A 113,516-nucleotide genomic window follows, 5' to 3' on the forward strand; every position below is an offset into this window, starting at 1 on the left:
GACCGACGACGACGCCGAACTCGCCGTCGCCGCCTTCGCCACCTTGCTCGACCAACTCGCCCGCGAATGACCTCCACCGCCTACGCCGCGCTCGACGCCTGGATCGACGCCCACTTCGACGACGAAGTGGCCTTCCTGCAGCAGCTGGTGCGCGTGCCCACCGACACGCCGCCGGGCGACAACGCGCCGCACGCCGAACGCACCGCCGAGCTGCTCGCCGCCTTCGGTTACGAAGCCGAGGCCCACCCGGTGCCGGCCGAGCAGGTGCAGGCCTGCGGCCTGCAGTCGATCACCAACCTGATCGTGCGCCGGCGTTTCGCCGCCGGCGGCCCGACGATCGCGCTCAACGCGCACGGCGACGTCGTGCCGCCGGGCGAAGGCTGGACGCAGGACCCGTACGGCGGTGCCGTCGTCGGCGGCCGGCTCTACGGCCGCGCGTCGGCGGTCAGCAAGAGCGACTTCGCGACCTACACCTTCGCGCTGCGCGCGCTGGAGTCGCTGGGCGGGCCGCTGGCCGGCGCGGTGGAGCTGCACTTCACCTACGACGAGGAGTTCGGCGGCGAACTCGGCCCCGGCTGGCTGCTGCAGCACGAGCTGACGAAACCCGACCTGCTGATCGCCGCCGGCTTCAGCCACCAGGTCGTCACCGCGCACAACGGCTGCCTGCAGCTGGAGGTGACGCTGCACGGCCTGGCCTCGCACGCCGCCTACCCGCAGACCGGCGTCGACGCGCTGCAGGCGGCGACCCGGCTGCTGGCCGCGCTCTACGCCCACAACGACGTGCTGCGCGGCCGCCGCTCGCAGGTCGCCGGCATCACGCACCCGTACCTCAACGTCGGCCGCATCGAAGGCGGCAGCAACACCAACGTCGTGCCCGGCAAGGTGGTGCTCAAGCTCGACCGCCGCATGATCCCCGAGGAAGACGCCGCCGAGGTCGAGGCCGAGGTGCGCGCGCTGATCGAAGCCGCGGTGGCCGCGTCGCCGGGCGTGCGCGTCGAGATCCGCCGCATCCTGCTGGCCCAGGCGCTGAAGCCCCAGGCCGGCAACGGCACGCTGGTGGCCGCGCTGCAGCGCCATGCGCAAGACGTGTTCGGCCACCCGGTCGAGGTCTCGGGCACGCCGCTGTACACCGACGTGCGCCTGTACGGTGCACGCGGCGTGCCGGCCGTCATCTACGGCGCCGGCCCGCGCACCGTGCTGGAGAGCAACGCCAAACGCGCCGACGAGCACCTCGAGCTGGCCGACCTGCGCGGCGCCACGCGGGTCGTCGCACGCACCTTGTTCGACCTGCTGTCCGCGCCGGTGCACCGCGGCGGCGCATAGCGGCGGCGGCGGCACGCGGCGGGGTCGTCGCGGGTGAGCACGGAACTTGCCTTTTGCATACAGAAGTTCCCGTTCACGTCCTCCAGGAGCCCGCCCGACATGACCTCGTTCCCGCTGAAGCGCCGCACCCTCCTCGCCGCCGGCGCGCTGCTCGCCGCGCCCGCGCTGGCCCTCGCCCAGGCCGCCACGCCGATCAAGTTCCAGCTCGACTGGCGCTTCGAAGGCCCGGCGGCGCTGTTCCTGGCCTCGCAGGCCAAGGGCTACTACAAGGCCGCCGGCCTGGACGTGAGCATCGACGCCGGCAATGGCTCGGGCGGCACCGTCACGCGCGTGGCCTCCGGCACCTACGACATGGGCTTCGCCGACATGGCGGCGCTGATGGAGTTCCACGCCAACAACCCCGACGCGGCGAACAAGCCGGTCGCGGTGATGATGGTCTACAACAACACGCCGGCCGCGGTGCTGGCGCTGAAGAAGAGCGGCATCACCAAGCCCGCCGACCTCGCCGGCAAGAAGCTCGGCGCCCCGGTCTTCGACGCCGGCCGCCGCGGCTGGCCGATCTTCGCCAAGGCCAACGGCGTCGCCAACGTCACCTGGGTCAGCATGGACCCGCCGCTGCGCGAGACGATGCTCGCGCGCGGCGACGTCGACGCGATCACCGGCTTCTCGTTCACCTCGCTGCTCAACCTCGAGGCGCGCGGCGTCAAGACGCAGGACATCGTCGTGCTGCCCTACGCCCAGCACGGCGTGAAGCTCTACGGCAACGTCATCATCGCCAGCCCCAAGCTGCTGAAGGAGAACCCGGCGGCGGTGAAGGCCTTCCTGTCGGCCTTCGCCAAGGGCGCCAAGGAGGTGATCGCCAACCCCGACGCCTCGATCCAGTACGTCAAGGCGCGTGACGGCATCATCAACGTCGCACTCGAGCAGCGCCGGCTGAAGATGGCGATCGACGCGGTCGTCGCCAGCCCCGACGCGCGTGCCGAAGGTTTCGGCCAGGCCGTGCCGGGCCGTCTGGCGCTGATGGCCTCGCAGGTGTCCGACGCCTTCGCGACGAAGACGCGGGTCGACGCCTCCGCCGTCTGGACCGACGCCTACCTGCCGGCCAAGGCCGAGCTCAACATCCTCCCGCCGGTCAAGAAGTGAGCGCCTTCGTCGACTTCCGCGAGGTCTGGCTCGCGTACAACGACGAGCTGCTGGCCCAGGGCCAGTTCGCCGTCGAGGACATCACGCTGCAGGTCGACGAAGGCGAGTTCATCGCCATCGTCGGGCCGTCGGGCTGCGGCAAGTCGACGTTCATGAAGCTGGCGACGGGCCTGAGGCGGCCCAGCCGCGGCACGGTCATCATCGGCGGGCGCGAGGTCGACGGCCCGCTGAAGATCACCGGCATGGCCTTCCAGGCGCCCAGCCTGCTGCCCTGGCGCACGACGCTGGCCAACGTGCTGCTGCCGCTGGAGATCGTCGAGCCCTACCGCAGCAGCTTCCGCACGAAGAAGGCCGAGTACGTCGAGAAGGCGCGCCGGCTGCTGGCCAGCGTCGGCCTCGCCGGCTACGAGGACAAGTACCCGTGGCAGCTCTCCGGCGGCATGCAGCAGCGCGCCAGCATCTGCCGCGCGCTGATCCACGAGCCGAAGATGCTGCTGCTCGACGAGCCCTTCGGCGCGCTCGACGCGTTCACGCGCGAGGAGCTGTGGTGCACGCTGCGCGACCTGCAGGCGGCGCAGAAGTTCAACGTCATCCTCGTCACGCACGACCTGCGCGAGAGCGTGTTCCTCGCCGACACCGTCTACGTGATGAGCAAGAGCCCGGGGCGTTTCGTCGTGCGGCGCGAGATCGACCTGCCGCGCCCGCGCGACCTGGAAGTGACCTACACGCCCGAGTTCACCGAGATCGTGCACGAGCTGCGCGGCCACATCGGTGCGATCCGCAAGAGCGGCGTCGCCGTCCCGCAGTGAAGCCCTGAGGTGCACATGAAACTGGGCAAGAACTTCGAACGCTGGGCTCCCTGGGGCCTGCTGGCGCTGCTGCTGCTGCTGTGGGAGCTGTTCGTCGCCGGCTTCGACATCCCCGAGTTCATCTTCCCGAGCCCGATCCAGATCGGCCGCGAGTTCACCGAGTTCGGCGGCCCGCTGCTCGAAGCCGCCTGGAAGACCTTCTGGGTGACGATGCTCGGCTTCGCGCTGGCCATCGTCGTCGGCGTGATGCTCGGCTTCCTGGTCGGCAGCTCGCGCGCCGCCTACGCCGCGCTGTATCCGCTGCTGGTCGGCTTCAACGCCGTGCCCAAGGCGGCCATCGTGCCGATCCTCGTCGTCTGGTTCGGCATCGGCCTGGGGCCGGGCATCCTGACGGCCTTCCTGATCTCGTTCTTCCCGATCACGGTGAACATCGCCACCGGCCTGGCGACGCTGGAGCCGGAGCTGGAGGACGTGCTGCGGGTGCTGGGCGCCAGACGCTGGGACGTGCTCGTCAAGGTCGGCCTGCCGCGCTCGCTGCCGTACTTCTACGGCTCGCTGAAGATCGCGATCACGCTGGCCTTCGTCGGCACCGTGCTCGCCGAGATGACCGCCGGCGACTCCGGCATCGGCTACCTGATGCAGACCGCCGGCAGCCAGCAGCGCATGCCGCTGGCCTTCGCCGGGCTGGTGACGATCGGCGCGATGGCGATGGTCATGTACGAGCTGTTCTCGTGGATCGAGAAGCGCACGACGAGCTGGGCCCACCGCGGCTCGCAGAACCACTGAGCCCGGCGTGAGGGCGCCGTCGCTAGCATCGCCGGCATGACGACGCCCGCGCCCGACCGCCTGCTCGCCTGGCTGCGCCGGGCCAACGCGGTCGCCGCACAGGCGCTGGCCCAGGGCCGGCACCCGTTCGGCGCCGTGCTCGTCGCCCCCGACGGCGACAGCGTGCTGCTGGAGCAGGGCAACGTCAGCGCCGTCGAACACGCCGAGGCCGTGCTGGCGCGCGAAGCCGCACGGCGCTGGGAGCCGGCCTACCTGGCCGGCTGCACGCTGGTGACCACCGTCGAGCCCTGCGCGATGTGCGCCGGCACCCAGTACTGGGCCGGCATCGGCCGGCTGGTCTACGGCATGGAAGAGCGCGAGCTGCTCGCGCTGACCGGCGCCCACCCCGAGAACCCGACGCTGGACCTGCCCTGCCGCGAGGTCTTCGCACGCGGCCAGCGCGCCATCGAGGTCATCGGCCCGGTGCCGGCCGCAGTTCCGGAGATCGCGGCGCTGCACCGGGACTTCTGGCAGCGCGGCTGAGCGCCGCGCCGGGCGCCAGCAGCTCGGCGCGCACCGCGCCGTCCAGCGCCTCGACGACCAGCGCGCCGCGGCTGCCGGCCGGCAGCACGTGCTCGGCGCCGGCGGCCAGCACCTCGTCGTCGGCGCAGCCGCGGGCCGTCAGCCAGATCCGCCCCTGCAGCACACGCAGCCGGCGGCCGGCGGGGCCCGGCGGCAGCGTCAGCGCCTGGCCGGGAGCGAGGAGGAGGGCGGTGGTGTCCATGGCGCTGATGCTCGGGGCGCGGCCGGGTGGCCGCCAGCCACAGCGCGGCGCAGGCTTCACCGGCACAGATCGGCGCCGGCGTGCGGCTGTGCTGGCCTGTTCGGGCCGCGGCTGTACCGGTCCGCGGCCCCGCGCCGCGCCCACAATGGACGCATGCCCGCCACCGCAGCCGACGCCGCCCGCCCGCTGTACCGCCGCCTCGCCGACCACCTGGCCGGCGCCATCCGCGGCGGCACGCTGCCGGCCGGCGCGCGCCTGCCGTCGGTGCGCCAGGCGGCGCGCGAGCAGCTGGTGTCGGTGGCCACCGTGCTGCAGGCCTACCGTGCGCTGGAAGACGAACAGCTCGTGCAGGCGCGGCCCAAGTCGGGCTACTTCGTCGCCGCCGCGCCGCGTGGCATGCGCCTGGCCGAGCCCGGCACCTCGTCGCCGCCCGAAGCGCCGCTGGCGGTGGACATCGCCTCGCTGTACGAGCTGATGATCCAGATGCTGGGTGCGCCCGGCGTCGTCTCGCTGGGTGCCGCCTGCCCGGCGTCGGCGCTGTACCCGGGCGCACGCATCCGCCGCGCCGTCAGCCAGGCGGCGCTGCGCCACCGTGCGCTGCTGACGCACTATCCCGGCAGCTTCGGCGAGGAGACGCTGCGCCGCGCGATCGCGCGCCGTGCACTCGCGATGGGGCTGACGCTGGACGCCCGCGACATCGTCGCCACCGGCGGCTGCAACGAGGCCATCGCGCTGGGCCTGCGCGCCGTCACCCGGCCCGGCGACACCGTGGCGCTGGAGTCGCCCACCTCGTTCGGCTTTCTGCAGATCCTCGAGGCCCAGGGCCTGCGCGCGCTGGAGATCCCGACGCACCCGCGCCACGGCCTGTCGGTGGACGCGCTGGCGCTGGCCTTGCAGACGCAGCCGGTGCGGGCGCTGCTGGCCGTGCCGACGCTGCAGAACCCGCTGGGCGCCTGCATGCCGGTGGGCGAGCGCCGGCGCCTGGCGCAACTGCTGGCGCGGCACCAGGTGCCGATGATCGAGGACGTGATCTACAACGACCTCGCCGAACGCGACGAACACCGCCGTGCGGTGAAGTCCTTCGACACCGATGGCCTGGTGATGGTCTGCGGCTCCTTCGCCAAGACCGTGGCGCCGGGGCTGCGTGTCGGCTGGATCGAGGCCGGGCGCTACGGCGCCGAGGTGCGGCGCATCAAGCCGGCCTTCGGCGGCGGCAACACCGGCATCGTCGAGATGGCGATGGCCGATCTGCTGAACCAGCCCGGCTACGAACCGGGGCTGCGCCGGCTGCGGCGGGCGCTGGGCCCGCGCATGGCCGAGGCGCGCGAGCTCGTCGCCGCGCACTTCCCGCGTGGCAGCCGCGTCACCGATCCGGCCGGCGGCATCATGCTGTGGGTCGAGATGCCGGCTGCCGTGGACTCGATCGAGCTCTTCCGCCGTGCGCTCGCCGCCGGCATCTGCATCGCGCCTGGCACGATGTTCAGCGCCAGCGACCGCTATCGCCACTGCCTGCGGCTGAGCCTGGGCGGCGACTGGGACGACAGCTACCGCGGCGCCATCACGCGTGTCGGTGCGCTGGCCTGCGCGCTGGCGGCCGAGGGCGCGCGCCCGGCCGCGCCGCGCGCCGCCAACGACGAGCCGCGCGCGGCCTGAGCGCCGCGCTCTCCTACACTCGGCCGTCCCCACTCACTCCCGGGCGCCGCGTGCGTGCCCGCCTCGCATGGGCTGGCACGGCCACCTCCGCATCGACTACCGCCGCGACGGCGAACGCTGCATCGCGCTGGACCGTCACCACGGCCCGCTGCGTGTGCTGCAGCGGCTGTACCCCGAAGGCCCCGGCATCTGCCACCACGTGCTGGTGCACCCGCCGGGCGGCATCGTCGGCGGCGACGTGCTGGAGCTCGACGCCACGCTGGCCGAAGGCACGCACGCCGTGCTGACGACGCCCGGCGCGACACGCTTCTATCGCAGCGCTGGCGAGACCGCGCACCAGCGGGTGAGCTTCGACGTCGCCGCCGGCGCGCGCCTGGAATGGCTGCCGATGGAAACGATCGCCCACCGCGCCTGCCTGGCCGACAACAGCCTGAGCCTGCGCCTGGCGCCGGGTGCCGAGGCCATCGCCTGGGACCTGCTGGCGCTGGGCCTGCCCGCGGCTGGCGAAGCCTTCGACGCCGGGCGCTACGCCCAGCGTTGCGAGCTGCCGGGTGTCTGGCTGGATGCCGGCATCGTGGCCGGCGACGACCGCGTGCTGCTCGACGGCCCTTGCGGCTTCGCTGGCCACCGTGTGCTGGGCACGCTGTTCTGCGCTGCCGGTGGCGTCGGTTTCGACGCCGCGCGGCGCACGGCGCTGGTCGAGGCCGCGCGCGAGGTGATCGACGGCGACGCGCTGGCCGCCACCGCCGGCGTCACGTCGCCGCACGCGCCGGTGGTCGTGGCGCGTGTGCTGGCCGACCGTGTCGAGCCGGCGATGGCGCTGGCCGTCAAGCTGCGTGCCGCCTGGCGGCGGGTGCTCTGGGGCCTGGCGCCCAACCCGCCGCGCATCTGGCGGACCTGAGGCGTCTCAAGTCAGCGCCGGCACCCCGTCCTCGGTCTCGCCGATGGCGGCCTCGCGCGTGCGTGTCGCGCGGCGCTTGAGCCACAGGTACAGCCCGCTGCCCAGCACGACGATGGTCGCCACGTCGAGCAGCGCCCAGAGGATCTTCATCGGCATGCCGGCGTAGTCGCCGAAGTGCAGCGGCTGCGAGATCAGCAGCGCCGTCAGGTACCAGGGCAGCGCGGGTGACGCCGTGACGGTGGCCGTGCGCGCGTCGACCAGCACCGGCTTCAGCAGCTTGGACGTCAGCGGCGTGTCGCCACGCAGGAAGACGGTGACGTGGTGCGGGCTGGAGTAGGCCGTGCCCGGGAAGGCGAGGAAGGACACCTGCTGGCCCGGCGTGTGCGCCAGCGCCGCATTCAGCGCCTTCTGCACCGGGGCGCGTTCGGCCTCGGGCACCAGCGGCTGGCCGGCGTAGGGCGCCAGCAGCGCGCTCAGCTGCGAGTACTGCCAGTACTTCACCAGCGGGTCGGCCCAGGTGTTGATGACGCCGGTGAAGCCGACGACCGTGGCCCAGACCAGCGTCACGATGCCCAGCAGGTTGTGCAGGTCCAGCCACTTCAGCCGCGCCGAACGCTCGCGGCGCACGGTGCCGAAGTCCAGCCGGCGCATGAACGGCGCGTACAGCACCACGCCCGAGACGATGGCCACGACCATCAGCAGCCCCATGAAACCCAGGAACAGCATGCCCGGCAGGCCGGCGAACAGGTCGACGTGCAGGCGCTGCATCCAGTACATGAAGCCTTCGCCGGTCTTCGCGTCGCGCAGCACCTCGGCCGTGCGGGCGTCGACGGCGATCGACTTGTAGTCGTCGGTGGGCGCCGGCGTCGGCGTCAGCGTGAAGTGCCAGATGGCCGGCTCTTCCTCGTCGGGTGCGGCGTACTGCACGACACGCTGCGGGTACAGCGCGCGCGCCGAGGCGATCAGCTCGTCCAGCGGCCGTGCGGCCTGCGGTGCGGCCAGCACCGGCAGCTCGACCTCGTCGCCCGCCAGGTGCTCGATCTCGTGGTGGAAGATCAGCGGCAGCCCGGTCAGGCACAGCAGCAGCATGAACAGCGTGCTGACCAGGCTGGTCCAGGTGTGCACCCAACTCCAGGCGCGCAGCGAACGGGCCTTCATCGTGCCCCCCGCGCCAGCGAGAACCAGCCGCCCACGGCCACCGGCACCGCGAGCGCGAACCAGGCCCAGGCGTCGCCCCAGCCGTCGGAGACGAGCGCGCTCAGCAGGCCCGAGGTGGTGAGCAGGCCCAGGGCCAGCGGCCAGGCCCAGAGGCGGCGGAGTTCAGGCGACATGCGGTCTTTCGTGTGGCCGATACGACAGGACGGTTTGCGGATGTTAATAGAAACGAGAAACGTTATCATCCGCAGGAAGGACGCCGCCCGACCGACAGGCTCGGCGCCGGCCCGATCACCACCCCCAAGACCCGCATGACCCGCAAACTGATCCTGAGCGCCTGCGCGCTCGCCGTGTGCACGCTGGCCGCCCAGGCGCAGGCACAAGCCCAGGCCGATGCCCCGGCCGCGACCTCCACCACCGCCGCGGCCGACGACGGCGCCGAGAAGATCCTCGTCACCGCCAAGCGCGCCAAACGTGTGTCCAAGGGCGCCACCGGCCTGCCGATGGAGATCAAGGACACGCCGCAGACCATCAGCACCGTCGACCGCCAGGACATCGAGGACTTCGGCGTCACCGGCAGCAACGAAGCGCTGCGCCTGGGCACCGGCATCAACGTCGAGCAGTACGAGACCAACCGCGCCGCCTACAACTCGCGCGGCTTCGAGATCCAGCTGACGCAGATCGACGGCGTCGGCATGAGCAACGACTGGGGCACCGTCGTCGGCCAGCAGGACAGCTACCTGTTCGAGCGCATCGAGCTGATCCGCGGCGCCAACGGCCTGCTGACCGGCGTCGGCAACGCCTCGGGCACCATCAACTACGTGCGCAAGCGCCCCACCAACGAGGACGGCGGCGAGGCCAACGTCACCTGGGGCCCGTACGGCAGCCACCGCCTGGCGCTGGACTACAACAAGGTGCTCGCCGAGGACGGCTCGTGGGCCGGCCGCCTGGTCGTCGCGCGCGAGGACGAGGACTCCTTCCTGCGCGGCCTGCAGGACCTGCGCAGCAGCGTCTACGGCGTCGTCGACGGCCAGGTCGGCGAGCACGGCATGCTGACCTTCGGCTTCAGCCACCAGCGTTCGGACCAGGACTCGCCGATGTGGGGCTCGCTGACGCTGAACTACGCCGGCGGCGGCCAGGCCGAGTTCGACCGCTCGTCGTCGACCTCGCAGGAGTGGACCTACTGGGACAAGCGCACCAACAACGCCTTCGTCGAGTACCGCCACGAGCTGTCGCCCGACTGGGAGCTGAAGGCCACCTACAACTACCGCCGCAGCACCGAGCAGGCCAAGCTGCTGTACGCCTTCGTGCGGGGTGCCGGCCTGAACGCCGACAACACCGGCCTCGTCGGCTGGCCGTACTTTGCCGACGTCGAGACGACGAACCACCTGTTCGACCTGAACCTCAGCGGCGAATTCGACGCCTTCGGCCGCCGCCACAGCCTGATCGCCGGCGTGAGCCGCTCGCGCCAGGAGACGGAGACCCTCACCCAGGGCTTCGACCCCGCCTACCTGTACCTGCCGTTCCCGGCCTTCCCGTACGGCGACGGCGTCTATCCGGAGCCCGAGTGGCTGGGGGTGCAGGACAAGCGTGACGGCGAGCAGACGCTGACGCGCCTGTACGCCGCGTCGCGGCTGGCGCTGACCGAGCGGCTGAAGGCCATCGTCGGCGTCAACGCGATCAAGCTGCAGCGCTCGGGCGCCAACCGCTACGGCAACACCGGTGCCGTCGGCGTGAGCTACCCGGACACCACCGAGACCAGCCCCTACGCCGGCCTGACCTACGACCTGACGCCCGACGTGCTGGGCTACGTGTCGTACTCCACCATCTTCCAGAACCAGGACCAGGCCGATTACTACGGCAACTACCTGGACCCGATGAAGGGCGTCAACACCGAAGCCGGCGTCAAGGCCGAGTGGCTGGACCGCAAGCTGCTGACCACCTTTGCCGTCTTCACCGCCGAGCAGAAGGGCCTGGCGACGGCGATGCCGACCAACAGCCCGGTGACGAACAAGGGCTGGTACGTGCCCAGGGACGTCAAGTCGCGCGGTTTCGAGGCCGAGGCCACCGGCCGCGTGGGCACCGACACCCGCCTGACGCTGGGCTTCACCCGGCTCAAGCTGACCGGCCCGGACGGCCACGACACCAGCCTGTGGGTGCCGCGCAGCACCGTGAACTTCCGCTTCGACACGCGCGTGGCGCCGCAGCTGCGCCTGGGCCTGGGCGGGCGCTGGCAGTCCGACGTCAGCAACGGCGCCGCGACCGTGCACCAGGGCTCGTACCTGCTGGCCAACGCCTTCGCCGCCTACGAGCTGACGCAGCGCACCACCGTGCGCCTGAACGTCGACAACGTCACCGACAAGAAGTACATCGGCGGCCTGTCCTACGGCGCGATCTACGGCGCGCCGCGGGAGGTGTCGGTGACGGTGAACTACAAGCTGTAAGGCGGCGGAACCCGGTCGGCGCGCGCGGCGCGGGACGGCCGCAACCGCCGTTTAGTGCAAACGTACTTGCACTATCTGCTGCAGCCAAGGAAGTTCTGGCTGAAATGGGGCGCTGGACGAGCGCCCACCAACGCCCCGGGTGCTCCCCGGGGCGCTTCTATTTGTGGCCGCAAGACGGCCGGGCGACCGCAGTCTTGGGCTCCAGCCTTCGTCGCGTCGGGTTGAAGACCGCGTGCAAGGTGCCGCGCCTGGCTTGCGCGGCCACCGCCCCGCTGCCGCCCGCCGCGTCGATGTCCCGCGGGGCGCCAGGCGCAAGCTGACACCGGTAGCAGACTAGATCTGGCGCAAACCGCGCCGAGACAGCCCCGCGTTCGCCCGCCCCGTGTGCCGCAGTTCGCGCGCATCGGGCGGGCGAAGCTTTGTATGCGGGCGTAACGCGGTGGCATGATCCCTGGCAAAAGTGACCAGGGAGGTCATCGCGTGCTGATCAAGTCCGCCGACGACAAGTCGAAGCGGCTCGCACTGCTCGAGGATTTGCAGAAATCTCCTCTGTTGGACCGCCGCCAGCGCGACTGGCTGCGCGACGAGCAGTTCCGCCTGAAACGCGGCATCGCCGGCGAGCGCGATGCGGCGCACTTCCTCGACAACTACCTGCGGGACGACCCCGACCGCATGCTGCTGCACGACCTGCGTTTCCAGGTCGACGGCGAGGTGGTGCAGATCGACCACCTGGTGCTGACGCGCGGGATGTATGTGTACCTGTTGGAGACGAAGAACTTCAACGGCAACCTGCGCATCAACGAGCACGGCGAGTTCTCGGTCGAGTATTCCGGCGAACGTGTGTTCGGCATCCCGTCGCCGCTGGAGCAGAGCCGCCGCCACGAAGGCCCGCTGCGCAAGCTGTTCGATCGCCTGGAAATCTGCGGCCGCAACGGCGGCGCACCGCAGATCGAACACTGCGTGCTGGTCAGCCCCTCGTCGCTGATCCACCGCCCGCCGGCCAAGGCCTTCGACACAAGCAGCGTCATCAAGGCCGACGGGTTCCGCGCGTGGCACGAGAAGTTCCAGCAGAACACGAGCTTCACACCCGGCCGCTTCGTCGGCGCGCTGATGAACATCCGCGGCGCCGACACCATCGAGGATTTCGCCCGCAAGCTGGTGCGCCAGCATCGGCCGAGCGATCCGCTGGCGTTACCGGAATTTATGAAGCCGAGGGCGGAGGTGGGGGCTGCTGCCCCGCCAGTTGTCTCGCCGCGGCGGGAGCCTGTGGCGCCAGCGCAGGTGCCGGCACCTTCACCGGCGGAGGCCGTTCCGCCTCAGGACGCCGCGCCGGAGCGTCGAAAACTCATTTGTGCCACCTGCGGCGCCAAGATTTCGTTCGCTGAAGGCAAGTTTTGCTGGAACAACGAGAAGAGGTTTGGTGGGTTGCAGTATTGCAGGGAGCATCAGGCGGGGTGGCGTTGATCTGTTCTCCGGTGGTTGCCGGCGGCCGCTTCAGACTGGCTTCAGTGCTCCTGATTAGCAATGTTCGTCAGCCTTCCTGATGGCCTTGGCGGTTCTCGGTGCGGCGCGGCAGACGTCGACAACGAGACGAGCGACGAGGCCCTTGAGATCGAAGCGGCGGTTGAAACGGTGGCGGCACGCGTTGCACTGCAGAAGCCGACGGCCTTGGTGTCGGATCGCGCAGTGCGCCGTGGTGCCGCAACGCGGGCAGGCAAAGCCGTTGGGCCAGCGCGCAGCCGCTACCGCAGCGGCGCACTGCTCCTCGGTGCCAAAGCAGCGCAGGAACTCCGGCATCGACAGGCCGGGCTGGAACTGGATTCGGTTCATCGCCATCAGCGTCTCCTCGTGAGCAGTGCTGCCAGCGTAGAAGTTCACTGGCTCACCGCGTGAGACTGCTGACGTACGTTGCTAATCAGGTCAGTGCTTGGCAGCTGTCGTGCGATGGTCGGCAAGGTGCCCAAAGCAGCCCCGCGCCAGCGGGGCGTTTGACGCCGAAGGTAAATCAGCGCCCCGCGTGCAGCGAAAGTCCGTCCCGCAACAGCAGGGCGTGGAAGCACGACCTCCCGCCCTCGACAGGCGTGGCGCTGGGGTAGCAGTGGCGTTCGGTTGAGATTTTGGACCTGGCACCGAGTTCCCTGGCTAGGACGCGGGCGTTGTGGTCGTGCCGGTAGCCAAATCCACCTCGAAATAGGATACTAGCAACCCGCTGTTAAAAATCGCAAGGCGATGCCTAGGGAGGAAGCAATGGACATTATTGTCACTGACGTCACAAATATGAAGGGCGGACATGTCTGCATCGCAGGCATTGAACCCAATACTGGCACTTGCGTACGGCCCCAGAAAATGGTCAACGGCAACAGATATTTGACTTACGCCGAAGCAAAGGCAAGCAATATTCAGCCGGGCTCCATTCTGCGCGGAAACTTTGTCCGCGCGAACAATCCGCCACAGATCCCACACGTGGAAGATTTTCTCTTCTCACACTTAGAGTTGGTGGGTGTTGCATCCGCCGCCGATTTTCATGCCGTTCTTGAATGTTCGGCTAGACCAACCATTGAAGCTGCATTCGGTCGAGCGACCAATCAGAAGTGGTTTCCTGAGAATCAGCCGCCGCAATGTTCTATTGCGACCTTGAAGCTAACCCAGGTTTTGGCTCGCTTGCGCTTCTTTGTGGACGAAAGAAATGGGAAGCAAGCAATTAAAGCTCATATTATCGATAGCAATGGCATCCAACTCCAATATCTTCCTATAAAGGATCGACGAATGGAGGACCATACAATAGATATTCTTGGTAGCGACTATGGCGCGAGAGGGTTGATAAATTTCTATGCCAGACAAAAAGAGGTATATCTGCGCTTAGGAGTCGGGCGAGCCTGGGCTCCACAAGGAGAAACCCCCAAGCACTGGCTTCAAATCAACGGAATCTATTCCTTTCCATCCTACAAGCCGGAATTGTCAGCATATGTCTAGCAATATATTCACCATTGGATTCACGCAAAAGTCCGCAGAGCGCTTCTTCTCTCTTTTGAAGCAAAATGGCGTACAGCGGCTTGTTGACACTAGGCTCAACAACACAGGACAACTCGCCGGATTTAGCAAACGCGATGATCTGGAGTATTTCTGCAAAGAAATCGCCAACATTTCATACTTTCACTGGGAGGAATCGGCCCCAGAGGAAGCCGCCCTCAAGGCCTTCAAGGGGAAGGTAATATCCTGGGAATCTTATGCAGGGGAATACTTGGCGACTCTACAGAAGAGACGGGTCGAACAAGCATCAACCTCTATACTTGGGGATGCTGCATGCTTGTTGTGCAGTGAAGCAAAGCCGCATCACTGCCATCGAAGTTTGCTCGCAAAATACTTGACCGAGAAGGGGCAAGTACAGTACAGGGTTGTTCATTTGTAGCCATGGATATTCTATTTGCCGCGTCGCCGGGCATTGGGCGATTTGCGATTTCACAATGCCTGGATACTCTTGGCCCGAAGGCCCCGGAGCATGTCTACTCCTTCTTTGGCGGAAACGTAAATCTTCGAGAAGAGCTGCTTGCGCGGTGGCCGGAAGCCACTGAACTTTCGGTAAGAGGTGCGGTCGATATGCGCCAAAAGCTGAAGGCGGCGGCGCACCTAGTCTTGATGTGGGACGGAGAAGGGCTTACAAATGTTCTCTTTGAGGCGAGATGCGAGAAGATTCCCACCAAGCTTTTTCCTTGCAAAGTGACACGAATAGTCAACAAGAAGCTAACGGATAAATACGACTTGTATATCGGGCGCGGGACTTTGTGGGGAAATCCATTTGCTATATCCAGAGAGGAAGATGGGCCAGACAGAGCGGACGTTATTGCTCAATACCGGAAATATTTTGCAGAGAAACTCGCTACAGACCCTTCCTTCAAGAGGGGAGTGCTTGGGCTGCGTGGCATGCGTTTGGCATGCCACTGCAAGCCGGACGCCTGTCATGGAGACGTTATTGCAGAGTATCTTGATGGCCCCGAATCGCTGAAAGACGAGCAGATCTTGCGAGGTGAGGAGAACAAGGATCCTCAGTCGAGTTCAGCAGCGGCAGCCGCAAGGGCCTGAAAACGGGAATTCGGGGTCGGGTCCAAAATCCAAACCCCACGCTGCAGCTACCCAACGCCAATCCCGTGGAGGATGGCGGGTTGTGCTTCCAAGCCATGCCGTTGCGCGACGGACGTTCGCTGCACGCGGGACGCTGATTTACCTTCGGCGTCAAACGCCCCGCTGGCGCGCGGCTGCTTTGGGCACATAGCTACCTACCAGCGCCAGCCGTGAACGACGGCCCCCGCTGCACAGCGGTCACCCGCCTCTCGCTGCTTACCGCATCGCCAAAGCGGCCACCCAGCGCCCCGCCCCCCACCCGCCGGCTGCGACTTTTCGGCGGCGAGCAGCGCAGGGTTCGCGGTCGGCGCGCTTTAGCGCGCTTCGTGATCTGATTCGCGGCCGACTGTTTGAGCGGAGCTCACGCCAGTGAGCGCAGCGAGTTGGGCCGCGCGACCGCGAAACCGAGCAGCGCAGCGCAGTCGGCCCGCAGGGCCGACCGCCGAAGCCGGAGCTGCCGGTGGGTGGGGGGCGGGGCGCGACGCGCGGGCGTCAGCGCGGCACCGACCCATCACCCTCAAGCTTTCAATCAGGGCTTCGGAGCCACCCCCATCCCTTGATGAGCGCTCAGCACGCACGCAGCCGGTCGTGCTGGCTCGCCATCGTCCCCTGGCCCAGCCGCCAGCTGCGGCACAGCCAGCGGTCCTGATCGTGTGGCAGCCCAGCCCGGCGGTAATGGCCGCCATCAGGACCGTCTCGAAGTCCTTGACGCTGCAACGCCTATGCAACACGCTGGCCGCATGAAGAGCGCCATCCTTCCCCCGGTGCACGTGGATTCCCAGCTGCGCTCGGATCTCGAATCGGTGCTTAGCGAAGGTGAGGCCTTGGCCGGGTTCATCGAGGCCAGCGTGCGCAGCGCGGTGCAGCACCGCCTCGCCCAGAGAGAGCTTTTGGCCCGCGCGGATGCTGCATGGGCCGAGTACCGAAGCACCGGCGTCAGCTACTCGGTCGATGAGGTCCACGCCGAGCTTCAGGCCAAGCTGGAGGCCCGGCGTGCGCAGTTGCGAGGCAAGTACCGCCCCGCTTCGACCTGAGATTTCGGGCGGCATCCAGGCAGAGCGCGAAGGACGAGCCCGGGCGTCCTTGCGACCATCTGCTCGGGCGCACCGCTTCCTGGCCAGCCCGCGAGGATCGTCGCGATGCCCCGGACTGCCTGCCCGGGCTGCCGCCCTTCGAGCGGCGCGACACGCCAGGCGCGCCGGCCGGCGGCCCGGCTCAGGGCTTCAACGCCACCTTCAACACCCCATCCCGCTGATGCGAGAACAGCTCGTACGCCGCGACGATGTCGTCGAGCGGGTAGTGGTGCGTCACCATCGGCGACAGGTCCAGCCGCTCGGCCTCGATGACGTTCATCAGCCGGCGCATGCGTTCCTTGCCGCCGGGGCACAGCGCGGTCTTGATCGTGTGGTCGCCCAGCCCGGCGGCGAACGCCGCCAGCGGGATGCGCAGGTCTTCGGAGTACACGCCCAGGCTGGACAGCGTGCCGCCGGGCTTCAGCACCCGCAGCGCGCCCTCGAAGGTCTGCTGCGTGCCCAGCGCCTCGATCGCAGCGTCGGCGCCGCGGCCGCCGGTGAGCTTCATCACCTCGTCGACGACGTCGCAGCGCTTGAAGTTCAGCGTCACGTCGGCGCCCATCTGTTGGGCCACTTCCAGCCGGTGGTCGTTGCCGTCGATGCCGATCACCGTGGTGGCGCCCATCAGCCGCGCGCCGGCCGTCGCGCACAGGCCGATCGGGCCCTGGGCGAAGACCACGACCGTGTCGCCCAGCCGGATGCCGGCGTTCTCGGCGCCGGCAAAGCCGGTGGACATGATGTCCGGGCACATCAGCACCTGCTCGTCGCTCAGGCCGTCGGGCACCGGCGCCAGGTTGGCCTGGGCGTCGGGTACCAGCACGTACTCGGCCTGCGTGCCGTCGATCAGGTTGCCGAAGCGCCAGCCGGCCGTCGCCTTGTAGCCGTGGCAGCCGCAGCGGCCCGACGGGATCAGGTAGCTGCCGTCCTGGCTGGGCTTGCCGTCCATCGCGGCATAGCTGTTGAAGTTGGGGCAGATCGCGCCGGCGATCACACGCTGGCCTTCCTGGTAGCCGACGACCGCCGAGCCCAGCTTCTCGATCACGCCCACCGGCTCGTGGCCCACCGTCAGGCCCGGCGCCACCGGGTATTCGCCCTTCAGGATGTGGACGTCGGTGCCGCAGATCGTCGTCGTCGTGATGCGCAGCAGCGCGTCGTTGGGGCCGACCTCGGGGATCGGCTTCTCGCGCAGTTCGATGCGGCCCTTCTCGACGAAGACGGCGGCTTTCATCGTGCGTGCCATGCGGTTCTCCTTCAGCGTGGGGGTGTGTCTGTCGGAATGCGCCGCGGGTGCGCCGGCGCCGGCCGGGCGCGGTGCGCCGCACCCGTGCGCCGCATGATCGCGCGCGCCCCGGGGGGCCGTCGAGCCGGCAAGCGTGGGCGGGGTGGGGCCGTCAGCCGTCGGCCAGCGCGTGGATGCGGGCCACGACGGCGCCGTTCAGCAGCGCGCCGCGGCGCTCCAGCGCGGCCAGCAGCGCCAGCGCGGCGGCCGGCGTCTGCGTGTAGCCGGGCGCCAGCGCCGGCAGCTCGGCGGCCAGCGTGGCCTGGCGGGCTTCGAGCCGGCGCTCCCGGTTGAACGGGTCACCCGGCGCCGGGGCGGCGCGCAGCGTGTCCAGCTCGATCAGGCGGTCCAGCGCGTGGCCCTGCACCAGGCGCATCGCGCTGAGTTTTTCGCCGCGCTGCCAGCGCTGCAGGCCGACGAGCAGGTTGGACAGCGCCTCGCCGACGATCCAGGTCTCGTCGGGCAGCGTGGCGGCCGGCAGCGGGCGGCGCGGCTCGACGATCGCCGGGTCGACGCCGTCACGCGCCCAGACCAGGCGGCCGGGCGCGAACGGGATGGCGGCCAGCTCCTGCGGCTCGAAGACCGCGAACTCGCAGAACACGCCATCGGCCATCAGCGCCTTGTGGCCGTCTGCGGTGTTGCGGAAGTGCCAGGCCAGCGGGTGCGCGGCGTCCAGCCAGTCCAGGTGGTCGAGGTAACGCGCCTTGGCGCCGGGCTCGACGATGGCGAAGAAGTCCAGGTCGGACCAGGCGTCCAGCCGCGCCGTCTCGCGGCCCACCGAACCCAGTCCGATCAGGGCCAGCGCCTGGCCGCTGGCGGCAAGCGAGCGGGCGATGGTGTCGAGGCGGGTGAGCAGGGCTTCTGAAGGGCACATGGATCGGCGCACGAGTCAGATATCCGGACCTTCGTTCAGCGCGGACTCGAAGTCCTGACCGCCGTGAAATATCCCGAGCACGACCACTTCCTTTCGATCCTCGGCGATGCGATAGGCGATCGTGGTGCGTCCCTTGTGATGCGTCGTCCGCAACTCCGCCCGAATCTCGGGTCGTGGTGTTCCGCGGTGTGGAAACGACGACAGCATGACGCAGGTGTCGACGACGGCGGCGGTGTAGCGCGAGGCCACGACCGGTGAAGCCTCTCGGGCGAGGTAGCGTTGCAGCTCCCCCAACTGCCGTCGCGCTTCGTGCGAGAAGACGACGGTGTAGCGGATCATGGTTCGTTCGAGGCGGCGTGCAGCGCGGCCAGATGGGCCCTGACTTCTTCGACGCTGACCGCACGCGTCGGATCTGCCTCGAGCGCGTCGTAGGCCGCGGCCACGTCCTCGCGCAGCCACTTCTCCACCGCCGAGTCGCGCGCCAGCAGCACGCGCAGGCCGTCGCGGATGACTTCGCTCTCGGTCGCGTACTGGCCCGAGGCGACCTTGGCGCGCACCGCGTCGGCCATCTCGTGCGGCAGCGTGATGCTGAACTGCTGGGTCGAACGCATGGCGGTCTCCGGTGGCGTGGGACTGAATCCTACGCCGCCCGCCGGCCCGGCGCTCAGATCGACATGCGCTGCCTCACCCCGTCGGCCTGCATGTCGGCGCCGCGGCCGCGGGCGACGATCTCGCCGCGTTCCATCACCAGGTACTGGTCGGCCAGTTCCTCGGCGAAGTCGTAGTACTGCTCGACGAGCACGATGGCCATCGTCTTGCGGTCGGCCAGCATGCGGATGACGCGGCCGATGTCCTTGATGATGCTGGGCTGGATGCCCTCGGTGGGCTCGTCGAGCATCAGCAGCTTGGGGCCGGCAGCCAGCGCGCGCGCGATGGCCAGCTGCTGCTGCTGCCCGCCCGACAGGTCGCCGCCGCGGCGCGCGAGCATCTGCTTCAAGACCGGGAACAGCTCGAAGAGCTCGGCCGGGATCGCCGTGCCGGCGGGCTTCGTCGCCAGGCCCATGCGCAGGTTCTCCTCGACCGTCAGGCGGCCGAAGATCTCGCGCCCCTGCGGCACGTAGCCGACGCCGCGCCGCACACGCTCGTAGCTCGTGGCCTTCGTCAGGTCGGCGCCGTCCAGCGCCACCGTGCCGGTCTTCACCGGCACCACGCCCATCAGGCTCTTCAGCAGCGTCGTCTTGCCGACACCGTTGCGGCCCAGCACGACCGTCACCTCGCCGACCTTGGCCTCGAAGCCGACGTTGCGCAGGATGTGGCTGCCGCCGTAGTACTGGTTCAGTCCGTCGACTTGGAGCATCTTGGAGTCAGGTGTGTGAAGACGGGGGCAGGACGGGGTCAGGTCTTGCGAGACCTGACCCCAGCCAGCGTTGCGCGAAAGACGGGGTCAGGTCTTGTGAGACCTGACCCCTGCAGCCCCAGCGTTGCGCGAAAGACGGGGTCAGGTCTTGTGAGACCTGACCCCAGCAGCCCCAGCCAGCGTCGAAGACCGAAGACGGGGTCAGGTCTTGCGAGACCTGACCCCTGCCTGCCAGCGCAGCGCTCTCAGCGGCCGAGGTAGACATCGACTACTTCCGGGTTGTTCTGGACCTCGGCCAGCCGGCCCTCGGCCAGCACCCGGCCCTCGTGCAGCACGGTGACGGTCTTGCGGCCTTCGGTCAGCTGCTCGACGAACTTCATGTCGTGCTCGACGACGACCAGGCTGTGCTGGCCTTCCAGGCTCAGGAACAGCTCGGCGGTGCGTTCGGTTTCCTCGTCGGTCATGCCGGCCACCGGCTCGTCCAGCAGCAGCAGCTTCGGGTCCTGCATCAGCAGCATGCCGATCTCCAGCCACTGCTTCTGGCCGTGGCTCAGCAGGCCGGCGGTGCGCTGCAGCTCGTGCTGCAGGTGGATCAGCGCCAGCATCTCGGCGATGCGGTCGCGCTGCTCGCCGTTCAGGCGCCAGAACAGCGCCGAGCGCACGCCGCGGTCGGCCTTCAGCGCCAGCTCCAGGTTCTCGAAGACCGACAGCTCCTCGTAGACCGTCGGCTTCTGGAACTTGCGGCCGACGCCGGCCTGGGCGATCTCGGCCTCGGACAGGCGCAGCAGGTCGATGTTGCTGCCGAAGCTGACGCGGCCGCTGTCGGGGCGCGTCTTGCCGGTGATGCAGTCCATCATCGTCGTCTTGCCGGCGCCGTTGGGGCCGATGATGCAGCGCAGCTCGCCGACGTCGATCGCCAGGCTCAGCGACTTCAGCGCCTTGAAGCCGTCGAAGCTGACGCTGACGTCCTCGACGTAGAGCGCGACGCCGTGGGCGAAATCGGGCTCGGCGCCGGCCACGCGGCCCCAGGCGGCGCTGCGCCCGCCCGAGCCGCGGCGTTCGGCCTCGCGCTGCTGCAGCCGCGACAGGCGCTCGGCGCCGGCGCTCATCAGGTCCGGGGTCATCGCCGCGTCTCCTTGTTCCGGCGCTTGAGCAGGCCGACCAGGCCCTGGGGCAGGAACAGCGTCACCGCGATGAACAGCGCGCCCAGGAAGAACAGCCAGAACTCGGGGAAGGCGACGGTGAACCAGCTCTTGGCGCCGTTGACGAAGAAGGCGCCGACGATCGGGCCGATGAGCGTCGCGCGGCCGCCGACGGCCGTCCAGATCGCGATCTCGATCGACGCCGCCGGGCTCATCTCGCCGGGGTTGATGATGCCGACCTGCGGCACGTACAAGGCGCCGGCCACGCCGCACATCACCGCCGACAGCGTCCAGATGCTCAGCTTGTAGGCCAGCGGGTTGTAGCCGGTGAACATCACCCGGCTCTCGGCGTCGCGGATGGCCTGCAGCACACGCCCGTACTTGCTGGTGACGATGGCACGCGCCATCACGAAGAAGCCGATCAGCACCAGGCCGCTGATGACGCACAGCGCGACCCGCATGCCCGAGGTGGCGATCGGCAGCTCGAGGATGCGCTTGAAGTCGGTGAAGCCGTTGTTGCCGCCGAAGCCGGTCTCGTTGCGGAAGAACAGCAGCATCGCGGCGAAGGTCAGCGCCTGCGTGATGATCGAGAAGTACACGCCCTTGATGCGCGAGCGGAAGGCGAAGAAGCCGAACACCAGCGCCAGCAGCCCCGGCACCAGCACCACCATCGCCATCTGGAAGACGAAGGAGTCGCTGAAGGCCCAGTGCCAGGGCAGCTCCTTCCAGTCGAGAAAGACCATGAAGTCGGGCAGCGTGCTGCGGTACTGGCCGTCGCTGCCGATCTGGCGCATCAGGTACATGCCCATCGCGTAGCCGCCGAGCGCGAAGAACAGCCCGTGGCCCAGCGACAGGATGCCGGTGTAGCCCCAGATCAGGTCCATCGCCAGCGCGCAGATGGCGTAGCAGAGGATCTTGCCGAGCAGGCTGACGGCGTAGTCGCTGAGGTGCAGCGCGCTGGTCTCGGGCACGACGAGGTTCAGCAGCGGGACGACGGTGGTGATGGTGATGGTGGCGGCGAGAACACCGGCCCTCACCCCGACCCTCTCCCGCCAGCGGGAGAGGGAGGAAGACGATGCCGGCGGAGCGGGCTTGGCTCCCTCTCCCGCTGGCGGGAGAGGGCGGGGGGTGAGGGCGGGTTCCTGCATCGGTTCCATCTCCTCAAGCCTCCGCACTGCGGCCCTTCAAGGCGAAGATGCCCTGCGGCCGTTTCTGGATGAACACGACGATGAAGACGAGCACGGTGATCTTGGCCAGCACCGCGCCCTGCCAGCCTTCGAGCAGCTTGTTCAGCACGCCCAGGCCCAGGCCGGCGTAGACCGTGCCGGCGAGCTGGCCGACGCCGCCGAGCACGACGACCATGAAGGAGTCGACGATGTAACCCTGGCCCAGGTCGGGGCCGACGTTGCCGACCTGGCTGAGCGCGCAGCCGGCGAGCCCGGCGATGCCGGCGCCGAGCGAAAACGCGTAGGTGTCGACACGCGCCGTGTCGATGCCGACGCAGGCGGCCATGCGCCGGTTCTGCGTCACGCCGCGCACGAAGAGGCCCAGCCGCGTCTTGCCGATCAGCAGCGCCACGCCGGCCAGCACCAGCCCGGCGAAGACGATGATCGCGAGGCGGTTGTAGGGCAGCACCAGGTTCGGCAGCAGCTGCACGCCGCCCGACAGCCAGGCCGGGTTCTCGACGCCGACGTTCTGCGCGCCGAACAGCGAGCGCACCGTCTGCATCAGGATCAGGCTGATGCCCCAGGTGGCCAGCAGCGTCTCCAGCGGCCTGCCGTAGAGGAAGCGGATGACGCTTCGTTCGAGCACCGCGCCGACCGCCGCGCTGGCCAGGAAGGCGACCGGGATCGCCGCGACGACGTACCAGTCGAAGGCGCCCGGCAGCCAGGTGCGGAACAGGCCCTGCACGACGTAGGTGGCGTAGGCGCCGATCATGATCAGCTCGCCGTGCGCCATGTTGATGACGCCCATCAGGCCGTAGGTGATGGCCAGGCCGAGTGCGGCCAGCAGCAGGATCGAGCCCAGGCTGATGCCGGTGAAGACGATGCCCAGGCGTTCGCCCCAGGCCAGGCGCGATTCGACGCGGTCCAGCGAGGCCACCAGCGCGCCCTTCACGCCGGCGTCGGTCTCGGCCTGCAGGCGCTCCAGCAGCAGCGAGCGCGTCGCCGGCTCGGGGCTGTCGGCCAGCAGTTTCGCCGCCGCCAGGCGTTTGGCCGGGTCGTCGGCGGTGATCAGCGCGCTGGCCTTCAGCATCGCCAGCCGCGACTTCAGCGCCGCGTCGGGCTCGGCGGCCTCGGCTTTTTCCAGCAGCGGCAGGCGGCTCTCGTCGACGCCGTCCTTCAGCGCCTCGATGGCCGCGGCGCGTTCGGCGCGGTCGGCGGAGAACAGGCGCAGGCCGGCCAGCGCGGCTTCGAGCTCGCGGCGCATGCGGTTGTTGTTGACCACGTCCTCGGCGTCGTCGGGCAGCGCGACGACCTGGGCCGTGCCGGCCAGGCGCGTGTCGCTGCCGTCGAAGACGTAGGCCTTGCCGCCGGCCACCTTGACGGCGTCGTCGAGCAAGGCCTGCACGAAGGGCGCGAGCGCCGGGTCGCCGGCGGCGACGGCCTCGCCGAGCGCCGCGATGCGCTCGTCGCTGTCGCCCGCGGCGATGCGCGCCGCCTGCTCGGGCGTCAGCGCGTGGCCGGCCAGCGGCAGCAGCAGCGCGAGGCAGAGAAGAAGTCGTTGGAGCACGGCAGGCCCGGTGGGAAGCCAAGAACCGCGGCCAGGACCGGCCCGACCGCTTCGTGTTCCTCAGGGAATGCAGGCCGGGCGCCAGCCCGCCTGCACTTCAAGCGGACGCCGCGGAACCGGCTTTGCCGGGCCGCTGGCGTCGCCCCCCTGGGGGGGAGCGCGTGAGCGCTCCGGGGGGGATCAAGGTTTCGCCGCGACGACGGGCTCGTCCTTCTTGCCCTTGTTCTCGGGGATGAACGGGCTCCAGGGCTGGGCCTTCACCGGGCCCGGCGTCTTCCACACCACGTTGAACTGGCCGTCGGCCTTGACCTCGCCGATGAACACGCTCTTGTGCAGGTGGTGGTTCTTCTCGTCCATCTTGGACACGATGCCGCTGGGCGCCTTGAAGGTCTGGCCGGCCATCGCCGCGATCACCTTGTCGGTGTCGGTGCTCTTGGCCTTCTCCACCGCCTGCACCCACATGTTGAAGCCGATGTAGCTGGCTTCCATCGGGTCGTTGGTCAGCGGCTTGTCCTTGTGGCCGGGGATGTTCTTGGCCTTGGCGTAGGCCGACCACTTCTTGATGAACTCGGCGTTGGTCGGGTTCTTGATCGACATGAAGTAGTTCCACGCCGCCAGGTGGCCGACCAGCGGCTTGGTGTCGACGCCGCGCAGCTCCTCTTCACCGACCGAGAACGCCACCACCGGCACGTCGGTCGCCTTCAGACCCTGGTTGCCCAGTTCCTTGTAGAAGGGCACGTTGGAGTCGCCGTTGATCGTCGAGACCACCGCGGTCTTCTTGCCCTCGGCGGCGAACTTCTTGATCTTGGCGATGATCGACTGGTAGTCGGAATGGCCGAACGGCGTGTACTCCTCGAGGATGTCGGCGTCGGCGATGCCCTTGCTCTTCAGGAAGGCGCGCAGGATCTTGTTCGTCGTGCGCGGGTAGACGTAGTCGGTGCCCAGCAGCACGAAACGCTTGGCGCCGCCGCCGTCCTTGCTCATCAGGTACTCGACGGCCGGGATGGCCTGCTGGTTGGGCGCCGCGCCGGTGTAGAAGACGTTCTTGCTCAGCTCCTCGCCCTCGTACTGCACCGGGTAGAAGAGCAGGCCGTTGAGCTCCTCGACGACCGGCAGCACGCTCTTGCGCGAGACGCTGGTCCAGCAGCCGAAGATCACCGAGACCTTGTCCTTGCTGATCAGCTGGCGCGTCTTCTCGGCGAACAGCGGCCAGTTCGACGCCGGGTCGACGACCACCGGCTCGAGCTTCTTGCCGAGCACGCCGCCCCGGGCGTTGACCTCGTCGATGGCCATCAGGATCGTGTCCTTCAGCACCGTCTCGGAGATCGCCATCGTGCCCGACAGCGAGTGCAGCACGCCGACCTTGATCGTGTCGGCGGCGTGGGCGGTGGAGATGCCGAGCGCGGCGAGCGACGCGGCGGCGAACGATTGCAGCGCGAAGCTGCGGCGCGAGACGGATGCCATGTGAACCCCTCCAGGTGGCCGGTCGGCCGGTTGAACTGGAGGGCAGTGTCCGAACGCCGGCCGACGCGGCCAATACGACAGATGTCGTATCCGGCTGGGGTCAGGTCTTGCCATTCGCCGCCAGCACGCGCCCAACCCGCAAAAGGCGAGACCTGACCCCACGGCGTAAAGTCGCGGCCCGATGCAAGAACGAGAAAGCGCCATGCCCCACACCGCCCTGCTGCGCAAGATGCCCAAGGCCGAGCTTCACGTGCACATCGAAGGCACGCTGGAGCCCGAACTGATCTTCCGCCTGGCCGAGCGCAACGGTGTCGCGCTGCCCTACGCCAGCGTCGAGGCGCTGCGGGCGGCCTACGCCTTCACCGACCTGCAGAGCTTCCTGGACATCTATTACGCCGGCGCCAGCGTGCTGCTGAAGGAGGCCGACTTCTTCGAGATGGCCTGGGCCTACTTCGAGCGCGCCGCGGCCGACGGCGTCGTGCACGCCGAACTGTTCTTCGACCCGCAGACGCACACCGTGCGCGGCGTGCCGATGGAGACGGTCATCACCGGCCTGCACCGCGCCTGCCAGCGCGCGCACGCCGAACTCGGCATCAGCGCCTCGCTGATCCTGTGTTTCCTGCGCCACCTGAGCGAAGAGGACGCCTTCGCGACGCTGGAAGCGGCGCTGCCGTACCGGCATCTGTTCATCGGCGTCGGCCTGGACAGCAGCGAGCGCGGCCACCCGCCGGAGAAGTTCGCGCGGGTGTTCGCGCGCTGCCGCGAACTCGGCCTGCACCTCGTCGCCCATGCCGGCGAGGAAGGCCCGGCCGAATACGTCGAGACGGCGCTGGACCTGCTGAAGGTCGAGCGTGTGGACCACGGTGTGCGTTGCCTCGACAAGCCGGCGCTCGTCGCGCGGCTGGCTGCCGAGCGCGTGCCGCTGACGGTCTGCCCGCTGTCCAACGTGAAGCTCTGCGTCTACCCCGACATGGCGGCGCACCGCCTGCCCGAGCTGCTGGCCGCGGGGGTCTGCGCCACCGTCAACAGCGACGACCCGGCCTACTTCGGCGGCTACCTGCTGGACAACTACCGCGCCGTCTTCGACGCCCATCCGGCGCTGGGCCGCGACGCGGCCTACGCGCTGGCTGCCAACAGCCTGGAGGCCAGCTTCGTGCCGGCCGAGCAGAAGGCGCGCTGGAAGCGCGAGCTCGACGCGGTCTTCGCCGCCGCCTGATCAGGCCGCGGCGCGGCGGCGTTCGTCGCGGCGCAGCAGCACGACGACCAGCGTCAGGAAACCGCCGACCAGCGCCAGCCCCAGCGCACCGACGGCCCAGGCCGACCAGACGATCAGCGGCGCCGCGGTGCCGAGCAGGCCCAGCGTGCTCTGGGCCAGGTCCAGCAGCGCGTGCATCAGTCCCTGCCAGCCGGGGAACCAGCGGTCGATGACGTCGGCATAAGGCACGCGGTCGATCAGCTCGCTCAGGTCGCCGACCCAGCCGGCGTCGGCCAGCAGCAGCGTGTGCAGGCCCCAGGCGCCCAGCGACCAGAGGGCCAGCAGCAGCGCGGCGACGATCCAGATGAAAGCGATCATGGCGCGACGATAACCGCGCCGCCGAAGCCTCGTGCGCCGCGTGCCTCAGCCCGCCAGCGCCGCGGCCAGCCGCGCCGCCTGCGGCCCGAAGGCGTAGGCGTCCATGCCCAGGTCGCCGTAGGTCAGGCTGGCGTGCACGCGGCGCGCCACCGGCGCCTCGCCGGCGGCACCGGCGGCGACGAAGTACGGCAGCAGGTGCTCGTCCGTCGGGTGCATCAGCGCCGCGTGCGGCGCCTGGCTGCGCCAGGCCAGCAGCGCCGGCCAGTCGGCCGCTTCGCCCTTGTCGGCGAACCAGTCGCGGAAAGCCGTGCTCTCCGGCGTCGCCGGGGCGTCGATGCGGCCGGCGCCCAGCGCGGCGAAGACCCGGCGCAGGTTGTGCGTGATGCTGCCGCTGGCCAGCACCAGCACACCCTCGGCGGCCAGCGGCGCCAGCGCACGGCCCAGCGCGAACAGCCGCGCCGGCGTCCAGCCCGGCGGCCAGGCCAGCGGCAGCACCGGCAGGTCGGCGTCGGGGTAGACGTGCAGCAGCGGCGTCCAGACGCCGTGGTCCAGGCCGCCGCCGTCGTGGCGCTGCACGGGGATGCCGGCCTCGGCCAGCAGCGCCTGCACGCGGGTGGCGAGCTCGGGCGCACCCGGCGCGTCGTAGCGCAGCCGGTACAGCGCGTCGGGGAAACCGCCGAAGTCGTGGATCGTCTCGTGCTGCGCACCGGCCACCAGCACCGGCTCGCGTGTCAGGCTGTGCGCCGAGATCGCGACGATCGCGCGCGGGCGGCCGAAGGTGGCGTCGATGGCCGGGCCGAGGCGGCGGAAGAAATCGCCGGCTTCGCCCGGTTCGAGCGCGGTCATCGGCGAGCCGTGGGACAGGAAGAGCGGGGGCAGCGGGTTCATGGCCTCATTTCAGCAGCCCGCCGGGCTGTCCGGGTTCAGCCCGCTTGCACGGGCCGTTCAAGGGCTTTCGGGTACCGTCGCGCCCCATGCACGCCTCGATCCCTGCGCTCGCGTGGCGCCAGACGCTGCGCGACCTGCGCGCCGGCGAACTGCGCCTGCTGTTCTTCGCCGTGATGCTGGCCGTCGCCGCGCTGACGGCGGTGGGTTTCTTCGCCGACCGCCTGAATGGCGGCCTGGCGCGCGACGCACGCCAGCTGCTCGGCGGTGACGCGCTGGTCAGCAGCGACCGCCCGACGCCGCCGGAGCTGGTGCAGCTCGCCGCCGCCAGCGGGCTGCGCAGCGCGACCAGCGTCTCGTTCCCGAGCATGGCGCGTGCGCCCGACGATCTCGGCGGTGCCAGCCGGCTGGTCGCCGTCAAGGCGGTCAGCGACGGCTACCCGCTGCGCGGCGCGCTGCAGCTCAAGGCGCTGCAGGGCGACGGTGTCGAGACGGTGGCCGCCGGCCCGCGCCCCGGCACGGTGTGGGTCGACGCGGCGGTGCTCGCCTCGTTGCAGCTCGCGCCCGGCCAGCCGCTGCTGCTGGGCGACGCGGCGCTGACGGTGGCGCGGGTTATCGCCGTCGAGCCCGACCGCGGCGCCGGCTTCACCAGCTTCTCGCCGCGCGTGATGCTGCACGAGAGCGACCTGGCGGCCACCGGCCTGGTGCAGCCGGCGAGCCGGCTGAACTACCGTTTCGCCGTCGCCGCGCCCGAGGGCCGAGATGCGCTGGTGCGCCAGTTCGTGCAGCAGGCCGAGGAACGCATCCACGCCGTGCCGCTGCGCGGCGTGCGCCTGGAGTCGCTGCAGAGCGGCCGCCCCGAGATGCGCCAGACGCTGGACCGCGCCGAGAAGTTCCTGAACCTCGTCGCGCTGCTGGCGGCGCTGCTGGCCGCGGTGGCGGTGGCGATCGCCGCACGCGACTTCGCCGCCCGCCATCTGGACGACTGCGCGATGCTGCGCGTGCTGGGGCTGGCGCAGCGCCGCATCGCCGGTGCCTACGCGCTGGAGTTCGCGGCGCTCGGGCTGGCCGCCAGCGCCGCCGGTGTCGCCGTCGGCTGGCTGGTGCACCACGTCTTCGTCTTCCTGCTCGCCGGCCTCGTCAACGCCACGCTGCCGGCGCCGTCTCTGTGGCCGGCGGCGTTCGGCGTCGGCGTCGGCATGACGCTCCTGCTGGGCTTCGGCCTGCCGCCGGTGCTGCAGCTGGCGCGGGTGCCGCCGCTGCGCGTGATCCGCCGCGACGTCGGCACGCTGAAACCGGCGTCGCTGCTGGTGCTGGCCGCCGGCACCGGCGGCTTCGCGGCGCTGCTGCTGGCCGTGGCGTCCGACCCCAAGCTCGGGTTGATCGCGGTCGGCGGTTTCGCCGCCGCGATCGCGGTCTTCGCGCTGCTGTCCTGGGCGGCGGTGACGCTGCTGCGCCGCGCCGTGCCCGAGGCCGGCGCGCCGCGCTGGCTGGTGCTGGCCACGCGCCAGCTCACCGCGCGCCCGGCCTTCGCGGTGCTGCAGGTCTCGGCGCTGGCCGTCGGCCTGCTGGCGCTGGTGCTGCTGGTGCTGCTGCGCACCGACCTCGTCGCCAGCTGGCGTGGCGCGACGCCGCCGGACGCGCCCGACCGTTTCGTCATCAACGTGCAGCCCGACCAGGCCGCACCGTTCCGCCAGACGCTGGCCGAGGCCGGCGTCACGCGCTACGACTGGTATCCGATGATCCGCGGCCGCCTGGTGGCGATCAACGGCCGCGCCGTCAGCGCCGACGACTACAGCGACGACCGCGCGGCGCGCCTCGTCGACCGCGAGTTCAACCTCAGCCACGCCGAGCAGCGCCCGGAGCACAACGAGATCGTCGCCGGCCGCTGGACGCCGGGCGAGGCCGGCGCGGTGTCGGTCGAGGAAGGCATCGCGCAGACGCTGGGCCTGAAGCTCGGCGACACGCTGCGCTTCGACGTCGCCGGGCTGCAGCAGGAGGCGCGTGTGACCAGCCTGCGCAAGGTCGACTGGGGCTCGATGCGGGTCAACTTCTTCGTCGTCTTCCCGGTGGCCGAGCTGCCCGAGCTGCCGGCCAGCTACATCGGCGCCTTCCGCGCGCCGGCGCAGCCGGGTTTCGACAACGCGCTGGCGCGCGCCTACCCCAACGTCACCGCGATCGACGTCTCGGCCTCGATCGCCCAGGTGCAGGGGGTGCTCGACCAGGTGATCCGGGCGGTGGAGTTCCTGTTCGGCTTCACGCTGGTGGCCGGGCTGGTGGTGCTGTTCGCGGCGGTGTCGGCGACGCGCGAGTCGCGTTCACGCGAGTTCGCGGTGATGCGCGCGATGGGCGCCGGCAGCCGCCTGCTGGCCCAGGTGCAGCGGGCCGAGCTGCTGGGCGTCGGCGCGCTGGCCGGGCTGCTGGCCTCGCTGGCGGCGATGGCGGTGGGCTGGGCGCTGGCGCGTTACGCCTTCGAGTTCGACTGGCGGCCGTCGCCGCTGGTGCCGCTGGCCGGCGCGGCGGCCGGCGCGGCGCTGGCGCTGGCCGCCGGCTGGTGGGGCTTGCGCGACGTGCTGCGCCGCCCGGTCGTCGAGACGCTGCGCCGCGCGACGGTGCAGTGAGCCGGCGTCAGCCGGCGTCGAGCGCGCGGTCGAGCGCGCAGTCGATGGCCTCGAGCAGCCGGCGCTGCTCCAGCGGCTTGGTCAGGTAGTCGGCGAAGCCGGCCTCGCGTGCGGCGGCGATGCGATCGGGCATCGCGTCGGCGCTGACCGCGACGACCGGGATCGCCTGCGTCTCGGGGCGCGCGCGCATCCGGCGCAGCAGCTCGAAACCGTCGGCATCGGGCAGCTGGATGTCCAGCAGCACCAGCGCCGGCCGCGCCGCCAGCGCCAGCGCCAGGCCGGACTCGGCGTCGTCGGCCAGCAGCAGCTCCAGCTCGGGCCGGCGCGCCAGCATGGCCTCCATCAGCATCTGGTTGACGGCGTTGTCCTCGACGTAGAGCAGGGTGCGGCGCTGCGGCGCCGGCGGCCCCGAGGCGTCGGCGCTGCTGCGCTCCAGGCGGACCCAGAAGGTGCTGCCGCGGCCCGGCGCGCTGTCCAGCCCGATGCGCCCGTGCATGGCCTCGACCAGCCACTTGGCCAGCGCCAGGCCGACACCGGCGCCGTCGCTGGCGGCGTGCGCGCCCTCCAGGCGCTCGAAGGCCTGGAACACGCGCCGCTGGTCGGCCGGCGCGATGCCGGGGCCGTCGTCGTGCACCTCCAGGCGCAGGTGCTCGCCCTCGTCGCGCCAGGCGATGCTGACGCGGCCGCCGCGGCGGTTGTACTTGACGGCGTTGGTCAGCAGCCCGGCCAGCACCTGGCGCAGGCGCGCCGCGTCGGCGAGCACGAAGCCCTCGACGGCGACGGCCGGCGGCTCCAGCCGCACGCCGCGTTCGGCGGCCAGCGGCGCGACGAGGCGGCAGGCCTCGGCCACCGCGGCCGCCGCCGGCACCGCCTCCAGCCGCACGCCCAGCGTGCCGCCGTCGATGCCGGCCAGGTCCAGCACCTGGTCGATCATCGCCAGCAGGTGGCGGCCGCCGCGCAGCACCTGCTGCAGGCGCTGGCGCTGCAGCGGCGTCAGCGGCTCGGCGGCGTCGGACTCGAGCAGCTGGCCGAAACCCAGCACCGCGTTCAGCGGCGTGCGCAGCTCGTGCGACATGCGCGACAGGAAGTCGCTCTTGGCGCGGTTGGCGCGTTCGGCGTCGTCGCGCGCGGCGATCAGCGCCGCCTCGGCCGCCTTGCGTGCGGTGATGTCCCAGCCGTAGCGGATCCAGCCCTCCAGGCCGCCGCCCGGCGTGCGGCGCGGCACGCAGGTGTCGGCGATCCAGCCCCAGCCGCCGTCGGCGCGGCGCAGCCGGTATTCGGCGGAGAAGCTGCGCGCCTCGGGGCGTGCGGCCTCGAAGGCGGCGATGCAGGCGGCCTGGTCGTCGGCGTGCACGCGTGCGTGCCAGGGTTCGGCCAGCGCCTGCTCGACACCGCTGCCGGTGAACGCCTGCCAGCGCTGGTTGACCCACTCGGGCCGGCCGTCGGGCGCGCAGACGACGACCAGCGCCGGCGCCGCGTCGGCCAGCGAACGGAAGCGCGACTCGCTCTCGCGCAGCGCCTGCTCGGCGTGCAGCGCGTCGGTGATGTCGGTGAAGGTGCGCACCACCGGCCCGCCGTCGCTGCGGTAGGTGGCGACCTGCAGCGTGCGGCCGTCGGCGCCGGTGCGCTGGTAGCTGGCGGGCAGGGCGTCGAGGTCGCCGCGCAGCGCGGCCTCGATCGGCTCGCGCGCCGTCGGGTCGAGCTCGCCCGGCGCCGGGCCGACGCCGCCGTGGTCGACCTGCCAGCGCGCGAACTCGTTGAGCGTCGGGTGCGTGCGCAGCAGCTCCTCGGGCACGCCGGTCAGCTCGACGAGGCGGCGGTTCCAGGCCGCGGCGCGCCCCTGCTCGTCCAGCGTCAGCACGCCCTGCGGCAGGTTGGCCAGCGTGGCCTCGAGCAGGCGCGACTTCTCCTCCAGCAGCCGGCTGGTGCGCTGCTGCAGCTCGGTGGCGCGGCGCAGCTCGCCGATGTCGGAGAACAGGCCGATGGCGCCGGTCTTGCGGCCCTGCGCGTCGAGGATCGGCGTCGCCTGGTTCATGCACCACAGCGGCGTGCCGTCGTCGCGGCGCAGCCGCAGCTCGTAGTGGCCGACCTCGCCGGCCTCGCGGCGGCGCACCTGCTCGCGCAGGATCACCGCCTGGTCCTCGTCGACGAACTCCCAGACCGTGCGTCCGCGCAGCGCCTCCAGCCGCAGGCCGAGCATGCGGCACATCGCCGGGTTGGCGTCGGTGGTGCGCAGCGCGTTGTCGACGAACCAGAAGCCCTGCGTGGTGCTGTCCAGCAGCAGCGCCAGCATGCGCTGCTTCTCGGCCAGCGCGGCCTCGGCGGCCAGGCGCTGGGTGATGTCGACGGCCACGGCGACGAAGCCGCCGTCGGGCGTGGCGTTGCGGCGCAGCTCGACGGTGCGGCCGTCGGGCATCACGCGCACCGTGGTCGCGTGGCCGCCGCCGCGCAGCAGCGCCAGCCAGCGCTCGATGGTGGCCTCGGGGTCGCCGCCGCCCAGGCGGCCGGCGCGCACCTGCGCCTCCAGCAGCGCGCGCACCGGGGTGCCCGGGCGGCCGAGCGCCGGGTCCAGCCGCGTGATCTCGGCGAAGCGCGGGTTCATCGCCCGCACGCGCAGGTCGGGCCCGGCGACGAGCAGGCCTTCGTCGACGTGGTCGTAGATCAGGCGCAGCAGGGCCTCGCTGTCGCGTGCGGCCACCAGGCTGCGCTGTTCCTGGCGGCGTGCCGTCGCCAGCGCCAGGCGCTGGCGCCAGTTGCGCTCGGCCGAGACCAGGCCGTACAGCCCCAGCAGCGCCGCCACCGCGATGCCCAGCAGCACCGACGGCGCCGGCGGCTGGTTCTCGGTCAGCAGCCGCAGCGTCACCGGTGTCACCGCCGGCAGCGCGAACAGCACGCCGGCCAGCCGGTCGAACTGCGCCAGCACCAGCGCCGCGGTCGACATGCCGGCCACCGCGATCATCAGCACCGTCAGGCCGTGGTGCGTGTCGGCCATCGGCATCAGCGCCGCGCCGCCCCAGACGCAGCCGTTGAGGAAGGTGCCGGCGCGAAAGCGTGTCAGCCAGGGCGCCTGCACCTCGGGATCGGGCGCGCAGCGGCGGTGGCGCGACAGCGCCCACAGCCGGCCCGCCAGCAGCAGCGCCAGCACGGCCAGCCAGCCGAGCAGGGCGCCGTCGGGCACGTCGCCGTGCAGCGCCCAGGCGACGAACGTCGCGACGCCGGCACTGCCCAGCACCGAGAACGGGACCGCCGACGCGTGCTCGGCCACCTGCGACAGGTGCACCTCGCGCTCGATCTCGGCGTCCTTCTCGTGCTCCGCGGGCTTCGGTGATCGCACGGGGCGCTTCCCTCCGGTCAGGTCACGTAGTGTGACCGCAGGCGGGGGCGGTCTTCCACGCCCCGGCACCGGTTCGCGTGGGCCGCCTCACGGCTCAGGAGCCGGACACGCGGAACGCGGCGATGGCCTGCGCGAGCTGCCGCGCCTGTTCGCGCAGCGACTCCGACGCGGCGGCCGACTGCTCGACCAGCGCGGCGTTCTGCTGCGTCATGCGGTCCAGCGTGGCGACGGCGTCGTTGATGTCGCCGATGTCCTGGTGCTGCTCGGCCGACGCGGCGGAGATCTCGGCGATGGTCGCGCTGACGCGTTCGACCGCGGCGACGATCTCGTCCATCGTCGTGCCGGCGTCGGCGACCAGGCGGGCGCCGGTGTCGACCTTCTCGACCGAGTTGCCGATCAGCACCTTGATCTCGCGTGCGGCCTCGGCGGCGCGCCCGGCCAGCGAGCGCACCTCGCCGGCGACGACCGCGAAGCCGCGGCCCTGCTCGCCGGCGCGCGCGGCTTCCACCGCCGCGTTCAGCGCCAGGATGTTGGTCTGGAAGGCGATGCCGTCGATGGTGCCGATGATGTCGGCGATGCGGCGCGAGCTGGCGTTGATCTCGTCCATCGTCGCCACGACCTGGCCGACGACCTCGCCGCCGCGGCGTGCGGTGCCGGCGGCGGCGCCGGCGAGTTCACGCGCCTGCGACGCGGCGTCGGCGCTGTGGCGCGCGCTGCCGGCGAGCTGGCCGACGCTGGAGGCGGTCTGCTGCAGGCTGCCGGCGGTCTGCTCGGTGCGCTGGCTGAGGTCGGCGTTGCCGGCGGCGATCTCGCCCGAGGCGGTGTCGATCGACTCGGCCGACTGGCGCACGCTGGCCAGCGTGCCGCCCAGGCGCAGGCGCATCGCCTCGACGTCGCGGATCAGCTCGCCGACCTCGTCGTCGCGCTCGCTCTCGATGTGGCGCGTCAGGTCGCCGGCGGCCACCGCCTCGACGGCGTGCGCGAGCTCGCGCAGCGGCTGGGCCACGCCGCGGCGCAGCACGACGAACAGCGAGGCGCCCAGCGCCGCGGTGACCAGGCCCAGCAGCAGCCAGAACGGCCGCAGCCCGGCCCAGGTGGCAGCCATCGCCTGGCCCTGCGAGACCTCGGCGAGCACGACCCAGCCGGTGGCCGGCACCTTGCGCGCCACGGCCCAGGTGTCGCCGCTGTCGCGGTCGACGAACCCGGGCGAGGGCAGGCGCTCGCCGGCGCCGGCCGCCGGCAGCGCCGCCAGCAGCGCGGCGGCGCCGGGCACGGCCTCCAGCACCTTCCGGCCGGTGGCCTCGCGGTGGGCGATGAAGACCGCGTCCTCGGGCCTGGCCTTGGGGTCGACGATGACGATGCCGCCGGTACCGGCGAGACGGGCCTCGCCGGCCAGCTTGCGCAGCGCGGCGCGGTAGGCGCTCTGGTCGAAGCCGACGAAGAGCACGCCGACGACGCGGCCCTGGGCGTCGCGCAGCGCGTCGTAGCGCGCCATGTAGGGTTTGCCGAAGAGCTGCGCCGGGCCGACGTAGGAGCCGCCGGCCTTCAGCGCCGCGTAGGCCGGGTGCTGCGTGCCCAGCGGCGTGCCGACGGCGCGCGAGCCGTCCTCCTTCTTCAGCGAGGTCGTGATGCGCACGAAATCCTCGCCCTGCGCGGCGAACACCGTGGCCACGCCACCGGTCAGCGCGGCGAAGCGGTCGACGAGCGTGAACTCGCCGGCGAGCGCCTGCCCGGCGGCCGTCAGCGTGTCGCCGTCGAGCGCGTAGGGGCCGGGCAGGTCGGCGGCGAAGGCGCCGTAGAGCTTGTCGGCCATCGTGCGCGCCGCGCCGTCGAAGGCCTCGGCCATGTCGGCGACGGCCTGGGCGCGTTCGCCGAAACGCTCGACGTTGGCCTCGTTGGCGTTGCGCACCGTGATCCAGCTCTGCAGCGCCGCCGCGGCGCCCAGCGCCAGCGCCAGGCCCAGGCCGCCGGCCAGCGAGATGCGGCGCGCGATCGAGCCGTTGCGGGAAGCCGTGGGCCTGTTCATCGGGGCGGGTGCGGGCTGGGGCATCGGGTCAGCAGATCGTGCGTCGCGCGCAGGTTCGACCGGTCCGGAGCGGCGCGTGCCCGGCGGCGTGGAGGCGGCGTCGCCGCGGCGCTGGGGCCTGCGGGGGCCGCCGGCGTGAGCGGCTGCGCCCGGCCAGCCCGCGGCGCGGGTGCAGGGCCGGCGGCGGCTGCAGACGGCGCTGCCGCCCGAGGCGGCAGCGGCCGGGACTCGGCCCGGCGACGGAGGCGGTGCGGCCGGTGATCCTCATCAGGGTGGGCCCCGGCGAGTGCGGCCCGGCTCCCGAGGGCTCAGTGGGTGGCGCTGTCCATCAGGCCCATGTCGGCGCTGCTCATCAGCGCCTCGATGTCGACCAGGATCAGCATGCGCTCGGCGTCGCCGCTCTTCACCGCGCCGATGCCGGTGATGTAGTGGGCCTCGATGCTGGAGCTGAGCTCCGGCGCCGGCTTGATCTGCTCGCGGTTGAGCTCGAGCACGTCGGACACCGAGTCGACCACGGCGCCGACGACGCGGCCGCGCACGTTGAGCACGATGACGACGGTGAAGCCGTTGTACTCGGCGCTCTCGCAGCCGAGCTTCAGGCGCAGGTCGATGATCGGCACGATGACGCCGCGCAGGTTCACGACGCCCTTGATGAACGACGGCGCGTTGGCGATGCGCGTCGGCGGCTCGTAGGAGCGGATCTCCTGCACGCGCAGGATGTCGATGCCGTACTCCTCGCCGCCGAGGCGGAAGGTGAGGAACTCACCGCCGGCCTGGCCCTCGACGGCCGCGGCGCCGTTCGAGGCGGAGGCCGCGCGCGTGCGCTCGCTGCGGGCAGAGGGGGCAACTTCGGTCAGCATGTCCATTTCGTGTCCTTCAGGAAGGCGTCGTACGGGTTATCGACCGTCGCGGCGCCGAGTTGAGCGGGGCGGGCGTGGCAGATGCCACGCCGGGCGTCAGAACGTTTCCCAGTCGCCGTCGTCGCGTGCGGCCGGCGCGGCGGGCGCCGCCGGGGGGGCCGGACGCGGCGTCTGCGCGCGCACCGGGGCGGCGGCCGGCTCCGGCGACGCGGCCTCGCGGACCGGTGTCGCGGCCGGCCTGGACGGCGGCTTCGGCGCGGCCGGCGGCGTCGCGGCGCGGGCGCTGTCGCCGGCACTGGCGATCAGCTCGCGCGCCAGCACCGGCGGCGTGGCCGTGGCGGTCTGGGTCAGGTGGAAGGTGGCCACCAGCTCGGCCAGGCGGGTGCCCTGCTCGCGCAGCGAGCCGGCGGCGGCGGCCGACTGCTCGACCAGCGCGGCGTTCTGCTGCGTCATCTGGTCGAGCTGGTTGACGGCGCCGTTGACCTGGGCGATGCCGCTGCTCTGCTCGGCGGTGGCGGCGCTGATCTCGCCGATGATGTCGGAGACGCGCTGCACGCTGGCGACGATCTCCTGCATCGTGCTGCCGGCGTCGCCGACGAGCCGGGCGCCGGCCTCGACCTTGTCGACCGAGTCGCCGATCAGCGTCTTGATCTCGCGCGCCGCCGAGGCCGAGCGCTGGGCCAGCGCCCGCACCTCGCCGGCGACGACCGCGAAGCCGCGGCCCTGCTCGCCGGCGCGCGCCGCCTCGACGGCGGCGTTGAGCGCCAGGATGTTGGTCTGGAACGCGATGCCGTCGATGACGCCGATGATGTCGGCGATCTTCTTCGAGCTGGTGTTGATCTGGTCCATCGTCGAGACGACCTGGGCCACGACCTCGCCGCCGCGCTGGGCGGTGTCGGCGGCGCTGCCGGCGAGCTGGTTGGCCTGGCGCGCGGCGTCGGCGCTCTGGCGCACGTTGCCGGTCAGCTGCTCCATCGAGCTGGCGGTCTGCTGCAGGCTGCCGGCGGTCTGCTCGGTGCGCTGGCTCAGGTCGAGGTTGCCGGTGGCGATCTCGTTGGACGCGGTGCGGATCGAGTCGGCGCTCGCGCGCACCTCGGCCAGCGTCTTCTCGACGTGGCGCAGCGCCTGCTGCAGGCGGTGCGTGGCCGGCGACTGCGCGGGCAGGTGCGCCGGCGCGAAAGTGACGTCGCCGCGTGCGTCGACCAGGCCGTCGGCGATGGCCACGAGCTCGTCGGTGGTGCGGTAGTCGCTGCGGCTGCGCAGCGCCAGCATCACCAGCACGCCGGCTTCGCCAACGACGAAGGCGGCGTGTTCGATGACCTTCAGCAGGCTCGGCTCGGTGAAGCACACCGGGCCCCATCCCCACTGCTGGAAGTAGTTGAAGCTCAGGTGGTGCACGGCGATCGTCGCCGCGCCGGCGATGACCGCCTCCCAGCGCCGGTAGACGACGGTGGCGGCGAGCAGCGCGAAGACCGCGAAGTGCGCCTCGGCCGCGCCGCGCGCGACATGGATCAGCAGCGCCACGGCGGCCATGCCGAGCACCGGCAGGCCGATGAAGCTGGCGGCCTTGCGGCTGCCGCCGCCGAGGCCGGCCAGCGCTGCCGCCGCGGCCAGCAGCAGCAGGCCCAGCCCGAGCGCGAGCCCCAGGCCGTCGAAGGCGACGCCGTAGGCCACGGCGCCGAGCACGACGAGCGCCATCGAGGCGAGCATCGCGCGGTCGTTGAAGTCGATGTTCATACTGCTTGCGTCGTCTCGCGGCGACGCCCTCGTGGGCTCAGAAGGTTTCCCAGTCGTCGTCGGCCCGCGCGGTCTGCGGCGTCGCGGCGGCGGCCGGCGCCGGCCGCGGCGCGGCGGCGGCGGGGGTTGCCGCGGCGGCCGGCGCGGGACGGGCGCCGTCGCGGGCGCGGGCGATCACGGCCTTGGCCACCGGGGCGGCCTGGGCGCGTGCGGGGGCCGGTTTCGGCGCTTCGGGCGCCGCGGCGGCGTGGCCGGTCGAGCCCGGCACGCGGAACGCGGACACCAGCGCGGCCAGGCGTTCGGCCTGCTCGCGCAGCGACTCGGCCGCGGCGGTGCTTTGCTCGACCAGCGCGGCGTTCTGCTGCGTCATCTGGTCCAGGCCGGCGATGGCGCCGTTGACCTGGCCGATGCCCTGGCTCTGCTCGGTGGCCGCGGCCATCACCTCGCCGATGATGTCGGCCACACGCTGCACGCCGGAGACGATCTCCTGCATCGTGCTGCCGGCGTCGGCGACGAGCCGGGCGCCGGACTCGACCTTCTCGACCGAGCCGCCGATCAGCGTCTTGATCTCGCGCGCGGCCTCGGCGCTGCGCTGGGCCAGCGAACGCACCTCGCCGGCGACGACGGCGAAGCCGCGGCCCTGTTCGCCGGCCCGCGCCGCTTCCACCGCGGCGTTGAGCGCCAGGATGTTGGTCTGGAAGGCGATGCCGTCGACGGTGCCGATGATGTCGGCGATCTTCTTGGAGCTGGCGTTGATCTCGTCCATCGTCTGCACGACCTGGGCGACGACCTCGCCGCCGCGCTGGGCGACGCTGCTGGCGCTGCTGGCGAGCTGGTTGGCCTGGCGCGCCGAGTCGGCGGTCTGGGCGACGGTGGCGGTGATCTCCTCCATCGTGCTGGCCGTCTGCTGCAGCGAGCCCGCGGTCTGCTCGGTGCGCGAGGACAGGTCGGTGCTGGCCGCGGCGATCTGGCTGCTGGCGCCGGCCACCGAGCCGGTGCCGCTGCGGATCTGCTCGACCATCGTCGTCAGGCTGGCCTGCATGTCGCGCAGCGCGCGCAGCAGCTCGCCGATCTCGTCGGCGCGCCCGGTGTCGGGCACGGCGCGTGTCAGGTCGTGCGCGGCGATGCGCTTGGCGGCGTCGATCGACTCGGCCAGCGGCTGGGTGACCGAACGCGTCATCGACCAGGCCAGCGCCAGCCCGGCGGCGATGGCCGCGGCCAGCATGCCGGCGAGCGTGTAGACGCCGGTGCGGATGCCGTCTTCCACGCGCGCGGCCAGCGCGTCGGCGTGCTGCCGGGCGCGCTGCTGGTGGGCCTCGATGGCCCCGAGGTAGGCCTGGGCGGTGCTGGCCATCGGGCCGCTGACGAGGCGGTCGCCTTCGGCGATGCTGCCTTCCTTGAACGCCGCCGAGGCCTGGTTGCGCACGTCGATGTAGGCCTTGCGCTTGGCGGCGATGTCGGCGAACGCGGCCTTCTCGTCGGCCGACTCGCCGCTGGCCTCCAGCGCCTTCTGCAGCGTGCTGATCTCGGCCGAGGTGGCCTTCATCTGCGGCTCGATCGCCGCCACCGTCGCGTCCTGGAAGCCCGAGGCGGCGACCGCCAGCGCACGCGCCAGGTTCAGCCGGGTGTTGGACTTCCAGGCCTCCAGGTCGGCGGCGCGCGCCGTCGCGGCGTCGCGTTCGGCGCCGAGCGCGCCGATGCGGCGCAGTTCGTAGATGCCGACGGCGGTGGTGACCGCCATCAGCACCAGCACGGCCGCGAAGCTCAGCCCGAGCCGGATGCCGATGCGGAGGTTGGACAGGGATTTCATCGTTTTCTCCTGGGGGCGAGCTTCTGCCTGGGTGGTCCGTCGAGGCCTGTCGGCCTCGTCAGACCACCGGGGTGGCCAGCTCCTTGGCGGCCGGCTCGTGCGAGCCGGCGGCAGTGCGGAAGGCGGCGACGATCGCGCCGAGGCGCTCGGCCTGTTCCTTCAGTGATTCGGCGGCGGCGGCCGACTGCTCGACGAGCGCGGCGTTCTGCTGCGTCATGCCGTCGAGCTCGGAGACGGCGCCGTTGACCTGGCTGAGGCCCGAGCTCTGCTCGCCGGCGGCGCGGCTGATCTCGCCGATGATCTGGTTGACACGCTGCACGCTGGCGACGATCTCGCCCATCGTCGTGCCGGCGTCGGCGACCAGGCGGGCGCCGGTGTCGACCTTCTCGACCGAGTTGCCGATCAGCGCCTTGATCTCGCGCGCGGCCTCGGCCGAGCGCTGGGCCAGCGAGCGCACCTCGCCGGCGACGACCGCGAAACCGCGGCCCTGTTCGCCGGCCCGTGCCGCCTCGACGGCGGCGTTGAGCGCCAGGATGTTGGTCTGGAAGGCGATGCCGTCGATGGTGCCGATGATGTCGGCGATGCGGCGCGAGCTGGCGTTGATCTCGTCCATCGTCGTCACGACCTGGCCGACGACCTCGCCGCCGCGCTGCGCGACCTCGGCGGCGCTGCCGGCCAGCTCGCTGGCCTCGCGCGCGGCGTCGGCGCTCTGGCGCACGGTGCCGGTGATCTCCTCCATCGCGCTGGCCGTCTGCTGCAGGCTGCCGGCGGTCTGCTCGGTGCGGCTGGACAGCTCGGCGTTGCCGGCGGCGACCTCGCGGCTGGCGAGCTCGATGCTGTCGGCCGAGCTGCGCATCTGGCCGACCATGCGCTGCAGCGACTCCTGCATGCGCGCCAGCGCGGCCAGCAGGTCGTTGGCCTCGTCGCGGCCCTGCAGCTGGATCGGGCGCGTCAGGTCGCCGTCGGCGATGGCCTGCGCCACCTTGCGGGCGTGGTCGATCGGGCTGGTGATCGAGTGCGAGTTGGCCAGCGTCATCGGCGTGATGACCAGCATCACGACGGCGATCAGGCCGCCGAAGACGAACAGCGCCTGCTGCATCGTCTCGTCGAACCGCGCCGCGGCCTCGGCGCTCTCGGCCATGACGATCGTCTGGATCTTGCCGGCGGCCTGCTCGACGGCGGCGATGTGGCCGCCTGCGCGCTCGAGCATGCGGTCGACGACGCGGGCGTTGTCGAACACGCCTTGCTGCGCCCGGTCGAGCACCATCGCCGCGGCCTTCTCGTACTCGGCCAGGCGTTCGATGGCTTCGCGCGCGATCGGGTTGTCCTCGTCGTCCTCGCCTTCGAGCAGCGACTTCAGCGCCGCCGTGGTGGCGTCGATCTCGCGCTTCCACTCCTGGCGGTGCTTGGCGATCGCGGCGCTGTCCTCGTAGTCGATGACCATCTGCTTCTCGTGCAGGCGGGCCTGCGCGATGTGCTGGTCGATCGCCGCCGTCGCGGCCTGCTCGCCGCGCGACTGCTCCAGGATCTTCTGGTTCAGCTCGCGCAGCTCGAGCCCGCCGACGAGCCCGGCGGCCCCGACCACGACGAAGGACAGCAGCACGACGGCAATCGCGCCGCGCATGCGGGTGCGGATCGTGAATCCGCGCATCAGGGCCAGCAGTGCATTCATCGCGCTAACTTCCAGGGGCTGATCGGATCAAGCTTCCCGCCACGGTCCGGCTTTGCCGGACCGTCGGCGGACGGCCCCCTCGGGGGGTAGCGAGCGCAAGCGAGCTCGGGGGCACAGGTCCATCAATGTCTAGAGCGGCGAACCAGAGAACCGATGTCCAGGATCAGCGCGACACGCCCGTCGCCCATGATCGTGGCGCCCGAGACGTCGTCGACCTTGCGGTAGTTGGACTCGAGGTTCTTGACGACGACCTGCTGCTGTCCGAGCAGCTCGTCGACGAGCAGCGCCACGCGCCCGCCCTCGGCCTCGACGACGACCATGATGTTGCTGACGCGCTCGAAGTCGAAACGCGGCACGTCGAAGACGCGCTCCAGGTCGACGACCGGCATGTACTCGTCGCGCACCTCGACGACGCGGCCGGTGCCGCCGATCGTCTTGATCATGCCCGGCTGCACCTGGAAGGACTCGACGACCGAGGACAGCGGCAGGATGTAGCACTCCTCGCCGACGCCCACGCTCATGCCGTCCATGATGGCCAGCGTCAGCGGCAGGCGCACGCGCACCGTCATGCCGTAGCCCTCGGCCGAGTCGATCTCGACCGTGCCGCCGAGCGCGGTGATGTTCTTCTTGACGACGTCCATGCCGACGCCGCGGCCGGAGACGTCGGTGACGACGTCGGCGGTCGAGAAGCCCGGCGCGAAGATCAGGCCGTAGACCTCCTGGTCGGTCATCGTGTCGGGCGCGTCCAGGCCGCGCTCGCGCGCCTTCTTCAGCAGCTTCTCGCGGTTCAGGCCCTTGCCGTCGTCGCGCACCTCGATGACGATCGAGCCGCCCTGGTGGCTGGCGATCAGCGTGATCGTGCCGGTCTCGGGCTTGCCCTTGGCCAGGCGCTCGGCCGGCAGCTCGATGCCGTGGTCGCAGCTGTTGCGCACCAGGTGCGTCAGCGGGTCGGTGATCTTCTCGACCAGGCCCTTGTCGAGCTCGGTCGCCTCGCCGACCTGCACCAGCTCGACCTTCTTGCCGAGCTTGCCGGCGAGGTCGCGCAGCATGCGCGGGAAGCGGTTGAAGACCAGCGACATCGGGATCATGCGGATCGACATCACCGCTTCCTGCAGGTCGCGGGTGTTGCGCTCCAGGTCCGCCAGGCCGGAGGACATCTGCTGGTACAGCGCGGCGTCGACGCCCTTGCTGTTCTGCGCCAGCATGGCCTGCGTGATGACGAGCTCGCCGACGAGGTTGATCAGCTGGTCGACCTTCTCGACCGAGACGCGCAGCGTGCTCGACTCGGGCGCGGCGGCCTTGTCGGTCCGGGCGGCGGCGCGGGCCGGCGCGGCCGGCACGGCGGCGCGCACCGGCTCGGCTGCCGCGGCGGGCGCTGCGGGCGCGGCGGCGGCCTCGGACGGCGCGCCCGGCGCGTCGTCGAAGAAGCCGTAGCCAGGGTCGGGTTCGGTCTTGCTCGGCTCGGGTGCGCCGGGCGCGCCGGCGTGGAAGCCGTAGCCCGGGCCCAGCGGGCCCAGGCGCAGCTGCTCGCGCGCGACGTGGAAGGTGAACAGGTCCAGCAGGTCGTTGTCGGGCGTCGTCGTGACGACCTTGAAGCGGCGCATGCCGTCGGCGGCGCGGCCGGCGTCCAGCGGCTCGATCGTGCCCAGGTCGGCGATCTCCTTGAACAGCTCGACCAGGTTGTCGGCCATGCCCGGGTCGGCCAGCGGCCCGACGGTCAGCTCCAGCGCACGCGCGGCCGTCCCCCCGGCGGCAGGCGCGGCGACCGGGGCCGGGGCCGCAGCGGCGGCCGCGGCAGCGGGCTGGGCTGCGGCGGCAGCGGCCGGCGCGGCCGGCAGCGGCGCGGCGGCGGCCTGGCCGGTGACCAGCGCGCGGATCGACACCAGCAGTTCGCGCGTGTCCACCGGGTCGGCGCCGTTGCCCTGGTGGCGGGCGAGCTGCGCCTTCAGCGCGTCGCCCGAGGCCAGCAGCACGTCGACCATCGCCGCCGTCGGCGCCAGTTCGTGGCGGCGCAGCTTGTCCAGCAGCGTCTCCATCTCGTGCGTCAGCTCGGCGATGTCGCTGAAGCCGAAGGTCGCGGCGCCGCCCTTGACCGAGTGCGCGCAGCGGAAGATCGCGTTGAGCTCCTCGTCGTCCGCGTTCTCGATGTCGAGGTTGAGCAGCATCTGCTCCATCGTCTCGAGGTTCTCGCCGGCTTCTTCGAAGAAGACCTGGAAGAACTGCGAGAGGTCGATGCCGGCGGACAGGTGGGCGCCTTCTTGTTGGGTGTCGGCCATGGTCGTGCTCCGTGTTCCTGCTGGGGTCCCGTCGCGGGACTCAGCGAATGACCTTGCCGATGACCTCGACGAGCTTGGCGGGGTCGAAGGGCTTGACCAGCCAGCCGGTGGCGCCGGCGGCGCGGCCGGCCTGCTTCATCTGGTCGCTCGACTCGGTGGTCAGGATCAGGATCGGCGTGCTCTTGAACTTCGGGTTCTCGCGCAGCTTCTTGGTCAGGCTGATGCCGTCCATGCGCGGCATGTTCTGGTCGGTCAGCACGAGGTTGAAGTCGCGCTGGTTGGCCTTCTCGTAGGCATCCTGTCCATCGACGGCCTCGACGACATGGAAGCCGGCGTTCTTCAGCGTGAAGGACACCATCTGGCGCATCGAGGCGCTGTCATCAACGGCAAGGATCGAGTGCATGGGAGGTCTCTCGGGGGGGAAGGTTGGAGTTCTGGGGGCGGATGCGCCGGGCGGTCAGAAGAGCTCGACGGACCCGGCGTCCATCTCGTCCTGGGTCACGGGGTTGGGGCGCAGCGGCGCCTCCTCGACGAGCGTCTCGCCGTCCTCGTCGTCGCCCATGGTGTCGCGGGCCAGCCGGTCGGCGCAGTTGCGCAGGCGCCGGGAGGTGTGGTGGACCAGTTGCGAGGCCATGTCCTGGAACTGCATCGCCGTGATCGCGCCAGCCATGTGCTCCATCGCGGCATGGAGCTGGTGGCTGTCGAGTTCGGGGTGCGGAGCGGCCGAATGCAGCAGCTGCTTCAACTCCTGCGTCGCGCCGTAGAAGTGCACGAGCAGCGAGTCGCAGGCGTCGCTGAGCAGGCGCTGGAGGCGGTCGAGGTCGTTGCTGGCGACGAGCAGGTGGTCCTGCAGGTCCGCGGCGGCCAGCAACGGCATCGTGCCTTCGTGTGCCGTGTCGTGAGGTTCCTGGGAGAGCATCCGGACTCCGGGTGTTCGGTTCTTGTTCGACCTCGTCCGGCCGCGGATGCACCGTGTTGGTGCAAGCCTGATGCGGCCAGCCGGGCCTCTTCCGACCCATTTTCGGCACGCGCCCCGCAAACATTGAGCGGAAGACGCGGTGATTCGCGTCATATTTCTGTGCTCCCGGCGGGCCCCCCGGGCGGGGGCGGTGCGCAGGGTGCGCGATACTTCACGGATGAGCGCTCCTTCGCCGCCGGTGCGCCTGCTGCACCTCGAGGACTCCGAAGCCGACCACGCGCTCGCGATGGCGCAGCTGCGCCGTGCCGGGCTGCAGGTGCAGGTCGAGCGCGTGGACAGCCGCGACGCCTTCGTCGAGGCCCTGGGCCGGCCCTGGGACCTGATCCTGTCCGACTACAACCTGCCGTCGTTCACCGGTCTGCAGGCGCTGGAGATCGTGCGCGAGCGCGGCTGCCTGGTGCCCTTCATCCTGGTCTCCGGCGAGATCGGCGAGGACACGGCCGTCGAGGCGATGCGCAACGGCGCCAGCGACTACCTGCTGAAGAACAACCTCGCGCGGCTGGCGCCGGCGATCGAGCACGCCATCGCCGCCGCCGAAACGCGGCGCGCCAAGCTGCGCGCCGACCTGGAACTGCAGGCCTCGCAGGAGCGGCTGTCGGAGCTGGCGCAGCATCTGCAGCTGTCGGTCGAGGCCGAGCGCAACGCGATCGCGCGCGAGATCCACGACGACGTCGGCGGCTCGCTGACCGCGCTGAAGTTCGACCTGCACTGGATCGGCCAGCGCGTCACCACGCCGGAGCTGAAGACCCGCGTGCTGAGCGCGCTGGACACCGTGACGCACGCCATCGAGGCCAGCCAGCGCATCATGCACAACCTGCGCCCGGCGATCCTGGAGCAGGGCCTGGTGCCGGCGCTGCAGTGGCTGGCCGGGCGTTTCGAGCGCAGGAGCGGCGTGCCCTGCGCCTTCCGCACCAGCCACGAGAAGCCGCAGCTGCCGCTGGGCGTGCCGCTGGTGGCATACCGCACGGCGCAGGAAGCGCTCACCAACATCTCCAAGCACGCGCAGGCGACGCGGGTCTCGCTGGACCTGTCGCTGACCGGCGGCGTGCTGTCGCTGGAGATCAGCGACAACGGCCGCGGCCTGTCGGCCGAGGATCTGGCCAAGGCGCAGAGCTTCGGCATCCGCGGTCTCAAGGAGCGCGCGGCCACCGTCGGCGGCTGGATCGACCTGAGCAGCGGCCCCGGCGGCACGACGCTGATCCTGTCGGTGCCGCTGGAAGCCGGTGCCGGCACCGTGTTCGACCCGGCGCGCGACGACCGCGAGCACGATCCCTCGGCCTGGGCCTCGCTGTAGCGGCCCGCAGTCCCGGAGCGACCCGATGATCGACGTCATCCTCTGCGACGACCACGCGCTGATCCGCCGCGGCATCCGCGACACGCTGTCCGACGCCCCGGACATCCGCGTCGTCGGCGAGGCCGGCGACTACGGCGAGCTGCGCACGCTGATGCGCGGCACGAGCTGCGACGTGCTGGTGCTGGACATCAACCTGCCCGGGCGCAGCGGGCTGGACGCGCTGCACGCGCTGAAGGACGAGGGCTCGCCGGTCAAGGTGCTGATCGTCAGCATGTACCCCGAAGACCAGTACGCGATCCGCGCGCTGCGCGGCGGCGCCTTCGGCTACGTCAACAAGGGCGGCGAGCCGCGCCAGATCGTCGACGCGGTGCGCACCGTCGCCCAGGGGCGCAAGTACGTGACGCCGGAGATCGCGCAGATGCTCGTCGAGAGCCTGACCGCGCCGGTGCTCGAGACCCCGCACCAGAAGCTCTCCGACCGCGAGCTGCAGACGCTGGTGATGATCGCCTCGGGCAAGCGCCTGGCCGACATCGCCGAAGAGCTGATGCTCAGCCCCAAGACCGTCTCGGTCTACCGCGCGCGCGTGCTCGAGAAGCTGCAGCTGGCGAACAACTCCGAACTGACGGTCTACGCGATCCGCAACGGGCTCGTCGGCTCGTGAAGCCGCGCGCTGCGGCGCTCGACGACGCGCAGGCGATGCGTGTTGCCGGCGCCGAGCTGCTGTCGCTGGCGTTGATCGACGCACGCAACCACACGCTGCGCTGGCTGGCGGCCTTCGAGGCCCGCGACGCGCTGGCCCGCGCCGACGGCGGCCCGTCGCCGCTGGCGCTGGCCGCACGCGCCGGTGCCTGGCAGGACCGCTGGATCGCGCGCAACGTGTGCCGCCAGCGCGGCGAGGCCGCCGACGCCTCGGCGCTGCGGCTGCCGCCGGCCGACGCGGCGATCGACGCCTGGCTGGCCGGCGCCGCGCCGGCGCCGACGCCGGCCGCGCTGCGGGCCTGGCTGGCGCAGACGCTGGAGACGACGCTGGACCTGCTGGGATCGGCGCACGCCGACGACGCCGGGCTGCACGTCTTTCGCTGTGCGCTGCGCCACGAGGACCGGCTCGGCGAGGCGCTGGCCGAACGCGCCGCGGCGCTGCAGCTGCATGCCGGCGGCGAGCCGCCCTTGCCCTGGCGCGAACCGCCGGCGCTGGCCGCGCGCGAGCCGCTGCGGCTGCCGGCGCAGCGCTGGATGCTGGGGTCGCAGCCCGGCGGCGCGGTGCCCGAGAACGAACGCTGGGCGCACGAGGTGGCGCTGCCGGCGTTCGAGATCGACGCCCGGCCGGTGTCGTGGGCGGCTTATGCCGAGTTCGCCGAAGACGGCGGCTACGACCGGCGCGAGTGCTGGAGCCCCGCCGGCTGGGCCTGGCTGCAGGCCGAGGGCCGGCGCGCGCCGCGCCACGTCGAGCAGCTGCGCGGCGGCGTGCTGGTGCAGCGCCACGGCGAGCTGCGCCGCGCCGCGCCCGGCCAGGCGGCGCTGCATCTCAGCCGCCACGAAGCCGAGGCCTGGTGCCGCTGGGCCGGCCGGCGCTTGCCGACCGAAGCCGAGTGGGAGTGCGCCGCGCAGCAGGCGGCCGGCCGCGGTTTCGCCTGGGGCGAGGTCTTCGAGTGGGTGGCCGGCAGCGCCCGGCCCTGGCCCGGCCATGCCGCCGGCGCGTCGGCTCTGGACCCGCTGCCCGCGCGCCCCGCCGCCGTGCTGCGCGGCGCGTCCTGGATGACCCGGCTGCGCCAGGCCCACCCCAAGGCCCGGCGCTTCGCGCCCGCCGAGGCGGACACGATGTTCTGCGGCTTCCGCTCCTGCGCGATCTGAGCGGGGGGGCAGGTCTTGCCTTTTGCAGCGGCGCCGTTCAGCCGGCGGCCGGGTGCGCGACGAGCGGGCGTGCGTGGCGTCCGGCGGCGGGGGTGCCGTCGTGCAGGATGGCCTGGGTCAGCATCGCGCGGCTGACGTGCCAGCGGGCCAGCGCGTGGTCGAAGACCAGCCGCTCGTCCCAGGAGACCTGGCCGTCGGCGGTCAGCGCGGCGGCGGCCAGGCGACAGACCAGCAGCCGCTCCTGCGGGTCGGCGACGGCGTCGAGCAGGCGGTCGACGTAGGCCTGGTCGCGTGCGTGCAGCCAGGAGCTGCCGGCCAGCCCGCTGCCGACCTCGTGCAGGCATTCGTGCACCAGGGCTTCGAAACGGGCCCGCGGCACGCCGAGGCGGCCGAAAGCCTGCAGATCCTCCAGGGCCTGCAGTTCACGCGGGTCGGCGCGGCCGTTGGCCGCGACCATCACGGCGAGCGCGTGGGCTGCCGCGGTTCGAGGCGGCCGTGAGTCGTGGGTCGTCATCGAGTGCTCCTTCGCGGCGGCCGCCACGCCCCCGTGGCCTGGCCATCCCTTGCCACGGAGCCGCGCAGGGGTGGGAAGTTCCCCCGCCGGCTCGCGGCCGGCGTCTCGCTTGACGTCGCGCAGCGGTTGCAAAACCCCCGCTGCCGTCGGGCCAGGACCCTGCGCAGAATCGAACACACCCGGCATCGAGACGAAAGGCCCCGACGTGCCGCCCTCGACCCCCGAGCGCACCTGCGCCGTCACCGACTGGCACGCGCTGGACGCCGACGAAGCCCTGCGCCGCTGCGGCACCGACCCGCAGCGCGGCCTGGACGGCGCCGCCGCGGCGCGCCGGCTGGCCGAGCACGGCCCGAACGCCTTGCCCGAAGCGCCGCCGCGGCCGGCCTGGCTGGGCCTGCTGCGCCAGTTCAAGAGCCCGCTGATCTACATCCTGTTCGCTGCCGCGGTGCTGGCCGTGGCGCTGGGCCACCACGGTGACGCCGGTGTCATCCTGGCCGTCGTCGTCGTCAACGCGCTGATCGGCAGCTTCCAGGAGGGCCGCGCCGAGCGCTCGATGGCGGCGCTGCGCCGGCTGTCGGGGCTGCACGTGCGCGTGCTGCGCGACGGTGCCGAGCGGGTCGTCGAGGCGCGCGAGCTGGTGCCGGGCGACCTGATGCTGCTGGCCGCCGGCGACGCCGTGGCCGCCGACGCCCGCCTCGTCGAGCAGGTGCAGCTGCAGGTCGCCGAGGCGGCGCTGACCGGCGAGTCGGTCCCGGTGTCCAAGTCGGTGACCCCGCTGCCCGAGGTCACCGGCCTCGCCGACCGGCACGACATGGTCTATTCGGGCACCCACGTCACCGGCGGCCGTGCCCGCGCCGTCGTCGTGGCCACCGGCGTGCACACCGAGGTCGGCCGCATCGCCGGCCTGACCGAACGTGCCGAGGAGCCCAAGACGCCGCTGGAGCTGCGCCTGGAGCAGTTCGGCCGGGCGCTGGTGGCCGCGGCGCTCGGGCTGTTCGTGCTCGTCGTGCTGCTCGGGCTGTGGCGCGCGCTGCCGCTGCCCGAGGTGCTGATGGTGGCGATCAGCCAGATGGTCTCGATGGTGCCCGAGGGCCTGCCGGTGGCGATGACGATCGCGCTGGCGGTGGGCATGCAGCGCATGGCCGAGCGCGGCGCCATCATCCGGCGGCTGTCGGCGGTCGAGACGCTGGGCTCGACGACGGTGATCTGCAGCGACAAGACCGGCACGCTGACCCGCAACGAGATGACCGTGGTCGAGCTCTGGCTGCCCGGCGACGGCACGCCGCGCGAGATCGCCGTCGGCGGCATCGGCTACGCACCCGAAGGCCGGCTGCTGGAGCAGGGCCGGCCCGTCGACGCCCGGGACCCGGCGCTGGCCGGGCTGCTCGCCGCGGCGGTGCTGTGCAACGACGCCGAGCTGCAGCCGCCGGCCGGCGACGCCGCCTGGACGGTGCTCGGCGACCCGACCGAAGGCGCGCTGCTGGTGCTGGCCGCCAAGGCGGGTGCCGACCCCGCCACGCTGCGCCGCGACGCGCCGCGCGAGGCCGAGCTGCCGTTCGACTCCGACACCAAACTGATGGCCACCCGCCACCGCCTGGGTGGCGCGCCGCGCCGCGTGCTGCTCAAGGGCGCGCCCGAGGCCCTGCTGCGCCTGGCCCACGGCGAGGACGCGGCGACGCTGGCGGCCGCGCGCGCCCAGGCCGAGGCCATGGCCACGCGCGCGCTGCGTGTGCTGGCCTTCGGCAGCGTCGACGACGACACGCTCGACGCCGCGGCCGGCTTCGACGCGCTGGCCGGGCGCGTGCGCCTGCTCGGCCTGGCCGGCCAGATCGACCCGCCGCGCGAGGAAGTCCGGCAGGCGGTGGCCGAATGCCGCCGCGCCGGCATCCGCCCGGTGATGGTGACCGGCGACCACAAGCTCACCGGGCTGGCGATCGCGCGCGCGCTGGGCATCGCCGACGACGGCGACGGCGGCGGCGCCAGCCGTGCCGTCGACGGCCCCGAACTCGAGCGCATGGGCGAGGCCGAGCTGCGCGAGGCGCTGCCGTCGATCGCCGTCTTCGCACGCGTGCAGCCGGCGCAGAAGCTGCGCATCGTCGAGGCGCTGCAGGCGCGCGGCGAGGTCGTCGCGATGACCGGCGACGGCGTCAACGACGCGCCGGCGCTGGCGCGTGCCGACGTCGGCGTGGCCATGGGCATCACCGGCACCGAGGTCGCCAAGAGCGCGGCCAAGATCGTCGTCACCGACGACAACTTCGCCACCATCGTCGGCGCGGTGCAGCAGGGGCGGGTGGTCTACGGCAACCTGAAGAAGGTCATCCTGTACCTGCTGGCGACCTCGATGGCCGAGGTCCTGGTGCTGCTGCTGGCGCTGCTGGGCGGCTTCCCGCTGCCGCTGGCGGCGGTGCAGATCCTCTGGATCAACATCGTCACCGAAGGCACGGTGACGGTGAACCTGGTGATGGACCCGCCCGACGGCGACGAGATGCGCCGCCGCCCGGTGCCGCGCGACGACCGGCTGCTGGGCGCCGCGCTGCTGCGCCGCGTGGCGCTGATGACGCCGATGATCGCCGCGGTGACCTTCGGCTGGTTCGCCTGGCGGCTGTCCCAGGGCGTGCCCGAGGACCTGGTGCGCACCGAGACCTTCACCGTGCTGGCGATGTGCCAGTGGTTCAACGTGCTGAACTGCCAGTCGGCCACGGCCTCGGCGCTGGGCCCGCGGCTGCTGCGCAACCGCTGGCTGGTCGGCGGCCTGTCGCTGAGCGTGGCGCTGCAGGCCGCGGTGCTCTACCTGCCGGCGATGAACGCGCTGTTCCACACCGTGCCGCTGCCGCCGGCCTCGCTGCTGCCGCTGGTGGCGCTGGCCAGCCTGGTGCTGTGGGCCGAGGAGGCGCGCAAGCTGCTCGTGCGCGGGGGGCGGCGATGAGCCTGGCCTGGCTGTCGATCCAGTTCGTGCTCTGCGCCGCGGCGATCGCCGGCGCCGGCTTCGTGCTCAGCCGCAGCGCCGACACGCTGGCCGAGGCCTACGGCTGGGGCCGCGGCTGGGTGGGCCTGGCGCTGCTGGCCACCGTGACCTCGCTGCCCGAGCTGGCCTCGGGCGTCAGCGCGGTGGCGCTGGTCGGCGAGCCGGACCTCGCGGTCGGCAACGCGCTCGGCGCCTGCGTCGTCAATCTCGTGTTCCTGGCCGTGGTCGACCTGCTGCAGCGCGGCGAGCCGCTGTACCGGCGCGCCGGCGGCACGCACCTGCTGTCGGCAGGTTTCGGCGTGCTGATGCTCGGCTTCGCGGCGATGAGCCTGGTCGGCGGCGCCGCGGCGCCGCAGCTGCTGGGCGTGGGCCTGTACAGCCCGGTGCTGCTGGCGCTGTACCTGCTCGCGCTGCGCAGCGTGTTCGTGCACGAACACACGCGGCCCACCGGGCCGGCGCCCGCGCCGCGCCCGCCGGCGGCGGCCGTGCGGCACGAATGGCGGCGCTTTGGCGCCGCCGCGGCGGTGGTGCTGGCGGCGGGCACCTGGCTGCCCGAGGTGGCCGACGGGCTGTCCGGCGCGCTCGGCCTGTCGCACGGTTTCGTCGGCACGGTGTTCATGGCGCTGGTGACCACGCTGCCGGAGATGGCGGTCACGGTGTCGGCGCTGCGCCTGGGCGCGCTGGACATGGCGGTCGGCAACCTGCTGGGCAGCAACCTGTTCAACGTGCTGATCCTGGCCGTCGACGACCTGGCCTACACGCGCGGCCCGCTGCTGGCCGACGCGGCGCCGGCGCATGCGGGCACCGCCGCGGCGGCGCTGGCGATGACCGGCCTGGTCATCGTCGGCCTGGTGCTGCGGCCGCGGCAGCGGGTGCTGGGCCTGTTCAGCGGGGTCAGCCTCGGGCTGCTGGTGGTCTACGCGGTGAATGCGGTGCTGATCTACCGCGCCGCGGCCTGATCCGCAGCGGGTATTCCGGGGTGCGATACACGATCACCGCCAACGCCGCCTCCCGCCCCGCCGTGCCCATGGCCCTCGCCAGCCGCCGCCCGTACCGTCCGTCCCGTCCCCGCGCCGGCCGCCGCCGGCCGCGTCTGCTGGCGGCCCCGCTGCTGGCGGCGCTGGCCGGCCTGGGCTGCGGGCCGCTGGCGGCGCAGACCGAGACCATCGTCGTCACCGGCTCGGTCGCCGAGCGCCTGGCTTTCGACGCGCCGTACGCGATCGGCGTCGTCGGCACCGAAGACCTGCGCCGGGCCGGGCCGATGATCAACCTCAGCGAGGTGATGGCGCGGGTGCCCGGGCTGGTGGTCGCCAACCGCGGCAACTATGCCCAGGACCTGCAGATCAGCTCGCGCGGCTTCGGCGCGCGGGCCGGTTTCGGCGTGCGCGGCCTGCGCCTGCTGGCCGACGGCATCCCGGCCAGCGGCCCCGACGGCCAGGGCCAGGTCTCGCACATCGACCTGGCCGGCGCCGAACGCATCGAGGTGCTGCGCGGGCCGTTCTCGGCGCTCTACGGCAACAGCTCGGGCGGCGTGATCTCGGTGTTCAGCGCGCCGGTGCGCCGCGCCGAGGCCGAGGCCGGGCTGGACCTGGGCAGCGATGGCTTGCGCCAGTGGCGCGCCGCAGTGCAGACGCCGCTGGCCGGCGGCTGGGAGATCCGCGCCGCAGGCTCGGCGATGGACTGGCAGGGTTACCGCCCGCACGGCGAAGCCGAACGCCGGCTGGCCAGCCTGCGTGTCGGCTGGCGCGGTGCAACCGACACCGTGATCGCCAGCGCCGGCCACTACGAACAGCCGGCCGACGACCCGCTGGGGCTGAAGCGGGCGGACTTCGACGCCGACCCGCGCCAGACCGCCCCCGAAGCGCTGACCTACGACACCCGCAAGCGCTCGACGCAGGACCAGCTGGGCGTGAACTGGCGCCACCGCTTCGCCGACGGCACGCTGCGCGAGTTCGAGGCCAGCGCCTACGCCGGCCGGCGCAGCGTCACGCAGTGGCTGGCGATCTCCAGGACGACGCAGGACAACCCGCGCCACGGCGGTGGTGTCGCCGATGTCGACCGCGACTACCGCGGCGCCCAGGCGCAGTGGCGCTGGGCCTGGGAGGCCGTCGACCTGCTGGCCGGCGCCGCGATCGAGGACCAGCGCGACGACCGCCGCGGCCACGAGAACTACCTGCTCGACGGCGCCGGCAACCCGGTCTACGGCGTGATCGGCGACCTGCGGCGCAACGAGATCGACCGCGCCCGCACGCGCGACCTCTTCACCCAGGCCGAATGGCGTTTCGCGCCGCGCTGGGCGGCCAGCGCCGGCCTGCGCGCCGGCCGCGTCACACTCTCTGCCGACGACCGCTACCTGAGCAACGGCGACGACTCGGGCAACCTGTCCTTCGGCTATGCCAACCCGGTGCTGGGCCTGCGCTGGCAGGCGGCGCCGGGGCTGAACCTGCACGTGTCGGCGGCGCGCGGCTTCGAGGCGCCGACGCTGGGCGAGCTGGCCTACCGGCCCGACGGCACCAGCGGCTTCAACGCGGCGCTGCAGCCGCAGAAGAGCCGCCAGCTCGAGCTCGGCGCCAAGTGGCGCGCCGGCGACACGCTGGATCTGGATGTCGCGCTGTTCGAGACCCGGGTCGACGACGAGATCGGCATCGCCAGCAACGCTGGCGGCCGCGCCTCGTACCAGAACGTCGGCCGCACGCTGCGCCGCGGCGCCGAGCTGGCTGCCGGCTGGCGCCCGGCGCCGGCCTGGCGCACGCGCGGGGCGCTGACGCTGCTGGACGCCCGCTACCGCGACGACTTCCGCAGCTGCTCGGGCATCCCGTGCCCGGCGCCGGACACCACGGTGCCGGCGGGCCAGCGCATCGCCGGCACCCGGCGCGCCAGCGCCTTCGCCGAGGCGTCCTGGCGCAGCGCGGCACTCGGCGAGTGGGGCGTCGAATGGCGTGCCGCCGGCCGCACCGCGGCCAACGACCGCAACAGCGATTTCGCCGCCGGCTACGCGCTGGCGGCGCTGCGCTGGAGCCACACGCTGGCGGTGGCCGACGGCCAGCGGCTGGAGCTGCTGGTCCGCGTGGACAACGTCTTCGACCGCGACCACGCCGGCAGCCTGATCGTCAACGACGCCAACGGCCGCTTCTTCGAGACCGGCGCGCCGCGCAGTGCGCTGCTGGCGCTGCGCTGGTGCGGCGCGATCTAGGAGTCCGCGGCCTCGGTGGTGGGCAGCGGCTCGACGCCCGGCAGCGCCGACAGCGCCTGGCGCCAGCGGGCGTCGGCCAGCACCGTGTCCAGCGTCTCGCGCGCCGCGTCGGCCGGCGCGGCGGCGGCGACGAGCAGCAGCCGGTCGTGCGCCAGCGCCCGGAAGGCCAGCCCCTGTGCCGCGGCCGCCGTCTCGCAGCCGAACGCGGTGTCGGACAGGCCCTGGGCGACGGCGGTGGCGGCCGCCTCGTGCGTGGGCTCCACGCGGGCCGGTGCCGGCGGCACGAGGCCCGCGGCCCGGCACAGCCGCAGCCAGCCGAGCTCGGCCGACGAGCCCGGCGGCCGGCCGGCCCGCCGCAGGCCCGCCGCGACGACCGCGGCGACGCCGCCGGGCAGCGCCTGCGGCGCGGCCATCAGCCCCAGCGTGCGCCGCAGCGCCAGCAGCGTCGTGAAGCGGCCGGACGCGAGCAGGGCCTGCGCCGCGGCCGGCACCGGCTCGTCGCCCGGGCCTTCGGGCAGCGCGAAGGCCGCCAGCGCCGTGCGGCCCTGGGCGAGCGCGTGCACGGCGTCGGCGCCGGCGCAGGGCTGCAGCACGAGGTTCAGGCCGTGGCGCTCGGCCGCCGCCTCGCGCAGCAGGGCCAGCGCCGGATCGGGCACCGCGGGCAGCTCCAGCCGCAGCGTCTCGTCGCCGGCGGCGAACTCGAACAGGCGCTCGAGCTCGGCGCGCAGCGCCGCGATCTGCGGCGCATGGCGGGCGCGCAGCAGCCGCTCCTCGGCCAGCAGCGCCTGCGCGTGCGGCGTCAGCCGCGCCGGGTGGCCCTGGGTCCAGACGACGAGCGGCCGGCCCAGCCCGGACTCCCAGCGCTTCAGCGAAGCCCAGACCTGGCGGTAGGACCCGCCCAGCGCGGCCGCGGCACGCTGGATCGAACCCGAGGCCTGCACCGCCGCCAGCAGTTCGAACAGCGGGTGGCCGAGCTCGCCGCCGTGCTGGCGGCCACTCTGCAGCGCGTGGTGGAGGTGGACGCCCTGGGCTCGCATGGTTCAGCCCACCTTAACCCGCGTCGGGCGCCTCGTCCCGTCGGGGGATGGGCGCTCCCTAGCTTGCTTGAGGGTGCCGGGTCAACGCAGCGAAGCCGCGTGGCGGCGAACCCGTCTCGCCGCGCTCAGTTGGAGACCGCGCGCACTTCCTCGAGCGTCGTCACGCCGGCCAGCACCTTCTCGATGCCGTCCTGACGCAGCGTGCGCATGCCCTCGGACAGGCCGCAGCGCTGCAGCTCCTCGGCGCGTGCGCCGGTCTGGATCAGCTGGCGCATGCGGCGCGAGACGGTCATCAGCTCGTGGATCGCGGCGCGGCCGCGGAAGCCGCTGCCGTCGCACTTGGGGCAGCCGGCCGGGCGGTAGAGCTTGTAGCGGCCGTCGGGCGTGGCCAGGCGGCGGCGCCAGTCGGCCAGCACCTCGGCCTCGCCCGGCACGTTCTCGGCGTCGCCCATCGCGTGGCGGTAGTCGGCCAGCAGCTCGGCGAGCTCGGCCTCGCCGGCGTCGTAGGGCTGGCGGCAGTCGGGGCACAGCCGGCGCACCAGGCGCTGGGCCAGCACGGCGAGCAGCGCATCGGCGAAGTTGAACGGGTCCATGCCCATGTCCAGCAGCCGGGTCACGGTCTCCGGGGCGCTGTTGGTGTGCAGCGTGGACAGCACCAGGTGGCCGGTCAGCGAGGCCTCGATCGCGACCTGCGAGGTCTCCTGGTCGCGGATCTCCCCGACCATGATGACGTCCGGGTCGGCACGCAGGAAGGCGCGCAGCGCCTTGGCGAAGGTCCAGTCGATGCGCGGGTTGACCTGCACCTGGCGCAGCCCGGCCTGGGTGATCTCGATCGGGTCCTCGGCCGTCCAGATCTTGCGGTCGGGGGTGTTGATGTAGCCCAGCGCCGAGTGCAGCGTCGTCGTCTTGCCCGAGCCGGTCGGGCCGACGCACAGCACCATGCCGTAGGGGCGTGCGACGACGGCCTTGAAGCGCTCTAAGTTGTTCGCGCTGAGCCCCAGCTTGTCCAGCGGCAGCGGCTTGGCGCTGGCCAGCAGGCGCAGCACCGCGTCCTCGAGGCCGCTGTGCGTGGGGATCGTCGCCACGCGCAGCTCCAGGCGCTGGCCGGGCACGAAGCGGCCGAAGTTGATCTTGCCGTCCTGCGGCTTGCGGCGCTCGCTGATGTCGAGGTCGCACATGATCTTCAGCCGCGCCAGCAGCGCGTTGCGGTAGGTGGGCGGCAGCTCCAGGTAGGGGCGCAGCTGGCCGTCCTTGCGGAAGCGGATGCGCACCTTCTCGCGCCCGGGCTGGGTCTCGACGTGGATGTCGCTGACCCCCTGGGCCTGGGCCTCGAGGATCATCGTGTTGATCAGCCGCACCAGCGAGTTGTCGCTCTGCTCGATGCTCGGGCCGTCGTCCTCGGCACCCTTGACCTCGGGCGTCTGCTCCAGCGACGCCAGCAGCTTGCCGGCGTCCTCGGGCTCGAACTCGGTCGCCGCGCCGCCGTCGCCCAGGCGGCGCAGCGACAGGTCGACGGCGCCGATCTTGTCGTAGGCGGCGTGCAGCGCCGCGGCCAGCGTGCCGGCGCGGGCCAGCACCGGCACCACCTTGCATTGCGAGGCGAACTCGATCTCGTCGATCGTCAGGCGTTGCGACGGGTCTTCCAGCGCGACGACGAGGCGGCCGCCGTGCAGGATCAGCGGCAGCGCCGTCAGCCGCGAGGCGATCGCGTAGGGCAGGCGCTGCAGCGCGCGGGCCTCGATCGGGAAGCTCCCCGCGTCGACCACCGGGTAGCGCATCTTGCGCGCCAGCGCGGTCTGCAGGTTCTCCTGCGAGACGACGCCCTGGCGCACCAGCAGCTGGCCCAGCGCGACGCCGCGTTCGTTCTTCTGCTGCTCCAGCGCGCCGTCGAGCTCGCGCGGGGTGATGAAGCCCAGCGCGATCAGCGCCTCGCCGATGCGCACCATCGGCATGCGTGCCTGGTCGTCGATGGCCTGGGTGAGGTCCTCGATCGTCGCCACCGGGCGCACGCCCAGCGTCTGGCAGACCGCCGGGGGCGCGGCCGGCGTCGCGGGCGGCGGGGCCTCGTCGAGCGCGACGGCGTCGGTCTCGGCCCAGGCGCTGCCGCCCAGCGAGGCGCGGCGGTAGCTGGCGCTCGGGAAGAAGCTGCGCCGCACCGAGCCGGCCAGGTCCAGCGGCTCGAAGACGAACAGGCCGTGCTCGGTCTCCTCGTGGCCCATCGTCAGGCCCTCGACCGTCGTGCCGTCCTTGAACAGCAGCGCGAACGGCTCGGCCGGGCGCGCGTCGCTGCCGTCGGCCACGGTGTCGGCATTGGCATCGGCCGGCACCGGCGCCAGCGGATGCAGCAGGCGCAGCCGGCGGAACTGGTCGAAACGCAGCGTCACCGTCATGCGCGAGGCGGCCACACGCAGCTTCAGCAGGCCGTCGGCAGGATGGAAGTACATCAGCCGGCCGACCATCACCTTGCCGTTGTGGCCCTCGACCTCGCAGGCCTCGGGCTGCGTCGCGCGCGCCGGCGGCGGGTAGCCGGGCAGCGGCGGCGTCGGCCAGGCGAAAGCCTCGTGGCGCGCGCCGGGCGTGGGCTCGCCGCCGATGGAGTCGCCGGGATAGGAGTGCGGGGGAAGGGACAGGTCGGTCATGGCGGAGGCTCGGTGGGTTCTCCGGGCGGCCGGGCGCCTGCCCGGTCCATTGCGCCGTGCGTCGATGCTAGGCGCGCGGGCCGGCGCCGAAACCTCGAACTGGTCAGGGAAAGCGGCCCAGATGCGGCATGTGCCGCACCGGCCGCAGGGTCGGCCCCCGAGGCGCGCCGGCGCCGGCGCTTCTAGACTCGGCCGGGCCGCGATCGGCGGCGTCGAGGAGCAAGGCGTGACGAAGAGGCTCTGGCAGTTCTGGATCGACCGTGGCGGCACCTTCACCGACGTCGTCGGCCGCGACCCGGCGGGTGCGCTGCACACGCTGAAGCTGCTGTCCGTGAACCCGGAGCACTACGAGGACGCCGCCGTCGAGGGCATCCGCCGCCTGCTCGGCCTGGCGCCGGGGCAGGCGATCACGCCGGAGCTCGTCGACTGCGTGAAGATGGGCACGACGGTGGCCACCAACGCGCTGCTCGAGCGCCAGGGCGAGCCGACGCTGCTGGTGACGACACGCGGCTTCCGCGACGCCTTGCGCATTGCCTGGCAGGCGCGGCCGCGGCTCTTCGACCGCCACATCGTGCTGCCCGAGCGGCTCTACACGCGCGTCGTCGAAGCCGACGAACGCGTGCAGGACGACGGCACGGTGCTGCAGCCGCTGGACGAGGCGGCGCTGACGGCTGCGCTGGCCGAGGCCCGCGAAGCCGGGTTCAAGTCCTGCGCCATCGTCTTCCTGCACGGCTGGCGCCACACGGCGCACGAGGCGGCCGCGGCGCGGCTGGCGCAGGCCGCCGGCTTCAGCCAGGTCAGCGCCTCGCACCTGACCAGCCCGCTGATGAAGTTCGTGCCGCGCGGCGACACGACCGTCGTCGACGCCTACCTGTCGCCGATCCTGCGCCGCTACGTCGACCGCGTCGGCGCGCAGATGCCCGGCGTGCGGCTGCTGTTCATGCAGAGCTCGGGCGGGCTGACCGAGGCCACGCGCTTCCAGGGCAAGGACGCGATCCTCTCCGGCCCGGCCGGCGGCATCGTCGGCATGGTGCGCACCGCGGCAGCCGCCGGCCACCGCAAGCTGATCGGCTTCGACATGGGCGGCACCAGCACCGACGTCAGCCACTGGGCCGGCGAGTTCGAGCGCGCCTTCGAGACCCAGGTCGCCGGCGTGCGCATGCGCGCGCCGATGATGAGCATCCACACGGTGGCCGCCGGCGGCGGCTCGATCCTGGCCTTCGACGGCGCGCGGCTGCGCGTCGGCCCCGAGAGCGCCGGCGCGCACCCGGGCCCGGCCTGTTACCGCCGCGGCGGGCCGCTGGCGACGACCGACGCCAACGTGCTGCTCGGCCGTGTGCAGCCGGCCTGGTTCCCCAAGGTCTTCGGCCCCGGCGCCGACGAGCCGCTGGATGCCGACGGCGTCGCCGCGCGTTTCGCCGCGCTGGCCGCCGAGGTCCAGGCCGCGACCGGCCGGCCGACGACGCCCGAGGCGCTGGCCGAAGGGTTCCTCGCCATCGCGGTGCAGAACATGGCCAACGCGATCAAGCGCATCTCGGTGGCGCGCGGTTACGACGTCACCGGCTACACGCTGCAGTGTTTCGGCGGTGCCGGCGGCCAGCACGCCTGCGCGGTGGCCGACGCACTCGGCATGGGCCGCGTCTTCGTGCACCCGCTGGCCGGCGTGCTGTCGGCCTACGGCATGGGCCTGGCCGACCGCATCGTGATGCGCGAGGCCTCGCTCGAAGCGCCGCTGGACGCCGCCGGCCTGGCCGCGGCGCGCGCCCGGCTGGACGAACTGGCGGCCACCGCCGCCGGCGAACTGGCGTCGCAAGGCGTCGCGCCCGAGACCATCGACTGCCGCGAGCGCCTGCACCTGCGTTACGCCGGCACCGACACCGCGCTGGAGCTGGCCTGGAACGTTGACGCCGAGGCGCTGGCCACGGCTTTCGAAGCCGCCTACCGCCGCCGCTTCGCGTTCACGATGCCGGGGCGCGCGCTGGTCGTCGAAGCGGTCGGCGTCGAGGCCGTCGCCGCCGGCGAAGCCTTCGGCACGGCCGATGTCTCTGCCGAGCCGGCACCGTTCACGCCCAAACCCGCGGCGCGCGTGCGCCTGTATCACGGCGGCTGGCACGACGCTGCGCTGCACCAGCGCGAGACGCTGGCGCCCGGCGCGACGGTCGACGGCCCGGCGATCGTCGCCGAGCGCAACGCGACGACGGTCGTCGAACCCGGCTGGCGCGCGCGGGTGCGCCCCGACGCGTCGCTGGAGCTGGAGCGCATCGCACCACGCGCCGCCGCGCACGCCGTCGGCACCGACGCCGACCCGGTGCTGCTGGAGGTCTTCAACAACCTCTTCATGAGCATCGCCGAGCAGATGGGCTCGCGGCTGCAGAACACCGCCTACTCGGTGAACATCAAGGAGCGGCTGGACTTCTCCTGCGCGCTGTTCGACGCCGAGGGCCGGCTGATCGCCAACGCGCCGCACATGCCGGTGCACCTGGGCTCGATGAGCGAGAGCATCGCCAGCGTCATCGTGCGCAACCCGGCGATGAAGCCGGGCGACGTCTACGTGCTCAACGACCCGTACCACGGCGGCACGCACCTGCCCGACGTCACCGTCGTCACGCCGGTCTACCTGGCCGACGACGATGCGAAGCCGGCGTTCTTCGTCGCCAGCCGCGGCCACCACGCCGACATCGGCGGCATCACGCCAGGCTCGATGCCGCCGTTCTCGACCTCGATCGCCGAGGAAGGCGTGCTGCTCGACAACGTGCTGCTGGTCGAAGGCGGCCGGCTGCGCGAAGCCGAGATGCGGGCGCTGCTGAGCTCGGGCGCGCACCCGGCGCGCAACCCCGAGCAGAACCTCGCCGACCTGCGCGCGCAGATCGCCGCCAACGAGAAAGGCGTGCACGAGCTGCGCGCGATGGTCGCCCAGTACGGCCGCGAGACGGTGGCCGCCTACATGGGCCACGTGCAGGACAACGCCGAGGAGTCGGTGCGCCGCGTCATCGGCGCGTTGAAGGACGGTGCCTTCGAGCTGCCGCTGGACAACGGCGCCGTGATCCGCGTGCAGGTCACCGTCGACGCCGCGGCGCGCGAGGCGACGATCGACTTCAGCGGCACCAGCGCGCAGCTGGCGAACAACTTCAACGCCCCGAAGGCGGTGACGATGGCCGCCGTGCTCTACGTCTTCCGCACGCTGGTCGACGCCGACATCCCGCTCAACGCCGGCTGCCTGAAGCCGCTGAAGATCCTCGTGCCCGAGGGCTCGATGCTCAACCCGCGGCCGCCGGCGGCGGTGGTGGCGGGCAACGTCGAGACCTCGATGTGCGTCACCAACGCGCTCTACGGCGCGCTCGGCGTGATGGCCTCGGGGCCGTGCACGATGAGCAACTTCACCTTCGGCAACGAGCGCCACCAGTATTACGAGACGATCTCCGGCGGTTCGGGTGCCGGCCCGGGTTTCGACGGCACGGCGGTGGTGCAGACGCACATGACGAACTCGCGCCTGACCGACCCCGAGGTGCTGGAGCACCGTTTCCCGGTGCTGCTGGAGAGCTACGCGGTCCGCGCCGGCTCGGGCGGCGCCGGCCGCTGGCGCGGCGGCGACGGCGGCGTGCGCCGGGTGCGTTTCCTGGAGCCGATGACCGCGTCCATCCTCAGCAACGGCCGCGAGGTGCCGGCGTTCGGGCTGGCCGGCGGCCGGCCCGGCGCGCTGGGCGTGAACCGCGTCGAGCGCGCCGACGGGCGTGTCGAGGCGCTGGGACACATCGGCTCGGTGCCGATGGCGCCGGGTGACGTCTTCGTCGTCGAGACGCCGGGCGGCGGCGGTTACGGCGCGGCGTAGGCCGGCTGCGGCAGCGCCCGCGGCGCGGTGACGGTGGCGGCCAGCCAGCACACCCAGGCCGCCCAGAGCACGTGGCTGACGTAGTGCGCGCCGCGCAGCACCTGGGCGCCGCCGAGCAGGGCCGTCAGCGCCAGCGTCGCGCCCAGCCACAGCCGCGCGCCGCGCGGGTGCTGGCGGCGCAGCGCGAACCAGCCGGTGAAGAAGGCCGTCGCCGCGGTCGCGTGGCCCGACGGGAAGCAGCGCCCCGGGCCGCCGTCGGCGACGCCCCAGCGCCAGTGCGACACGTAGGCCGCCTGGCCGCCGAACTCGGCCAGCGACCAGGGGCAGCTCGTCGCGCTGCTGTCCTTGAGCAGCGGCACGACGGCGAACACCGCCAGCGTGACGAGCAGCCAGCGCAGGCGCTCGGCGCGGGTCAGCGCACAGCCGAGCAGCGGCCGCACGACGTTGACCGCCAGCAGCGCGACGACGACCCAGGCCAGCGCGCGCCCGCCCTGGTGCAGCACGGTGCTCGTCAGCCAGTGCGAACGCCAGGCGAAGCCCTCGGGCCCGCCGAGCAGGCGCTGCAGCGGCAGGTCCAGCCCGCCGAAGTCCCAGGCCAGCACCGGCAGCAGCGCGGCCAGCACGACACCGAGGTCGCGGTGCAGCAGCGGCGCGGCCTTCACGGCGTCACGTCTCGGCGGCAGCCGTGGCTGGGGTCCATCGCCGGCTCGTACAGCGAGGTCTGCACGTCCAGCAGGCCCAGCATCAGGTGGAACAGGTTGTCGTGGCTGGCCGGCAGCGCGGCGCGGCGGCCCAGGCAGGCGGTGTCCAGCGAGCCGCCGGCGGTCGACCAGACGACCATCGGCACCTTCTTCTGCTCCTGCGGCGCGATCGGGTAGGGCAGGCCGTGCAGGAACAGGTTGTTCTCGCCCAGCGACTCGCCGTGGTCGGAGACGTAGACCATCGTCGCGTCGACGCGGTCGGCATGCGCCTGCAGCGTGCGCACCAGCGTCGCCAGAAGGTGGTCGGTGTAGAGCAGGGCGTTGTCGTAGGCGTTGACGATCTGCTCGCGCGAGCAGTTGCGCAGGTCCTCGTCGCGGCAGGCGGGCTTGAACCGCTCGAACTCGGGCGGATAGCGGCGGAAGTAGGCCGGGCCGTGGTTGCCCAGCTGGTGCAGCACCAGCACCTGCCGGCCCGTCGCCTGTGCCAGCCAGCCGTCCAGGCCGGTGAGCAGGGCCTCGTCCAGGCAGTGGCCGTCGGGGCACAGCGACGCCGGCCCGAGCGCGGCCGCGGTCTCCGACGGCACGCCGTCGCAGACGCCCTTGCAGCCGGCCTGGTTGTCACGCCAGCGCACGCGCACGCCGGCGCGTGCCAGCAGGTTCAGCAGCGACTCGCTGCCGCGGATCGTGTCCTCGTCGTAGCGCCGCCGGCCCAGCGCCGAGAACATGCAGGGCACCGAGACCTCGGTGTTGGTGCCGCAGCTGGTCACGTCGCGGAAGGCGACGACCGGCAGCGTCGCGAGCTGCGGCGTGGTCTGGCGCGTGTAGCCGTCCAGGCCCCAGTTGGCGGCACGCGCGGTCTCGCCGACGACGAGCACGACGACCCGCGGCCGGGCGCTGTGGTGCCAGCTCTCGCCCGGCCGGGCGTCGGTGCCGATCGGCGTCTTCGGCCCGCTGGCGCGCGCCTCGCGGCCGAAGACGCTGGCCATCGACCACAGGTAGTTGGCCGGCGTCACCAGGTAGCGCAGCTCCTTCTGGTTGCGCATCAGCGAGGCCAGCGGCTGGTACTGCGCGACCACCGTGCCGACCAGCAGCGCCGCGGCGATGCCGATGCTGGCGACACGAATGCCCAGCGCCGAGGTCCAGCCGCCGCGGCGCACGAGACGCACGCGCCACAGCACCAGCAGCGGCAGCCCGGCCAGCAGCAGCAGGTCGGGCAGCAGCGACGGCGTGAACAGCTCGCTGGCCTCGCGCACGTCGGTGCGCAGCACGTTGCGCAGCATCGACGGGTCGAGGTAGATGCCCAGGCGCTGCATGTAGTGCGCGGCGAAGGCGGTGGCGACGAACATCAGCGCCAGCAGCGGCTTGACGGTGACGCGGGTCGCGAACGGCGCCAGCAGCAGGAAGTGCAGCGCCACCAGCGCCAGGCCCAGCGCGAGCGTGAAGCCCAGGCTGCTGCCGGGGTGGCCGGCCAGCGCGCCGGCGAAGAAGCGCTGGTTCACGGCCAGCGCCCAGAAGACGCTGGCGCCCAGCAGCAGGGTCTCGACGCGGGCGTTTATCGTCCAGCGTGGCGGGTCGGTGTCGGCGGTGTCCACGGCCGGCACTGTCTTCAGCGCGACTTAAAGTGACATTAATCCGATGAACGAGCGCCTTGCGACCCTGCTGCTGACCGGTTTCGAGCCTTTCGGCGGCGAAGAGATCAACCCGTCGTGGGAGGTCGGCGCGGCACTGGACGGCGAGCTGATCGGCGGCGCGCGTGTCGTCGCGCAGCGCCTGCCCTGCGCCTTCGGCGCGGCGCTGCAGGCGCTGGACGAGGCGCTGGCGCGGCACACGCCGGTGCTCGTGCTGTGCCTGGGCCAGGCCGCCGGGCGCGCCGACTTCAGCGTCGAGCGCGTGGCGATCAACGTCGACGATGCGCGCATCCCCGACAACCTCGGCGCCTGCCCGGTCGACCAGCCGGTGGTGGCGGGCGGCCCGGCGGCCTACTTCTCGACGCTGCCGGTGAAGGCCATGGTCGCGGCGCTGCACGCCGCCGGGCTGCCGGCCTCGGTGTCGCAGACCGCCGGCACCTACGTCTGCAACCACGTCTTCTACGGCCTGATGCACCGGCTGGCGGCGCGGCCGGGCGTGCGCGGCGGCTTCATGCACCTGCCGCTGCTGCCGGCGCAGGCGGCGCGCCGGCCCGGGCCCAGCCTGCCGCTGGCGACGCAGATCGACGGCGTGCGCGTGGCGCTGGCCGCCGCGCAGGCCACGGCGCAGGACCTGCGTGCGGCCGGCGGCGCCGAGTGCTGATCAGTCGTTGGGGCGCGCGGTGACGACGATCACCGGCGGCACGCGGCCGTCGACGTCGCGCGGCAGCGTGCCGATGCGGTCGATCGCGCGCAGCACGGCCTCGTCCCAGGACGGCAGGCCGCTGGACTTGATCAGCCGGCGGGCGATGATCGTGCCGGTCGGGCCGGCGCGCACCTCGACCTCGGCCTGCGGGTTCCCGCTGACCGACTCGGTGAAGACGGTGTTGTCCTTGATCAGCCGGCGCAGCTTGCCGCCGTAGGACGCCGACGGGCCGGCGTCGCGGGCGGCGGTGCCGGTGGACGTGGCCGCGCCGGTGCCGGTGCCGCCGAGCGAGTTCTGCAGGCGCTTCAGCTGGTCTTCGCGCAGCTTGGCCAGGCGCTGGGCCTCGGCCTTCTGGGCGGCGAGCTTCTGCTGCTCGGCCTTCTTCTTCTCGTCGGCCTCGGCCTTGGCCTTCTTCTCGGCCTCGGCCTTCTCGCGCGCCTTCTTCTCCGCCGCCTGTTTCTCGGCGAGTTCGCGCTTCTCGCGCTCCTCTTCCTTCTTTCGGCGTTCGGCGCGTTCGGTGGCGATCTCGGCGTCGCGCTCGGGCGCGGCCTGCGGCGGCGCCGGCTTCGGCTCGGGGGCGGGCCTGGGTTCGGGCGCCGGGGGCGGCGGCTCGGGTGCCGGCGGCGGCGCGGCGACCTCCGGCACGGCGGCCCAGAGCTCGGCGCTGATCGTCTCGGGCTCGGCCGAATGCCAGTCGACGGCAACCGTCAGGCCGACGATCAGCAGCCCGTGCACGAGCAGCGCCAGCCCGGCGCCGGGCACGAGGCTGTCGGGCGGGCGGGGCTGCAGCGCGTCGTGCGCCACGGGCTCAGGCTCCCTGCTTGACCGAGAGGCCGACGCGCTGCACGCCGGCGCGCTGCAGCGTGTCCATCACGCGCACGACGCTCTCGTACTTGACGTTGCGGTCGGCGCTGATGACGACCGGCACCTCGGCCTTGCCGCCCTGCGCCTCGCGCACACGCTCGACGAGCTGCGGCAGCTTGACGGCGTCGGGCTCGCCGGCCTTGCTGCCGTCGATCAGGCGCAGCTTCAGCGTCTCGTCGCTGCCGACGACGATCTCGACCACCGCGCTCGGGCGCTGCTGCGACTTGCCGACCGACGGCAGATCGACCAGGCCGGTGGTGATCAGCGGCGCGGTGACCATGAAGATGATCAGCAGCACCAGCATCACGTCGATGAACGGGACCATGTTGATCTCGTTCATCGAGCGCCGGCGGCCGCGGCCGCCGCGGGAAGCCACGGCCGGCATCTCAGACGCTCCCTGCGGGGCCGGTCGCGTTGCGCTGCAGGATGTTCGAGAACTCCTCGATGAAGGTCTCGAACTGCGTCGCGATGCGGTCGATGTCGCGCGCGAAGCGGTTGTAGGCGACGACCGCCGGGATCGCCGCGAACAGGCCGATCGCGGTGGCCACCAGCGCCTCGGCGATGCCCGGCGCGACGGTGGCCAGCGTCACCTGCTGCAGGTTGGACAGGCCGACGAAGGCGTGCATGATCCCCCAGACGGTGCCGAACAGGCCGACATACGGCGAGACCGAGCCGACCGAGGCCAGGAAGCTCAGGTGGCTCTCGATCGCGTCGAGCTCGCGCTGGAAGCTGGCGCGCATCGCGCGGCGTGCGCCGTCGAGCTGGGCCCCCGGGTCCAGGCGCTTCTCGCGCAGCTTCAGGAACTCGCGCATGCCGCTGGCGAAGATGCGCTCGATCGGCGCCGCGTCGCTCTTGTTCGTCGCCGCCTGGTTCAGCTCGGTCAGGCTGCGGCCGGACCAGAACTCGCGTTCGAAGGCCTCGTTGCGCGCACGCACGGTCTTCAGCCCGAAGAGCTTGCCGAAGATGACGGTCCAGCTGGCCAGCGAGACCAGCACGAGGCCGGCCATCACGAGCTGCACGACGGCGCTCGCCTGCAGCACGAGGGAGATGATCGAGAGATCCTGGTTCATCGGAGGGCGTCGAAGATCGGGAGCGGGATGCGCACGGGGCGGAAGGTGGCGGCGTCGACGCAGCCGACGCGCACCTCGGCTTCGGCGAGCAGCTCCTCGCCGCGCCAGGCCTGCTGGGCGAAGACGAGGGAGGCGCGGCACAGCTCGCGCACGGTGGCGGTGACGACGAGCTCGTCGTCCAGCCGCGCCGGGCGGCGGTACGAGACGCTGGCGTCGGCGACGACGAAGACGGTGCCGGTGGCGACGCGGCCGGCTTCCTGCCCGATGCCCAGCGAGCGCAGCCATTCGGTGCGCGCGCGCTCGAAGAACTTCAGGTAGTTCGCGTAGTAGACGACGCCGCCGGCGTCGGTGTCTTCCCAGTAGACGCGGACGCGGTGGCGGAAGACGGCGGGCTCGGACATCGGCGGGCGATTATGCGGCAGCGCAGCAACGGCCCCCGGGCCGGCAGGGCTGCCGCGGGCTCATCGGAGTTCGCGCGCCAGGCGCGAGATCGCGGCCTCCAGCTGGGCCATCGAGTTGGCGAAGGACAGGCGCACGAAACGCTCGGCCGCGGCCGGGCCGAAGTCGCGTCCCGGCGTCATCGCGACGTGGGCGCGTTCCATCATCTGCATGCAGAAGTCCCAGCTGCTGGGCGAATGGCGCGAGCAGTCGGCCCAGGCGTAGAACGCGCCGTCGGGCACGACCGGCACGTCCAGCCCCAGGCCCTGCAGCGCCGGCACGATGTAGTCGCGGCGGCGGCGGAACTCCTCGCGCCGGCGTTCGTACTCGGCGATCGCCTCGGGCTCGAAACACGCCAGCGCGGCGTGCTGGGCCACCGTCGAGGCGCAGATGAAGAGGTTCTGCGCCAGCTTCTCGACGGCGCCGACCAGCGCCGTCGGCAGCACCACCCAGCCCAGGCGCCAGCCGGTCATGCTGAAGTACTTGGAGAAGCTGTTGATCGAGACGACGTCCTCGCCCAGCGCCAGCGCCGTGTGGCCGAAGGCCTCGTCGTAGCCCAGGCCGAGGTAGATCTCGTCGACGATGGTCACGCCGCCGCGCGCGCGCACGGTCTCGGCGATGGCCGCCATCTCGGCCGGCGCGATCGAGGTGCCGGTCGGGTTGCTCGGCGAGGCCAGCAGCACGCCGCGCGTGGCCGGCGTCCAGTTCGCCGCGACCGAGGCGGCGTCGAGCTGGAAACGCGCCTCGGGCGCGGCCGGCAGCAGCCGCGCCGTGCCGCCGGCGGCGGCGACGAAGTGGCGGTTGCAGGGGTAGCTCGGGTCCGGCATCAGCACCTCGTCGCCGGCCTCGAACAAGGCCAGGCAGACGAGCTGCAGCGCCGCCGACGCGCCGGCGGTGACGGCGATGCGCGCCGGGTCGATGTCCACACCCCAGCGCGTGCGGTACCAGCCGGCGATGCGCTCGCGCAGCGCGGGCAGGCCCAGCGCCGGCGTGTACTGCGTGCGGCCGGCCCCCAGGCAGGCCTCGGCGGCGCGCTGCACGCCCGGCGGCGCGGTGAAGTCGGGTTCGCCGATGTTCAGGTAGATCATCGGCTCGCCGCCGCGTGCGGGGTCGCAGGCGGGGCTGGCGGCGATGCGGTCGGCCGCCTTGGCGCATTCCATGACGTAGAACGGGTCGATGCGCCCGACCCGGCTGGCGACGCGCATCAAGCCCCCTGGGCGCGGCGCTGCGCGACCTCGGCCGGGCGCAGGTCGCCGGCGGCCTTGTCGAGCACGCCGTTGACGTACTTGTGGCCGTCGGTGCCGCCGAAGCTCTTGGCGAGCTCGACGGCCTCGTTGATCGCCACGCGGTACGGCACTTCCAGGCAGTGCGTCAGCTCGTAGGCGCCGATCATCAGCACCGCGTGCTCGACCGGCGACAGCTGGTTGGTGCGGCGGTCGACGTGGCGCGCGAGCACCGCGTCCAGCGCCGAGGCTTCGGCGATGCAGCCGTGCAGCAGGGCGTCGAAGTGGGCGCGGTCGCACTTGTCGAAGCCGTCCTGCTCGCGCATGTGGGCGTCGATGGTGCCGGCGTCGGCGCCGCTGATCAGCCACTCGTACAGGCCTTGCAGCGCGATCTCGCGCGAACGGCGACGGGCGGACTTGGGCGCGGCGCGTTTGCGCGCGGCAGTGGGTTCGGTGCTCACGACAGGTCTTCCAGCAGGTTCGCCATCTCGACGGCGACGCGCGCGGCGTCGCGGCCCTTGTCCTCGGCACGGGCCCAGGCCTGGGCTTCGTTCTCGACGGTCAGGATGGCGTTGGCAATGGGGAGGCGGTGGTCCAGCGCGACGCGGGTGACGCCGGCGCCGCTTTCGTTGGCCACCAGTTCGAAGTGGTAGGTCTCGCCGCGGATGATGCAGCCCAGCGCGACCAGCGCGTCGTAGCCGCCCGAGGCGGCCAGCGCCGCCAGCGCCACCGGCACCTCGAGCGCGCCGGGCACGGTGACCTCGCGCACGTCGGCCGCGTCGACGTCCAGGCGCGCCAGCTCGGCGCGGCAGGCGTCGGCCAGCGCGGCGGTGATCGAGTCGTTGAAACGTGCCCGCACGATGGCGATGCGCAGGCCGCGGCCGTCGAGATCGGCGGCCTGGCCCTGTTCGGCGTTCTGCATGGCGGTCCTCAGGCGTGCGCGGCGACGAAGCCGGTGATCTCCAGGCCGTAGCCCGGCATGCTCGGCATGCGGCGCGGGTTGCCGAGCAGGCGCATGCGGCGCACGCCCAGCTCGCGCAGGATCTGCGCGCCGACGCCGTAGGTGCGCAGGTCGGCCGGGGTGCGCGGCGCGGCCTCGCGCTGCTCGGGCGGCAGCAGCTGCGGCAGCAGCGTCTCGACGTCGTGGGTGCAGTTCAGCAGCACGGCGCAGCCGCGTTCGGCGGCCTGCAGCGCGGCCAGCGCCGCCGGCAGCGGCCAGGAGTGGCCGCCGCCGCAGGCATCGAGCACGTCGAAGACGGTGAAGGGCTCGTGCACGCGCACCGTGACCTCGTCGGCCGGTGTCCACTGGCCGTGGGTCAGCGCCAGATGCAGGCCGCCGCCCTTGTCGCGGTAGGCGATGCAGTCGAACTCGCCGTGCGGCGTCGTCACGCGGCGCTGGCCGACACGCTGGATCAGTGTCTCGTTGCGGCTGCGGTAGTGGATCAGGTCGGCGATGGTGCCGATCTTCAGGCCGTGCTCGCGCGCGAAGACCTCCAGGTCCGGCAGGCGCGCCATCGTGCCGTCGTCCTTCATGATCTCGCAGATCACCGCGGCCGGCGTCAGCCCGGCCATGCCGGCGAGGTCGCAGCCGGCTTCGGTATGGCCGGCGCGCATCAGCACGCCGCCGTCCTGCGCCATCAGCGGGAAGATGTGGCCGGGCTGCACGAGGTCGCTGGCCTTGGCGTCGCGCGCGACGGCGGCCTGCACGGTGCGTGCGCGGTCGGCCGCCGAGATGCCGGTCGTGACGCCGGTGGCGGCCTCGATCGACACCGTGAAGGCGGTGCCCATGCGCGTGCCGTTGCGTGCGGCCATCGGCTGCAGCTGCAGGCGTTCGCAGCGCTCGCGCGTCAGCGTCAGGCAGATCAGGCCACGGCCGTAGCGGGCCATGAAGTTGATCGCCTCGGGGGTGACGTGCTCGGCGGCGAGCACGAGGTCACCCTCGTTCTCGCGGTCTTCCTCGTCGACGAGGATGACCATGCGGCCGGCTGCCAGTTCGGCAACCAGCTCGGGGACGGGGGAAATCGGCATCGTGGAATTGTAGGCGGCGCGTCCGCCACGCCCCGGGCGGGCAAACGAAAGGGCGGACGCCTCGCGGCGTCCGCCCGTGAAATGGAGCCGCCCGGGGCCGGCCGCGTCAGCGCGGGCGGCGGCGGCGGGCGACCCCGGCGCCGGCCAGCGCCAGCCCCGCCAGCGCCAGCGACGCCGGCTCGGGCACGTCGCCCGGCGGCTGCGCGGCGAGCCTGACGGTCAGCAGGTCGTCGAAGCCGAGGTAGTCGTTGCCTTCGCTCTGGCCCTGGGAGATGGTGAACACGACCTCGCGGAAGGCCAGCAAGGGGTCGGACTCGAGGAAGCCCCAGAACAGCAGGTTGCCGTTGGTGCTGTCGTTGCCGGCCTCGGAGTTGCCGCCCGGCAGCGGCACGCCGCCGCCGCCGTCGAACGAGAACACGACGACGCCGCCGATGCTCACCTGGAGCAGGCCGTTGAAGTCACCGAAGTCGGTGCCGTAGAAGCCGATGCCGCTGATCGCGTCGGCGAAGCTCAGCGTGAACGAGCGCGAGGTCTCGAAGAACTTCTCGCCGCCGGGCGTGGTGTTGAAGCGGCCGGCGCTGCTGCCGTCCTCGGGCAGCTTCTGCACCTGGCCGAAGCCCGGGCCGTCGGCCAGGCTCAGGCCGGCCGTGCCGCCGAACAGCGTGGCCGGCGTCGACAGCGTCGCGTAGGACTCGAAGCTCTCCCGCGCGAAGCTGCCGCCGGCGGCCGTGGCGGCGGTCTGGAAGCCGTTCAGCGCGCCGACGGCCTGGCCCAAGGGCGGCACCTGGCCTTCGGGGGTCTGGTCGACGCCGTAGTAGGTGGTCGGTGCCGCGAACGCCGCGCCGGCGAAGGCCAGCGAGCACGCGGCCAGTGCGGCACGCCCCCAACGATTCTTCGAGACCATCGGTCCTGCCCCTCCTCGGACCCCGTGGGCACGATCGCGCACGGCAGCTCGAAAAGATCATAGCGACGGCCCCCGGGCGGACATCCCCCCATTCACATGGCTGCGCGACGCAGGCGCAGCCGCAGGTCCTCGCCGACAGGCGTGGCGTCGACGAAGCCGTAGCGGTGGCCTTGCGCCAGCGTCTCGAAAGGCCCGAGCGCGGCCATCGGCCGGCCCTCGCCGAGCAGCAGCGGCGCGGTGTAGACCAGCAGCTCGTCGACGAGCCCGGCGGCCAGCAGCGCGCCGTTCAGGCGTGCGCCGGCCTCGACGTGCAGCTCGTTGACGCCGAGCGCGGCCAGGTCGGCGAGCACCGCCGGCGCGTCGACGCGGCCGTCGGTGCCGGGGCGCGCATGCAGTTCGGCACCCGCCGCCGCCAGCGCGGCGACAGCGGGGCTGTCGGGCGCGGCGTGGAACACCAGGCAGCGTCCCGGCGGGGCGAGAACACGCGCGCCGGCGGGCAGGCGCAGCCCCGAGTCCATCACGGCACGCATCGGCTGCAGCGCCGTCGGCACCCGGCGCACGTCGAGCCGGGGGTCGTCGTCGAGCACGGTGCCGATGCCGGTCAGCACGCAGCCGGCGCGCCGTCGCCAGGCGTGGCCGTCGGTGCGCGCCGCCTCGCCGGTGATCCACTGGCTGGCGCCGTTGGGCAGCGCGGTGCGGCCGTCCAGCGAGGCGGCGATCTTCATGCGCAGCCACGGCCGGCCGCGCTCGACGCGCGAGAAGAAGCCGATGTTGAGCTCGCGGGCCGCGGCGGCGATGTCCTCGTCGCCGAGCTCGACCTGCACGCCGGCGGCGCGCAGCCGGGTGATGCCGGCGCCGGCGACCTGCGGGAACGGGTCGCCGACGGCGACGACGACACGGGCGATGCCGGCCGCGACCAGCGCGTCGCAGCACGGCGGCGTGCGGCCGTGGTGGGCACAGGGCTCCAGCGTCACCCAGGCGGTGGCGCCGCGGGTGTCGTGGCCGGCGGCGGCCGCGTCGCGCAGCGCCATGACCTCGGCGTGGGCCTGGCCGGCGCGCTGCGTGGCGCCGCGCCCGAGCACGCGGCCGTCTTCATGGCCGATGACGCAGCCGACGCGCGGGTTGGGGTCGGTCAGGCCGATCGAGCCCTCGGCGAGGGCGAGGGCTTCGAGCAGACGGGTGCGGTCCAGCGGGGCGAGCGGCATCGGGCGGCGGGGCGCGTGCGCCCGGCGGGTCGGGACGCCGATGCTACGGCTGGTGCGGCCAGGTCGACGAGATCACCGGCGTCTGCGGATCGTCCGCCGGGCAGGTCCAGGGGTCGGCCGGCGTGCTGTCGGTGGCCGGGCCGGCGCTGATGACGAGGAAGTTCTGGTTCACCAGCGCGCCGCCGACGCTGCTGTAGGCGGCCGGGTGGTCGCTGTTGCGTGTCGGGTTCTGCGCCGGCGAGTAGCGGCAGACGCGCAGGTGGTTCGGCGCGGCGTCGGTGGCGTCGCTGGCCAGCTGGCGCAGGGCGGGCGCGACCGGCGGGTCGGCGAAGTGCAGGTCCGAGCGCCCCGACCAGACGCCGGCCGACACCTCCACCGGCACCGCGCAGTAGTAGACGACGAAGCGCGGGCGGGGGCCGGTGGGCTGCGGGTCGGCACGGTGCACGCAGACGTCGTCGACACTCTGGCCGACGCGCCGCACGCGCACGAAGCCTTGCACGGGCACCGAGGCGAGGTCGGCGTCGTCGAGCTCCGGCGGGTTCTCGGCGAGCGCCGCGCTCGGCGCCTGCCCGGTCGCGAAGCGCACGTAGCCGGTCAGCAGGAAGGCGTAGCTGGAGCTGCAGACCCCGGCCACCGAGCAGGTCCGGGTGATGGCACCGGTCAGGTTGTCGAAGGTCCAGCTGACGCCGCCGCTGCCGACGGGCTGGAAGCTGCTGCTGCCGTCGCCGTTGTCCTGGGCCTGCGGCGGGATCGCCGGGTGGCGGCCGCCGGGCGTGGCCAGCGCCGTCTTCGCCGGCGACAGGATCAGCGAGCCGGCCAGCGCCGGCGGCGTGCCGGCGATCAGGGTCGCGAAATCGACCCACTGGTTGTCGCTCTCGGCGCGGCGGTCGCGCCAGACGACCTGCAGCTCGACCATCTTGGCGCGGCCGGCGCCTGCCGCGGTCACCGTCTGGTGGAGCGTGAACTCGGTGTTCGCGATGCCGGTCGCGACGGGTTCGCCGTCGAGGTCGGCGATGCCTTCGTAGCTGAGGCCGCTGGCGCCGGCCAGCGAGGTGTAGCCGCGCAGCGTGTCCAGCTGTTCCTGGGCGATGCGCACGGCCTCGCTGCGCTGGCGCGAGACGTCGGCGTTGGCACGCAGCGTGGCCTGCAGCCCGACGACGCCGAGCAGGCCGATCGCCATCACGGCCAGCGCGACCATTGCCTCGACCAGCGAGACGCCGCGGGCCGCGTGCAGGCGCGCCGTCACGGGAAGTCCTTCCAACTGCCGGGCACGCGCACGAAGCTGCCGCTCAGCGTCGCGAGGTGGCGCATCACCTCGGGGTCGTGACGCACCGCGCTGCCGGGGCTGGTCGCGATGTCGAGCTGGTTCTCGGCGACCAGCGCACCCTCGACACGCGCCAGGCCGCTGAGGCGCCAGTTGGCGGCGCGGCCGTAGACCAGGCCGTGCACGGTGCGCCCGCCGGCGTCGAAGTCGAGGTCTCCGGTGACGACGAGGGTCACCGGCATGGCGCTGCTGCCGATGTCGCCGCTGCCGTCGAGCAGCAGGTCGCCCTCGACCCAGATCGGGCGGCCCGGGTTCAGCGCGACCGTGGTGGCCAGCGTGCTGCCGTCGCAGGCCGACATCCCGCAGTCGAGCACGACGGCGGCCGGCTGGTCGCGGAAGGTCTCGGGCCGCATCATGAAAACCGACGCGAACATGCGCATGCCGGCGAGCGAGGGCTCGGGCAGGGCCAGGCCCGCGAGCGCGCCGTCGCCGGCCCGCAGCGCCGTGGCCGTGTCGGCGGGCGAGCCCGGCGCGGCTTCGACGCCGATGCCGGCAATCGTGCCGCCGGCGCGCGCGGCAAAGCCGAGGTCCTGGCCGCGGCGCCCGGCCACGAGGCTGCCGCCGCTGCTGCCGATGTCCTGCCGCGCGACGATCGTGTCGCGCGGCGCGACCCCGCTGACGATCTTGGTGGCGCTGCGCTCCAGCGCCGGGACGCGCCCGGTCATGCCGGCCCAGGTGGAGATCGCGGCGAAGCCTTCGCCGCCCGGCGCGACGGCGCGCACGATCGGCAGCGTGCTCATGTTCGGCGCGAAGGCCAGGCACGCCTCGGCGAGCCGGGTGCAGGCGTTGGCGTAGATGCGCACCATGCCCGGCCGCGTGCTGGAGCCGACGAGCGCGACGCGGAACGCGGGGTGGGGGCCGTCGCCGGCCGGTGCGTCGGGCAGCTCGACGCCGGTGGCCGGGCAGCGGCAGCGCCAGGCCGCGCCGTCGCGCACGCAGGTCGCGAACGCGGCGGTGCCGGTCGCGGCGTTCAGGCGGGGGGCGTAGAAGCCCTTGTCCGGGTCCACCACCAGGTAGCGCTCGCGATAGCTCGTGTCGCTGGGCTCGGTGCTGGGTTCGCAGTCGCCATCGATGCGGCCGCCGTTGAGCTTCAGCAGCGCCCACTCCAGCGCCGCCTCGGCGGTCTCCATCGCCTGCGTGGACCGGTACTGGTTGATGCCGGTGCGCTGCTCGAAGATCAGGTTGCGGCTGGTGTAGGCGGCCACCAGCGAGACGACGAAGAACAGCAGCAGCACGACGGCCAGCGCCGCCAGGCCCTGCTGGCCGGCGCGGCGGCGCGGGGGCGGGGCGGCGGGCCTCATGCCGGGCACATGCGCGTCGGCTCCGCCGGGTCGCGGAACTCGATGTCGTCGTTGCGCAGCTTGACCGTGGCCTGCAGCGCGCGGCGCACGCTCGGGTCGGCCACCGACTCGGCCTCGATCGTGACCTGCAGCAGCCGCACGCGCAGCACCGGCCAGCAGTCGGTCGAGCCGTCGGCGCAGAGCTTGGCGCAGGGCAGCGGCTCGGGCGTGCTGCCGTCGTCCAGCCATTCGACGTCGAAGCGTGTCACCTTGACGGAGCGGCCGTCGGTCAGCTCCTGCCAGTTCGCCGGCGTCGCCGACTGCAGGCAGGTGCTGCCGGAGACGGCGTCGGCGGCGTGGATCGCCGACCGCAGCACGCCGTTGTCGAGGCGGATGCCCAGCGCGCTGTTGTTGTCGCCGCTGCGGTAGTAGCGGTAGACCACCGAGCCCGAGCCGGGCGTCACGGTGGTGTAGCGGTTGCACTGCGGGTCGGGGTTCTCGGTGGACCAGACGGCGCTGCTCTGGGCCTCGTTCCAGATGCCGGCGCGGCGCAGGTCGCGCACGACGATGTCGGCGGTGGCGCGCAGGTCCTGCTGCAGCTGGGTCTCCAGCAGCAGCCGGCGGTTCTCGGTGAGCTGCCCGGACACCAGCAGCGCCGACGCGGCGACGACCAGCAGGCCGATCGTCACGCCGACCATCAGCTCGACGATCGACAGCCCGCGCTGGCCGCGGCGCGGTGGCGCGGCGCGCCGCGGCCGGCGGCTCAGCACGGCGAGGCCCCCAGCGCCGGCCGGCTGGCGCAGGCGCTCGGCCGGCCGGCGCGGCCGACGGTGGTGCGCAGGTAGCGTTCGGTGTCGAGCAGGGTGTCGAGCACGAAGGCGTTCAGCGGCTGGGGCAGCAGGTCGAGGCTGTGCGTCAGCAGGCCGCCGGTCAGCGGGTCGAAGCCGAAGCCGCGGTCGCCGGCGGGCAGCTGGAAGCGCACGCCGCCGTCGGCCGGCAGCACCACGGTGCGCAGCTCGATGGCCACCGCGTTCGGGCAGGCCAGGCCGGGGCCGCGGGTGCAGTCGCAATAGAGCTTGCTCGCGTCGGCGCCGGGACGCAGCTCGTAGATCGTGTAGCAGGCCACCGGCGTGCCCGCCGCCGGGAAGAGCACGAAGGACCGCAGGCCGTGTGCCACCGCCTGGCCGCGGGCGAACTGCACGTCGGTGCCGAGCTGCGCGTTGACGCTCTTGAGCCGCTGCACGCGGATGTAGTCGAACAGCGACGGCGCGCCCAGCGCCAGCATCACGCCCAGCAGGCCGATCGCGAGCATCAGCTCGATCAGCGTCAGGCCGCGCGGCCGGGGCGAGGCGGCGCGCATCACCGGGGCCAGCAGGCGTGGGCCACGCCGTAGGAGAAGTCGCCGCAGCTGCCGCAGCCGGCGTACTCGAGGTTGCCGCCGCGCAGGCGCATGCTGAGGTGGCGGCACTGCGGGTCGGCGGCCTGGCTGGTGCCGCTGCGGCCGCGGGCGGTGACGACGTAGGCGCTGGCCAGCGTGTCGCCCGGCGCGGCCGAGCTGCCGATCTCGATCGTGTAGTAGCCCGAGACGCTGGCGTCACCCAGCCCGAGGTCGGTGAGCGAGGTGGCGTATTCGGCGTGGTTGCTGCGCCAGCGCTCCTGCGCCTGCTGCACCGCCGCGACCGCGGCGTAGGCATCGGAGCGCCGGCTCTTGCGGATGCTGTCCAGGAAGGAGGGCAGCGCCAGCGCGCCGATCACGCCCAGCACCACCAGCGTGATCGCCAGCTCGACGAGCGTGAAGCCGCCGCCAGACCCCACCGCGGAACACCGACGCGACCGGTTGGACATGCGGCAGATTATTTTCAGCGTGGTCCGCGGCCGAACCGTTCGTCGCGGCGGCGCCGCCGTTCGTCGCGGAGAGGGGCCCGGGTTCAAGGGATCAGCAGGCGGCTTCGCCCGGCAGGCCGTCGGGCGAGCAGCGCCGCACCCGGCCCATCAGGTTGACGACGAGGTGCAGCCGCGGCCCCTGCGGCAGCGACAGCCGCACCGTGGTCGTCGGCGTGACGGTGCCGCGTGTCGGCTCGAAGAGGATCGAGCCGACGTTGGCGCGCAGTTCGACGGGGTGGCCGGCGCCGAGATCGGCCTGGCGCAGCACGAGCCGGCCCGGGCAGGCCGCGGCGCCAGGCCCGCAGCCGCAGCCGGCCGGGCCGTCGTGCAGCAGCCAGCAGCGCGGGCCGGCGAACTCCAGCCGCAGCGTGCGCGACTGGGCGGCGGCCTGGCTGCGTGCGAACGCGATGTCGGTCTGCAGCGCCGAGGCCACGGCGCGCAGCCGCTCGCGCTCGCCGATCGCCGCGAAGCCCGGCACCGCCAGGCCGACGACCACCGCGGCCAGCGCCAGCGTGACGGCGCTCTCGACCAGCGTCAGCCCGCGCCTGCGGCGCGGTCGTGGAACCCGGATCTCGGCCATGCTCGTCCTCCCGTGCCGGGGCACTCTAGGAAGACGGGGCGCGGCCTGCGCTCCCCTCGTGGCGGGTTCGCGGGGCGCCCGCCGGTGGCGGCCCCCGCGCGGGGGATCAGCGGCTCAGATGTCGCGGATCAGCTGGCTGAACTCGTCGACGTCCTCGAAGCTGCGGTAGACCGACGCAAAACGCACGTAGGCCACCTTGTCCAGCTTCTCGAGCTCGCGCATCACGAGCTCGCCGACGCGTGTGCTCGGCACCTCGCGTGCGCCGCCGGCGACGAGCTGCTCCTGGATGCGCTCGATCGCGGCGTCGATCTTCTCGACGCCGACCGGGCGCTTGCGCAGCGCCAGCAGCATCGACGCGCGCAGCTTCTCGGGGTCGAACTCGACCCGCGCGCCGTCTTTCTTGACGACCGCGGGCATCGCGACCTCGGCGCGTTCGTAGGTCGTGAAGCGCTTCTCGCACTTCAGGCAGCGGCGGCGTCGGCGCACGACGCCGCCCTCGTCGGACTCGCGGGTCTCGACGACCTGCGTCTCGCCGTGGGCGCAGTACGGACAACGCATGCGCCGCCGCTCCTGTTCAGCGGTAGACCGGGAAGTCGCGCGTCAGCGCCGCGACCTTCTCGCGCACCGCGGCCAGGTTGGCCTCGTCGTGCGGGTTGTCGAGCACGTCGGCGATCAGGTGCGCGGTGCGGCGCACCTCGTCCTCCTTGAAGCCGCGTGTCGTCATCGCCGGCGTGCCCAGGCGGATGCCGCTGGTGACCATCGGCTTCTGCGGGTCGTTCGGGATGCCGTTCTTGTTGCAGGTCATGTGGGCCTTGCCCAGCACCGCTTCCGCTTCCTTGCCGGTCAGGCCCTTGGGGCGCAGGTCGACGAGCATCACGTGGCTCTCGGTGCCGCCGCTGACGATGCGCAGGCCGCGCGCGATCAGCGTCTCGGCCAGCACCTTGGCGTTGGCGGCGACCTGCTGCTGGTAGGCCTTGAACTCGGGCGACAGCGCTTCCTTGAACGCGACGGCCTTGCCGGCGATGACGTGCATCAGCGGGCCGCCCTGGATGCCCGGGAAGATCGCGCTGTTGATCTTCTTGGCGATCGCCTCGTCGTTCATCAGGATGATGCCGCCGCGCGGGCCACGCAGGCTCTTGTGCGTGGTGGACGTGACGACGTCGGCATGCGGCACCGGGTTCGGGTAGACGCCCGCGGCGATCAGGCCCGCGTAGTGCGCCATGTCGACCATGAAGTAGGCGCCGACGGCCTTGGCGACTTTGGCGAAACGTTCGAAGTCGATGCGCAGGCTGTAGGCCGAGGCGCCGGCGATGATGAGCTTGGGCTTGTGCTCGTGCGCCAGGCGTTCCATCGCGTCGTAGTCGATGGCTTCGTTGGCGTCCAGGCCGTAGCTGACGACCTTGAACCACTTGCCGCTCATGTTCAGCGGCATGCCGTGCGTCAGGTGGCCGCCTTCGGACAGGCTCATGCCCATGATCGTGTCGCCCGGCTGGAGCAGGCCGAAGAACACGGCCTGGTTGGCCTGCGAGCCCGAGTTGGGCTGCACGTTGGCGAAGTTGGCGCCGAAGAGCTGCTTAACGCGGTCGATCGCGAGCTGCTCGACGACGTCGACGTGTTCGCAGCCGCCGTAGTAGCGCTTGCCGGGGTAGCCCTCGGCGTACTTGTTGGTGAGTTGCGAGCCTTGCGCGGCCATCACCGCGGGGCTGGTGTAGTTCTCCGACGCGATGAGCTCGATGTGCTCTTCCTGGCGGCGGTTCTCGTCCTGGATGGTCGCCCAGATTTCAGGGTCGACGTTGGCGAGCGTGGATTGGGTACGGTCGAACACGGCAGTCCTCTTCGGAGTGAAGGGCCATCGAGCGCCCCGCGGCGGAGCGTCGTCGAGGGCTGCCCAGGCGAACGGCTGACGCCGGCGGTGGGCCGGCCTGCGCTTCCCGGTGGTCAGTCCACCTCGGGGCCGGCAGTTGCGGCCCCTCATCGCCAGTCGCGCAGGACGCGGAGTGTAACGGCAGCGGCCGGGGCCGCCGCCGTGGCGAGGTCAAACGCCGGCGCTCAGGGGCGCAGCATCGCCAGCTGTTCGGCGCGCGGCGGCGCCGGGGGCGCGGCCGGCAGCGGCATCGGCGCGGCGTCGCGCGGCACCGTGATCGGCGCGTTGATCGACACGCGGTTGCCCGCGGCCACGCGCTTGAGGTAGTCCTGCTCGGTCATCACGCGGTCGACGTAGCCGCCGTCGCTATCCAGCAGCGCGGCGCCGACGTAGTGCTTCAGGCCCTGCTGCAGGCCGCCGGCGCGCGTGATGCACTCCTTGAGCACCTGCACGCCGACCCGCAGGTTGCTGATCGGGTCGAACGCGGCGTGGGTGCCGCCGAAAGCCTGGTACTTGTCGTCGTGGATGCGGGTCATCACCTGCATCAGGCCCTGGGCGCCGACCGGGCTCTGCGCGAACGGGTTGAAGCTCGACTCGACGGCCATGATGGCCAGGATCAGCGTCGGGTCCAGGCCGGCGCGCTGGCCGATGGTCCAGGCTTCCTGCACCAGCGCGCTGATCGGCTCCGGCGCCACCTTGTAGCGGCGCGAGATCCAGCTCGCGACGGCGGCCTGCTGGTCGGTCAGGCCGTTCGGGTCGGCTGCGGTCGCACGCGTCACGGCCAGCGGCTCGGACGGCACCAGTTCGGCGTCCGCGATGGCCGCGGCGCGCACTTCATGGCGCGTCTGCAGCCACTCGAAGGCCAGGGTCTCGGCCTGCTGACGCAGGTCCTCCCGGCCAGCCACGAAGACGAGCACCGCCACCACCGCCAGGCCGACCACGGCCAGGGTGTTGTGCCCGATCTCGAGCAGGCCGTGACCGACGTCACGTGCGAATACCGTCAGCGAGCGCCCCGTGGCTTGCTGCGCGCTGCGCAGCACGGCAATGGCTTTCATCGCATCCCTCTTCCAAGCGCCGTCCTCTAGGCCCCAGGGCCGCGGCGCCAAGGGGGCGCTGGGGCGGGGTGACGGCGATAATCGACCGACTACCGCAAGCGACCGACGAACGGGCCGCGCGGAGCGGGACTTCAGCGACCGTCCAGGTGATTACGCTGAGGACGGTACGGGTCTGCCCTGATCCAGATCCAGGGCTTCCGAAATTTTAGGAAGGCTCTCATATCCGGTCAAGAATATGAAAGCCGTCTCTTATATCCATAGAGAATGAACTACCGAGACTTGCGGGACTTCATCACCCAGCTCGAAGCCCGCGGCGAGTTGCGCACCATCACCGATCCGGTGTCCCCGGTGCTCGAGATGACCGCGCTGGGCGACAAGCTGCTGCGTGCCGGCGGGCCGGCCGTGCTGTGCCGCAACCCGACCGGGTTCTCGATCCCGGTGCTGATCAATCTGTTCGGCACCCCCCAACGTGTCGCCCTCGGCATGGGGGCCTCGTCGACCGCCGAGCTGCGCGAGGTCGGCCGGCTGCTGGCCGGTCTCAAGGAACCCGAGCCGCCCAAGGGCCTGAAGGACGCCGGCAAGCTGCTGTCGATGGCCAAGGCGCTGTGGGACATGAAGCCCGCGCTGCAGCGCAGCGCGCCCTGCCAGGAGGTGGTGCTCGAAGGCCCGGACGTCGACCTCGGCCGGCTGCCGATCCAGACCTGCTGGCCCGGCGACGCCGGCCCGCTGCTGACCTGGGGCCTCGTCGTCACGCGCGGCCCGCAGGCCGTGGCCAACCCGCGCCAGCGCCAGAACCTGGGCATCTACCGCCAGCAGCTGATCGGCCGCAACCAGCTGATCATGCGCTGGCTGGCGCACCGCGGCGGCGCGCTGGATTTCCGCGAGTTCGCGCTCGCCAACCCCGGCAAGCCCTTCCCGATCGCGGTGGCACTCGGCGCCGACCCGGCGACCATCCTCGGCGCCGTGACGCCGGTGCCCGACAGCCTGTCCGAATACCAGTTCGCCGGCCTGCTGCGCGGCAGCCGCACCGAGCTCGTCGAATCCGGCGTCGGCGAAGGCCGCGCGCTGCAGGTGCCGGCCAGCGCCGAGATCGTGCTCGAAGGCCACATCCCGCCGGCGCCGGCCGGCTTCAGCGGCGAGTCCGACCGCGGCGTCAAGCTCTGCGAGCGCGGCGGCTACCTGCATGCGCTGGAAGGCCCGTTCGGCGACCACACCGGCTACTACAACGAGCAGGACTGGTTCCCGGTGTTCCAGGTCGACCGCATCACGCACCGCCGCGACCCGATCTACCACTCCACCTACACCGGCAAGCCGCCCGACGAGCCGGCGGTGCTGGGCGTGGCGCTGAACGAGGTCTTCGTGCCGATCCTGCAGAAGCAGTTTCCGGAGATCGTCGACTTCTACCTGCCGCCCGAGGGCTGCAGCTACCGGATGGCGGTGATCTCGATCCGCAAGGCCTACCCCGGCCACGCCAAGCGCGTGATGTTCGGGCTGTGGAGCTTCCTGCGCCAGTTCATGTACACCAAGTTCATCGTCGTCACCGACGAGGACGTGAACATCCGCGAGTGGCGCGAAGTCATCTGGGCGATCACCACGCGCATGGACCCGGTGCGCGACACGACGCTGGTCTCGGAGACGCCGATCGACTACCTGGATTTCGCGTCGCCAGTCAGCGGCCTGGGCGGCAAGATGGGCCTGGACGCGACCAACAAGTGGCCCGGCGAGACCACGCGCGAGTGGGGCCGGACGATCACGATGGACGCTGCCGTCGAGCAGCGTGTGCAGTCGCTCGCAGAACGTTTGATCTCGGCCTCTTGACCTGCGCCGGCGACGCAAAACGCCTTGAAACCGCGTGCCGCGTCGCCTAACTTGGAGAGGCCTGACAGCAGGCATCTAGGAAGACGGCGCAATTCCTGCGCGTCGGGAGCCCCGGACCACTTTCCTCTGGAGCTCCATCGGTGACGAGAGGTCACCCGCCCCCTCCGGTCCCCTGGGCCGGAGGGGGTTTCGTTTTGTGGGGCTTGTTTTGCGCCTGCGCAGGCCCGGAGCTTGCTCGATCCCGTGTGTGAACCCCCCGCGCGCCGCCGCGGTGCGAGCGGTGTTCTCCCGGTGCCCGGCCTCGGTGCGCCGGGTTGCGGCGTCTTCCGTGTGAATTTCCACGCCTGACGTTGGCATCTCTGTGGACAACTCGTGCGCGGCGTCGCCAGGTGCTTGATTCACCGGGCTTTTCATCGGATTGCCACAATTTGTGGCAGCGCCCGGCGGCTGCCGGCGCGGTGCACCGGCCCCGTGCGGGCGGCCGGTTCAGGCCCCGATGAAGTGCCGCCGGTAGCGTGCCGGCAGGTCCGCCAGGCGCAGCATCACCGGCAGGTCGGCGGTGTTGAAGTCGGGGTCCCAGGCCGGTGCGCCGAGCACACGCGCGCCGCAGCGCAGATAACCCTTGAGCAGCGGCGGCGCGTCGACCGGCAGGTCCTGGCGCAGTTCGTCGACCGGCAGCGCCAGCCGCGGCGTCACGCGCCATTCGGGCGCGGCCAGGTGCGTGGCTTCCAGGCGCCGCCACAGGCTGGCGGCGGCATGGCCGCCGTCGCGCATGCCGACGCTGGCGCAGCCGACCATGGTCTGCAGGCCGTTGCGCACCATGAAGGCGGCGAGCGCGCCCCACAGCGCCATCACGACGCCGCCGGAGCGCCAGTCCGGGTGCACGCAGGAGCGGCCGAGCTCGACCATCGTCGCGCGCAGCGGCGCCAGGGCGCGGAGATCGAACTCGTTGTCGCTGTACAGCCCGCCGGCACGTGCGGCGGCCGCCGGCGTCATCACGCGGTAGGTGCCGACGACCGGGCCGGGCTCGCCGGCGTCGCCCGGGGCGCGCACCAGCAGGTGTTCGCAGAACGCGTCGTAGCGGTCGACGTCCAGCCCCGCGGGCGTGCCGGGCGGCACCTCCAGCCGGGCGCCCATCTCGCCGGCGAAGACCTCGTGGCGCAGGCGCTGGGCCTCGCGCACCTCGTCCTCGTCGCGCGCCCAGGCGACGACGAGCGCGGCCTCGGCGGTGGGTGCCGCCGGCAGCGGGGCGCGGGGTCTGAGGGCGCCGGCGCGGTCCTCGATCGGGGCGGCGGCGAGCGGCGGGGTCAGGATCGTGTCGGGCATGGACGGCCATCGTCACGGCCGGGGGTGACGCCCGGGTGAAGCGTCGATGACGAAGCCGTGGCGGTGCGCGCCGCGTGCCGGCGGGCATGACCGGGCGCAAACGCCGCCGTGATGCCGGCGCGGCGTCATCGCACGATCACGGCGGCCGCCTGCAATGCCGGGCGTCGTGCCGCGGGCACGAACGCCACAGGACACCCATGACGACCTCCAACGACAACCGCTCCCGCCCGGCGCCGTCGCGCCGCCGTTTCCTGCAGACCAGCGCCGGCCTGGCCTCGGTCATCACGCTGCCGTCCTGGCTGGCCGGCTGCGGCGGTGGTGACGACGACCGCCCGCTGCGCCTGGCCGTGCTCAGCGACGTGCACCTCTACGACAGCACGGCGCTGGGCACCAGCAGCGAGCTCGACGCCTACCTGCTGCAGGACCGCAAGATGATCCGGGAGAGCGTCGAGATCCTCGACGCCGCGCTGGCCGCGATCGTGGCCGACAAGCCCGACGCGCTGCTGATCTCCGGCGACCTGACCAAGGACGGTGAACGTGTCAACCACGAGCTGCTCGCCTCCAGGCTGCAGGCGCTGCGGGCGCGCGGCATCCGGGCCTACGTGATCCCCGGCAACCACGACGTCGCCAACCCCGACGCGAAGGACTTCCGCAGCGTGCCGGCGACCGCCGCCGAGACCGTCGACGCCGCCGCGTTCGCGACGATCTACGCCCGCTGCGGCTACGGCGACACGATCTCGCGCGACCCGGCGTCGCTGAGCTACGTCGCCGAGCTGGGCACCGGCGTCTGGCTCTTCGCCATCGACTCCTGCCGTTACGCCGAGAGCGCCCATCCGAGCGCGCCGATCACCGCCGGCCGCGTGCGCGCCCAGACGCTCGCCTGGCTGCAGCACTGGCTGGGCGTCGCGCGCCAGCGCGGCTTCGCCGCCATCGGCACCATGCACCACGGCCTGATCGAGCACTTCCCCGGCCAGTCGAGCTTCTTCCCCGAGTACCTGGTCGAGGACCGCCAGGCCCTGGCCGCCGCCTTCGCCGCCGCCGGGCTGACGGTGGTCTTCACCGGCCACTACCACGCCCAGGACATCGTGCGCGCCAGCTACGGCGGTGTCATGGTGCACGACATCGAGACCGGCTCGACGGTCACCGCGCCCAGCCCCTACCGCCTGGTGACGATCGACCGCGGCGCCGGCACGCTGGCCATCACCAGCAGCACGGTCAAGGCGACGGCCGGCCACCCCAGCGACTTCGTCGCCTGGTCGCAGGACTATCTGGAGACCGGCCTGCAGACGCTGGTGGCCGGGCTGCTGGGCTCGGCGCCGTACTCGCTGCCGGCGCAGACCGTCGCGATGCTGGTGCCGCTGATCGTGCCGGCGATGGTCGCGCACTACGCCGGCGACGAGCAGCTCGACGACGCCAACGTGCTGGCCACGCTGCAGGCCATGGCGCAGAGCGCCGACCCGATGACGGCGATGCTCGGCGGCTTCGTGCTCGGCCTGTGGAACGACCCGCAGCCGGGCGACAACACGCTGTCGATCACGCTCTGAACACCGCCGGCCGGATGTCCCCGGCCGACGTTGGCATCCCTGTGGACAAACCGTGGGGCCGGCGCGCAAGTGCGCGCCAGGCCACGAGTTTTTTTGGATTGCCTGGTTTTTGAGCACGGCCGCCGGTGCTGGGCGGCGGCTCGGCGGCTCCGTATCATCGCGGCGCGCCGCCTGGGCGTGCCCGTCTCCGCTGCCGATGTCCTGCTCCGAAGTGCGTCCCGATCCTGCCTGCTCTGGCCTGCCGCCGGCCCTGGCCGCGGTGCTTGCCGCGGGCATCCCGCTGACGCAGCCGGGCCTGGCCTCGCGCTGCGTGCTGCTCGACGCCGGGGCGCTGGACACGGCCGACTGGTCGGCGCTGGCCGAGCCCGGGCAGACGCGGGTCTTCGCCGACGGCGGCCCGCAGGCGGTGCGCATCGCCGCCGAGCTGCAACGCCACGGCCTGGCGGCGGACACCCCGGCGGCGCGTCTCGACGGCGAGACCGTCGTCGCCACCGGCCTGGCGGCGCTGCCGGCTGGCGCCGGCACGCTGGTGGTCGGCGAGACGGTGCGGCTTTCTCCCCGCTACGAGGCGGCTTCGGCCGCCGCCGCGCCGGCCGCGCCCGGCGGCGAACACTACGGCCCGGCCGACGCGCGCCGGCTGCAGCGCCTGCTGGCCGGGCGGCGCGACATGCGCCACTTCCGCCGCGGCGAACGCATCGCGCCCGAGACGCTGCAGCGCCTGCTGCAGGCGGCGCACCACGCGCCGTCGGTGGGCATGATGCAGCCCTGGCGTTACCTGCGCATCAGCGACCCGGCGCGCCGCGAAGCGATCGCCGCGCTGGTCGCCCGCGAACGCGACGCCACCGCCAGCGCGATGGGCGAACGTGCCGCCGAGTTCCTGCGGCTGAAGGTCGAAGGCATCCGCGAATGCGCCGAGCTGCTGGTCGCGGCGCTGCCGCCCGACGACGGCACGGTCTTCGGCCGGCGCACGATGCCGCGCGAGATGGTCGTCTGCTCGCTGGCCTGCTCGATCCAGAACCTCTGGCTGGCCGCGCGCGTCGAGAACCTGGGCCTGGGCTGGGTGTCGATGTTCGAGCCGCAGCCGCTGGCCGAGCTGCTGGCGATGCCGGCCGGCGCGATGCCGCTGGCCATCCTCTGCCTCGGGCCGGTCGAGGCCTTCTACCCGGCGCCGATGCTGGAGATCGAAGGCTGGCGCTCGCGCCGCCCCTGGCAGGACGCGGTCTACGAAAACGCCTGGGGCGAACCCGCCAGCCCGAACTCGGCGGCCAGCAAGGCGTAGGAGCGTCGGCGCACGGCTTCGTCGTAGGTCCAGGTGTTGACGACGACGTGGTCCAGCGCCAGCCGCGAGGCCAGCGCGCGCAGCCGCGCACCGACCTCGGCGGCGCTGCCGACCAGCGCCTGCTCGCGCGCGCCGGCCAGCAGCGCCAGCTCGTCGGGTTCGAAGCCGGCCAGCGCCACGTCCTCGGGCGACTGCAGCGGCGCGATGCGGCCGCGGCGGCGGTCCAGCCACCAGCGTTCGCGCGGCAGCGCCTGCCGGCGCGCGGTCTCGCCGTCGTCGGCGGCCAGCGCCCAGACGCAGATCGTGGCCTCGGGTTTCGGGTGGCGTTCGCTCGGCTGGTACAGGCCGCGGTAGAGGTCCAGCGCCGCCTCGACACCGTGGCCGTCGGAGAAGAAGTAGGCGAAGGCGTAGGGCAGGCCGAGCTGGGCCGCGAGCTGCGCGCCGTAGGTCGAGCTGCCGAGGATCCAGACCTCGGGCGTGCGTTCGGCGCCAGAACCCGCCGGTGCCCGCGGATGCGCGACGATGCCGCGGTGGCGCGCGCCGCCCACCCAGGCCTGCAACTCGGCCACCTGCTGCGGGAAGCCCTCGGCGGCCAGTGCCGCGTTCGGGTTCAGCGCGGTCGCGGTGCGCATGTCGCCGCCCGGCGCGCGGCCGACGCCGAGGTCGATGCGGCCCGGCGCCAGCGCGTCGAGCACGCGGAACTGCTCGGCCACCTTCAGCGCCGCGTAGTGCGGCAGCATGACGCCGGCGCTGCCCAGGCGGATGCGGCGCGTGCGTGCCGCGGCGGCGGCCAGCAGCAGCTCGGGCGCGGTGCCGACCAGCGCGTCCATGTTGTGGTGCTCGCTGACCCAGAAACGTTCGTAGCCCAGCTGCTCGGCATGTTCGGCGAGCGCGACGCTGGCGCGGATGGCTTCGTCTTCGCCGCGGCCGGCGACCGCCGGCGACTGGTCCAGCACCGACAGCCGCATCACACGAGGGCGGCGGCGCGGCGCACGAGGTCGGCGGCCTTCTCGCCGATCATGAGGGTCGGGGCGTTGGTGTTTCCGGAGACGATGCTGGGCATGATCGACGCGTCGGCCACCCGCAGGCCCTGGATCCCCTTGACCCGGAGCTCGGCGTCGACGACGTCGCCCCGGCCCGGCCCCATGCGGCAGCTGCCGACCGGGTGGTAGATCGTGTCGGCGTGCTGGCGCACCCAGTGCTCCAGCGCGGTGTCGTCCAGCCCCGCGGCCGAGGGCCGGCCGCCACCGGCCAGCGCCGGCTGCGCGAGGATGCGCTGCGTCAGCCGCACGCCGTCCATCAGCCGGCGCAGGTCGTCGGGGTGGTCCAGGAAGCCCGGGTCGATGCGCGGCGGCGCCAGCGGGTCGGCGGCCCTCAGCGTCACGCGGCCGCGGCTCTGGGGCCGCAGCACGCAGACGTGGGCCGACCAGCCGTGGCCCCAGACCGTGCTCCGGCCGTGGTCGACCAGCTTGCCGATGACGAAGTGCAGCTGCACGTCGGGCCGCATCTCGTCGGCGCGCGTGCGCAGGAAGGCGCCGGACTCGGCGAAATTGGTCGTCAGCAGGCCGCGGCGCCGCGAGCGCCACTGCTGCACGCCGGCCAGCACGCGCAGCGCGCCGCCCGCCGACACGCCCACCGTCTCCTTGGCGCCCGGCGCGTCGACCAGCAGCACGACGTCGGGGTGGTCGTGCAGGTGGCGGCCGACGCCCGGCAGATCGTGCACGACCGGCACGCCCAGCGCCTGCAGCTCGGCGCCCGGGCCGATGCCCGACAGCAGCAGCAGCTGCGGCGACTGCAGCGCACCCGCCGACAGGATGACCTCGCGCCGCGCCGCCAGCACGCGCCGCGTGCCGCCCTGCAGCAGCTCGACGCCGGTGGCGCGGCAGCCTTCGAGCACCACCTTCAGCACCTGCGCGCCGGTGACGACGTCCAGGTTGGGCCGATCGAGCGCCGGCGTCAGGTAGGCCTTGGCGGCGCTGAAACGTTCGCCGCCGCGGTGCGTCACCTGGTACATGCCGACGCCTTCCTGGTGTTCGCCGTTGAAGTCGCGGTTCTCGGCGAAACCCGCCTGGCGGCCGGCCTCGATGAAGCGCCGCGACCAGGGGTTGGGCTCGGGCAGGTCCATCACGTTCAGCGGGCCGGCGGCGCCGTGCCAGGCGTCGGCGCCGCGTTCGTTGTGCTCGGACCTCTTGAAGTACGGCAGCACGTCGGCCCAGCCCCAGCCCGGGTTGCCGGCGGCGGCCCAGGCGTCGTAGTCCTCGCGCTGGCCGCGGATGTAGATCATCGCGTTGATGGAACTGGAGCCGCCGAGCACCTTGCCGCGCGGCTGGTAGCCGGCGCGCCCGTCCAGCCCGGACTGGGCGACGGTCTCGAAGGCCCAGTTGGCCTGGCCGGTGCGGGCCATCAGCGCGATGCCGGCGGGGCAGTGGATCAGCGCGCTGCGGTCGGCCTCGCCGGCTTCGAGCAGCGCGACGCGCACGTCGGGGTCCTCGGACAGGCGCGCGGCGAGCACGCAGCCCGCCGACCCTCCCCCGACGATCAGGTAGTCGTACACGCTGGTCTCCGGTGCTCGTGGTTGTCGGACGATCTTAGCCAGCCCGGCTGGAGAGATCGCTCCAGAGCCGCCCGGGGCTGTCACCCCCGCGTCCTCGGCGGCCGCCGCCTGCACCGGACACGCGGCTTGCCGATAATCGCCCCCCGCGGCCGACCCGGCCGCCCACCGCCGCCGGCCGCCCGCGCCGCCGCGGCCGCGCCCATCAGGCGCCTTGGAGACCCGCCGTGTTCCAGCGTTTCGAACGGCTGGTGCATCCCTACCCGGATGCGCTGCCGCCCACGCCGCCGAAGACCTTCGTCGCCTTCCTCTGGGAATGCTCGCGTGGCATGCGCGGGCTGCTGCTCGCGCTGACGCTGCTGACCGCCGGCATCGGCGCCTTCGAGGCGCTGCTGTTCAGCATGATGGCCCACGTCATCGACGTGCTGGCCCAGGTCGAGCCGGCCCGGCTGTGGGAGCAGGAGGGCCGCACGCTGCTGCTGCTGGGCGGCGTGCTGCTCGGCAGCATCGTGCTCGCCGGCGTGCAGGCGCTGGTCAAGTACCAGTCGCTGTTCGGCAACTTCCCGATGCGGCTGCGCTGGAACTTCCACCGCCAGCTGCTCGAGCAGAGCATGGGCTTCTACCAGGACGAGTTCGCCGGCCGCATCGCCACCAAGGTGATGCAGACCGCGCTGGCGGTGCGCGACACCTGGCTGATCCTGGCCGACATCCTGGTCTACGTGCTGATCTATTTCGTCACGCTGGTCGGCATCGTCGGCGGCTTCGACCTGTGGCTGGTGCTGCCGTTCGCCGGCTGGCTGGCCTGCTACATCGGCTGCCTGGTGTTCTTCGTGCCGCGGCTGGGCAAGGTCGGCCAGGCCCAGGCCGACGCGCGCTCGCTGATGACCGGGCGCATCACCGACGCCTACACCAACATCGCCACCGTCAAGCTGTTCTCGCACTCGCAGCGCGAGGCGCGTTACGCACGCAGCGCGATGCAGGAGTTCATGGGCACGGTGCACGGCCAGATGCGGCTGGTCAGCGGCTTCGAGATCGCCAACCAGGCGCTGAGCGTCGGCCTGATCGCGTCGACCGCCGGCGCCTGCCTGTGGCTGTGGACGCAGGGCCAGGTGGGTGTCGGCGCGGTCGCCGCGGCCACCGCGATGGCCTTCCGGCTGAACGGCATCTCGCACTGGGTGATGTGGGAGATGGCCTCGCTGTTCGAGCACATCGGCACGGTGCACGACGGCATCGGCACGCTGTCCAAGGCGCGCAGCGTGCTCGACAAGCCCGAGGCCAAACCGCTGGAGGTCTCGCGCGGCGAGATCCGCTTCGAGGCCGTGCGCTTCTCGTACGACGCACGCAAGCCGGTGCTCGACGACCTCGACCTCGTCATCCGCCCGGGCGAGAAGATCGGCTTGGTCGGGCGCTCCGGCGCCGGCAAGAGCACGGTGGTGAACCTGCTGCTGCGGCTGTACGACATCGACTCGGGCCGCATCCTGATCGACGGCCAGGACATCGCCGGCGTCACCCAGACCAGCCTGCGCGCGGCGATCGGCATGGTCACGCAGGACACCTCGCTGCTGCACCGCTCGGTGCGCGACAACATCCTCTACGGCCGGCCCGACGCCGGCGACGAGGACATGCGCCGCGCCGCCGAACGTGCCGCGGCGGCCGACTTCATCGCCGGCCTGGCCGACGCCAAGGGCCGCCAGGGTTACGACGCCCACGTCGGCGAACGCGGCGTCAAGCTCTCCGGCGGCCAGCGCCAGCGCATCGCCATCGCCCGCGTGATGCTGAAGGACGCGCCGATCCTGCTGCTCGACGAAGCCACCAGCGCGCTGGACAGCGAGGTCGAGGCCGCCATCCAGGACAGCCTGTACAAGCTGATGGAAGGCAAGACGGTGGTCGCGATCGCGCACCGCCTGTCGACGATCGCGGCGATGGACCGGCTGGTGGTGATGGACCGCGGCCGCATCGTCGAGGTCGGCGACCACCGCAGCCTGCTGGCCGCCGGCGGCCTGTACGCGCGGCTGTGGGCGCACCAGAGCGGCGGTTTCCTCGGCGAGGACGACGCCGACGAGGCGGTGGCCACGGCGGGCTGACCCGCCTGGGCCGTGGGCGGCGCCGCCTCAGCGTGGCGGCGGCTCCGGCATCGGCCGGGTCGGCGCGAAGCTGCGCTCGTCGGGCGTCATCGACATCGGCTGGGTCTCGGCCCAGCCGGCGTCGGCGCTGCGGGGGCGGTCCTGCGGCGCCAGCGCACGCTCCAGCGCGGCGCGGCGTTCGGTCTGGTCGTTGACGGCCGGCGGCGCGGCGTGCAGCCGGCGCTTGAGGTCGCGCGTCTCGGCCTCGGCCTCGAAACGCGAGTGCTGGGCGTCGGCCAGCAGCCGGCGCAGCTGGGCGACACGGCGGCGGTGCCACAGCGCCGCGGCAAGGCTGAACACGGTGAACACGAGGGCGGCAGCGAGCAACGGGGGCCAGTAAGCGTCCATCGAGCGCGTATCGACGCGGCCGCGCGGCGACTTGAGCATTCGCGCAAATCGCCATCCCGCCGCGAGACGAAAGCCACGCCGGGCGCCCGCGCCGGCCCTGCCGCCACCCGGGCGACCCCGCCGCGGCGACAATCGACGGTTCGCCCCGTTGTCCCCACCCGAGAGCACGCCGTGTCCCACGCCCTCACTCCGCCGCGCCCGGCGCGCGCCCTCACCGGCTACAAGCCGTTCTGGGCCAAGCGTTTCGGCCCCGCGCCCTTCCTGCCGACCACGCGGCAGGAGATGGAGGCGCTCGGCTGGGACTCCTGCGACATCGTCATCGTCACCGGCGACGCCTACGTCGACCATCCGAGCTTCGGCATGGCCGTCATCGGCCGCGTGCTGGAGGCTCAGGGTTTCCGCGTCGGCATCATCCCGCAGCCCGAGTGGAACGCCGTCGAGTCCTTCCAGGTGCTGGGGCGCCCGAACCTGTTCTTCGGCATCGCCGCCGGGAACATGGATTCGATGATCAACCACTACACGGCCGACCGCCGCATCCGCAGCGACGACGCCTACACCGCCGGCGCCGCCGCCGGCAAGCGCCCCGACCGCGCGACGCTGGTCTACACCCAGCGCTGCCAGCAGGCCTACAAGGACGTGCCGGTGGTCATCGGCGGCATCGAGGCCAGCCTGCGCCGCGTCGCCCACTACGACTACTGGCAGGACAAGGTGCGGCGCTCGATCCTCGCCGACAGCAAGGCCGACCTGCTGGTCTACGGCAACGCCGAGCGCGCCATCGTCGAGATCGCCCACCGCCTGGCGCGGCGCGAGCCCGTCGAGACGATGACCGACATCCGTGGCACCGCCTTCCTGGTGCGCAGCGGCTTCGCGCCTCAGGGTTTCATCGAGATCGACTCCAGCGAGGTCGACCTGCCGGGCCGCGTCGACGCGCTGCCCAACCCCTACGAGCCGCCCGACCACGCTGGCGGCAACGCGATCGAAGGCCCCGAAGCCGCCGACCCGACCGTCATCGACGCCGAGCCGGCTGAACCGGCTGCGGCCGCGGCGGCTGTTGCCGAGCAGCCGATCACGATCGTGCCGCGCCGCGCCGCGCGGCCGGCGCCGCCGCCGCGCGACCGCACGGTGATCCGCATGCCGTCGTACGAGCAGGTCCGCGCCGACCCGGTGCTCTACGCCCATGCCAGCCGCGTGCTGCACCTGGAGACCAACCCCGGCAACGCGCGGGCGCTGGTGCAGCGCCACGGCGAGCGCGACGTGTGGATCAACCCGCCGCCGCTGCCGCTGAACACGCCGGAGATGGACCACGTCTTCGACCTGCCGTACGCGCGCAGCCCGCACCCGCGTTACGCCGACGAGTTCGGCCGCCACGACGGCGCGACCAGGATCCCGGCCTGGGAGATGATCCGCTTCAGCGTGAACATCATGCGCGGCTGCTTCGGCGGCTGCACCTTCTGCTCGATCACCGAGCACGAGGGCCGCATCATCCAGAGCCGCAGCGCCGACAGCATCGTGCGCGAGGTCGAGCAGATGCGCACGATGCCGGGCTTCACCGGCGTCGTCAGCGACCTGGGCGGGCCGACGGCCAACATGTACCGCCTGGGCTGCAAGAGCCCCGAGATCGAGGCCGCCTGCCGCAAGCCGAGCTGCGTCTACCCCGACATCTGCCAGAACCTGCGCACCGACCACGGCCCGCTGGTGAAGATCTACCGCCGCGTGCGCGCGCTGCCGGGCATCAAGAAGGTGCTGATCGGCTCGGGCCTGCGCTACGACCTGGCGGTGAAGAGCCTGGAGTACACGCGCGAGCTGGTGTCGCACCACGTCGGCGGCTATCTGAAGATCGCGCCCGAGCACACCGAGCGTGGGCCGCTGTCCAAGATGATGAAGCCGGGCATCGGCAGCTACGACCGCTTCAAGCAGCTGTTCGACCAGTTCAGCGCCGAGGCGGGCAAGAAGCAGTACCTGATCCCGTACTTCATCGCCGCGCACCCGGGCACCACCGACGAGGACATGATGAACCTCGCGCTGTGGCTCAAGCAGAACGGCTTCAAGGCCGACCAGGTGCAGACCTTCTACCCCAGCCCGATGGCCACCGCGACGGCGATGTACCACTCGGGCCTCAACCCGCTGAAGGGCGTGCACCGCGACGAACGCGGCGAACGCGTGGACGTGGTGCGCGGCGAACGCCGCCGCCGGCTGCACAAGGCCTTTCTGCGCTGGCACGACCCGAACAACTGGCCGCTGCTGCGCGAGGCGCTGAAGGAGATGGGCCGCGCCGACCTGATCGGCAACGGCAAGCACCACCTGATCCCGACCTACCAGCCCGCCACCGACGGCAGCTACCAGAGCGCGCGGCGCAAGAACAGCACGCCGTCCAAGGGCACGGTGCTGACCCAGCACACGGGGCTGCCGCCGCGGGCGGGGTTGCCGTGCGGGCGGGGGCCATCTGCCGGTGCGGCGGGTGGCGCCGCTGCGCGGGGCGCGGCGCCGGGGCGGGGGGCTGGTGGCAAGCCGGGCTCGGTGGCGAAGGGGCGCAAGCGCTGAGCTTGCGCCGCCGGGCTGGCCGCCGCGTTGGTGGTGACCGCTACCGCGGCGGCACCGCTGCTGAGGCGGCGTCGGCGACGCTCCATTCTTGATGGCTTGTTGAGCCGGACCTCGTCCGGCCGGGTGCGCCACCGCCTGCGCGTGCCACGGCCACCGGGTGGCCGGTTCCGTTCATGTCCCCCGGCCCGGCTGCGCCGGGCCTCCTCCTAATACTTCACTCCACCGGCCACCCGGCGTCCGCGGCAGGGCGGGGTGGGATTTGTTCGCCCGGTCTTGGCTGAACGTCCCCCGAAGGCGTGTGGAGGGTTGGGCTAGCTCTGTTAGCGACTCGGATTCCTCAGTAACCGAGATCGCTCCCGCTTGCGTTCCCCTGGCGGTTACATACGCGGTTAGGCCCGCAAACCGGGTGCCGTTGGTGTACGTGATCAGACCGACCTGCCAAGCCTGGCAGTAAACGTGCCGCGGTGCGCGATGGTTGCGAGCAGCCCCTTTCGCTTGCTTAGCGCCGAGGCCGCACGCTCCGCCGCGTTGATCTCGTCAGCCCAGGAGACCGCACGTTCCGTCGTCGTTTGGGCTATGTCTATCAGCTGGTTGCGTTGGGCGCCCTGTTTCGCTTCTTCCGTCGGGCGCCAACTCTGGAGCGACGTGCAATGCGGCGAAATTTTGATCTGCCTCCATTGGACTGCTGAGGGCCGACGGGTGCGATCTGATGGGGTGGGCCGAGAATGAGTCCTCGGGTGGATCCCTCTGTTCCGATCTCTAGGTTGCGCGCTTGCTGAGTGCTAATGCCACAAGTTGATTGGGGACGGGTTGGGGCTTGTTATAGATCAGTCGCATATCGGAGAGTATGCCGTGGATTATCAAGAGTTGCGTCGCCAGCTTCCCGCGAAAGAGCGAACTGTTAATGATCTTGTGCGCTATATAAAAACCAGAACTGACGGGCACTCGAATTATAACTTGCTGTTTGGTGCCGGGTGCTCGATTACCTCTGGTGTGCGCTCGGCAAGCGCGCTGATAGAAGTGTGGCGGCGCGAGATATTGGAGTTGACGCCTGGCGGCTGCGATTTGCTGGGGGAGGCGCCCTCCGTGCAGCGTGAATTCTTGAGGCAGCATCACTCTGATTGGTACGATCCCGCGCGTGAGTATTCATCTCTGTTTGAGCGGCGCTATGACTTGCAACGTCAGAGGCGCATGTTCGTGGAGTCCGAGGTTTCTCGCGCGTCTCCCTCGATTGGATATGCGTATCTTACTGCGCTGGTGGCTGAAGGGTATTTTCGCAACATATTCACAACCAATTTTGATGATCTAATTAACGAGGCGTTCTATTCGTATTCATCAGAGAGGCCTATAGTTTGTGCTCATGATTCATCAATCTCTAGTGTCACTGTTACTTCCAAGCGGCCTAAAATTATTAAGCTTCATGGGGATTACTTATTTGATGATCTGAAGTCGACAATTCGAGAGACTGAGTCGCTTGAGATTAATATGCGATCCAAGTTCTCTGAGTTTGCTAAAGAGGCTGGATTAATTGTTGTAGGTTATTCCGGTGCTGATCGTTCTATTATGGATATATTCTCCTCGCTGTTAAAAAATGAGGAGTACTTCAAAGGGGGTGTTTACTGGTGCCTGCGCCCGGACTCAGAGGTTTCGGAAGAGTTGCGTAGGCTGCTGTGGCGAGAGCGAGTCTACTTTGTCCGTATCGAAGGCTTCGATGAGTTGTTTGGCGACTTGTTTTCGGATCTCACTGGAGGGGACTGCGTGCCTCCTTCGTTGCTGGGAATCGCCCGACCTAGTGGTGTCGTCGATCGACTTCTCAAATCCCCGGCGGCTATTCCGGAGACTACCAAAGTATTGTCTGCAGCAAAGAGGCGTTTGTCTAGTTTGACGAAGCGATCGGCAATTGCGGGATTGATAGTTCAGTCGAATAGTGATGACGGACCTGCGCTTAGAGGTCAACCCCAAGAATTTACCGATGATGAACTTCTCATTCTGACCGAGGTGTCTGGTTTGCTGAGCGAGGCCAAGTATGATGCTGCCATTGAGAAGATTGGCCTAGCCTTGCAGGGTGACTGTCGTTTGATATATCGCAGGCGCCTGTTGAGGGAACAAATTCAGGGCTTCCGCTTGAAGGGGGAAAATTTGCTCGCTCTTCAGGTTATAGAGCAGCTTGTCAGCTTAAATCCAAGGCGCGGCTCAAATTATCTGCTGCGGGCTAATATTGAAGTTAATGAGGCGCGCAAGTTGGAGGCTATCGAGAAAGCGATTGCTGTGGAGCCACATTTGCCTCAGGCGCATCTGGATCTCGCTGAATGGAATATTCGTGCCGCGGATAGGGTTTATGGGGAGAGCGCACGGAGGTTTCGTGATTCGGCAGTTGTTGCTCTGAGAAAATCTATTGATCTGAATCCTTACAGGGCAAACCCTGCTTGGTTAACTCTGGGTGACTTGCTTCATAGGACATTTGGTGACGATAAGGTTGGGTGCAAGAGCGCTGAAGACAATCTTTTATCTGATATTCGTAAGCAAGGCGGCGAATCCTACTACTGCCTTAACTTAGGGCTTGAAATTGCTAAACGCCGCGAGGATGAGAAGGCAATCGATTCAATATTGTCTGTCCTCGCCGACGTTGAGGAGCGTCACGGCCTCGAAAGCGTTATCTGGGTTGCTGACTTGAGGTTTGACGCCTACGCCGCTAGGTGTGATGTAGACTCGATTCGGCGTCTCGTGGCAGTCTGTGAACGCGATGGTATTTTTCGTCAAAGCCCGGAGACAGTGCTTGCTGCGGCGCGTGCTATTCGTGCTTCTGTTGGGGATGACGATTTGGCGGCGCGCCTTCTCTCAGAGGCGCTTCGCGGTTGGGATTTTAATGGTGATGTTTTGATAGATTTGTTCCGGCTGTACTTGGATATGGGGCGATCAACCGAGGCTCGCCGATTGTATGAAGTGTGGGGTAATCGCTTGGTGGATAAAGCTCGTTTGGCCTTGCTGACAGATCTCCTGGAGACTGAAGGTGATTTTGATTCTGCGCTTCAGGTTCTAGAGGAGCGTGAGCTCAAAACCGGGTCAAAATACATCGTTGAGCGCACCTACGTCTTGCTCCAGGCCAGTCGGTTTTCCGAGGCTGAGCGCGTCGCGCGATCGTTTTTGGAAAGTTATAATTTCACCCCCGAAGCTCATGTGGAGATCATAAATTTTGAGTTGGCGAGGAAGCTCCAAGGCCGTCGACCGGATAACAATAGATTGGATGCAATATTGAGGCTTTCGGCGTCTCCAAACGTTTCTTCGGCGGTGTATGCGTTGTTGGGGCGGCGGGATGAGATGGTGAAGTCAATCCGAAAGGCAATAAAGAAAGACAAGGCATTTAGATACTGTGTGGCTCGTTGGCCTGTATTCGGTGAATTTCGCTCAGATCCGGACGTTATCGCTGCACTCGCCGCGTGAAGCGGAAGAGTTAAGAAGCCGGTTGCCGGAGCGCTTCGCACGGTTGTCTGTCGCGACGGCGAAGCGACTCTCGCCTCGACTATCGATTCGAGCATCCGGTTGCGCGTGACGGCCGACCTGCCGGCCGACCCTATCCCCGACCGACCCATGACCCCCCACTTCATCCTCTACGTCGCCGACCAGCCCGCCAGCCGCCGCTTCTACGAACAGGCGCTGGCCCGGGCGCCCCGGCTCGACGTGCCTGGCATGACGGAGTTCGAACTGCCCGGCGGCGCGGTGCTCGGGCTGATGCCGGAAGCCGGCATCAGGGCGCTGCTCGGGGCCGCGCTGCCCGACCCGGCGGCCGGGCGCGGCGTGCCGCGCGCCGAGCTGTATCTGCTGGTCGACGATCCCGCGGCCGCGCACGCCCGCGCGCTGGCCGCCGGGGCGCGCGAACTCTCGCCGCTGCTGGCGCGCAACTGGGGCCACGTCGCGGCGTACTCCCTCGATCCCGACGGCCACGTGCTCGCTTTCGCCTCGCGTGCGGATTCCTGAGCTACGTACTCGGCTTTTCCGTGCGGTCCTCCCGGCAACTCGCTCGTCTACGTCGAATTGGTGAAATCGCTGTGTCATGATCGGCCGTCCGGGTCCGAGCGGGCCGCTCCGCCCTCCGCCTCGCCCGGCGGTCGCCGCCTCCGAGGTGGTGGTGTCAGGGTACGGGCGAGCCACCGGCGCTGCCGCGGCGCGCCGCGGATGACGATGAACTGCACGACCGAAACCAGCGCCGCCGACTTCATGGACCTGCTCGCCCAGCCCGACCCGGCCGGCGGCCAGCACCTGTTCGAAGTCTTCCCCTGGAACGACAACTTCAACACCGGCAACGCGCTGATCGACGAGCAGCACAGGCGCCTGGTGGACCTGCTGAACCAGCTCGCCGGCACGCTGGTGCACAACCGGGCGTTCGAGGTCGAGGCCGCGTTCGCCGAGCTGGCGGCCTATGCCGACTATCACTTCTCGGCCGAGGAAGAGATCTGGGTCGACTGCTTCGGTGACGACGTCTGGCTGCACAACCACCAGGCGGCCCACGGGGCCTTCCTGCCCAAGGTGCAGGACCTGAAGCAGGCCGAAGGCGGCCAGCCGCTGTACCAGCAGATCGAAGGCATGGTGAAGTTCCTGATCCGCTGGCTGGCCTTCCACATCATCGTCGAGGACAAACGTTTCGCGCTCGTCGTCGCCGAGGTCCAGGCCGGCGTGCCGCTGGACGAGGCCAAGCTGAAGGCCGAGCGCAAGATGGGCGCCTCGTCGGTGCGCCTGCTGATCGACACCGTTCTCGGCATGTACGAGAACCTGTCCAGCCGCACGCTGAACCTGCTGCGCGAGCGCCGCGCGCGCGTCGAGGCCGAGGAGAAGCTGCGCCAGGCCTACGTCGACCTGGAGGCCGCCAACCGCCGGCTGGAGGAGTCGGCGATCACCGACGACCTGACCGGGCTGTTCAACCGCCGCCATTTCGACGCCGTCTTCGCCGCCGAGCTGGCGCGCGCCCGGCGCGAGCGTTCGACGCTGACGCTGGCGCTGCTGGACCTGGACCACTTCAAGCGCCTGAACGACACCTTCGGCCACGTCGCCGGTGACGAGGCGCTGGTGTCGGTGGCCGCGGCGCTGCGCGAACACGGCCGCCGCGCCGGCGATTACGCCTTCCGCCTCGGCGGCGAGGAGTTCGCGCTGCTGGCCTGCAGCTCCAGCCCCAGCGGCCGCGGCCAGGAGCTGTTCGAGGCCATCCGCCGCGACATCGAGGCGCTGGCGATCCCCAACAGCCGCAGCGCCACGGCGCCGACGCTGACGGTGTCGATCGGCGCCATCGTGCGCGTGCCGCAGCCCGCGGACACCGCGCAGACGCTGTTCCTCGAAGCCGACCGCCTGCTCTACGAAGCCAAGCAGCAGGGGCGCAACCGCATCGTCTGCGGCTGAGCGCGGCGTTCAGCGCAGCGCCGGCGCGTCCAGCAGGCGCTCGATCTCCCAGGGCTCGGTGTAGCCCTGCACCGAGATGCGCACGAAGGTCCGGCCGGCGTGGGTCGTCACCGGCACCTCGATGCCGCTTTCGTCGAAGAGGCGACGGCGCAGCGCTTCCGGGTCCTGCGGCGGCACGGGGATGACCACCATCTGCGCCCAGTCCTCGTCCCGGGCGATCGGCGCCAGGCCGTGGCGGCGTGTCAGCGCCTGCAGCGCCTCGCGCGCCAGCGCGTGGCAGCGCTCGCGCACCGCGGGCCAGCCGTGGCGGCGCTGGAAGTCGATGGCCGCCGGCACCGCCAGCCAGGCCGACAGGTCGCGTGTGCCCTGCCACTGCAGGCGGCGCTCGAACAGCGTGCGCCCCAGGTAGGCGTCGAAGCCGGCGTGGCCGCCGCTGCCCTCGGCATATCCCCAGCTGATGACCGGCGCGTCGAGCCGCGCGTGGTGTTCGGGCCGGGCGTGCAGGAAGCCGCTGCCCTTGGGCGCACACAGCCACTTGTGGCAGTTGCCGACGTAGAAGTCGGCGCCGACGGCGTCCAGGTCCAGCGTGATCTGGCCCGGCGCGTGCGCGCCGTCGATCAGCGTCGGGATGCCGCGCTCGCGTGCGGCGCGGCACAGCGCGGCCACCGGCAGCGTCAGCGCCGTCGTCGACGTGATGTGACTGGCGTAGATCAGCCGGGTGCGCGGTGTCACCGCGGCCATCAGGCGCTCGACGAAGCTCTCGCGTTCGAAGGGCAGCGGGATCTCCACGCGCCGGTAGTGCGCGCCGCGCGCGGCGCAGGCCTGCTGCCAGGCGGCGTCGCAGGCGCCGTATTCCAGGTCGGTCGACAGCACCTCGTCACCCGGTGCCAGCACGAACGAGCGCGTGACGACGTTGACGCCGGTGGTCGCGTTGGGCACGAAGACCAGGTGCTCCGGGTTGGCGCCCACTTCGCCGGCGAGCGCCGTGCGCGCCTGGTGCAGCAGCTCGGCCGAGCGCCGGCCGAGAAACTCGACCGGGTTGCGCTCCATCTCCAGCTGCCAGCGCTGCTGCTCGGCCAGCACCTCGCGTGGGCAGGCGCCGAAGGAGCCGTGGTTCAGGAAGACGAGATCGGGGGCGAGCAGGAACAGGTCGCGCATCGTGTCGTGTCGGCTGGAGGCGGGCCGCCCGAGTCTAGGGTTCCGCCTCCAGTGCTGCGGTGCACAATGTCGCGTCCTTCCATGGAGCGCTCGGATGCGGCACGTCGTCTTCAACCAGAAAGGCGGGGTCGGCAAGTCCACCATCGCCAGCAACCTGGCCGCGATCGCGGCCGCCAGGGGGCGGCGGGTGCTGCTCGTCGACCTGGACGCCCAGGCCAACTCGACGCACTACCTGCTCGGCGAGGCCGCGGTCGACCCGCGCCCCGGCGCGGCGGAGTTCTTCGAGACGACGCTGAAGTTCAGCGTGCGCCCGGTGCCGGCGGCCGATTTCGTCACCGCCACGCCCTGGGAGCGGCTGGACCTGATGCCCGCCAGCGCCGCGCTGGAGGAGCTGCACGCCAAGCTGGAGAGCCGCTACAAGATCTTCAAGCTGCGCGACGCGCTGGCCGAGTTTGCCGGCACCTACGACGAGATCTGGATCGACACGCCGCCGGCGCTGAACTTCTACACACGCTCGGCGCTGATCGCCGCCGACGGCTGCCTGATCCCGTTCGACTGCGACGAGTTCTCGCGCCGCGCGCTGTACGGGCTGCTGGAGGCGGTGGAGGAGATCCGCGCCGACCACAACGACAAGCTCGCCGTCGAGGGCATCGTCGTCAACCAGTTCCAGCCGCGCGCCAGCCTGCCGCGGCGCACGGTGCAGGAACTCGTCGACGAAGGCCTGCCGGTGCTGGAGCCCTACCTGGGCGCCAGCGTGCGCGTGAAGGAGTCGCACGAACTCGCGCGCCCGATGATCCACCTGGACCCCGGGCACAAGCTGACGCAGCAGTTCGTCGCGCTCTACGAGGCCGTCGCCAAGCCTAGAAAGCGCTCAGCGAAGCGCTGAGCTCCTCGCCCCACTGGGCGATCTCGCCTTCGTCGACCTGCAGCCAGGCCAGCGCCGCGGCCGAGTGGTCGGTCCAGTCGCGCTCGGGCAGCTGGGCCTCCTGGCGGCGCACGATGTGCTCGGCGACGAGGCCGGCGGCCATCAGCGTCTGCACCTCGGGCTCGGTCTCCTCGCCGCCCAGCGAGTCCAGGTCGTGGTGCAGCCGGATCGCGGCCATCACCTCGGGCGCCAGGCGCCAGACGCGCGCCACCAGCGCGCCGACGACGGCGTGGTCGGTGCGGTGGTTGGCGTTCTCGGTGGCGACGTAGCTGCGGTCGATGCGCGCCGCGGCCTCGACCATCGTCGAGCCGTAGCCCTTCACGCTCTGCAGCAGCACCGGCATGCCGACGTGGCAGAACAGGCCGTAGGTGTGGGCGACGTCGGGCGACAGGCCGACGAGCTGGCGGGCGATGAAGGTCATCGCGATCGCACGCTGCGCCGAGCGTTCCCAGAAACGCCTCAGGTGGCGGTTGTCGGCGACGATGGCGTTGCGCACCAGGAAGCCGGTCATGATCGCCGCGGTCTGCTTCAGGCCCAGGCGGTTCATCGCCTGGCCGACGGTCTGCACCGGCGGGCCCACGGCGTATAGCGCGCCGTTGGCGTTGCGGATCAGCGTCGCCGACATCGCGACGTCGCTGGCGGCGATGCGGGCGACCTCGTTGAGGTCGGGCTCGGGCTGCTGCATCACCGCCTGCAGCCGCGCCAGCAGCGCCGGGCACGGCGGCACGACGATGTGCTGCAGCGCGCCGCGGGTGCGGGCGTGGTCGATTTCACGGGCGATGGAAGCGGTGCGCGAGGTGTCGGCAGGCAGCGGTGCGGCGATGGCGGTCATGGTGGTGGGGCGCGTCCAGACGTCTTATCGGCCGCGCCGCGCCAGACTGAAGTGCCGTCGTGCCGGCAGGCTTGCGCCGTGTCAGCCGTCTTCCGACACGCGCCGCAGCCGCCGTCCGACGCCCGCGATGGCGCCGCGCCGCAGGCGGCCGGGGCCGTGGCCGACTAAGCTGGATTCATCGCCCAGGGTCCAGGGAGACCGACGTGATGAACGCCTTCGCCGATGCCGGCCTCGCCGCCCGCTACCAGCTGCGGTTCGAGTCGTTGTTCCAGCAGGGCCGCGCGCTGGCCTTCCCCTGCGACGCCCAGGGCCGCGTGGCGATGGACACGCTGAGCGAGCGAGCGCGCTGCAACTACCTCTACGCCCGCGCCGTCGTCGGCCGCGAGTACGCGACACCGGCGGTCGTGCCCGACTTCCTGTCCTGAGCACCCGATCGGGCGGCGGCCGCGGCGCCAGGGTGCCGCATGCGGCGACAATCGCGCCGTGGCCGCCAGCAGTCTCCTCGCTCTCATCGACGACATCGCGACCGTCCTCGACGACGTCGCGCTCCTCAGCAAACTCGCCGCGAAGAAGACCGCGGGCGTGCTCGGCGACGACCTCGCGCTGAACGCCCAGCAGGTCACCGGCGTGGCCGCCGAGCGCGAGCTGCCGGTGGTCTGGGCGGTGGCCAAGGGTTCGCTGCTGAACAAGGCCATCCTGGTGCCGGCGGCGCTGGCGATCAGCGCCGTCGCGCCCTGGGCGGTGACGCCGCTGCTGATGATCGGCGGCGCCTTCCTCTGCTACGAGGGCTTCGAGAAGCTGGCGCACAAGTTCCTGCACCGCGGCGACGACGACGCCCACCGGGCCGAACTGCGCGCCGCGCTGGACCAGCCCGACGTCGACCTGGTGGCCTTCGAGAAGGAGCGCATCAAGGGCGCGATCCGCACCGACTTCATCCTCTCGGCCGAGATCATCGCGATCACGCTGGGCACGGTGGCCGAGGCCGAGTTCATGACGCGCGTGCTGGTGATGTCCGGCGTCGCGCTGGCGATGACGGTGGGCGTCTACGGCGTCGTCGCCGGCATCGTCAAGCTCGACGACCTGGGGCTGCGGCTGCAGCGTGCCGGCAGCGCCGCGCTGCGTTCGCTCGGCGACGGCATCCTGGCCGCGGCGCCGTGGCTGATGAAGTTCCTGTCGGTGGCCGGCACCGCGGCGATGTTCCTCGTCGGTGGCGGCATCCTGGTGCACGGCGTGCACCCGGTGGCCGAGGCCGTCGAACACACGCTGGGCGGGCTCGGCGGCGTCGCCGGCGCGGTGCTGCCGGCGCTGGCCAACGGGCTGCTGGGCGTCGCCGCCGGCGCCGTGGTGCTGGCCGGCGTGACGCTGGCGCAAAAGCTCTTCGCCCGCGCGCCGGCCTGACCGGCCGGCCGCCTTACTTGCGGATGCCCAGCAGTTCGACCTCGAACTGCAGCGTCGCGTTCGGCGGGATCACGCCGCCGGCGCCGCGTTCGCCGTAGGCGATCGTGCTCGGGCAGGTCAGCTTGGCCTTGCCGCCGGCCTTCATCTTCTGCACGCCTTCGGTCCAGCACGGGATCACGCGGTTCAGCGGGAACTCGATCGGCTCGCCGCGGCGGTAGGAGCTGTCGAACTCCTTGCCGTCGACGAGCGTGCCGCGGTAGTGCACGCGCACGGTGTCGCTGGCCGTCGGGCTGGCGCCGCTGCCGTCCTTCAGCGAGCGGTAGATCAGCCCGCTGGCGGTGACCACCGCGCCGGGTTCGGCGGCAGCGGCCTTCAGCGGGTCGGCCGGCGCGGCGGCGAAGGCGAGGGCGGGAGCGGCGGCCACGACGGCGGCCAGGCACAGGCGGTGCAGGGACAAGGGGGTTCTCCGAGAGTCAGGGGGTGAGGAAACGTTCCTCGAACCAGCGTTCGAGCATGCGCCGCTCGTAGGCCAGCGCCTCGTCGGCGCGGCCGCCGAAGAGGCGGTTCTGCAGATAGTTCAGGTCCGAGACGGTCTCGTCGCGTGTCTGCACGCTGCCGCCGGCCTCGAGGCGGTAGCGCAGCGTGATGCGCGGCCAGTCGGCGCCGCCGGTCAGCACGCGCGTGTCGTTGACGTTGCCCACCGGCACGTGGCCGGCGAGGTCGACGTCGAGCACCTCGACCGTCAGCACCTGGCCGTCGGGCAGGCGCCGGGCGAGGTCCTGGAAGATGGCGGCGAGCCGGTCGGTCGTGCGCTCGCGCTCGACGGCGCCGAAGCCGACGTCGGTGTAGCGCTCGGGCTCGACGAAACTCACCTGGACGACGCCGGCGGCCTGCGCCGGGCCGGCCAGCGCCGCCAGCGCCAGCGCGGCGCCCAGCGCCGCGTGGCGGATCGGGAAGAGGTGTGGCATGGGGCCTCCACGAGACGAAGCAGAGACCCCCAATCTGGCACGGAACGCCGCCGGGCACCAGCGCCAGCGACGAGACACCACCGGGCGCAACCTTACTTCGTGCGGCTGTCGCGCAGCGTGGTGATGCGGTTGAACACCGGCGCGTCGGCGCGGTGCAGCACGCGGTCGGCGACGAAGTAGCCGTGGCGCTCGAACTGCAGCCGCGTCTCGGCCGCAACCGAGGCCAGCGACGGCTCCAGCCAGGCCTGCACGACACGCTTGCTGTCGGGGTTGAGCACCTCGCGGAAGTCGCGGCCGGCGGCGTCGGGCTGGGCTTCGGTGAACAGCCGGTCGTAGAGGTTCACCGTGGCGGCGACGGCGTCGTGCCGGCCGACCCAGGTGATCGTGCCCTTGACCTTGATCGCGTCGGCGCCCGGCGTGCCGCTCTTGGTGTCGGGCACGACCTTGGCGAGCACCGCGGTGACCTGGCCGTCGGCGTCCTTCTCGCAGCCCGTGCACTCGACGACGACGCCGTACTTCAGCCGCACCTTGTTGCCCGGGAACAGGCGGAAGAAGCCCTTCGGCGGCGTCTCGGCGAAGTCCTCGCGCTCGATCCAGACCTCGGGGCCGAGGCCGAAGTGGCGTTCGCCCAGTTCCGGGTGGTGCGGATGCGCCGGCGCCTGGCAGGGCTCGACGTGGCCGGCGCCGAAGACCTCGTCCCAGTTGACGAGCTTCAGCGGCAGCGGGTCGAGCACGACCATCGCACGCGCGGCCTTGCCTTCCAGGTCCTCGCGCAGGCAGCCGTCGAGCACCGAGTAGTCGAGCCAGATGTTGGTCTTGCTCGCGCCCGAGCCGTCGGCCATCGCGCGGATCGCTTCCGGCGTGTAGCCGCGGCGGCGCATGCCGAAGATCGTCGGCATGCGCGGGTCGTCCCAGCCTTCGACGATCTTCTCGTCGACCAGCGCCTTCAGCTTGCGCTTGCTGGTGATGACGTAGCTGAGGTTGAGCCGGCCGAACTCGTGCTGGCGCGGCGTCGGGCGCACCAGCAGGCCCAGTGTGGCCAGCTGGTCGAGCAGCCAGTCGTAGAACGGGCGCTGGTCCTCGAACTCCAGCGTGCAGATGCTGTGGGTGATGTTCTCCAGCGCGTCCTCGATCGGGTGCGCGAAGGTGTACATCGGGTACAGGCACCACTTGTCGCCGGTGTTGTGGTGCGTGGCGTGCTTGATGCGGTAGAGCGTCGGGTCGCGCAGGTTGATGTTCGGCGACGCCATGTCGATCTTGGCGCGCAGCACCATCGCGCCGTCGGCGTGTTTCCCGTCGCGCATCTCGCGGAACCGCGCCAGGTTCTCGGCCGGCGTGCGGCTGCGGAACGGGCTGGCCGTGCCCGGCGTCGTGAAGTCGCCGCGGTTGGCGCGCATCTGCTCGGCGCTCTGCTCGTCGACGTAGGCCAGGCCGGCGTTGATCAGCGCCTCGGCGGCGCGGTACATGAAGTCGAAGTAGTCGCTCGCCCAGTAGAGGTGGGCGGTGCCGTTGGCTTCCCAGTCGAAGCCCAGCCAGCGCACGGCCTCGATGATCGCGTCGACGTACTCCTGCTCTTCCTTCTCGGGGTTGGTGTCGTCGAAACGCAGGTGGCAGACGCCGCCGTAGTCGCGCGCCAGGCCGAAGTTCAGGCAGATGCTCTTGGCGTGGCCGACGTGCAGGTAGCCGTTGGGCTCGGGCGGGAAGCGGGTGCGGATCTTCGCCGGGTCGGGCACGCCCGCCGCGTGGTGCGCGCCGTCGCCCGGGGTGCCGCCCCAGCGGCGCTGGCTCCAGGTGCCGGCCTCGAGGTCGCGCTCGATGATGCCGCGCAGGAAGTTGCTCGGCTTGGGGGCGTCGGGGGGAGTCGGGTCGTGGGCCATTCGGCAGGCGGTTTCGCGCAAGGTTCGGGGCCGCGCGCACGGGGGGCTCCGGCGTGGCGGCGAAAGAGCGAAGGATTCTATCGAGCGGCCGTCGCGCGGGGCGGCCTGGGCGGCAGGGGGCAGGCCGCAGGGGTCAGGTCTCGCGAGACCTGACCCCGTCTTCTCGCGCGAGACCTGACCCCGTCTTCTCGTCGGTGGTCGTTTCGCGAGACGACGGGCGGCAGGTGCGTGCGGCAGGGGTCAGGTCCCGCAGGACCTGACCCCGTCTTCGCGTCTGACCCCGTCTTCGCTGCCCTCTTCGCCGCGGCGCCCCTGGCGGCAGGGGTCAGGTCTCGCGAGACCTGACCCCGTCTTCGCGTCTTCGCCGCGGCGCCCCGGCCGGTTTGGAATAATCGCCGGTCCTTGTCCACGGCGTCCGTACCCGGCGCGCCGCCCCAGAACCGATGTCCGAGGCGACCGCCCCCGCCGACCCTGCGCCTGCCGCGCGCCCCGCCGAGTCCGCTCCGCTGCAACTGCTGCGCGTCAGCGCCGACGAGGCCGCGCGGCTGGACGGCGCCGCGCTCGGCGGCCTGGCCTGGGGCGCGGCGGCCACGCCGTCGGCCCCGGGCCTGGTGGCGCGGCTGCTGGCGCCGGCCGCGCCGGTCGTCGACCTGTTCAGCGCCGGCGCGCCCGACAGCGGCCGCTTCGGCCCGGTGCACTGGCGCGACGACGGCCACTGGCTCTACGGCTGGCTGGACCTGCCCGACGCGGTGGCCGACCTGACCGACGCCTCGTGGCAGGCCTACCGCGACCTGTTCGAGGTGCTGGACGCACGCGGCCGGCCGCCGCTGGTCAAGGTCTGGAACTTCCTGCCGCGCATCAACGACGACGGCGGCGGGCTGGAGCGTTACCGCCAGTTCAACGTCGGCCGCTTCCGTGCCTTCTCCGAAGCCGGCTTCGACGCCTTCGAAGGCGCGCCGGCGGCCTGCGCGCTGGGCCCGCACGAAGGCACGCTGGCGATCCGCTTCCTGGCCTCGCGCGGCGCGGTGCGGCCGCTGGACAACCCGCGCCAGGTGGCGCCGTACCGCTATTCGCAGCGTTTCGGCCCGCGCAGCCCGAACTTCTCGCGTGCCGCGCTGGCCGACGCGGGCGACGGCCGGCTGGCCTTCTTCGTCAGCGGCACGGCCAGCATCGTCGGCGAACGTTCGGTGCACGAAGGCGACGTGCGGGCCCAGCTCGCCGAGACGCTGCGCAACCTGGACGCGCTGTGCGAGCAGGCGCGCGCCCACGGTGCGGCGGCGGTGTCGCCGGCCGACCTGGACTGCGTCGTCTACCTGCGCCATCCCGAGGATCTCGCCGTGGTGAAGGCGGCTTTCGAGGCCGCCGTCGGTCCCGATTCGGTGGCTGCGCGCGGTGCGGTCTACGTCGAGGCCGACGTCTGCCGGCGCGAGCTGCTGGTCGAGATCGAGGGCCACGCGCTGCTGGCCGGGGCGCTGCGCCGCTGATCCGCGCCGCCTGCGCGCGGCCTGTCATCGAACCGTCTCGGCGCGTGAAACGCCGCGTCACACAAGCTCCCTAAGTTCCAGGTTTCTTCAACACCTGGAACCTGGGAGCCATGTACAAGAGCCTTCAGCGGTACTCGACCCTCGCGCTCGCGGCGGCCGCGCTGTTCTCGCTTTCCGCCTGCGGCGGCGGTGACGACGACGACGGCCCGGCGTTGCCGAAGAACGTCATCGTCATGATCAGCGACGGGGCGAGCTGGAACACCTGGGAGATGGCCGCCAACTGGCAGGCCGGCGTCAAGGCCAACGACCTGCCGGCCTACGCCGCGATGCCGGTGCGCCTGGGCATGACGACCTTCCCGCTGACGACCAGCACCACCAAGACCGACACTGCCGAGACGACGCTCAGCTACGACCCGGCCAAGGCCTGGGACACCACGCTGGTGACGGCGGCGGGCTGGATCGGCGGCTCGACCGGCAACGACTACACGACCGCGATCGCCGGCTACCAGTACCTGCGCCAGAACGTCACCGACTCGGCCGCCGCCGGCACCGCGCTGGCCAGCGGCCACAAGACCTACAACAACGCGATCAACGTCGACAACTTCGGCAACCCGGTCGAGTACATCACCCAGATCGCGCGCGCGCAGGGCAAGGCCACCGGCGTCATCACCTCGGTGCCGTTCAACCACGCGACGCCGGCCGCGTTCGGCGCCCAGAACGCCTCGCGCAACGCCTACAACGCGATCGCCAAGTCGATGCTCGAGACCGGGCCGCTGGACGTGCTGATGGGCGCCGGCCACCCCGAGTACGACGACAACGGCCGCGCCTGGGCCGACATCGACCCGACCTGCGCCACCAACGCCTGCCGCGCCGCCAACAACTACATCGCCGCCACCGAGTGGCAACGCCTGAAGGCCGGCACGCTCAAGCCCGCCGGCGCCACCGCCGCCTGGAAGCTGATCGACGACAAGGCCGACTTCGAGAAGCTCGCCGCCGGCACGCTGAGCTACGACGGCCCGATCTTCGGCATCCCGCGCGTGGCCTCGACGCTGCAGCAGGCGCGCCAGGCCGCGGTCAAGGGCAACGACGCCGCGCAGCCCAGCGGCGTCGCGCTGAACACGACCGTGCCGACGCTGGAGACCATGACCAAGGCCGCGCTGGCGGCGCTGGGCAAGAACCAGAAGGGCCTGTTCCTGATGGTCGAGGGTGGAGCCGTCGACTGGGCGGCGCACGCCAACCAGACCGGCCGCATCATCGAGGAGCAGGTCGACTTCAACCGTGCGCTCGCCGCGGTCAACGCCTGGGTCGAGAAGAACAGCAACTGGAACGAGACGCTGCTGATCGTCACCACCGACCACGGCAACGCGCTGCCGCTGGGCACGGCCTCGGACAGCACCGCGTTCCAGCCGATCACCAACGCCGGTGCCGGCCAGCTGCCGCAGCTGCGCTGGTGGTCCGACAACCACACCAACGAGGTGGTGCGTGTCTGGGCACGCGGCAAGTACGCCGAGAAGATGAACCAGTACGCCCGCGGCCGCGACGCCCAGTTCGCGGCGCGCATCGGCCACAACGCCGACGGCAGCTACATCGACAACACCGACATCTTCGGCATCGGCAAGGCGGCGCTGGGCCGCTGACGCCGCGCCGAGGCGCACCGGGCGCCCCTCGCGGGGCGCCCTTTCGTCTTTTCCACCGGGTTCCCGATGATCAGCTTCTCGACTCGCCGCCTCGCCCTGCTGGCGTTGCTGGTGGCGGCCGTCCCGGCGGCCGCCGGCCAGCTCTGCCGCGACGGCCGGCCGGCGCCTTCGGGCCTCGTCGTGCGTGGCGACGGCAGCGTCGTCGACACACAGCGCCGGCTGCAGTGGCAGCGCTGCGTGGTCGGCGTCTCCGGCCCGCGCTGCGAGCGCGGCCAGGCCGAGCGGTTCCCGGCGCTGCAGGCGCTGGATTTCGTCACCACCTACAACCGCGGCGGCGGGCAGGGCGGGCACCGCGACTGGCGGCTGCCGACGCTGGCCGAGCTGCGCAGCCTGGTCGCCGCCGACTGCGTCAACCCCGCGACCGACCTCAAGCTCTTCCCGAACGCGCCGCAGGCGCAGCTCTGGAGCCGCGACGTCGACGGCGGCGTGGCCGCCTACGTCGACTTCCGCGACGGCTACGCCGCCCGCGACGACATCAACCTCGCCAACCCGATCCGACTGGTGCGCGACCTGCCGGCGCCGCGGCGGCGCTGAGCCGCCACGGCCTTCAGCGCCGCCGGCTGCCGCCGACCAGCGAACCGAGCACGCCGCGGATCAGCTCGCGGCCGACGGCCGAGCCGATGCTGCGCATCGCCGAACGTGCCGCGGCTTCGGCCAGGCCTTCGCGCTTGCCGCCACGCGGGCCGGTGCTGCCGAACAGCGTGTCCTTGAGCCCGTCCAGCAGGCCGCCGCCTTCCGCCGGTGCCTGGGCGCCCGGCGGCAGGCCGGCGGTGGCGGCCGGGGCCGTCGTGGCGCGGCCCTTCAGCCGTTCGTAGGCCGACTCGCGGTCGACGGTCTTCTCGTAGACGCCGGCCACCAGCGACCCGGCGATCAGCGCCTGGCGCTCGGCCGGCGTCACCGGGCCGATGCGGCTGCCCGGCGGCAGCACGAAGACGCGTTCGGTGACGCTGGGCCGGCCCTTGGCGTCGAGGAAGCTGACCAGCGCCTCGCCGACACCGAGCTCGGTGATCGCCGTCGTCAGGTCGCCGAGCTTGGGGTTGGCGCGCATCGTCTCGGCGGCCGCCTTCACCGCCTTCAGGTCGCGCGGCGAGAAGGCGCGCAGCGCGTGCTGCACGCGGTTGCCGAGCTGCGCGAGCACCGTCTCGGGCACGTCCAGCGGGTTCTGGGTGACGAAGTAGACGCCGACGCCCTTGCTGCGCACCAGGCGCACGACGAGCTCGATGCGCTCGACCAGCACCGCCGGCGCGTCCTTGAACAGCAGGTGCGCCTCGTCGAAGAAGAACACGAGCTTGGGCTTGTCCAGGTCGCCGACCTCGGGCAGCGCCTCGAACAGCTCCGACAGCATCCACAGCAGGAAGGTGGCGTACAGGCGCGGCGCGTTCAGCAGCTTGTCGGCGGCGAGGATGTTGACGACACCGTGGCCATTCACGGTCTGCATGAAGTCGGCGATGTCGAGCATCGGCTCGCCGAAGAAGCGGTCGCCGCCCTGTTCCTCGATCTGCAGCAGGCCGCGCTGGATGGCGCCGATGCTGGCGCTGCTGACGTTGCCGTACTCGGTGGTGAACTCGCGTGCGTTCTCGCCGACGTGCTGCAGCATCGCGCGCAGGTCCTTCATGTCCAGCAGCGCCAGGCCCTGGTCGTCGGCGATCTTGAAGACGAGGTTCAGCACGCCCTGCTGGGTCTCGTTGAGCGCCAGCATGCGCGACAGCAGCAGCGGCCCCATGTCGGAGACGGTGGCGCGCACCGGGTGGCCCTGCTCGCCGAAGACGTCCCACAGCGTCGTCGGGCAGGCGAAGGGCTCGGGCGTGTCCAGGCCGCGTTCGGCCAGCACCGCGGCGAGCTTGGGCGAGACGCTGCCGCGCTGGGTGATGCCGGTCAGGTCGCCCTTCACGTCGGCCATGAAGACCGGCACGCCGAGTTGGCTGAAGCTCTCGGCGAGCTTCTGCAGCGTGATCGTCTTGCCGGTGCCGGTGGCGCCGGTGATCAGGCCGTGGCGGTTGGCGAGCGCGGGCAGCAGCTCGCAGACGACGTCGCCGTGGCGGGCGACGAGGATCGGTTCGGACATCGTGGAGCCCCCGGTTCTGGCTGTCTTGTCGAGGCGGCCGGCAGGACGCCGGCATGGGTCGCGCGAGTCTAGCGCCGGCCCCGGCGCCCGCTCTTGCGTCCGGGGGCCGGGGGCACCCGGGGGCCACCGCTAAAATCGCGCCCTTCGCTGAGGAAGCGCGCCGACTTTCCGTCACCCCGACCCCGAACGGCGCTACAGGAGATTCCCCCCATGGCCGGACATTCCAAATGGGCCAACATCCAGCACCGCAAAGGCCGCCAGGACGAGAAGCGCGGCAAGATCTGGACACGCGTGATCCGCGAGATCATCGTCGCCGCCCGCCAAGGCGGCGGTGATCCGAACGCCAACCCGCGGCTGCGGCTGGCGGTCGACAAGGCCAAGGCGGCCAACATGCCCGCCGACACCGTCAAGCGCAACATCGACAAGGCCACCGGCAACCTCGAAGGCGTCAACTACGAGGAGATCCGCTACGAGGGCTACGGCATCGGCGGCGCGGCGATCATCGTCGACTGCATGACCGACAACCGCGTGCGCACCGTCGCCGAGGTCCGCCACGCCTTCAGCAAGTACGGCGGCAACCTGGGCACCGAAGGCTCGGTGGCCTTCCAGTTCAAGCACTGCGGCCAGCTGATCTTCGCCCCCGGCACCAGCGAGGACGCGGTGATGGAAGCCGCGCTCGAAGCCGGCGCCGAGGACGTGGTCACCGGCGAGGACGGCTCGATCGAGGTGCTGACCTCGCCGGCCGACTTCCAGGCCGTGAAGGCCGCCCTCGAAGCCAAGGGGCTGACGGCGGAGGTCGCCGAGGTCACGATGCGCGCCGAAAACACCATCGCGCTGGCCGGCGAAGACGCCGCGCGCATGCAGAAGCTGCTGGACGTCATCGAGGACCTCGATGATGTGCAGGACGTCTTCCACAACGCGGAAATCGAAGCATGAAGGTTCTCGTGATCGGCGGCGGCGGCCGCGAGCACGCCCTGGCGTGGAAGCTCGCGCAGTCCCCGCGCGTGCAGCACGTCTACGTGGCGCCGGGCAACGGCGGCACGGCGGCGGACGCCCGGCTGCGCAACGTCGCCATCACGGACCCGGCGGCGCTGGCCGACTTCGTCGTCGCCGAGAAGGTGGCGCTGACGGTCGTCGGCCCCGAGGCGCCGCTGGCCGCGGGCGTCGTCGACGTCTTCCGCGCACGCGGGCTGCGCATCTTCGGCCCGACGCGTGCGGCGGCGCAGTTGGAAAGCTCCAAGGCCTTCGCCAAGGACTTCATGAAGCGCCACGGCATCCCGACGGCGCGCTACGAGAGCTTCACCGAAGCCGCCGCGGCGCACGCCTACGT

97 protein-coding genes, 1 pseudogene and 1 riboswitch (2 of these 99 only partly in view) are annotated in these 113,516 nt (G+C 71.7%); of the genes and pseudogenes, 40 read left to right on the forward strand and 58 right to left on the reverse strand.

Translation table 11 applies throughout. The features are described from left to right. From uraD to G5B56_RS10715, 6 genes are all read left to right on the forward strand, one after another. On the forward strand, positions 1-70 hold the 3' end of the coding sequence (gene uraD / locus G5B56_RS10690; RefSeq protein ID WP_164963182.1) for a 2-oxo-4-hydroxy-4-carboxy-5-ureidoimidazoline decarboxylase. The gene continues 1,703 nt to the left of window position 1, outside the view; only the last 70 of its 1,773 coding nucleotides appear in the window; its start codon lies beyond the left edge, outside the window; it ends in the stop codon at positions 68-70. Next, positions 67-1,323: a M20/M25/M40 family metallo-hydrolase gene (locus tag G5B56_RS10695; RefSeq protein ID WP_164963183.1), complete on the forward strand. Its 1,257-nt coding sequence runs from the start codon at positions 67-69 to the stop codon at positions 1,321-1,323. Before uraD ends, G5B56_RS10695 begins: the two co-directional genes overlap by 4 nt. Before the next feature lie 99 nt (positions 1,324-1,422). Continuing rightward, complete coding sequence (locus G5B56_RS10700) at positions 1,423-2,466, forward strand: ABC transporter substrate-binding protein (RefSeq protein WP_164963184.1); 1,044 nt, start codon at positions 1,423-1,425, stop codon at positions 2,464-2,466. Continuing rightward, a complete protein-coding gene (locus G5B56_RS10705) occupies positions 2,463-3,275 on the forward strand; it encodes an ABC transporter ATP-binding protein (protein WP_009856065.1) in 813 nt (270 codons plus the stop codon). The genes G5B56_RS10700 and G5B56_RS10705 overlap by 4 nt, the downstream gene beginning before the upstream one ends. A gap of 15 nt (positions 3,276-3,290) precedes the next feature. Beyond that, the gene (locus G5B56_RS10710) at positions 3,291-4,061 is read left to right on the forward strand and encodes an ABC transporter permease (protein ID WP_164963185.1); all 771 of its coding nucleotides are present in this window, start codon (positions 3,291-3,293) and stop codon (positions 4,059-4,061) included. A 36-nt stretch (positions 4,062-4,097) separates the two neighbouring features. Next, the gene (locus G5B56_RS10715) at positions 4,098-4,583 is read left to right on the forward strand and encodes a nucleoside deaminase (RefSeq protein WP_164963186.1); all 486 of its coding nucleotides are present in this window, start codon (positions 4,098-4,100) and stop codon (positions 4,581-4,583) included. Here G5B56_RS10715 and G5B56_RS10720 read toward each other — a convergent pair. Continuing rightward, positions 4,513-4,824: a DUF2917 domain-containing protein gene (locus G5B56_RS10720; RefSeq protein WP_009856068.1), complete on the reverse strand. Its 312-nt coding sequence runs from the start codon at positions 4,822-4,824 to the stop codon at positions 4,513-4,515. The genes G5B56_RS10715 and G5B56_RS10720 overlap by 71 nt on opposite strands. 153 nt (positions 4,825-4,977) lie before the next feature. Between G5B56_RS10720 and G5B56_RS10725 the strand changes: the two genes are divergently transcribed. Continuing rightward, positions 4,978-6,477: a PLP-dependent aminotransferase family protein gene (locus tag G5B56_RS10725; RefSeq protein WP_009856069.1), complete on the forward strand. Its 1,500-nt coding sequence runs from the start codon at positions 4,978-4,980 to the stop codon at positions 6,475-6,477. Between the two features lie 67 nt (positions 6,478-6,544). Then, positions 6,545-7,378, forward strand: coding sequence for an urease accessory protein UreD (locus G5B56_RS10730; RefSeq protein WP_164963187.1), 834 nt, complete (start codon positions 6,545-6,547; stop codon positions 7,376-7,378). A 6-nt stretch (positions 7,379-7,384) separates the two neighbouring features. On the opposite strand, the gene G5B56_RS10735 is transcribed toward G5B56_RS10730, so the two are convergent. Together G5B56_RS10735 and G5B56_RS10740 are read right to left on the reverse strand one after the other, a co-directional pair. Further along, positions 7,385-8,536, reverse strand: coding sequence for a PepSY domain-containing protein (locus G5B56_RS10735; RefSeq protein ID WP_164963188.1), 1,152 nt, complete (start codon positions 8,534-8,536; stop codon positions 7,385-7,387). Continuing rightward, positions 8,533-8,709 (reverse strand): hypothetical protein, encoded by a 177-nt coding sequence (locus tag G5B56_RS10740; RefSeq protein WP_009856072.1) that lies wholly within the window; start codon positions 8,707-8,709, stop codon positions 8,533-8,535. Before G5B56_RS10740 ends, G5B56_RS10735 begins: the two co-directional genes overlap by 4 nt. A 135-nt stretch (positions 8,710-8,844) precedes the next feature. Here G5B56_RS10740 and G5B56_RS10745 point away from each other — a divergent pair, with 135 nt between their 5' ends. Then, positions 8,845-10,977: a TonB-dependent siderophore receptor gene (locus G5B56_RS10745; RefSeq protein WP_164963189.1), complete on the forward strand. Its 2,133-nt coding sequence runs from the start codon at positions 8,845-8,847 to the stop codon at positions 10,975-10,977. A gap of 480 nt (positions 10,978-11,457) precedes the next feature. Beyond that, on the forward strand, positions 11,458-12,441 hold the full coding sequence (locus G5B56_RS10750) for a nuclease-related domain-containing protein (protein WP_164963190.1): 984 nt from the start codon (positions 11,458-11,460) through the stop codon (positions 12,439-12,441). A 165-nt stretch (positions 12,442-12,606) separates the two neighbouring features. Here the strand turns inward: G5B56_RS10750 and G5B56_RS10755 are convergent. Next, positions 12,607-12,813: pseudogene (locus tag G5B56_RS10755) on the reverse strand (transposase); the annotation flags it as partial. A 411-nt stretch (positions 12,814-13,224) separates the two neighbouring features. Between G5B56_RS10755 and G5B56_RS10760 the strand changes: the two are divergent. From G5B56_RS10760 to G5B56_RS10775, 4 genes are all read left to right on the forward strand, one after another. Further along, positions 13,225-13,950: a hypothetical protein gene (locus tag G5B56_RS10760; RefSeq protein WP_164963191.1), complete on the forward strand. Its 726-nt coding sequence runs from the start codon at positions 13,225-13,227 to the stop codon at positions 13,948-13,950. Beyond that, positions 13,943-14,386 (forward strand): DUF488 family protein, encoded by a 444-nt coding sequence (locus G5B56_RS10765; protein ID WP_164963192.1) that lies wholly within the window; start codon positions 13,943-13,945, stop codon positions 14,384-14,386. The genes G5B56_RS10760 and G5B56_RS10765 overlap by 8 nt, the downstream gene beginning before the upstream one ends. A 2-nt stretch (positions 14,387-14,388) precedes the next feature. Next, positions 14,389-15,057 carry a DUF4326 domain-containing protein gene (locus G5B56_RS10770; protein WP_206023511.1) on the forward strand — a complete coding sequence of 223 codons (669 nt, stop codon included), beginning with the start codon at positions 14,389-14,391 and terminating at the stop codon, positions 15,055-15,057. Positions 15,058-15,836: 779 nt separating this feature from the next. Further along, positions 15,837-16,130, forward strand: a complete 294-nt coding sequence (locus G5B56_RS10775; RefSeq protein WP_164963193.1) for a YlcI/YnfO family protein — start codon at positions 15,837-15,839, stop codon at positions 16,128-16,130. 181 nt (positions 16,131-16,311) lie between these two features. Here the strand turns inward: G5B56_RS10775 and G5B56_RS10780 are convergent, their stop codons facing one another. The 9 genes from G5B56_RS10780 to urtA form a co-directional block, all read right to left on the reverse strand. Continuing rightward, positions 16,312-17,409, reverse strand: coding sequence for an NAD(P)-dependent alcohol dehydrogenase (locus G5B56_RS10780; RefSeq protein ID WP_164963194.1), 1,098 nt, complete (start codon positions 17,407-17,409; stop codon positions 16,312-16,314). A 151-nt stretch (positions 17,410-17,560) separates the two neighbouring features. Continuing rightward, positions 17,561-18,322: a hypothetical protein gene (locus G5B56_RS10785; RefSeq protein ID WP_164963195.1), complete on the reverse strand. Its 762-nt coding sequence runs from the start codon at positions 18,320-18,322 to the stop codon at positions 17,561-17,563. A gap of 15 nt (positions 18,323-18,337) precedes the next feature. Then, positions 18,338-18,661 carry a type II toxin-antitoxin system RelE/ParE family toxin gene (locus G5B56_RS10790; RefSeq protein ID WP_009856079.1) on the reverse strand — a complete coding sequence of 108 codons (324 nt, stop codon included), beginning with the start codon at positions 18,659-18,661 and terminating at the stop codon, positions 18,338-18,340. After that, on the reverse strand, positions 18,658-18,933 hold the full coding sequence (locus G5B56_RS10795) for a type II toxin-antitoxin system ParD family antitoxin (protein WP_009856080.1): 276 nt from the start codon (positions 18,931-18,933) through the stop codon (positions 18,658-18,660). The genes G5B56_RS10790 and G5B56_RS10795 overlap by 4 nt, the downstream gene beginning before the upstream one ends. 53 nt (positions 18,934-18,986) lie before the next feature. Further along, a complete protein-coding gene (urtE, locus tag G5B56_RS10800) occupies positions 18,987-19,679 on the reverse strand; it encodes an urea ABC transporter ATP-binding subunit UrtE (RefSeq protein ID WP_164963196.1) in 693 nt (230 codons plus the stop codon). A 245-nt stretch (positions 19,680-19,924) separates the two neighbouring features. Further along, on the reverse strand, positions 19,925-20,803 hold the full coding sequence (gene urtD / locus G5B56_RS10805; protein WP_164963197.1) for an urea ABC transporter ATP-binding protein UrtD: 879 nt from the start codon (positions 20,801-20,803) through the stop codon (positions 19,925-19,927). Continuing rightward, positions 20,800-21,858 carry an urea ABC transporter permease subunit UrtC gene (gene urtC, locus G5B56_RS10810; RefSeq protein ID WP_164963198.1) on the reverse strand — a complete coding sequence of 353 codons (1,059 nt, stop codon included), beginning with the start codon at positions 21,856-21,858 and terminating at the stop codon, positions 20,800-20,802. Before urtC ends, urtD begins: the two co-directional genes overlap by 4 nt. Positions 21,859-21,982: 124 nt before the next feature. Further along, the gene (gene urtB / locus G5B56_RS10815) at positions 21,983-23,554 is read right to left on the reverse strand and encodes an urea ABC transporter permease subunit UrtB (protein ID WP_164963199.1); all 1,572 of its coding nucleotides are present in this window, start codon (positions 23,552-23,554) and stop codon (positions 21,983-21,985) included. A 180-nt stretch (positions 23,555-23,734) separates the two neighbouring features. Further along, complete coding sequence (urtA, locus tag G5B56_RS10820; protein ID WP_164963200.1) at positions 23,735-25,018, reverse strand: urea ABC transporter substrate-binding protein; 1,284 nt, start codon at positions 25,016-25,018, stop codon at positions 23,735-23,737. Positions 25,019-25,220: 202 nt separating this feature from the next. Between urtA and G5B56_RS10825 the strand changes: the two genes are divergently transcribed. Next, complete coding sequence (locus tag G5B56_RS10825) at positions 25,221-26,234, forward strand: adenosine deaminase (RefSeq protein WP_164963201.1); 1,014 nt, start codon at positions 25,221-25,223, stop codon at positions 26,232-26,234. On the opposite strand, the gene G5B56_RS10830 is transcribed toward G5B56_RS10825, so the two are convergent. Further along, complete coding sequence (locus G5B56_RS10830) at positions 26,235-26,591, reverse strand: hypothetical protein (protein ID WP_164963202.1); 357 nt, start codon at positions 26,589-26,591, stop codon at positions 26,235-26,237. A 45-nt stretch (positions 26,592-26,636) separates the two neighbouring features. Further along, positions 26,637-27,479, reverse strand: coding sequence for a dioxygenase (locus G5B56_RS10835; protein WP_164963203.1), 843 nt, complete (start codon positions 27,477-27,479; stop codon positions 26,637-26,639). 86 nt (positions 27,480-27,565) lie between these two features. On the opposite strand from G5B56_RS10835, the gene G5B56_RS10840 reads away from it, so the two are divergent. Further along, positions 27,566-30,097 (forward strand): ABC transporter permease, encoded by a 2,532-nt coding sequence (locus tag G5B56_RS10840; protein WP_164963204.1) that lies wholly within the window; start codon positions 27,566-27,568, stop codon positions 30,095-30,097. Between the two features lie 7 nt (positions 30,098-30,104). Here the strand turns inward: G5B56_RS10840 and G5B56_RS10845 are convergent, their stop codons facing one another. The 9 genes from G5B56_RS10845 to G5B56_RS10885 all read right to left on the reverse strand — a co-directional run bounded on the left by G5B56_RS10845 (position 30,105) and on the right by G5B56_RS10885 (position 44,731). Next, a complete protein-coding gene (locus G5B56_RS10845) occupies positions 30,105-33,431 on the reverse strand; it encodes a PAS-domain containing protein (protein ID WP_164963205.1) in 3,327 nt (1,108 codons plus the stop codon). A 94-nt stretch (positions 33,432-33,525) separates the two neighbouring features. Next, a complete protein-coding gene (locus tag G5B56_RS10850; protein WP_164963206.1) occupies positions 33,526-35,457 on the reverse strand; it encodes a Cache 3/Cache 2 fusion domain-containing protein in 1,932 nt (643 codons plus the stop codon). Positions 35,458-35,765: 308 nt separating this feature from the next. Then, positions 35,766-36,323 carry a chemotaxis protein CheW gene (locus tag G5B56_RS10855; RefSeq protein WP_009857567.1) on the reverse strand — a complete coding sequence of 186 codons (558 nt, stop codon included), beginning with the start codon at positions 36,321-36,323 and terminating at the stop codon, positions 35,766-35,768. Positions 36,324-36,413: 90 nt separating this feature from the next. Then, the gene (locus tag G5B56_RS20070) at positions 36,414-38,054 is read right to left on the reverse strand and encodes a methyl-accepting chemotaxis protein (RefSeq protein WP_164963207.1); all 1,641 of its coding nucleotides are present in this window, start codon (positions 38,052-38,054) and stop codon (positions 36,414-36,416) included. Positions 38,055-38,091: 37 nt separating this feature from the next. Further along, on the reverse strand, positions 38,092-39,864 hold the full coding sequence (locus G5B56_RS10865; RefSeq protein WP_164963208.1) for a methyl-accepting chemotaxis protein: 1,773 nt from the start codon (positions 39,862-39,864) through the stop codon (positions 38,092-38,094). A gap of 58 nt (positions 39,865-39,922) precedes the next feature. Beyond that, complete coding sequence (locus tag G5B56_RS10870; RefSeq protein WP_164963209.1) at positions 39,923-41,536, reverse strand: methyl-accepting chemotaxis protein; 1,614 nt, start codon at positions 41,534-41,536, stop codon at positions 39,923-39,925. Positions 41,537-41,658: 122 nt separating this feature from the next. Then, a complete protein-coding gene (locus G5B56_RS10875) occupies positions 41,659-43,812 on the reverse strand; it encodes a chemotaxis protein CheA (RefSeq protein ID WP_029718952.1) in 2,154 nt (717 codons plus the stop codon). Between the two features lie 40 nt (positions 43,813-43,852). Continuing rightward, positions 43,853-44,215 carry a response regulator gene (locus G5B56_RS10880; protein WP_009857434.1) on the reverse strand — a complete coding sequence of 121 codons (363 nt, stop codon included), beginning with the start codon at positions 44,213-44,215 and terminating at the stop codon, positions 43,853-43,855. A 54-nt stretch (positions 44,216-44,269) separates the two neighbouring features. Further along, positions 44,270-44,731 (reverse strand): hypothetical protein, encoded by a 462-nt coding sequence (locus G5B56_RS10885; RefSeq protein ID WP_009857433.1) that lies wholly within the window; start codon positions 44,729-44,731, stop codon positions 44,270-44,272. 217 nt (positions 44,732-44,948) lie between these two features. Here G5B56_RS10885 and G5B56_RS10890 point away from each other — a divergent pair, with 217 nt between their 5' ends. From G5B56_RS10890 to G5B56_RS10900, 3 genes are read left to right on the forward strand one after another with little or no spacing between them, the layout of a single operon-like run. Beyond that, a complete protein-coding gene (locus G5B56_RS10890) occupies positions 44,949-46,085 on the forward strand; it encodes a response regulator (RefSeq protein WP_029718953.1) in 1,137 nt (378 codons plus the stop codon). A gap of 25 nt (positions 46,086-46,110) precedes the next feature. Beyond that, on the forward strand, positions 46,111-46,746 hold the full coding sequence (locus tag G5B56_RS10895) for a response regulator transcription factor (RefSeq protein WP_009857431.1): 636 nt from the start codon (positions 46,111-46,113) through the stop codon (positions 46,744-46,746). After that, positions 46,743-47,936 (forward strand): SUMF1/EgtB/PvdO family nonheme iron enzyme, encoded by a 1,194-nt coding sequence (locus G5B56_RS10900; RefSeq protein WP_240920696.1) that lies wholly within the window; start codon positions 46,743-46,745, stop codon positions 47,934-47,936. The genes G5B56_RS10895 and G5B56_RS10900 overlap by 4 nt, the downstream gene beginning before the upstream one ends. A gap of 37 nt (positions 47,937-47,973) precedes the next feature. On the opposite strand, the gene G5B56_RS10905 is transcribed toward G5B56_RS10900, so the two are convergent. Beyond that, entirely contained in the window at positions 47,974-48,450 is a 477-nt protein-coding gene (locus tag G5B56_RS10905) for a hypothetical protein (RefSeq protein ID WP_230246289.1), read from the reverse strand. A 205-nt stretch (positions 48,451-48,655) separates the two neighbouring features. Between G5B56_RS10905 and G5B56_RS10910 the strand changes: the two genes are divergently transcribed. The 3 genes from G5B56_RS10910 to G5B56_RS10920 all read left to right on the forward strand — a co-directional run bounded on the left by G5B56_RS10910 (position 48,656) and on the right by G5B56_RS10920 (position 54,608). Further along, on the forward strand, positions 48,656-51,376 hold the full coding sequence (locus tag G5B56_RS10910; RefSeq protein ID WP_240920698.1) for an HAD-IC family P-type ATPase: 2,721 nt from the start codon (positions 48,656-48,658) through the stop codon (positions 51,374-51,376). Further along, positions 51,373-52,374 carry a sodium:calcium antiporter gene (locus G5B56_RS10915; protein WP_009856426.1) on the forward strand — a complete coding sequence of 334 codons (1,002 nt, stop codon included), beginning with the start codon at positions 51,373-51,375 and terminating at the stop codon, positions 52,372-52,374. Before G5B56_RS10910 ends, G5B56_RS10915 begins: the two co-directional genes overlap by 4 nt. Positions 52,375-52,442: 68 nt before the next feature. Beyond that, positions 52,443-54,608, forward strand: coding sequence for a TonB-dependent receptor (locus G5B56_RS10920; protein WP_240920700.1), 2,166 nt, complete (start codon positions 52,443-52,445; stop codon positions 54,606-54,608). Here the strand turns inward: G5B56_RS10920 and G5B56_RS10925 are convergent. Together G5B56_RS10925 and G5B56_RS10930 are read right to left on the reverse strand one after the other, a co-directional pair. Next, positions 54,605-55,645 carry a substrate-binding domain-containing protein gene (locus tag G5B56_RS10925; RefSeq protein WP_164963210.1) on the reverse strand — a complete coding sequence of 347 codons (1,041 nt, stop codon included), beginning with the start codon at positions 55,643-55,645 and terminating at the stop codon, positions 54,605-54,607. The two genes, G5B56_RS10920 and G5B56_RS10925, sit on opposite strands and share 4 nt — an antisense overlap. A gap of 125 nt (positions 55,646-55,770) precedes the next feature. Further along, complete coding sequence (locus G5B56_RS10930) at positions 55,771-58,284, reverse strand: GspE/PulE family protein (RefSeq protein WP_206023512.1); 2,514 nt, start codon at positions 58,282-58,284, stop codon at positions 55,771-55,773. Between the two features lie 226 nt (positions 58,285-58,510). Between G5B56_RS10930 and G5B56_RS10935 the strand changes: the two genes are divergently transcribed. After that, positions 58,511-62,113, forward strand: a complete 3,603-nt coding sequence (locus G5B56_RS10935) for a hydantoinase B/oxoprolinase family protein (RefSeq protein ID WP_164963211.1) — start codon at positions 58,511-58,513, stop codon at positions 62,111-62,113. Here G5B56_RS10935 and G5B56_RS10940 read toward each other — a convergent pair. Continuing rightward, positions 62,098-62,775 carry a phosphatase PAP2 family protein gene (locus tag G5B56_RS10940; RefSeq protein WP_240920710.1) on the reverse strand — a complete coding sequence of 226 codons (678 nt, stop codon included), beginning with the start codon at positions 62,773-62,775 and terminating at the stop codon, positions 62,098-62,100. The genes G5B56_RS10935 and G5B56_RS10940 overlap by 16 nt on opposite strands. Continuing rightward, positions 62,772-64,406, reverse strand: coding sequence for a phosphoethanolamine transferase (locus G5B56_RS10945; protein WP_164963212.1), 1,635 nt, complete (start codon positions 64,404-64,406; stop codon positions 62,772-62,774). Before G5B56_RS10945 ends, G5B56_RS10940 begins: the two co-directional genes overlap by 4 nt. 43 nt (positions 64,407-64,449) lie before the next feature. Here G5B56_RS10945 and pcp point away from each other — a divergent pair, with 43 nt between their 5' ends. Next, positions 64,450-65,103, forward strand: coding sequence for a pyroglutamyl-peptidase I (pcp, locus tag G5B56_RS10950; protein WP_164963213.1), 654 nt, complete (start codon positions 64,450-64,452; stop codon positions 65,101-65,103). Here the strand turns inward: pcp and tolA are convergent, their stop codons facing one another. From tolA to G5B56_RS11045, 19 genes are all read right to left on the reverse strand, one after another. Beyond that, positions 65,104-65,949 (reverse strand): cell envelope integrity protein TolA, encoded by an 846-nt coding sequence (gene tolA / locus G5B56_RS10955; RefSeq protein ID WP_164963214.1) that lies wholly within the window; start codon positions 65,947-65,949, stop codon positions 65,104-65,106. Positions 65,950-65,953: 4 nt separating this feature from the next. Next, positions 65,954-66,394, reverse strand: a complete 441-nt coding sequence (locus G5B56_RS10960; RefSeq protein ID WP_164963215.1) for an ExbD/TolR family protein — start codon at positions 66,392-66,394, stop codon at positions 65,954-65,956. Position 66,395: 1 nt separating this feature from the next. Next, on the reverse strand, positions 66,396-67,079 hold the full coding sequence (gene tolQ / locus G5B56_RS10965; protein WP_164963216.1) for a protein TolQ: 684 nt from the start codon (positions 67,077-67,079) through the stop codon (positions 66,396-66,398). Continuing rightward, on the reverse strand, positions 67,076-67,480 hold the full coding sequence (gene ybgC / locus G5B56_RS10970; RefSeq protein ID WP_164963217.1) for a tol-pal system-associated acyl-CoA thioesterase: 405 nt from the start codon (positions 67,478-67,480) through the stop codon (positions 67,076-67,078). The genes tolQ and ybgC overlap by 4 nt, the downstream gene beginning before the upstream one ends. A gap of 60 nt (positions 67,481-67,540) precedes the next feature. Then, positions 67,541-68,722 (reverse strand): pyridoxal phosphate-dependent aminotransferase, encoded by a 1,182-nt coding sequence (locus G5B56_RS10975; protein ID WP_164963218.1) that lies wholly within the window; start codon positions 68,720-68,722, stop codon positions 67,541-67,543. Continuing rightward, complete coding sequence (gene nusB / locus G5B56_RS10980; protein WP_009856581.1) at positions 68,722-69,201, reverse strand: transcription antitermination factor NusB; 480 nt, start codon at positions 69,199-69,201, stop codon at positions 68,722-68,724. Before nusB ends, G5B56_RS10975 begins: the two co-directional genes overlap by 1 nt. After that, a complete protein-coding gene (gene ribH, locus G5B56_RS10985; protein WP_009856582.1) occupies positions 69,198-69,662 on the reverse strand; it encodes a 6,7-dimethyl-8-ribityllumazine synthase in 465 nt (154 codons plus the stop codon). Before ribH ends, nusB begins: the two co-directional genes overlap by 4 nt. Before the next feature lie 8 nt (positions 69,663-69,670). Further along, entirely contained in the window at positions 69,671-70,768 is a 1,098-nt protein-coding gene (gene ribBA, locus G5B56_RS10990) for a bifunctional 3,4-dihydroxy-2-butanone-4-phosphate synthase/GTP cyclohydrolase II (RefSeq protein WP_009856583.1), read from the reverse strand. Positions 70,769-70,874: 106 nt separating this feature from the next. Beyond that, on the reverse strand, positions 70,875-71,672 hold the full coding sequence (locus G5B56_RS10995; protein WP_029718958.1) for a PEP-CTERM sorting domain-containing protein: 798 nt from the start codon (positions 71,670-71,672) through the stop codon (positions 70,875-70,877). A gap of 92 nt (positions 71,673-71,764) precedes the next feature. Continuing rightward, entirely contained in the window at positions 71,765-72,877 is a 1,113-nt protein-coding gene (gene ribD, locus G5B56_RS11000) for a bifunctional diaminohydroxyphosphoribosylaminopyrimidine deaminase/5-amino-6-(5-phosphoribosylamino)uracil reductase RibD (RefSeq protein ID WP_164963219.1), read from the reverse strand. 43 nt (positions 72,878-72,920) lie between these two features. Next, positions 72,921-74,123, reverse strand: a complete 1,203-nt coding sequence (locus G5B56_RS11005) for a prepilin-type N-terminal cleavage/methylation domain-containing protein (protein WP_164963220.1) — start codon at positions 74,121-74,123, stop codon at positions 72,921-72,923. After that, a complete protein-coding gene (locus G5B56_RS11010; RefSeq protein WP_164963221.1) occupies positions 74,120-75,502 on the reverse strand; it encodes a PilX N-terminal domain-containing pilus assembly protein in 1,383 nt (460 codons plus the stop codon). Before G5B56_RS11010 ends, G5B56_RS11005 begins: the two co-directional genes overlap by 4 nt. Further along, positions 75,499-76,251: a PilW family protein gene (locus G5B56_RS11015; RefSeq protein ID WP_164963222.1), complete on the reverse strand. Its 753-nt coding sequence runs from the start codon at positions 76,249-76,251 to the stop codon at positions 75,499-75,501. The genes G5B56_RS11010 and G5B56_RS11015 overlap by 4 nt, the downstream gene beginning before the upstream one ends. Then, positions 76,245-76,841: a Tfp pilus assembly protein FimT/FimU gene (locus G5B56_RS11020; protein WP_009857415.1), complete on the reverse strand. Its 597-nt coding sequence runs from the start codon at positions 76,839-76,841 to the stop codon at positions 76,245-76,247. Before G5B56_RS11020 ends, G5B56_RS11015 begins: the two co-directional genes overlap by 7 nt. Next, positions 76,841-77,326 carry a type IV pilin protein gene (locus G5B56_RS11025; RefSeq protein ID WP_164963223.1) on the reverse strand — a complete coding sequence of 162 codons (486 nt, stop codon included), beginning with the start codon at positions 77,324-77,326 and terminating at the stop codon, positions 76,841-76,843. The genes G5B56_RS11020 and G5B56_RS11025 overlap by 1 nt, the downstream gene beginning before the upstream one ends. 91 nt (positions 77,327-77,417) lie before the next feature. Beyond that, positions 77,418-77,945 carry a Tfp pilus assembly protein FimT/FimU gene (locus G5B56_RS11030; RefSeq protein ID WP_009857413.1) on the reverse strand — a complete coding sequence of 176 codons (528 nt, stop codon included), beginning with the start codon at positions 77,943-77,945 and terminating at the stop codon, positions 77,418-77,420. A gap of 114 nt (positions 77,946-78,059) precedes the next feature. Beyond that, the gene (gene nrdR / locus G5B56_RS11035) at positions 78,060-78,503 is read right to left on the reverse strand and encodes a transcriptional regulator NrdR (protein ID WP_009857412.1); all 444 of its coding nucleotides are present in this window, start codon (positions 78,501-78,503) and stop codon (positions 78,060-78,062) included. 16 nt (positions 78,504-78,519) lie between these two features. Continuing rightward, positions 78,520-79,770 carry a serine hydroxymethyltransferase gene (gene glyA, locus G5B56_RS11040; RefSeq protein WP_164963224.1) on the reverse strand — a complete coding sequence of 417 codons (1,251 nt, stop codon included), beginning with the start codon at positions 79,768-79,770 and terminating at the stop codon, positions 78,520-78,522. A 54-nt stretch (positions 79,771-79,824) separates the two neighbouring features. Then, positions 79,825-79,940: riboswitch (ZMP/ZTP riboswitch) on the reverse strand. Between the two features lie 54 nt (positions 79,941-79,994). Then, complete coding sequence (locus tag G5B56_RS11045; protein ID WP_009857410.1) at positions 79,995-80,864, reverse strand: lytic transglycosylase domain-containing protein; 870 nt, start codon at positions 80,862-80,864, stop codon at positions 79,995-79,997. Positions 80,865-81,128: 264 nt separating this feature from the next. Here G5B56_RS11045 and G5B56_RS11050 point away from each other — a divergent pair, with 264 nt between their 5' ends. Further along, a complete protein-coding gene (locus G5B56_RS11050; RefSeq protein WP_164963225.1) occupies positions 81,129-82,682 on the forward strand; it encodes a UbiD family decarboxylase in 1,554 nt (517 codons plus the stop codon). A 486-nt stretch (positions 82,683-83,168) separates the two neighbouring features. Here G5B56_RS11050 and G5B56_RS11055 read toward each other — a convergent pair whose 3' ends face one another. Beyond that, on the reverse strand, positions 83,169-84,008 hold the full coding sequence (locus G5B56_RS11055) for a GNAT family N-acetyltransferase (protein ID WP_164963226.1): 840 nt from the start codon (positions 84,006-84,008) through the stop codon (positions 83,169-83,171). A gap of 197 nt (positions 84,009-84,205) precedes the next feature. On the opposite strand from G5B56_RS11055, the gene G5B56_RS11060 reads away from it, so the two are divergent. Together G5B56_RS11060 and bluB are read left to right on the forward strand one after the other, a co-directional pair. Next, the gene (locus G5B56_RS11060) at positions 84,206-85,552 is read left to right on the forward strand and encodes a metallophosphoesterase (RefSeq protein ID WP_164963227.1); all 1,347 of its coding nucleotides are present in this window, start codon (positions 84,206-84,208) and stop codon (positions 85,550-85,552) included. A 196-nt stretch (positions 85,553-85,748) separates the two neighbouring features. After that, positions 85,749-86,831: a 5,6-dimethylbenzimidazole synthase gene (bluB, locus tag G5B56_RS20075; protein WP_206023513.1), complete on the forward strand. Its 1,083-nt coding sequence runs from the start codon at positions 85,749-85,751 to the stop codon at positions 86,829-86,831. On the opposite strand, the gene G5B56_RS11070 is transcribed toward bluB, so the two are convergent. After that, the gene (locus G5B56_RS11070; protein WP_164963228.1) at positions 86,774-87,799 is read right to left on the reverse strand and encodes an LLM class flavin-dependent oxidoreductase; all 1,026 of its coding nucleotides are present in this window, start codon (positions 87,797-87,799) and stop codon (positions 86,774-86,776) included. The two genes, bluB and G5B56_RS11070, sit on opposite strands and share 58 nt — an antisense overlap. After that, positions 87,799-89,385: a GMC family oxidoreductase gene (locus G5B56_RS11075; protein WP_164963229.1), complete on the reverse strand. Its 1,587-nt coding sequence runs from the start codon at positions 89,383-89,385 to the stop codon at positions 87,799-87,801. The genes G5B56_RS11070 and G5B56_RS11075 overlap by 1 nt, the downstream gene beginning before the upstream one ends. A 224-nt stretch (positions 89,386-89,609) precedes the next feature. On the opposite strand from G5B56_RS11075, the gene G5B56_RS11080 reads away from it, so the two are divergent. After that, a complete protein-coding gene (locus G5B56_RS11080) occupies positions 89,610-91,466 on the forward strand; it encodes an ABC transporter ATP-binding protein (protein ID WP_009857403.1) in 1,857 nt (618 codons plus the stop codon). Positions 91,467-91,493: 27 nt separating this feature from the next. Here the strand turns inward: G5B56_RS11080 and G5B56_RS11085 are convergent, their stop codons facing one another. Further along, positions 91,494-91,853, reverse strand: coding sequence for a hypothetical protein (locus G5B56_RS11085; RefSeq protein ID WP_240920714.1), 360 nt, complete (start codon positions 91,851-91,853; stop codon positions 91,494-91,496). A 171-nt stretch (positions 91,854-92,024) separates the two neighbouring features. On the opposite strand from G5B56_RS11085, the gene G5B56_RS11090 reads away from it, so the two are divergent. From G5B56_RS11090 to G5B56_RS11105, 4 genes are all read left to right on the forward strand, one after another. After that, positions 92,025-94,394, forward strand: coding sequence for a YgiQ family radical SAM protein (locus tag G5B56_RS11090; RefSeq protein WP_164963231.1), 2,370 nt, complete (start codon positions 92,025-92,027; stop codon positions 94,392-94,394). Between the two features lie 852 nt (positions 94,395-95,246). Beyond that, on the forward strand, positions 95,247-97,835 hold the full coding sequence (locus tag G5B56_RS11095; protein WP_164963232.1) for an SIR2 family protein: 2,589 nt from the start codon (positions 95,247-95,249) through the stop codon (positions 97,833-97,835). 147 nt (positions 97,836-97,982) lie between these two features. Next, entirely contained in the window at positions 97,983-98,369 is a 387-nt protein-coding gene (locus G5B56_RS11100; protein WP_164963233.1) for a VOC family protein, read from the forward strand. 204 nt (positions 98,370-98,573) lie between these two features. Continuing rightward, a complete protein-coding gene (locus G5B56_RS11105; protein ID WP_230246251.1) occupies positions 98,574-99,782 on the forward strand; it encodes a GGDEF domain-containing protein in 1,209 nt (402 codons plus the stop codon). 9 nt (positions 99,783-99,791) lie between these two features. On the opposite strand, the gene G5B56_RS11110 is transcribed toward G5B56_RS11105, so the two are convergent. Then, positions 99,792-100,940: an aminotransferase class V-fold PLP-dependent enzyme gene (locus tag G5B56_RS11110; RefSeq protein ID WP_164963235.1), complete on the reverse strand. Its 1,149-nt coding sequence runs from the start codon at positions 100,938-100,940 to the stop codon at positions 99,792-99,794. A gap of 94 nt (positions 100,941-101,034) precedes the next feature. Between G5B56_RS11110 and G5B56_RS11115 the strand changes: the two genes are divergently transcribed. Next, the gene (locus G5B56_RS11115) at positions 101,035-101,826 is read left to right on the forward strand and encodes a ParA family protein (RefSeq protein ID WP_009857390.1); all 792 of its coding nucleotides are present in this window, start codon (positions 101,035-101,037) and stop codon (positions 101,824-101,826) included. Here G5B56_RS11115 and G5B56_RS11120 read toward each other — a convergent pair. Then, positions 101,801-102,697: an HDOD domain-containing protein gene (locus G5B56_RS11120; RefSeq protein WP_164963236.1), complete on the reverse strand. Its 897-nt coding sequence runs from the start codon at positions 102,695-102,697 to the stop codon at positions 101,801-101,803. The two genes, G5B56_RS11115 and G5B56_RS11120, sit on opposite strands and share 26 nt — an antisense overlap. A gap of 206 nt (positions 102,698-102,903) precedes the next feature. Between G5B56_RS11120 and G5B56_RS11125 the strand changes: the two genes are divergently transcribed. Beyond that, a complete protein-coding gene (locus tag G5B56_RS11125) occupies positions 102,904-103,122 on the forward strand; it encodes a hypothetical protein (protein WP_009857388.1) in 219 nt (72 codons plus the stop codon). A gap of 58 nt (positions 103,123-103,180) precedes the next feature. Further along, complete coding sequence (locus G5B56_RS11130; RefSeq protein ID WP_009857387.1) at positions 103,181-104,095, forward strand: DUF808 domain-containing protein; 915 nt, start codon at positions 103,181-103,183, stop codon at positions 104,093-104,095. 13 nt (positions 104,096-104,108) lie between these two features. On the opposite strand, the gene G5B56_RS11135 is transcribed toward G5B56_RS11130, so the two are convergent. From G5B56_RS11135 to G5B56_RS11145, 3 genes are all read right to left on the reverse strand, one after another. Further along, on the reverse strand, positions 104,109-104,552 hold the full coding sequence (locus tag G5B56_RS11135) for an FKBP-type peptidyl-prolyl cis-trans isomerase (RefSeq protein ID WP_206026591.1): 444 nt from the start codon (positions 104,550-104,552) through the stop codon (positions 104,109-104,111). Positions 104,553-104,568: 16 nt separating this feature from the next. Further along, positions 104,569-105,063 carry a DUF3016 domain-containing protein gene (locus G5B56_RS11140; RefSeq protein WP_164963237.1) on the reverse strand — a complete coding sequence of 165 codons (495 nt, stop codon included), beginning with the start codon at positions 105,061-105,063 and terminating at the stop codon, positions 104,569-104,571. A 92-nt stretch (positions 105,064-105,155) separates the two neighbouring features. Then, positions 105,156-106,940 (reverse strand): glutamine--tRNA ligase/YqeY domain fusion protein, encoded by a 1,785-nt coding sequence (locus G5B56_RS11145; protein ID WP_164963238.1) that lies wholly within the window; start codon positions 106,938-106,940, stop codon positions 105,156-105,158. Between the two features lie 443 nt (positions 106,941-107,383). Between G5B56_RS11145 and G5B56_RS11150 the strand changes: the two genes are divergently transcribed. The 3 genes from G5B56_RS11150 to G5B56_RS11160 all read left to right on the forward strand — a co-directional run bounded on the left by G5B56_RS11150 (position 107,384) and on the right by G5B56_RS11160 (position 110,655). Then, positions 107,384-108,424, forward strand: coding sequence for a hypothetical protein (locus G5B56_RS11150; RefSeq protein ID WP_164963239.1), 1,041 nt, complete (start codon positions 107,384-107,386; stop codon positions 108,422-108,424). Positions 108,425-108,534: 110 nt separating this feature from the next. After that, positions 108,535-110,061 (forward strand): alkaline phosphatase, encoded by a 1,527-nt coding sequence (locus G5B56_RS11155; RefSeq protein WP_164963240.1) that lies wholly within the window; start codon positions 108,535-108,537, stop codon positions 110,059-110,061. Positions 110,062-110,127: 66 nt separating this feature from the next. After that, the gene (locus G5B56_RS11160; RefSeq protein WP_164963241.1) at positions 110,128-110,655 is read left to right on the forward strand and encodes a DUF1566 domain-containing protein; all 528 of its coding nucleotides are present in this window, start codon (positions 110,128-110,130) and stop codon (positions 110,653-110,655) included. A 13-nt stretch (positions 110,656-110,668) separates the two neighbouring features. On the opposite strand, the gene G5B56_RS11165 is transcribed toward G5B56_RS11160, so the two are convergent. After that, positions 110,669-112,186, reverse strand: a complete 1,518-nt coding sequence (locus tag G5B56_RS11165; RefSeq protein ID WP_009855287.1) for a helicase HerA-like C-terminal domain-containing protein — start codon at positions 112,184-112,186, stop codon at positions 110,669-110,671. Positions 112,187-112,396: 210 nt separating this feature from the next. Between G5B56_RS11165 and G5B56_RS11170 the strand changes: the two genes are divergently transcribed. Further along, positions 112,397-113,122 carry a YebC/PmpR family DNA-binding transcriptional regulator gene (locus tag G5B56_RS11170; RefSeq protein WP_009855288.1) on the forward strand — a complete coding sequence of 242 codons (726 nt, stop codon included), beginning with the start codon at positions 112,397-112,399 and terminating at the stop codon, positions 113,120-113,122. Continuing rightward, positions 113,119-113,516, forward strand: partial view of a phosphoribosylamine--glycine ligase gene (purD, locus tag G5B56_RS11175; RefSeq protein ID WP_164963242.1) — the 5' end (the start) only. The gene runs 856 nt beyond the window's last position; only the first 398 of its 1,254 coding nucleotides appear in the window; its start codon is at positions 113,119-113,121; the stop codon falls past the right edge of the window. Before G5B56_RS11170 ends, purD begins: the two co-directional genes overlap by 4 nt.

It is taken from the genome of Rubrivivax sp. JA1026, from assembly GCF_011065555.1.
Taxonomy (GTDB): Bacteria; Pseudomonadota; Gammaproteobacteria; order Burkholderiales; family Burkholderiaceae_C; genus Rubrivivax; species Rubrivivax benzoatilyticus.

Excerpts from the sequence above, each read along its gene's own strand:
- G5B56_RS10695 (WP_164963183.1), top strand. The coding sequence starts at position 67 with ATGACCTCCACCGCCTACGCCGCGCTCGACGCCTGGATCGACGCCCAC.
- G5B56_RS10700 (WP_164963184.1), top strand. The coding sequence starts at position 1,423 with ATGACCTCGTTCCCGCTGAAGCGCCGCACCCTCCTCGCCGCCGGCGCG.
- G5B56_RS10710 (WP_164963185.1), top strand. The coding sequence starts at position 3,291 with ATGAAACTGGGCAAGAACTTCGAACGCTGGGCTCCCTGGGGCCTGCTG.
- G5B56_RS10715 (WP_164963186.1), top strand. The coding sequence starts at position 4,098 with ATGACGACGCCCGCGCCCGACCGCCTGCTCGCCTGGCTGCGCCGGGCC.
- G5B56_RS10720 (WP_009856068.1), bottom strand. The coding sequence starts at position 4,824 with ATGGACACCACCGCCCTCCTCCTCGCTCCCGGCCAGGCGCTGACGCTG.
- G5B56_RS10725 (WP_009856069.1), top strand. The coding sequence starts at position 4,978 with ATGCCCGCCACCGCAGCCGACGCCGCCCGCCCGCTGTACCGCCGCCTC.
- G5B56_RS10730 (WP_164963187.1), top strand. The coding sequence starts at position 6,545 with ATGGGCTGGCACGGCCACCTCCGCATCGACTACCGCCGCGACGGCGAA.
- G5B56_RS10735 (WP_164963188.1), bottom strand. The coding sequence starts at position 8,536 with ATGAAGGCCCGTTCGCTGCGCGCCTGGAGTTGGGTGCACACCTGGACC.
- G5B56_RS10740 (WP_009856072.1), bottom strand. The coding sequence starts at position 8,709 with ATGTCGCCTGAACTCCGCCGCCTCTGGGCCTGGCCGCTGGCCCTGGGC.
- G5B56_RS10745 (WP_164963189.1), top strand. The coding sequence starts at position 8,845 with ATGACCCGCAAACTGATCCTGAGCGCCTGCGCGCTCGCCGTGTGCACG.
- G5B56_RS10760 (WP_164963191.1), top strand. The coding sequence starts at position 13,225 with ATGGACATTATTGTCACTGACGTCACAAATATGAAGGGCGGACATGTC.
- G5B56_RS10765 (WP_164963192.1), top strand. The coding sequence starts at position 13,943 with ATGTCTAGCAATATATTCACCATTGGATTCACGCAAAAGTCCGCAGAG.
- G5B56_RS10770 (WP_206023511.1), top strand. The coding sequence starts at position 14,389 with ATGGATATTCTATTTGCCGCGTCGCCGGGCATTGGGCGATTTGCGATT.
- G5B56_RS10775 (WP_164963193.1), top strand. The coding sequence starts at position 15,837 with ATGAAGAGCGCCATCCTTCCCCCGGTGCACGTGGATTCCCAGCTGCGC.
- G5B56_RS10780 (WP_164963194.1), bottom strand. The coding sequence starts at position 17,409 with ATGGCACGCACGATGAAAGCCGCCGTCTTCGTCGAGAAGGGCCGCATC.
- G5B56_RS10785 (WP_164963195.1), bottom strand. The coding sequence starts at position 18,322 with ATGTGCCCTTCAGAAGCCCTGCTCACCCGCCTCGACACCATCGCCCGC.
- G5B56_RS10790 (WP_009856079.1), bottom strand. The coding sequence starts at position 18,661 with ATGATCCGCTACACCGTCGTCTTCTCGCACGAAGCGCGACGGCAGTTG.
- G5B56_RS10795 (WP_009856080.1), bottom strand. The coding sequence starts at position 18,933 with ATGCGTTCGACCCAGCAGTTCAGCATCACGCTGCCGCACGAGATGGCC.
- urtE (WP_164963196.1), bottom strand. The coding sequence starts at position 19,679 with ATGCTCCAAGTCGACGGACTGAACCAGTACTACGGCGGCAGCCACATC.
- urtD (WP_164963197.1), bottom strand. The coding sequence starts at position 20,803 with ATGACCCCGGACCTGATGAGCGCCGGCGCCGAGCGCCTGTCGCGGCTG.
- urtA (WP_164963200.1), bottom strand. The coding sequence starts at position 25,018 with ATGGCATCCGTCTCGCGCCGCAGCTTCGCGCTGCAATCGTTCGCCGCC.
- G5B56_RS10825 (WP_164963201.1), top strand. The coding sequence starts at position 25,221 with ATGCCCCACACCGCCCTGCTGCGCAAGATGCCCAAGGCCGAGCTTCAC.
- G5B56_RS10830 (WP_164963202.1), bottom strand. The coding sequence starts at position 26,591 with ATGATCGCTTTCATCTGGATCGTCGCCGCGCTGCTGCTGGCCCTCTGG.
- G5B56_RS10835 (WP_164963203.1), bottom strand. The coding sequence starts at position 27,479 with ATGAACCCGCTGCCCCCGCTCTTCCTGTCCCACGGCTCGCCGATGACC.
- G5B56_RS10840 (WP_164963204.1), top strand. The coding sequence starts at position 27,566 with ATGCACGCCTCGATCCCTGCGCTCGCGTGGCGCCAGACGCTGCGCGAC.
- G5B56_RS10850 (WP_164963206.1), bottom strand. The coding sequence starts at position 35,457 with ATGAACAGGCCCACGGCTTCCCGCAACGGCTCGATCGCGCGCCGCATC.
- G5B56_RS10855 (WP_009857567.1), bottom strand. The coding sequence starts at position 36,323 with ATGGACATGCTGACCGAAGTTGCCCCCTCTGCCCGCAGCGAGCGCACG.
- G5B56_RS20070 (WP_164963207.1), bottom strand. The coding sequence starts at position 38,054 with ATGAACATCGACTTCAACGACCGCGCGATGCTCGCCTCGATGGCGCTC.
- G5B56_RS10865 (WP_164963208.1), bottom strand. The coding sequence starts at position 39,864 with ATGAAATCCCTGTCCAACCTCCGCATCGGCATCCGGCTCGGGCTGAGC.
- G5B56_RS10870 (WP_164963209.1), bottom strand. The coding sequence starts at position 41,536 with ATGAATGCACTGCTGGCCCTGATGCGCGGATTCACGATCCGCACCCGC.
- G5B56_RS10875 (WP_029718952.1), bottom strand. The coding sequence starts at position 43,812 with ATGGCCGACACCCAACAAGAAGGCGCCCACCTGTCCGCCGGCATCGAC.
- G5B56_RS10880 (WP_009857434.1), bottom strand. The coding sequence starts at position 44,215 with ATGCACTCGATCCTTGCCGTTGATGACAGCGCCTCGATGCGCCAGATG.
- G5B56_RS10885 (WP_009857433.1), bottom strand. The coding sequence starts at position 44,731 with ATGCTCTCCCAGGAACCTCACGACACGGCACACGAAGGCACGATGCCG.
- G5B56_RS10890 (WP_029718953.1), top strand. The coding sequence starts at position 44,949 with ATGAGCGCTCCTTCGCCGCCGGTGCGCCTGCTGCACCTCGAGGACTCC.
- G5B56_RS10895 (WP_009857431.1), top strand. The coding sequence starts at position 46,111 with ATGATCGACGTCATCCTCTGCGACGACCACGCGCTGATCCGCCGCGGC.
- G5B56_RS10905 (WP_230246289.1), bottom strand. The coding sequence starts at position 48,450 with ATGACGACCCACGACTCACGGCCGCCTCGAACCGCGGCAGCCCACGCG.
- G5B56_RS10915 (WP_009856426.1), top strand. The coding sequence starts at position 51,373 with ATGAGCCTGGCCTGGCTGTCGATCCAGTTCGTGCTCTGCGCCGCGGCG.
- G5B56_RS10920 (WP_240920700.1), top strand. The coding sequence starts at position 52,443 with ATGGCCCTCGCCAGCCGCCGCCCGTACCGTCCGTCCCGTCCCCGCGCC.
- G5B56_RS10925 (WP_164963210.1), bottom strand. The coding sequence starts at position 55,645 with ATGCGAGCCCAGGGCGTCCACCTCCACCACGCGCTGCAGAGTGGCCGC.
- G5B56_RS10930 (WP_206023512.1), bottom strand. The coding sequence starts at position 58,284 with ATGACCGACCTGTCCCTTCCCCCGCACTCCTATCCCGGCGACTCCATC.
- pcp (WP_164963213.1), top strand. The coding sequence starts at position 64,450 with ATGAACGAGCGCCTTGCGACCCTGCTGCTGACCGGTTTCGAGCCTTTC.
- G5B56_RS10960 (WP_164963215.1), bottom strand. The coding sequence starts at position 66,394 with ATGCCGGCCGTGGCTTCCCGCGGCGGCCGCGGCCGCCGGCGCTCGATG.
- tolQ (WP_164963216.1), bottom strand. The coding sequence starts at position 67,079 with ATGAACCAGGATCTCTCGATCATCTCCCTCGTGCTGCAGGCGAGCGCC.
- ybgC (WP_164963217.1), bottom strand. The coding sequence starts at position 67,480 with ATGTCCGAGCCCGCCGTCTTCCGCCACCGCGTCCGCGTCTACTGGGAA.
- G5B56_RS10975 (WP_164963218.1), bottom strand. The coding sequence starts at position 68,722 with ATGCGCGTCGCCAGCCGGGTCGGGCGCATCGACCCGTTCTACGTCATG.
- ribH (WP_009856582.1), bottom strand. The coding sequence starts at position 69,662 with ATGCAGAACGCCGAACAGGGCCAGGCCGCCGATCTCGACGGCCGCGGC.
- ribBA (WP_009856583.1), bottom strand. The coding sequence starts at position 70,768 with ATGCCGATTTCCCCCGTCCCCGAGCTGGTTGCCGAACTGGCAGCCGGC.
- G5B56_RS10995 (WP_029718958.1), bottom strand. The coding sequence starts at position 71,672 with ATGGTCTCGAAGAATCGTTGGGGGCGTGCCGCACTGGCCGCGTGCTCG.
- ribD (WP_164963219.1), bottom strand. The coding sequence starts at position 72,877 with ATGCCGCTCGCCCCGCTGGACCGCACCCGTCTGCTCGAAGCCCTCGCC.
- G5B56_RS11010 (WP_164963221.1), bottom strand. The coding sequence starts at position 75,502 with ATGAGGCCCGCCGCCCCGCCCCCGCGCCGCCGCGCCGGCCAGCAGGGC.
- G5B56_RS11020 (WP_009857415.1), bottom strand. The coding sequence starts at position 76,841 with ATGCGCGCCGCCTCGCCCCGGCCGCGCGGCCTGACGCTGATCGAGCTG.
- G5B56_RS11025 (WP_164963223.1), bottom strand. The coding sequence starts at position 77,326 with ATGTCCAACCGGTCGCGTCGGTGTTCCGCGGTGGGGTCTGGCGGCGGC.
- G5B56_RS11030 (WP_009857413.1), bottom strand. The coding sequence starts at position 77,945 with ATGGCCGAGATCCGGGTTCCACGACCGCGCCGCAGGCGCGGGCTGACG.
- nrdR (WP_009857412.1), bottom strand. The coding sequence starts at position 78,503 with ATGCGTTGTCCGTACTGCGCCCACGGCGAGACGCAGGTCGTCGAGACC.
- G5B56_RS11045 (WP_009857410.1), bottom strand. The coding sequence starts at position 80,864 with ATGAAAGCCATTGCCGTGCTGCGCAGCGCGCAGCAAGCCACGGGGCGC.
- G5B56_RS11050 (WP_164963225.1), top strand. The coding sequence starts at position 81,129 with ATGAACTACCGAGACTTGCGGGACTTCATCACCCAGCTCGAAGCCCGC.
- G5B56_RS11055 (WP_164963226.1), bottom strand. The coding sequence starts at position 84,008 with ATGCCCGACACGATCCTGACCCCGCCGCTCGCCGCCGCCCCGATCGAG.
- G5B56_RS11060 (WP_164963227.1), top strand. The coding sequence starts at position 84,206 with ATGACGACCTCCAACGACAACCGCTCCCGCCCGGCGCCGTCGCGCCGC.
- bluB (WP_206023513.1), top strand. The coding sequence starts at position 85,749 with ATGTCCTGCTCCGAAGTGCGTCCCGATCCTGCCTGCTCTGGCCTGCCG.
- G5B56_RS11070 (WP_164963228.1), bottom strand. The coding sequence starts at position 87,799 with ATGCGGCTGTCGGTGCTGGACCAGTCGCCGGCGGTCGCCGGCCGCGGC.
- G5B56_RS11085 (WP_240920714.1), bottom strand. The coding sequence starts at position 91,853 with ATGGACGCTTACTGGCCCCCGTTGCTCGCTGCCGCCCTCGTGTTCACC.
- G5B56_RS11100 (WP_164963233.1), top strand. The coding sequence starts at position 97,983 with ATGACCCCCCACTTCATCCTCTACGTCGCCGACCAGCCCGCCAGCCGC.
- G5B56_RS11105 (WP_230246251.1), top strand. The coding sequence starts at position 98,574 with ATGAACTGCACGACCGAAACCAGCGCCGCCGACTTCATGGACCTGCTC.
- G5B56_RS11110 (WP_164963235.1), bottom strand. The coding sequence starts at position 100,940 with ATGCGCGACCTGTTCCTGCTCGCCCCCGATCTCGTCTTCCTGAACCAC.
- G5B56_RS11115 (WP_009857390.1), top strand. The coding sequence starts at position 101,035 with ATGCGGCACGTCGTCTTCAACCAGAAAGGCGGGGTCGGCAAGTCCACC.
- G5B56_RS11120 (WP_164963236.1), bottom strand. The coding sequence starts at position 102,697 with ATGACCGCCATCGCCGCACCGCTGCCTGCCGACACCTCGCGCACCGCT.
- G5B56_RS11125 (WP_009857388.1), top strand. The coding sequence starts at position 102,904 with ATGAACGCCTTCGCCGATGCCGGCCTCGCCGCCCGCTACCAGCTGCGG.
- G5B56_RS11140 (WP_164963237.1), bottom strand. The coding sequence starts at position 105,063 with ATGCCACACCTCTTCCCGATCCGCCACGCGGCGCTGGGCGCCGCGCTG.
- G5B56_RS11145 (WP_164963238.1), bottom strand. The coding sequence starts at position 106,940 with ATGGCCCACGACCCGACTCCCCCCGACGCCCCCAAGCCGAGCAACTTC.
- G5B56_RS11150 (WP_164963239.1), top strand. The coding sequence starts at position 107,384 with ATGTCCGAGGCGACCGCCCCCGCCGACCCTGCGCCTGCCGCGCGCCCC.
- G5B56_RS11155 (WP_164963240.1), top strand. The coding sequence starts at position 108,535 with ATGTACAAGAGCCTTCAGCGGTACTCGACCCTCGCGCTCGCGGCGGCC.
- G5B56_RS11160 (WP_164963241.1), top strand. The coding sequence starts at position 110,128 with ATGATCAGCTTCTCGACTCGCCGCCTCGCCCTGCTGGCGTTGCTGGTG.
- G5B56_RS11165 (WP_009855287.1), bottom strand. The coding sequence starts at position 112,186 with ATGTCCGAACCGATCCTCGTCGCCCGCCACGGCGACGTCGTCTGCGAG.
- G5B56_RS11170 (WP_009855288.1), top strand. The coding sequence starts at position 112,397 with ATGGCCGGACATTCCAAATGGGCCAACATCCAGCACCGCAAAGGCCGC.